Genomic DNA, 113,023 nt, shown 5'->3' with positions numbered 1-113,023 from the left:
TAAAAATTAACGCAGTAAATGGATGTTCTTATTGAACGAAATAGATGATTCAGTTTTAAACAGCAATCTACTTTACTTTTTTACTCCCCAATATCAAGATATTACGTCTTAAAAAAGTTCGTATCTTACTATTTAAAACAGTTTTGACAAAGTGAGAATAATCGAACTCAGGTTAATAAGTAAGGAGTAAGATAAAAAACCAAACAGCACTTCCAATTCCATAAGCCGCCCAATTTCTTTTTTCCTTTATTTTTTTAGCTTCTTTTCTATAAGTAGTATAGTAATCATAATCGTTTTGAAGCTTTTCGTTGTTAATTCTTAAGTTTTTATTTGAAGGAGCAGCGCTTGTGGTTATTGCAGCAGGAATAAAGCCTAAAACAGGAGAAGTTAGCGCAGCAGCAACTCCGGTCCAAACAGCACCAGAATTTTTCCCTTGGTAATTGTTTTGAGCATCTTTAATTGCTTGCATTTTTATTTTTTTAGTGTTTAATGCGCTCTGGTCGTCTTGATCAATCTCAATCTCGTTCTTTTGAAGCTCATCGTGCAAAGCCTCATAATAGAGTTCATAATCAATTGCAGTTAAATCATCATTAGCCGACACAAAGTCTTGGGCATTAGTTAGTTGCATCAGCAAAAAAAATAACAGGAAAACAGGAAATTGAAGTTTCATACGTATGAGTTTTTAATTGAATTATAAATAGTTACTAACAAATAAAAATAAAAAATTTAAGTTACGCAAGTTTAATCCTTTTTAAAATTGAGGCATTTTTTTTTTGATAGCCTAGGAAACGAAGAACTTTACTTGCCTCTAGCTGTTTTTTAATCGCTTAGTTTCAAAAGATGGAAAATTTTAGAGACAGGCTTATCGCTTAGCCCAGATAATTTTTTAATTTTACAACAAAGATTTTTCCTCATGTACATTATTTTTGATACCGAAACCACAGGACTTCCAAAGAATTTTAAGGCTCCAATTTCAGATTTAGACAACTGGCCAAGAGTCATACAGATTGCTTGGCAAGTGCATGACCAATGGGGAAATTTAGTAGAAGCTAAAGATTATTTAATCTACCCAGAAGGTTTTGATATTCCTTATGATTCTGAACGTATTCACGGTATTTCTACCGCTTTAGCTAAAGCCGAAGGTAAAGAACTGAATGTTGTTTTAGACGATTTTAATCGCGCTTTACAAATGAGCAAATTTGTTGTAGGGCAAAATGTAGGTTTTGATGTTAATGTAACAGGAGCAGAGTTTTTGCGTGCCGGTATTGAAAGTCCTATGACGGAAATGCCCGTTTTAGATACCTGTACAGAAACCACCGCTAGTTTGTGTAAAATTACTGGAGGAAGAGGCGGTAAATTTAAGCTCCCTACCTTAACTGAATTACACGAATATTTATTTGGCGAAGCCTTTGCTGAAGCACATAATGCCACTGCCGATGTAGAAGCAACAACACGTTGTTTTCTTGAATTAATCAGAAGAAAAACCTTTAGCGTCCAAGAGCTTCAACAGGTTCCAGGATACCTGGATGAGTTTACGGCTAAAAATCCAACGCCAATTCGTAAGCTTGGTCTTCAGCATATTAATTTAAAAAAGGCTTCAGAAGAAATTCGAAAGAAATTAGCAGCAGAGGAGCCAGAGGAAAAAATTTCAGAAGAAAAAATTGAAGAAAACTTAGCCACGCTAGAAAAAAGCAGTTTTGCGCATTTACATAATCATTCGCAATTCTCCATTCTTCAGTCAACGATGTCGGTAAAACAATTGGTTGAGCAAGCTGCCACCAATAAAATGCCTGCTGTAGCTTTAACCGATCATGCAAATATGATGGGAGCTTTTCATTTTGTTTCGGAAGCAAGTAAGCACAATAAAGCAGCCGAAGTGGAGAAAGCAAAAGCCGAAGAAGAAAAAAGATCGCCTCAAATTTACCCTATAAAACCCATTGTGGGATGTGAGTTTTTTGTATGCGAAGACCATACCAACAAAAACAGAAAAGACAATGGCTACCAAGTTGTTTTTTTGGCGAAAAACAAAAATGGTTACCATAATTTGGCTAAAATGTCTTCTAAAGCTTATACCGATGGATTCTATTATGTTCCTAGAATTGACAAACAAATTATAGAAACTTACAAGGAAGATATTATTGTACTTTCGGGAAATTTGTATGGTGAAGTGCCTAGTAAAATACTTAATTTAGGAGAAAAACAAGCAGAAGAAGCCCTAGTTTGGTGGAAATCTACCTTTGGAGATGATTTTTATATTGAATTAATGCGTCACCAACAAGAAGATGAAGACCGTGCCAATCAAGCACTTATAAAATTAGCTCAAAAACATGAAGTAAAATTAGTAGCTACCAATAATACGTACTACGCCAATCAAGAAGACGCTAACGCACATGATATTTTACTCTGCGTTAAAGACGGCGAAAAACAAGCTACTCCTAAAGGAAGAGGGCGTGGATACCGTTATGGTTTACCTAATGATGAGTACTATTTTAAGTCGGAAGAAGAAATGAAAGAACTCTTTAAAGACTTACCTGAAGCCATTACTAACACAGAAGAAATAGTTAATAAGGTAGAAGCTTTTGACTTACATCGAGATGTACTTTTACCTGCTTTTGATATTCCAGACGAGTTTAAAGATGCAAAAGACAAGGAAGATAAGGGTAAACGAGGAGAAAATGCCTATTTAAGACATATTACTTATTTAGGGGCTAAAAAGCGTTATGGCGAAATTACTGAAGCTATTCAAGAACGCTTAGATTTTGAATTAGAAGTAATTGCTAATACAGGTTATCCTGGGTATTTCTTAATTGTTGAAGATTTTATTAGAGAAGCAAGAAAAATGGGGGTTTCAGTTGGTCCAGGAAGGGGGTCTGCTGCAGGAAGTGCCGTGGCTTACTGCCTTAAAATTACCAATATAGATCCTATTCAATACGACTTACTTTTTGAGCGTTTCTTAAATCCTGAACGTGTAAGTATGCCCGATATTGATATTGATTTTGATGATGAAGGCCGAAGCAAGGTAATGGATTATGTTATTGAAAAATACGGAGCTAATCAGGTTGCGCAAATTATTACCTATGGAACCATGGCCGCTAAATCGGCTATTCGAGATACAGCAAGAGCCTTAGACCTACCGCTTTATGAAGCCGACCGAATTGCCAAGTTAGTGCCAGACATGTCTAAGTTATCCAAGATTTTTGGCAAAAATGAAAAAGAACTAAGAAGTAGTTTTAGGTCGGAAGATGTTGAAAAAGTACTTGAATTAATTAGTATTTCTGAAGACACTACTCCCGAATCTGAAACTGTAAATCAAGCGCGAATTTTAGAAGGATCGGTAAGAAATACAGGAATTCACGCCTGTGGTGTAATCATTACACCAGATGATATTACCAAGTTTGTGCCCGTTGCTTTAGCTAAAGATTCAGAGCTGTATGTAACTCAATTTGATAACTCGGTAGTAGAAGATGCTGGCTTACTTAAAATGGATTTCTTAGGCTTAAAAACGCTTACATTAATTAAGGATACCGTTGAAATTGTTAAAGGAAGGCATGGCGTTGAGCTGGATCCAGAAAGTTTTCCGTTAGATGATGTAGCAACCTACGAATTATTCCAACGCGGCGAAACAGTTGGAATTTTTCAGTATGAATCGCCGGGCATGCAAAAATACATGAAAGAACTCAAGCCTACGGTTTTTGAAGATTTAATTGCCATGAACGCACTTTACCGTCCAGGACCAATGGAGTACATTCCTAGTTTTATTGCTAGAAAACACGGAAAAGAAGAAATTTCCTACGATTTACCCGCCATGGAAGAATACCTTGAGGAAACCTACGGAATTACAGTTTACCAAGAGCAAGTTATGCTGCTTTCGCAAAAGTTGGCCAACTTTACTAAAGGTGAAGCCGATATCCTAAGAAAAGCCATGGGTAAAAAACTCAAAGATGTATTGGCTCAACTAAAGCCAAAATTTATAGGTCAGGCAAAAGATAACGGACACGATGAAGAAAAATTAGAAAAAATATGGAAAGACTGGGAAGCCTTTGCCAGTTATGCCTTTAACAAATCTCACTCTACTTGTTATGCTTGGATTGCCTACCAAACTGCGTATCTAAAAGCGCATTATCCCGCCGAATACATGGCCGCAGTTCTTTCAAATAACATGAGTGACATAAAAAAAGTAAGCTTCTTTATGGAAGAATGTAAGCGTATGGGCTTAAAAGTATTAGGCCCAGACGTAAACGAATCTTACTACAAATTTTCAGTAAATAAAGAAAATGCTGTGCGTTGTGGGATGGGAGCCATAAAAGGTGTTGGAAAACCCGCTGTAGAAACAATTATTATCAATCGAAAAAAAGAAGGCCATTTCAAGTCGATTTTTGATATGGCTAAGCGAATTGACCTTAGAGCAGCAAATAAAAAAGCCTTTGAAAGTTTAGCTTATGCAGGAGCCTTTGATAGTTTTCCTGATACACACAGAGCTCAGTATTTCCAAACTACCGATGGCGATTTAAGCTTTTTAGAAAAAGTGGTAAAATTTGCTGCCCGTTACCAAGAATCTAAAAACTCTGCGCAAGTGAGTTTATTTGGCGAAGCCAGTGATGTCCAAATACCAGAACCAGAGGTGCCTCCTTGCGAAGAATGGCCAACGATGAAAAAGCTTAAAGAAGAAAAAGAGGTGGTTGGAATTTTTATTTCAGGGCATCCTTTAGACGATTTTAAAACAGAAATTAAACATTTTACCAATGCCAAGCTAAGTATATTTAGAGAGGTAGAAAAATACTTAAATAGAGAACTAAGTGTTGCAGGGGTGGTTACCGACGTTATGCATAACGTAGGAAAAAACGGGCAAGGCTACGGAAAGTTTACCTTAGAAGATTACGATGAATCTCATGATTTCTGGCTTTTTGGTGAAGACTACCTTAAGCTAAGGCATTTTTTAGTAGTCGATCAGTTTATTTATGTCAAGTTTAGAAATAAGTCTTTCATCGATAAAAAAACTGGTGAACCTGGCAAACCAAGAACAAATATTATTCATATTAAACCCTTGCAAAATATCTTGGAAGAAATGGTGAAAAAAATGATACTTCAAGTAGATATTCACCAACTTAATGAAGATAAAATCAATTATTTAGATGAGTTGTTTAATGCACATAAAGGTAAGCATCAAGTTAACTTTGTTGTCTATGAAGCCACTCAAAAAATCAAAGTGAATATGCCTAGTAAAAAGCGCAAAGTTAACGTCTGTACTGAGCTGCTAGATGAAATTCAAAAATTAAATATTTCATTTAAACTAAATTAAACTAAGGCCAACAAACTAGTATAATGAAACATTTAAAAACTTTATTTATGGTGGTTAGCTTTGGGTTTTGCCTAGCTTCTTCAGCACAATACAAAAACTTTGAAGGAGTTGTTCATCTTGGTGTACCCACTGGTGAAGTTGAAGATTTTATAAATATTGTTTATGGCTTAGAGCTTACCTATTATTTATCAAATGATATTGGAGGTGTAATTGATTTAGGATTTACAGGTGGGTTTACAGAGTTTAATTATGATACTCAGGGCGGATTTATTGACGGCTATGATGCCAGTTTTTTGAAAATTGCTGCTAGTGGTAAACTAAATTTTCAAAACAATATTTATTTTTCTACCGACCTTGGCTACGCAATAGGCCTAGATCAAGTTGATGGAGGTCTTTATTTTTCGCCAAAAATAGGCTATCATTTTGACTCATTTTTAGTGCAACTATTTTATAGCCATATTAGAAATAATTCAAGAGGAGTAAATGATGCTGATTATTCATCCTTAGGTGTTGGCTTTGGAATTCGGCTGTAAAGCCAGTAATCAAAATGAATAAAAAACTGATTACTGATTTTATTTTTTATATTGCAATCAATAAATCACAAAACCAATGAAAATTAATTTTTTGCCTGCATTTATCTTTTTTTTGTTTAGTCTTGTTTACGCTCAAAAGATACAAGCCCAAAATGAATTAGGCTTTAAAGCGGCTTACTCTACTGAATTAGAAAGCTTTGGAGCTGGTGTTAGAGGGGTTTTACATATCAATGAATCCTTCTCGTTTTCACCAGAGATTACGGGCTTTTTACCCGTAGATAAAAATGTATTGTTACCTGGTAATGAAACTGGAAAACTCGAAACTAGATTAGTTCTTTTTAATGCCGACCTCCATTACAATTTAGACCTATATATTCCAGATTTCAATAGTTATTTACTCGCCGGATTTAATTATACCGATGTAGATAAACGACTTTCTGGCACAGAAGTTTTTGAAGATGCTTCAGCTAAAGATGTATTGCCGCTTAGAGAATCTGGTATTGGAGCTAATCTTGGCTTTGGTGTAGATTACACCATTCGCACCGGTTTAAAAGTTTTTGTTGAACCAAAGTATGTTTTTAACGATCTTAGCCAGTTTATTTTTAGCCTTGGTATTACCGCTTCTCTGTAAGTAAACTGGCTATTGATAGTTTGTGTTTTTATAAAATGGGCTTTGCCATTGAAGGAAAAGAAATAATTGATCAGCTCATCAAGTGTACCACATAAATTGAATTTAGCGCAACCTGCGTCAAATAATAAGTAAGAAAATGTATTCTAATAAGCCTAGTGCGTATTAACCTGAATTCAATTATAACTACTCTCAAGTACCAAAAGCTAGTTTGTCCTTTAAGCAAATCTAAACTTAGCTTGTAATTAAGAATGAAAAAAAATTAATATTCAGTTTACTTTAATCAGTAGTATTTTGTTTAGTTTTAAACTTTTAATAAGATAAAAATGAACAGAAGAAAATTTTTCAGAAATACAGCTATTGCCGGTGCAGGACTAGGTGTTTTAGGAGCTTGCACAAACCCACAACAACAAGCTCAAGAAAAGAAAAAAGCTAAAAATATCATTTTTCTAGTAAGTGACGGAATGAGTAATGGAACCTTAACTATGGCCGATACACTTAAGCATAAAAAAGAAGGAAAAGGGTCAAATTGGCTTAATTTATATAGAGAAAACCTTGTAACTAGAAGCTTAATGGATATGGCTTCAGCCAGTTCTTTAGTTACCGATTCAGCAGCTGCTTCTTCCTCTTGGGGAGGTGGTCACCGCATCCCTAATGGAGCAATTAATGTTGGTCGAGGTGGTGAAGAACATCAACCCCTTTGGCGAAAATTCAAAAATGCTGGAAAAAAGACAGGAATTGTTACAAGCGTTCCCGTTACCCACGCAACGCCAGCAGGCTTTTGTACCACCAGTAAATCTAGAAACGACCAAGCAGGCATTGCCCTAAAGTACTTGAGCCATGGTCCCAATGTTATTTTAGGAGGAGGACAGAAATACTTCGATGCTAATTCAAGAGAAGACCGAAGAAACCTTTACTCAGAGTTTCAATCAAAATCCTACGGTGTAGCTAAAAATAAAAGTCAGTTTAATCAAATTAATCAGGGTAACTTACTAGGTGTTTTTGATCAAGAAGGACTTCCCTATAGCTTAGATTTAATGCACAACAAAGACCTCACTGCCAAGGTGCCAACCTTAGCAGAAATGACGCAAAAGGCCATTGATTTAATGAAAAACCACCAAGAAGGTTTTGTGCTTCAAGTAGAAGGCGGAAAAGTTGATTGGGCAGCGCATGCCAATGATGCCGCAGCTTTATTGTATGACCAACTAGCTTTTGATGAGGCTATTGAAGTAGCTATGAACTTTGCGCAAAGCAATGAAGATACGTTAGTCATTGTTACCACAGATCACGGGAATGCTAACCCCGGTATGCTTTACGGAAAGAACGTAAATGAAAACTTTGATCGTTTACAGCACTTCAAAGCTACCAATGATTGGGTTTTACAAGGAATTTCTGAAAATGACTCAGTAGAAACAATTAGAGAACGGATTGAATTTGCCAACGGTTTTGGAATTCAAAAAGAGGAAGCTAAAGATTTATTGAGCTATTATACGAATTTAGAAAAAGAAGAAGGGCTATACAACTATAGAAACTTACCGTTTAAACGCTTATCTCAAATACAGCAGAATTATCATTCAGTAGGATGGGCAAGCGGAAATCATACCAGCGATTTTGTAGAATTAGCCGCTTTTGGCCCTGGAAAAGAACGCATCAATGCCTTTATAAAAAATACCGATTTACACTATATTTTACTTGAAGCCGCTGAGGTTGAAAATAAAATCTAATGCCAATTTAATGATCAAATCAATTGAAACATAAAAAAATCGCCTTCCAATACTGGGGCGATTTTTTTAGATTAAATGTTGATGGAATAATCAACGGTGGCTAATTCATGTTAATAATTCTTTTATTTAATCAATATTGAAATAAAAAATAGAATTACCAACGTCAGCCACCATCTAAAAACGCACCAAGCAAACTTGATGCAACTACCAAATTTGCCTTGTTCTTCGTTATTGTAAATATTAATTTATGGGTCATAGTCTTATTTAACAGACGTGAAATTTTTAAAATGGTTGCGCTATCTTATAAAAATAAAAAATTGTACTTTTACGTTTTAAGATGACAATTTTAAGTAAAAAAAAATAGAATGAGCAAAGACAACAAAGAAAAAGAAGCCAAGTTAAAAGCGCTTAAACTAACGCTTGATAAAATGGATAAAACCTACGGCAAAGGTACGGTGATGAAAATGAGTGATCAAGCAGTGATTGATGTAGATGCTATTCCATCTGGATCCTTAGGCTTAGATATTGCTTTAGGAGTAGGTGGGTATCCTAGAGGGAGAGTAGTAGAAATATACGGTCCAGAATCTTCAGGGAAAACTACTTTAACTTTACACGCTATTGCAGAAGCTCAAAAAGCAGGTGGAATTGCTGCATTTATTGATGCAGAACACGCCTTTGACAGAGTATATGCAGAAAACCTAGGAATTGACCTAGAAAACTTGATTATCTCTCAGCCCGACCATGGAGAGCAGGCGTTAGAAATTACAGAAAATTTAATTCGATCTGGAGCTATCGACATCGTGGTTATTGACTCGGTGGCTGCACTAACTCCTAAAAGTGAAATTGAAGGAGAAATGGGAGATTCAAAAATGGGGCTTCACGCCAGGTTAATGTCGCAAGCCTTAAGAAAAATGACCTCCACCATTAGTAAAACTAACTGTACGGTTATTTTTATTAATCAGCTAAGAGAAAAAATTGGAGTGATGTTTGGAAATCCAGAAACTACTACAGGGGGTAACGCTCTTAAATTTTACGCCTCTGTACGAATTGACATTAGAAGATCTACCCAAATTAAAGACAGTAATAGCGACGTTAGAGGAAATAAAACACGAGTAAAAGTAGTGAAAAATAAAGTTGCGCCTCCGTTTAAAATGACTGAATTTGATATCATGTATGGTCAAGGAATTTCTAAAGTAGGTGAAATTATTGATATTGGAGTGGAGTACGATATCGTGAAAAAAGCAGGAAGCTGGTTTAGTTATGAAGATACCAAACTAGGTCAAGGTAGAGATGCCGTTAAAACACTGCTTTTAGATAATCCAGACTTAATGGACGAACTAGAGAATAAAATTACCAAAGCAATAAAAGGAAAAGAACAAAGCTAAGGCTATTGAATTAAAATATATGAAACGTTTTTTATTTAATGTATCGCTTGTCGTGATTTTGGCTTCGTGTTCATCGAGAACCAATTTTATTGAATCCTCTAATTTTGCTTCAGTGGTTGAAGTTCAACCCCCCGACGTAGATTCACTGGTTATTGGCCAGGATTATGAGTTTATTGTTACCTACAATTTAGAAACTACATGTGATAACTTTGAGGAATTTCTTATTGAAGAAGACGAACGAGATTTGTACATAGGCACTGTTGTTAAAACTGTTGCAGAAAGCGGTTGTGAAATCATCAACACCCAAGTTACTTCCGATGAAGTTTTTTTGTTTACTGCTGAAGACAATGGCTTTGACCGGTATGAGTTTTTCTTCTTGCAAAATCCACAGGCAGAAGGCGAAAGCGCTTACATTAAATTTGAATTCCCGCTAGTTAGTGAGTAATGATAACAAAACAAATTATACATCGGTGCAAAAAACAAGATTTAAAAGCCCAAAAGGAGCTTTATGATTTTTTTGCACCTGTATTGTTTGGAATTTGTTTGAAGTATTCTAGAAATTACCAAGAAGCAGAAGATAATTTACACGACACATTCATCACTGCTTTTGAGAAAATTGAACAATTTAAGTTTAAAGGTTCGTTTGAAGGATGGATAAAACGAATATGCGTGAATACTTGCTTATCTCGCTATAGGAATCAAAAAGTTTTTGAATTAATTAATGAAGACCAGATTGAAGAAATCAGTCCTTTAGAAAATTCGCAGCAGCAAATACCACTTAATCAACTTTTAAAATGCATACAAGAATTACCTAATCGGTATAGAATGGTATTTAACTTGTATGTCTTAGATAATTATTCGCATCAAGAAGTAGCCGAATTACTTTCAATATCTGTTGGCACTTCAAAGTCTAATTTGTCAAGAGCAAAAGCAATTTTGAAACCCAAAATTGAAGCCTACATCAACCAAAGAAAAGTTTCTAATGGCTAATGATAAAAAAAACATAGAAGATGTTTTTAAAGCCTTAAACGACTTTAAAGTAGAACCACAAGCTCAGGTTTGGGAAGGTATTGAAAAGAAGTTGGTAGAGAAAAACAAACCTATTGCTTGGTTTACTTTTAGGTATGCCGTTGGTTTTATTGCTTTACTTTCTGTTGGTGTTGCTATCTTGTTAAACCTAATTCAGCCTCCTGCTGATTTTGCTATAAAAAACAGCATCAGTTACCAAAAAATAATCAACAAACATTTGCTCAATTCTTCCTTGCTCAATATTCAAAAAGTAGAACAAAAAACCATCAACTCTATTAAAACCTCAGCCCTAAGTTCTACATCAAAGCTTAAAACAAGTTATAAAAAAACTATTGTTTCGCCTAAGATACAGGCAAAAGAAAAGACGAAGCCTGTTAATTCTTCACATGAAAATGATTTATTCACTGCAGCTCAAAGTAATTATGCTTCTGCTTCAAAAGAAAACGGTTTTTTTGATGCTTTACATCAACTAAGCTTTCAACAAGCAGATTTTAAAATTCAACTTCAGCCAATGCGTTTAAACGACCTTCCGCTGGCTTCCGTTCAAAATCAGAACACCTCAAGACAGCTGGCTAATCAAATAAAGAATGAAAAGGAAGAAGTTTCAACATCAAATCAACTAGAAAAAAGAAGTCTTTTATCAAGATTTAGTGTTACGCCAGGAGTTTCGCCTGTATTTAGTGGAGGTAATTCGGCTGCAAGTTATGCCAAAGAAATGAAGGAGACCGCTCAAGGAACAACCAACTTATCCTTTGGTTTGCAAGTGGCTTATGAAGTAACAGATAAACTTAGCCTAAGAACAGGTGTGCATCAAATTGGCTCGGGTTATCAAACCAATAACATAGTAGCTAGCTACCAATCCAACCCCAATCAAATAGCAACTATTGCCATGGGTGCTGGAGCAAATCTTACGTTTATGGACGCAAAAACTTTTTCAGAAGTAACTAACCCTAACGCACGTGTGCCCTACAGCGAAACTTCATTAACCCACGAATTAGGCTTTTTAGAAATTCCAATGGAAGCTTCCTACCAAGTAATAAACAAAAAAATAGGGGTTAGCTTAATTGGCGGCATGAGTACGTTACTCGTCAATGAAAACCGAATTTTAGGTGACTTTCAAGGCGAAACCTATCGAATAGGAAGGGCTAACAACGTAAATTCAACAAGTTTTAGCGCTAATTTTGGAATGGGTTTTAATTATCAATTTACAAAAAAAATCAAGTTTCATATAGAACCTAATTTAAGGTATCAAATCAATACTTTTGATTCGGCTACAACTAATTTTAAACCTTATATGATAGGGGTGTTTTCTGGAATTAAATTTGAATTTTAAACTCCAATTTCTCCTTGAAGTTTGTAGTTTAGACAAGTTTTTTTTTGTTTATCCAATTTCCTAAAGCTGAAGCGCTTGAATAATTGTTGAAATCTTTTCACAAAAAAATGATTTAATCTAGCTTATAAATTAAAATTAAATTTAAATTTGAGGGTTCGAAAAAAATAATTTATGCGAATTGAAAATTACATCAAAGACCTCCTTTACCGCTACGACTGTGTTATTGTTCCAGGATTAGGTGCTTTTGTTGTGAAATTTGAAAATGCTAAAATCAATTCTTCTACCAATACACTTTTTCCACCAAGAAGAAAACTTGTTTTTAACGGACAACTAAAATCAGATGATGTACTTTTAGTTAATTACATTAGTCAAAAAGAATACCTGGACCTAGAAGATGCTAAAAAATATTTAGCTTCTTACGTAGAAGACTTATATCAAGTACTTCAAATTGAACGAAGTTTTCATTTAAAAGGCTTAGGAGAAATTCAATTAACCGAAGAAGACCAACTCACTTTTGCTCCTTCAGAAAAACACAATTTTCATAAGGCTAGTTTTGGACTTTCGCCTTTTCAAATCAGTGCGCTTCAATTGCAAACCGCTGCCACAGAAAAAGCGGATATTCAACTCCAAACACCGGTAGCTAAAACACCTAAAAAACCCTATCTAAAATACGCCGCCTTACTTATTATTGCAGTATTAGCGGGTAGTTTTGGAGCCTATTTAATCGATCAAGAAAAACAACATAAGCATCAAGAAAGCCTAGCCAAAAAAGCCGAAGAAAAAATTCAGCAAGAAATACAATCGGCTAACTTTTTTATTTCAACGCCATTACCTACCATAGAAATTGAGCTTAAAAATAAACAAACAGACGATTTAAGTCAGCTGAATTATCATGTGATAGCGGGTGCTTTCAGAAATAAGAAAAATGCAGAAAAGAAAATAAAACAATTACAGGACTTAGATTACCAAGCGCGTTATTTAGGAAAAAACAACTACAATTTGCATCAGGTTGCTTATCAATCTTTTGCTCAGCGAAGCGAAGCTCTACACCTACTCAAAAAAGTAAGGGCTACACATCAAAAATCGGCGTGGTTGTTTGTTGGTTCACTTACTCATAATTCAGATTTAAACAAGTAGCTAACTTGAAAACAAGAATATTTTTCTTTAGCTCCATCATTTACTAGTTGCAAAAAGAATTAATTCAGTTTATTCTTTAACTTGTAGTCAGAATTTAAAATTAAATTAAATTTTTGCGAATGTGCAGGCGAACATGGATTTTTAATTCCGCATAGCTTACCTTTGCCAAAAAATAACATTTTCATGGATTTGAAAACCCCAGAAGATTCTAAAACTACCTTAACCGACCTTGTTTTACCAGGCGAAACCAATCCGTTAAACAACCTTTTTGGTGGTGAACTTTTAGCTAGAATGGACCGCGCAGCAAGTATTGCCGCAAGAAGACACTCTAGAAGAATTGTAGTCACTGCTTCAGTAAATCACGTGGCCTTTAATAAAGCCGTACCTTTAGGCAGTGTAGTAACTGTAGAGGCAAAAGTTTCCCGTGCTTTTAAAACATCAATGGAAATTTTTATTGATGTTTGGATTGAAGACCGTGAAAGCGGAAGAAGCACCAAAGCCAATGAAGCAATCTATACTTTTGTTGCGGTAGATGACACAGGAAATCCTGTACCAATTCCTCAAATTGAACCGCAATCTAAATTAGAAAAAGAGCGTTTTGATGCAGCTTTAAGAAGAAAACAACTCAGCTTGGTTTTAGCAGGTAAAATGAACCCTAAACAAGCTACCGAATTAAAAGCATTATTTGAATAAAAACACCTATCATGTACACAGCAATTAAACATTTACACTCGTATTGGGCATACTTAGTTGTGCTTATTGTCTTTTTAGCAACAATCAACGCTTTAGTGAAGTACTTTGGCAAAAAACCCTATGAATCTAAAGACTTTAGAATTTCATTATTTGCACTCATCGTAACCCATATTCAACTTCTCATTGGTATTGTTATTTATTTTGTAAGTCCATATTTCCAAGCTTTTTCTAACCAAGGCATGGGCGAAGTAATGAAAGACAGCACCTTGCGCTTGTACTTGATTGAACATCCTTTAACAATGATTGTAGCCACGGTCCTAATTACTATGGGTTACTCTAAACACAAGAAAGTATTATCTTCAAGACCAAAATTTAAAAAAGTTGCTCTCTTTTATACCCTTGCCCTACTTTTAATATTATCTAGAATTCCTTGGCAAGCTTGGTTTTAATTTAATGAGAAGATTTTAACAACTTCGCTTACAAGCTATTTTTCATAGAAGTAGATAAGTCCACTTTATTTTTGAAAAAAATACATCAAAAACTAAGAAAATTCAGTAAAAATGTGGACTTTTGCAGTTATTTTGAAAGCGAAAAGTACATTTTAAATGGAAGATAAAAAGTTTGATTTAAATTCGGTTATCGGATTTTTGTTAATTGGTTTAATCCTTTTCTGGATGGTTTATATGAACCAAGACGAAGCCGAAGAGGGAAACCTAAATGAAGCAACTAAAACTGAACAAGTAGCGCCTGAAGAAGCCGATAGTCTAACTTCAAATGAAGCCGTTGCTTCTCAGCCCACTTCTCAAGATGCCCAAGTAAGTGATTCTATAGCAAGTATTCTTGCCCAACAAAAATTGGGTAGTTTTGCCTTATCCGAAATGCTTGCCAAAGAGCAAGACCAAGACTACACTTATATAGAAAATGAATTTTTAAAGTTAAAAGTTAGTCACTACGGAGGGCAAATAGTAGATGCCAAACTCAAGCAACACGAAAACTATTTGGGCGAGCCAATCTACATTGCTAAAGAAGGAAACTCCGAATTTAATATCGAATTAAAAACACGCGATGGAAGAACGCTACAAACCAAAGACTTATATTTTGTTCCTGAACTAAAACAAGAAGGAGACAACCAAGTCTTGACCATGCGTTTAAAAGCAGACCAAGATAAATATCTAGAATATAGATACCTGATTAAACCCAACGACCACATGTTGGATTTTGGTATGCGCTCGCAAGGATTAAGTTCTATCCTTTCAGGCGATACAGAAGCCTTACTCACTTGGCAAATTAAATCTTTAAGACATGCCAAAAGTATTTCTTATGAAAACCAACACGCTGAAATTATTTTTCAATACGATGGTGGTAAAGACGATTATACCAATCAGCGTGAATTAACCGAAGAAACAGGAGACAAAGTAGATTGGGTAGCATATAGACAACACTTTTTTAGTGCTATTCTACTTACCGATTCACCTTTTAAAAACGGAAAATTTATCTCTGAAAATCTTGTTCAAGACAAACAAGTTGACACCGTTTTTACCAAAAAATACACTTCAGAAATTGCGCTTCAACTTAAAGGTGGAGAATTTGCCGAGCAAATGAACCTCTATTACGGACCTACCGATATCAAAATTTTAAGTACTTATGAACGTGATTTAGACAAAGTTGTTCCTTTAGGCTGGGGAATTTTTGGTTGGATCAATAAATATATGTTGATTCCGTTTTTTGGTTTCCTACTTAGCTTTATACCTAGTTATGGATTAGCTATTATTGTAATGACTATTACCGTGCGTATATTACTTTCGCCTGTAACTTATAAATCCTATTTGTCGCAAGCTAAAATGAAAGTTTTACGTCCTGAAATTGCTCAAATTAATGAAAAGCATAAGGACAATGCCATGAAAAAACAACAGGAAACCATGAAATTGTATAGTAAAACCGGAGTAAGTCCGTTGAGCGGCTGTATTCCTGCTTTGCTTCAGATTCCTATTTTCTATGCTTTATTTAGGTTCTTCCCAAGTGCATTTGATTTACGTCAAAAAGGATTTTTATGGGCCGATGACTTATCAAGTTATGACGTGATTTTTGAATGGGACGCCTACATTCCTTTAATTTCTTGGGCCTATGGAAACCACGTGAGTTTGTTTCCTATTTTAGCCTCCATTGCAATTTTTGGTTACATGCAAATGACTACAGGCCAAAACATGCAACAAATGCAACAACCGGGGATGCCAAATATGAAGGTAATTATGTACATTATGCCCTTTGGTATGCTGATTTTCTTTAATAATTATGCCAGTGGACTTTCCTTATATTACTTTATCTCTAACTTAATTACCATTGGAATTATGTTAGTTATCAAAAATGTAATCATTAAGGAAGATAAAATCCTTCAGAAAATAGAAGAAAACAAGAAAAAGCCGAAGAAGAAAAAAGGAAAGTTTGCCCGTAAAATGCAAGAAATAATGGAGCAAGCAGAGGAACAAAAAAAGCTAAGGGAAAAAGACCCGAAGAAGAAATAATATCAATTTATAGTTAACAAAAAATCCAACACTCATTTGAACGTTGGATTTTTTTTTTGCTCTTATACCAATTTGACTATTAAATGTCGTTTATAGAGTGAAATTACAACATTGGATGGTTAGTTGGTATTAAATATTAATTACTATAGGCTTTAATAGTTCCTCCAGAATTAGTGTCTTTTACTCTATTTTTAATTCCTGAATTATGTTTGATGATTGCTCCGCTAGTGGCTTTTGCTTCAAGTCCTTCTTCCACATTCAAGTTGATGTTTGCCCCAGAATTAGCTTTTGCTTTTGCCTTTTTAGCTAAGAAGGTTTCAGCTTCAAAACCAGAACCACTGGTAGATTTTACCACTAAGTATGCGGCTGAGCCAGTAAGATGAATGGAAGCCCCAGAAGTAGTTTCAGCAGCTAATTTTTCACCTTCAAAACTTAATTCAAGTTTAGAGCCGCTTGTTGAAACTAAATTCAAATTGCCTGAGTGTTTGATATCTTCCGCAATTAAATATACCCCGCTTGAAGTTTTAATTTCAGTTAATTCTTGATTATAATACAATTGAATCAATTTTGAATCGGCTTTCTTGATGAGCTTCTCTGAATCGATTTTTAAACGGTTTCCTTTTTGTTCAATTTCTAGTAGTTCTACTAAATTTTCATTGGCTTCCAAAACTATCTTGTTTTCATCAGATGGAATTAGTAAAACTTTCCATCCAGAATGAAGGCTTAATTGATTAAAATTATCAATTTCAAATTCATTCATTACTACGGGACCTTCTCCTTCCACTTGAACTACCATCATGTCTTGACAAGATACTAGGCTAATAGATAATAAAATAAAAACAAAGAATTTGTTGAGTGTGATCATGCTTTGTTGTTGTTTTAGGTTGTTTATTCTTCGCAATTTAAACATTTTATTGTATTTCCTTTAATTCTGAAATAGTTGTTTCAACTCACGGAGTAGTTAAAAAAAAAGATAAACCACTGAAAAATAAAATAAACCACTGAAAAAGAAGATTGAAAAAGCCGAACGAATTAGGCAACAGATAACAGATTTTCAACAATTTTAAAAGTGATTAAAGTGTTAGGAGCGAAAGGGAAATTTGACGTAGAACTGAATGACCATAAAGTAGCATACTAACTCGAAAAGAATGCCGATGGCCTAACAGCGCAAATAGTTTCTTCTTTATAATAAAACAGAAAGGAATAAAGGGCGTTTTATTGCGGTAATTTTAATTGATAAATGGTATTAACACTTTTGTCAACTTTTAGGTCGTATCTTTGCACACCGAAAAATAATACCTATGCGCACAAAGTCGTTGAAAAAAAACAAAATTAATGTAGTTACCTTAGGTTGTAGCAAAAACTTATACGACTCAGAAGTTTTAATGGGACAACTAAAAGCCAACGGCAAAGAAGTAGCTCATGAACAACAAGGCAATGTGGTGGTCATTAATACCTGTGGTTTTATTGATAACGCCAAAGAAGAATCGGTCAATACCATTCTAGATTTTGCCCAACAAAAAAAAGAAGGAAAAGTAGATAAAGTTTTTGTTACCGGATGTTTGTCTGAACGCTATAAACCCGATTTACAAAAAGAAATCCCCAATATTGATCAGTATTTTGGAACCACCGAATTACCCAGTTTATTAAAAGCACTTGGCGCTGATTACAAACACGAATTAATTGGTGAACGATTAACCACTACACCAAAAAATTACGCCTACCTCAAAATTGCCGAAGGCTGTGACCGTCCTTGTTCTTTTTGTGCAATTCCTTTAATGCGCGGTGGACACAAGTCGAAACCCATCAACGAATTAGTGATTGAAGCTGAAAAATTAGCTGCCAACGGGGTCAAGGAATTAATTTTAATTGCGCAAGATTTAACCTACTACGGGTTAGATTTATACAAAAAAAGAAACTTAGCAGAATTGCTACAAAACTTAGTAAAAGTTGAAGGTATTGAATGGATTAGATTGCATTATGCCTTTCCTACTGGTTTTCCTGAAGATGTATTGGAGGTGATTAGAGAAGAGCCTAAGGTTTGCAATTACATCGATATCCCGCTGCAACACATCAATGATGAATTACTGAAGTCCATGCGCAGAGGAACCAACCATAAAAAAACAACCGATTTACTTAAAAAGTTTAGAACAAGAGTTCCCGGAATGGCAATTAGAACCACATTAATTGTGGGTTACCCCGGCGAAACGGAAGAACAATACCAAGAATTAAAAGAATGGGTAAAAGAAATGCGCTTTGAACGCTTAGGTTGCTTTACCTATTCGCATGAAGAAAATACTCATGCCTACAATTTAGAAGACAACGTGCCTGAAGAAGTGAAAATGCAACGCGCCAACGAAATCATGGAAATTCAATCGCAAATTTCATGGGAATTGAACCAAGAAAAAATTGGCAAGACTTTTAAATGTGTCATCGATCGTAAAGAAGGAAATCATTTTGTAGGCAGAACAGAATTTGATTCACCAGATGTGGATAACGAAGTTTTGATTGACGCTACAAAGTTTTATTTAAAAACAGGCGATTTTGCGCTCGTGAAAGTTATAGACGCCGCCGACTTTGATTTATTTGCTGAACCTGTAAACCCTGACCAATAAGTAGTTATGATTAAAGAATATACCTCGGCTACTAATGCTATTTCAATACGTTTTGCCATCATTTTTGCGCTCAGTATTTTGGGTTGGTTGATGACTGATTTTTTTGTAGAAGACTTAGACCGACTTCACTTTGGAATAATTGCAGTAATTGCTATTTTATTATCCCCAAGGTATTCTTCATACACCAAGCAAAGTCAGAAAATCCATTGCTTAAAATGGTGGGGATTTTCAGTACTGCGCTAATTCCCTAAAAGCCGAAGCCAGAAGCCTCCCCCAACCTCCCGAAGCCGGAAGCCTCCCCCAACCCCTCCAAAGGAGGGGGGTGTTGTTTTGAAATCGAATTCATATTTTTAGTTCCAATCAAATCTCCCCCCTCAGAGGGGGGCAGGGGGGTGTTCCCAGCACTCTCCAAACCCCTATTGCCTGCGGCATTTCCCCCGGGGGGAAACAATTTGTTTTGAAATCGAATTCATATTTTTAGTTCCAATCAAATTTCCCCCCTCGGAGGGGGGTGTAGGGGGGTGTTCCCAGCACTCTCTAAACCCCCCTTGCCTGTGCTGAGTATAATCGAAGTAAGGGGGGCAGGGGGGTGTTTTTTGTTTTGAAATCGAATTAATAGGCTGATTTCCAAACTTCTCTCTTCTTATTTCTTAATTCACTTCGACTATGCTCACTTCGATTATGCTCACTTCGACTAAGCTCAGTGCAAGCAGCGCAAGCAGTGCATCGCTTTGTACTTAATTCACTTCAATTGTAGTCAGTCCAAGTACAAATCGATTAATCCTGTGGGGGTTTGAAAGTAAAAGGTGGCGTTGGCTTTATCGATTTTCTGAATAAATTCATCATTTACAGGTATAAGGATTTCTTTTCCTGAGGGGTGCTTCAGCTGAAATAAAGCTTGTGGAGATTGGTCGTTAACGCCTGTAATTTCACCTAAATCGCCATGCCTGGCATCAATGGCTTTAAAACCGATAATTTCGTGGTAGTAAAATTGATTTTCGTTGAGTGGGGGCAACTGACTTAAGGGGAGGAAGGCTTCAAAATTAATGAGTTCGTCTGCATCAGCTTCTTCCTCTATATCTTCAAATTTAACGCGAAGTAAATTAGATTTGTGCAACTGAGAAGATTCAATAAAAAAAGGAATCAGTTGCCGGCGGAAATCCACCAAAACTGATTCCAAATTTTCGTAAGATTCAGGTTCGTCTGTATCTAATTTAATTAGCAACTCCCCTTTAAAGCTGTATTTACTAACGATTTTTCCTAGGTAAAAGCAATCTTCCTTGGTCATCGTTAGCTCGTTTTAGGCTTCTTTATCTTCCTTTTTTTCGTCTGCCTGTGCAGTCGTTTCTTCAACGGGAGTTTCTTCAGTTGTTGCTTCGGCAACTTCTTCCGTGGTTTCTTCCGTAGATTTTTCGGCTGCTTCTTCAGCTAAAGTTGCATCTACAGCGGCTTTACGCTTGGCATTTGCTTCTTTTTCTGCGGCTAAAGCTTTTTGTTTAGCTTCCGAAGTACTTTGTTCTACTTGTTGTGTTTTAGAGAATACTTTGTCCTCTTTTTCTTTCAACCAAGCTTCAAACTTTTCATTGGCTTGCTCTTCTGTAAGCGCACCTTTGTCAACTCCTGCAAGCAGGTGTTTTTTTAACATGGCTCCTTTGTAGGAAAGGATTCGTTTAGCGGTGTCTGTGGGTTGAGCACCATTACGCATCCATTTTACAGCACCATCTACGTTTAATTCAATAGTGGCTGGATTTGTAGTGGGGTTGTAAATTCCTAATTTCTCTAAGAATTTACCATCTCTTTTAGCACGTCCATCGGCTGCAACAATCCAAAAGAAAGGCTTTCCTTTCTTACCGTGTCGCTGTAATCTAATTTTTACTGGCATAGTAATTAAATTTTGAGGTTCGAAACCTCTGTTATTAATTGATTTTAAATAAGCTGCAAATATAGAATTATAATTTATCACTTTACACAAAACAGATTAATTTTTTTATTTTACATTTGTTTCTGAAAATAAATAGTTTTATGAAACGATTAATGCCCTTTTTGTTATTGAGTTTACTCGTGCTAGCCTGTGAATCTGATGTTGACCGAAACACTTCTTTTGTGCAAGCCGAAATTGATGGTGGCCTTTTTAGGTCGAATACACAAATGCTAATGGTAGAGGAAGATGGATTCACACTACAAGCCAGTAAGGTAGATGTGTTGAATTTCAAACTTGCTAGTATAAATCCAGGAATTTATGAAGTTGGTCCAGGCAGCGACAATCAAGTTACCTTGCAACGCGACGGTCAATTGTATGTCTCAAACGGTCCTGAAACTGGCGGAGTAATTGAAATTGAAAGCGCTGACTCGCTAAGTGTTTCTGGAAATTTCAATTTTGATTTACGCCTGAATGGTGTAGGCGAATTGATTAGTGTAAACAAAGGTGTTTTTTATGACGTGCCTTTAACTACTACTAGTACTTCTGAAGACGAAATAGACGACGACCTGCCGGGCGACTTAAATCTTCCTGAGGAAAGCAATACATCGGCAACTAATTATATAGAAGCTAATGTAAATAGTGAAGCTTATGCCGCCGGTATTGCGGTAGCTGTCTATAATCCAGATTTTAATCAGTTGGCAATTATTGGTACGCAGGAAGATTTAACGGAAAACATTCAGATGAATTTTATTGCTCCAATTAATGAAACTGGAACCTATAATTTTATGGAAGATAACTCCCCTAGTTATGCCATTTATGACCCCAATACCTTTGGTCAAAATACAGGCGAAAATTTTGAAGATGTTTTTTCTGAATCTGGAAGCGTTACTATAGATAGCTTTGATGAAAACGGAGTTAGTGGCACCTTTGAATTTAGCACGGTGGGTGGTGATGTAATTACGGAAGGAGAGTTTGAAATTTCTGAACTACAAATAGGGAATGATTAAGTATCCTGCAGCGATTAACCATATAAGTGAGCTTGGGTTTCATTGGGAAACGCAAGACCCCTTTTTGTTTTGCGCTTTTCATCAAGACCATTACCCGCCAGGGAATCAAAATCTTGGACCCAATGAAGCTTTATTAGCCGGCAGAATAAGCGGCAACGATTTTAATAAAAAAGAAGGCTTTAGGATGTATCACGGTCAGCAAGTTCCGGGTTTTCCTGGCCATCCACATGCTGGATTTGAAACCATTACTTTAGTTGAAAAAGGCTATGTAGATCATTCCGATTCGCTTGGTGCTAAAGGGCGGTTTGGATATGGCGATGTACAATGGATGACCGCCGGAAAGGGCATTTTACATTCAGAAATGTTTCCATTAGTCAACCAAAAAGAAGACAACCCCTTATTGTTATTTCAAATTTGGCTGAATTTACCCCGCGCTTCAAAAGAAGTGAAACCCCACTTTAAGATGTATTGGAACGAGTTGATTCCTAGGGAAGAAATCATGAGTTCTAACGGAAAAAAAACAAGCATCAAAATAATTGCTGGCCAACTTTGCCAAACCAAAGCTTTAGCCCCTACGCCAGATTCATTTGCTTCAAAAGAAGAAAACCAAGTGAATATTTGGCGAATTTCTATGGAAGAAGGAGCGGAATTTCAATTTCCTGAAAGCAGCTTAGCAAGCCACCGTAATTTATATTTTTTTGAAGGCAACAAAATAGAAATTAATGGAAAAGAAATAAGTAATGGCCACCAAATTGAACTAGATGCACAAGAAAAAACTAAATTAGTATGTACCGCTGAAGCGGCTGAATTTCTTTTTTTAGAAGCTAAGCCAATTAACGAGCCTGTTGTTCAACGCGGTCCCTTTGTAGCGAGTTCTCCTGAAGCAATGAACGAAGTAATACGACATTACCAAGAAACTGAATTTGGCGGTTGGCCGTTTGCTACCTACGAGCAAGTACATCCGGTAGCTGCTAGAAGATTTGCCCAACACAGCGGGGGCAAAATAGAACACCCCCCTACTCCTTTAACCTAATTACAGAGTGAGGTTCATCGCACACTTATTTTGCTGTAAATTTAGGAGTTCAATGAAGCTTGCTATTTAGCTTTCGCACACTTCATTAAATACAAATGAGAAATTATTTTTTTATTGGATTTTTATAAAGCTGCATAAAAGAAAGTGTTAATACCACACTTGTTGCAAACCCCATTAATAAGACAATAAACGCAAAAGTAGCCACTCCCACATCATAATGACGCGCAAAGCCTTCTACTAAGGCATCAATAAAATTTGGATTAATTTCGGTGGCATAGATGGCCATAAAAATGGTAAATAAAATACTGGCTAAAAATCCGGTGACTAAACCTGCTGAAAATCCATGTGTATAATTATAGTCTTTTCCTAATTCAATTCTTCGGTAGCGAATTGCTTCGTAAGTAGCAAAACCTGTAATTACTCCATTAAACAGACTAAAGAAGACATTGGTATGCAAATTAAACAAGGATAGCACCAAAAAATAAGCGATTAAGGAGGTGGTTAAGGCGATAGCAAATCGAATAGGTAAAGTAAAGGTTTTCATTTTCGTGTTTTTATTCAAACTTAATCAAACTATACGAAGCCTCGATTAATATAATGTTAATAAACTGAATTTTTACTAATTTTAACTAGCCTTTTTTCAGAAAATCAAAATGCCATTATTGAATTCAACAATGGCATTTTGATCATTATAAAGTAGGGAGTTGCATCTATTTAATCTTTTAAAACACTTCTAGAAATAACAATTTTTTGAATTTCGGAAGTACCCTCATAAATTTGGGTGATTTTTGCATCTCTCATTAATCGTTCTACGTGGTATTCTTTAACGTAGCCATTTCCTCCGTGCACTTGAACGGCCTCTGTGGTTACATTCATTGCTGTTCTAGAAGCATGTAACTTAGCCATAGCACTTTCTAAGTCGTAATTCATACCGTTATCTTTCATCCAAGCGGCTTTCATGATTAAATGTCTAGCAGCTTCAATTTCGGTGTGCATATCGGCCAATTTAAAAGCAATAGCTTGATGATTCATAATTTCGGTGCCAAAAGTTTTTCTAGTTTTGGCGTATTCTTTTGCTAATTCGTAAGCGCCAGAAGCAATTCCTAAGGCCTGAGCTGCAATACCAATACGTCCTCCAGAGAGGGTTTTCATAGCAAATTTAAACCCGAAGCCGTCTTCACCAATTCTATTTTCTTTAGGCACTTTTACATCGTTAAAATTAAGCGTATGTGTATCAGAGCCACGGATTCCCATTTTGTCTTCCTTGGGGCCTACTTCAAAGCCATCCCAAGACTTTTCAACAATAAAAGCGTTAATTCCGCGGTGTTTCTTTTCCTTATCGGTATGCGCAACCACCAAGTAGAAATCGGCTGAATTACCATTGGTGATCCAGTTTTTGGTTCCATTTAAAACGTAGTGATCACCTTTATCAATAGCGGTAGTTCTTTGCGAAGTTGCATCACTACCTGCCTCAGGTTCACTTAGACAAAAAGCGCCAATTGCTTCGCCGGTGGTTAATTTAGTTAAGTATTTTTCTTTTTGTTCTGGCGAACCAAAAGTATCTAAGCCCCAACATACTAAAGAATTATTTACGGAAACCACAACTGAAGCAGAAGCATCTACTTTAGACAACTCCTCCATGGCAAGCACATAAGAAACGGTGTCCATACCGCCGCCGCCGTATTCTGGTGAGGCCATCATTCCCATAAAGCCTAGTTCACCAAGCTTCTTAATTTGTTCTTTAGGAAATTCTTGTTTAGTATCTCTTTCTATAACGCCAGGAAGTAATTCTGTTTTTGCAAAATCTCTAGCCGCTTGGCGGATCATCTCGTGCTCTTCAGTAAGTTTAAAATCCATATCTAAAACGATTTCTTTAATAAGTTTTTAGTGGCACAAATATACTGCAAATCGATTAATTATTAGTTTAGATTAGTTATTTTTACGAACTTTTCAACAAATGTTGGTAATGTAATCTTATGAATACGAATAATTCAAAGGCTTTTTATGTCATTGGCTTGATGTCTGGCACCTCATTAGATGGTTTAGACCTCTGTTATGTGCGTTTTAAAAAAACAACAAAGTGGAACTTTAAATTACTAGAACGCAAGACGGTAAGCTATCCGGCCTACTGGCAAGAAGAACTTCAATTAGCACATAAGCAAAGCAAGGCTTATGTAGCGAAGTTAAACAAAGATTACTCTGATTATCTAAACCAAATGATTCACCTTTTTATTAGTGATTATAAAATTGAACAACTAGATTTAATCGCTTCACATGGGCATACGATTTGGCACCAACCTGAACAAAAATTCACCAAGCAAATAGGCGATCATCCAGCTATAGCCAATAAACTCAAAGTTCCAGTTGTTGTTGATTTTAGGAGTCAGGATGTTGCGCTTGGCGGGCAAGGAGCGCCATTGGTACCGGTTGGCGACGAATATTTGTTTGAAGAATATGACGCCTGCCTAAACTTGGGCGGTTTTGCTAATATTTCAATGAAAAAAAATCATCAACGCATAGCCTATGATATTTGTCCCTTTAATAAAGTGATTAATCATTACGCTGCTCAACTAGGAAAAGACTACGACAATCAAGGTAAAATAGCGGCAGCAAACCAGGCAAATACGGCTTTATTGAATGCATTGAATGCGCTAAATTTCTATCAGCAAGACGGACCAAAATCATTAGGAGTTGAGTTTTTAGACCAACATATCTTTCCCTTAATGGAAAAATATTCACTTCCCTCAGAACTAAAAATTGCCAGCTTTTCAGCCCATGTAATTCAACAAATATGTAAAAATTTAATTCCTCATTCGCGTGTTTTAATTACCGGTGGAGGAGCGTATAACAATTTCATTATAAATGAAATAAAGAAACATTCAACAGCGCAACTCACGCTACCTAGTCGAGATTTAATAGAATTTAAGGAGGCTATCGTCTTTTCTTTTCTGGGGGTATTAAAATATTTGGGAAAAACCAACGTTTTGAAAAGCGTGACGGGGGCGAGTAAAAATCATATTTCGGGTAAGATTATTCTTGCCGATTAAACTTTTTTTAACGGCCAAAGTCCTACTAAAACTTATTCAATACCTATGCAAAATCAAGAAATGAAAGTCTATTTGAGTTCGCTCATACAATCGATAGAAAACCAGCAAAAGCTTGAGTTAATCAAAGCTTATATTGAACAACTTGTCTTGGAGCAAGACGAAGCTAACACTAACCAAGTAGAAGAGCTAATTGATGAAATTAATTACGCTTTTAAAATCAAGTAATTTTATTTACAGCAAAGTTTCAGAAATCAGTCGCTTTTTTTCTTAAATTTAATTCGGTGTTGCTGCAAGTAAAAATAAAAAAGAAGCATCAAACACTTATTTTTTTTTGTATTCGTTTGTTTTTTAGTTAATTTATTTTTATTTTTTAACAAATTATTTGTTTTTATTAAGTATTCATAACTACTTTATTTGTGTTGTGATTCTCTTAATAAATGTATTTCATTGGCTATATTTGTTCACAATTTTTTGATTGAAAATTTATACTATGAAAGATTTATTAAAGAAATTTGAAAACAAAGAACCTGAAATTGTTTTTCACTGGAATGATGCTGAAACAGAAGCAGAAGGCTGGGTAGTCATCAACTCTTTAAGAGGAGGAGCTGCCGGAGGTGGAACGCGAATGCGAAAAGGTTTAGATAAAAACGAAGTGCTTTCTTTGGCCAAAACCATGGAAGTAAAATTTACTGTTTCTGGACCGGCCATTGGTGGGGCAAAATCGGGGATTAATTTTGACCCTAAAGACCCCCGAAAAAAAGCTGTTTTAGAACGCTGGTACAAAGCTGTTTCTCCTTTATTGAAAAGTTATTACGGCACAGGAGGCGACCTCAACGTTGATGAAATTCATGAAGTAATACCAATGACCGAAGATTGTGGTGTTTGGCATCCACAAGAAGGTGTTTTTTCAGGGCATTTTCAACCCACCGACGCCGATAAAATTAACCGTATAGGTCAGTTGAGAAACGGTGTTATCAAAGTTTTAGAAAACACCGATTACACACCAGACCGACTCAGGAAATACACTGTAGCCGATATGATCACAGGTTTTGGTGTAGCAGAATCGATCAAGCATTTTTATGACATCTACAAAACTGGGGTTCAAGGAAAAAAAGCCATTGTACAAGGATGGGGTAATGTAGGTTCTGCAGCGGCATTTTACTTGGCACAAATGGGAGTTAAAATCGTTGGAATTATAGATATTACCGGTGGTTTAATTAAAGAGGAAGGTTTTTCTTTTGAGGAAGTTAAAGAGTTTTATTTAAACAAAAATGGCAATAACCTGCATGCCGAAAACTTGCTTTCATTTGATGAAATAAACCAAAAAATTTGGGAAGTAGGCGCAGCAATTTTCGCACCTTGTGCAGCTTCACGATTAATCACACAACAGCAAGTTGATCAAATGATTGACAACGGCTTAGAAGTAATTGCTTCCGGTGCTAATGTTCCTTTTGCCGATAAAGAAATTTTCTTTGGACCAATTATGGAATATGCCGATGAGCGCGTAAGTGTGATTCCTGATTTTATTGCTAACTGTGGTATGGCAAGAGTTTTTGCCTATTTCATGGAACGAAAAGTACAGATGACCGATGAAGCTATTTTTAACGATACTTCCATCACCATAAAAAATGCTATTCAAAACACTTTTGATAGTAATAATTCTCACAAAAACATAAGCGCTACTGCTTTTGAAATCTCATTAAAACAACTTTTATAAATTAACACATGATTCCACTTCTTATCGTTGTTTTTGTTGTTGGTTACTTAGCCATCGCTTTAGAGCATCCGCTCAAGTTAGATAAAGCCGTACCCGCCTTACTAATGGGAACTTTAATGTGGGCTATTTTAGCTTTGGGCTTTAACCAAGGCTGGTTGTCTATTGTAGATCATTATGGCGAATTGTATAATGTGAACGCTGGAAATGAAGACGAACAACTATATGGCTTCAAAAGAAATCTAATTTACCATTTTAGTGCAGCCGGTGAGATTTTGTTTTTCCTAATTGGCGCCATGACCATTGTAGAAATCATTGATTTACATCGAGGTTTTTCTATTATTAAGGATGCCATTACCATGAAAAACAAAAAGCGATTATTGTGGGCCTTAGGTATTTTAGCTTTCATTTTATCTGCTATTATTGATAACCTAACCGCAACAATTATTCTCATTACCTTGCTTAGAAAAATCATGGTGAAAAGAAACTATAGGTTGTGGTTTGCAGGAATGATTATTATAGCAGCCAATGCCGGTGGCGCTTGGTCGCCTATTGGTGACGTAACAACCACCATGCTTTGGATTGGCGGAAAAGTCACTGCCGTAGGTCTTTCTGAATACCTTATTTTACCCTCTTTGGTTTGTTTTGTAGTTCCTTTTATTATTGCTGGAAGAATGAAAGCCTTTAGTGGAAAAGCCATACGCAAAGAATTAATAGCCGATACTGATGCCCAAAAACTCTTAAGTAGTAAAACCATGCTTTGGACTGGTCTAGGAGCCATTGCCTTTGTTCCAATTTTTAAAGGGATTACAGGCTTACCTCCTTACTTAGGAATGATGTTTAGCTTGGGTGTAGTTTGGTTAGTTTCTGAATACATCAAGCCAGAAAAAAACCTTCCTAGAGCAGAAAAACACCGTTATTCAACCCATAAAGCACTTTCACGAATTGAATTTTCAAGCATACTTTTCTTTTTAGGAATTTTATTAGCCGTTGGGGTTTTAGAAAGTTTAGTGTATGGTTCGATTAATGGGGAAGAAGTAGGAACCTTAAGGTATGCTGCTGAATCACTTTCTAACGCCATTCCTAATATGGACGTGGTTGTGATTTTATTAGGCGCTTTATCCTCTTTGATAGATAACGTACCCATGGTAGCGGCTACTATGGGAATGTTTACCTATCCCATTGACCACCCTATCTGGCACTTTATTGCTTATTCTGCAGGAACTGGAGGTAGTTTGCTAATTATTGGTTCGGCTGCAGGTGTGGCCGCTATGGGAATGGAAAAAATTGATTTTATCTGGTATTTGAAAAAAATTGCCTGGCTAGCTTTGGTTGGTTTTCTTGCAGGAGCTGGTGTATTTATTCTTATTGAACAGTTTTTTTATGCGTAAACCCGAAGATGAATATTAAATAGAATAGCCTTTGTCCTTAGATAAAGGCTTTTTATGACTTGAACTTATTGGTTTTAAAATGAATATTTCAACTCACAGGCCTAGCAGAAAACCAAAATAATTAACACCGTTAGCACAATATTCCTTAAATTAGCCAACTGAATCATGCTTGAAATTAATTCTAATGACTGAAGAATTTACATTTACATCAAGGGTACAATTACCGCAAAAAATAAGCACAAAAGCTATGGCTCCAAGTAATATTGCTTTAGTAAAATACTGGGGAAAAGAAGATATTCAAATTCCTAAAAATACTTCGTTAAGCTTTACGCTGTCTAATTGTAAAACCAAAACTTTATTGGAATTAGAGGCGAAAAAAAAGGCCTCAGAAGAAACTCAAATTCGCATTTTTTTGGATGAAGAGGAAACACCAAGCTTTGTTCCTAAAATCCAAAAATTCTTCCGATTAATTAATGAATACTGTCCTTATTTAAAGCAATACCACGCTACAATTCATACCTCAAACAGCTTTCCACACAGTAGCGGAATTGCTTCATCAGCCAGCGGAATGGCTGCTTTAGCACTTTGCTTAGTGCAAATAGAAAAAAGCCTTCAACCTGATGTATCGGAAGCTGATTTACGAAAAAAAGCTTCATTTTTAGCACGCTTAGGTTCGGGTAGCGCGGCTAGAAGTATTGAAGGAGGTTTGGTTTTATGGGGAAAACACCAAGCAATTAAAGAAAGTAGCGATTTATACGCACTTCCACTTTCTTCTGAAATTCATTCTATTTTCACTGATTATCAAGATACTATTTTGTTAATTGACCGCGGACAAAAACAAGTAAGCAGTAGCCTAGGCCATAGCTTAATGAACGGGCATCCGTTTGCTGAAGCACGATTTGCACAAGCACAAAATAATAGTACTGAGCTGCAGTCTTACCTTTCTAATGGAGATGTAAAATCCTTCATGCGTTTAGTAGAATCGGAAGCACTAACGCTTCACGCTATGATGATGTGCAGTCGGCCGTATTTTATTTTAATGGCGGCTCAAACTTTAGAGGTAATTCACAAAATTTGGGCTTACCGAGACGAGACCAAAATCCCTTTATGTTTTACCTTAGATGCAGGCGCTAACGTGCATTTGCTGTATCCTAAAAAGTACAAAGATGAAGTGCAGCATTTCATCCAGCAAGACCTGAAACAGCATTGTCAAGATGAAGCTTTTATTCATGATGAAGTTGGTGAAGGAGGTCGGTTTTTAGGTTGAGGGGGTGTGCTTTAAAATAAGTCATCAAAAGACCTCCCCCCCTCTGTTAAACTTTTAATAAAACTAAGGAAACTATTTTAGTTCTTAAAGTTTCCAAATTACATTTGCCGCCCAATGAAGGACAAAATATTAAATAAGGCGGCTGAGTTGTTTTTGGAATACGGTTTCAAAAGCATAACCATGGACGAAATTGCTTCAGAATTAGCCGTTTCTAAAAAAACCATTTACACTTATTTCAACAACAAAACCCACTTAGTTGAATGTGTTGGTGAGTTTGTAAAAAATCAAATTCATGAGGAAATTGATAAGGTTATTGCAAAAGAATTAGACCCTATAGATGAACTTTTTGAAATTAAACGCACGGTGATGAAGCGCCTAAAAGATGAAAAAGCCTCACCGCAATACCAAATGGAAAAATACTATCCAGAACTCTACCAACGCCTTCGAAAATCGCAATACGAAAAAATGCTTACTTGTGTTCAAAACAATGTGGACCGAGGCATAAAAGAGGCTTGGTATAGACCAGCTATTCATCGCATTTTTACCACGCGCATTTACATTGCAGGAATGTTCAACTTAAAAGATGAAGCTTTTTTTAAAGCTACCGATTTAACTCAGAAACAACTCTATGAAGAGTTTTTAAATTACCACATGCGCAGTATTGTAACAGAACAAGGATTAAAAAGATTAAAAGAATTAGAAAAAAACCAATGATGACTAAAACATACCTTTGGATTTTATGCTTAGGTTTTAGCTTGAGCAGTCTTGCCCAACAAAACAGTCAGGAAGCTTACCAGTTTTCATTAGAAGAAGCTATTGAATTTGCGGTAGATAGCAGTTATAATGCTATTAATGCAAGAAAAGATGTGCTGGCAGCCATGAAACAAAAGTGGGAAACTACGGCCGATGGCTTGCCGCAGATTTCGGCTAATGTAGATTACCAATACAACCCTGTTATTCAGGTTACGCCACTTCCTGGCGAGATTGCCGGTGAAGAACCAGGCACTTTTGTACCGGTTGTCTTTCAACCTAAGCAAAACATGAACGCTACCGCGCAGTTAAATCAGCTTATTTTTGATGGCTCCTACATTGTAGCTTTACGGGCTGCCAAAACTTTTTTAGAATACTCGGCAAATTTTGAACAGAAAACAAAGTTGGAAGTTAGAAAAGCAGTGATTGATGCTTATGGAAATGTGCTTTTGATGGAAGAATCGATTGAAATTTTACAAAAAAACCTAAGTACTGCCAAGGCTAACCTCAACGAAACTGAGAAAACTTTTGAAAATGGACTAGCGGAAGAAGAAGATGTTGAACAGCTTGAAATTACTGTTTTGCAATTGGAAAACGAATGGCGTAACGCCAAGCGAAACCACCAAATCACCAAGGAAACACTCAACTTTGTGTTGGGTATTCCAATTGATATTCCAGTAAGGCTCACCGACGAATTAGACCACTTGGCCGATACTCAAATGATGGAGGAAGATTTGTTGGAAGAAGAATTGCAACTGGAAGCTAACATCGATTTCAAAATTGCAGATAATCTAGTTCAACAACGCGAATTAGAATGGCAATTAGAGCGTAGCAAAGCCCTGCCTACTTTAAGTGCGTTTGCTAATTATGGATATGTATCCTTTAATGAGAATTTCAATTTTTTCAGTTCAAATGCCGATTGGTTTGATTTTTCGGTAGTGGGCTTGAGTTTAAATATTCCTATTTTTTCCTCACTGAAACGTAGTGCTCGTTCACAACGCGCCCAAATTGCTTTAGAACAAGCTGAAATGGAAAAGCAAGAATCTATCGAAGAGCTTCGCTTGGAAACCAATAGAGCAAAATCAGATTTTCAATTTGCTACTGAATCCTATATTAATAGTCAGCGTAATTTAGATTTAGCAGAGCGAATTGAAGCAAAAAACGAAGCTAAATTTAAAGAGGGCGTGGCCAGTAGTTTTGAGCTTCGCCAAGCGCAACAGCAATTGTACAGCGCTCAAAATGAATACCTGCAAGCTATGCTAGAAGTAATTTCTTCAAAAGCACAGTTAGAAAGCATTTTGAATAAACCATTGAAGGAATAAAAAACATCGAATGTTAAATAGCGAATTTAAATTAATGAATATAGAACAAACCCTTGTCAGTTCGAGTGGTTTCAACGAGCGAGAGCAAAATTGAAATTGTACTTCGATTAAACTCAGCAGAACTATCGAGAACCAAACCTTACAAAATAACACCCATCAGTAAATAAAATTAAAATGAAAGCCATAACTACCACCTTAGCATTTTTTGCTTTACTAATCCTTATTTCCTGTGGAAAAGGGAAAGAGGTTTCTGTTGATGAAGTCATTGAAAACAATGACAAAAAGGAACTTCAAGCCTTAAAAGATAAACTCTATCACCAACAACGCGATCTGAGTCTTGAGTTAGAAAAAGTAGATGCAGCGCTAGCAGCTTTTGAAGATAAGAGTAGATACACCTTAATTGAAGCACAAAATGTACAAAAGAAAGATTTTAGGCATTTCATTAAAGTGCAAGGGAATGTAACTACCGATGAAAACCTCTTGATTTATCCTGAATTTTCTGGAGTGCTTGAAAAGATTTATGTGCGTGAGGGAGATCGAGTAAACAAAGGTCAATTATTAGCCACGATTAATGATGGAGGAGCTCAAAATCAATTGGCTGAAATGAAAGCCCAACGCGATTTAGCCAAAACTAGGTTTGAACGTCAGGAGCGACTATGGAACCAAAATATTGGTTCTGAAATTCAGTTTTTAGAAGCACAAACTACCTATGAGCAACTGAATAATTCAGTAAAACAAATGCAAAGTCAATTGAATAAATCTGAAATCAGGGCTCCTTTTAATGGGGTGGTTGATGAGGTAATTATTGATCAAGGACAGGTTGTTTCGCCTAGTCAAAATGCCATTTTCAGAATTGTTAACCTACAAGAAATGTATGTACAAGCCAATGTTCCAGAAACTTACGTGGGCAGCATTAATCAAGGCTCACGAGCTATTGTTCAACTTCGGGCTTTGGGGGTAGAATTAGATACACAAATAAACCGTGTTTCTAGTCATATTGAAGACAGCAACCGTAATTTTAGGGTGCGTTTAAATTTGCCGGATAGCATTCCTAATTTAAAGCCTAATTTAATTGCAACTTTAAAGATTAATGATTACACCAATGAAGAGGTTGTGGTAATTCCTGAAAATATTTTACAGGAAACAGCCGCAGGCGAATTTTACGTCTATGTGCTAAAAGACATTAAAGACAACACCGCGACAGCCACCTACAACCAAGTAGTACCGGGAAGAAATTACCGCGGAGAAATTGAAATATTAGAAGGTTTATCTGCTGATGATCGAATTGTTACCGAGGGAGCAAGAACCTTAAAAAGAGGCGAAAAAGTGAGCATTTCAACTACAGAAAAATAAGCCATGGCTAAAAAAAACACGTATAAAGAATTTGGATTGTCCTCTTGGGCAATAGATAATAAAATGACGGTGTATGTGATTATTGCCATTGTATTTTTAGGCGGTATCATGTCTTATTACAACATGCCTAGGGAAGCTTTTCCTGAAATTGTTGAAACTAAGATTTACGTTAATTCCATCAATCCAGGGAATTCGGTTGAAGATATTGAAAAATTTATTACCGAGCCTTTAGAAGAAGAATTTAAGGACGTGAAACGGGTAAGAGAAATTACCTCAACCACGCAACAAGATTTTTCAATGGTAATTGTTGAATTTGAGGAAGAGGTTTCAGTTGAAAACGCCAAACAACTTATTAAAGACAAAGTAGATCAAGTGAAATCGGCTACCACCTGGCCTACCTTAGATAATGGTGCGAAGGTAGAACCTAATGTTTTCGACTTAAATATTTCAGAAGAAATCCCTATTCTAAATGTAAATGTTACGGGTGATTATCCAATCACCAAATTAAAAGAATATGCCGAATATCTTCAAGATCGATTTGAACTACTTTCAGAAATTAAGGAAGCGCCTTTAAGAGGAGTGGAAGATATGGAAGTTGAAGTTGCCGTTGATGTTTATAAAATGGCTGCCACAAAAGTGAGTTTTGACGATATTATTAACGCCATTAGAAGTGAAAATAAAACTATTTCTGGAGGAAATGTAGTCAGCAATGGTTTTCAGAAAAACATCAGAATTCTAGGAGAAATTGATGATCCAAATGAATTGCTTGATATTGTTGTAAAAGAAAATGGAGGACAAGTATTTTTAAGAGATATTGCTAAAATTAACTTTCATTTTCAAGATGCTACCACCTACTCTAGAGAATATCAAGAGCCTGTTGTGATGCTAGACATCAAGAAAAGTTCAGGTAAAAACATGATTGAAGCGGTTGAAAAAATTAAGCAAATCATTGAAAAAGAACAAGAAGAGTATTTGCCTGAAAACATCAAAATTTCGCTGAGCAATGACCAGTCGGTGCAAACCGAAAACCAAGTTAATGATCTGGTAAACAACATTATATTTGGTGTATTGCTTGTTGTACTCGTGCTGATGTTTTTCTTAGGTTTTAGAAATGCCCTTTTTGTAGGGGTGGCTATTCCACTTTCTATGCTTTTGGCTTTAATTATACTTTCTGGCTTCGGTTTTACCTTGAACACCATGGTGTTGTTTGGTTTGGTAATGGGCTTAGGTATGTTGGTAGATAACGGAATTGTAGTGGTAGAAAATGTCTATACCCTTATGGCACAAGGCAAATCTAGAATTGAAGCTGCCAAATTAGGTATTGGTGAAATTGCTTGGCCAATTATTGCTTCAACAGCTACTACATTGGCCGCCTTTTTTCCGCTTGGCTTATGGCCGGGAACCATAGGTAAATTCATGATATATTTCCCTATAACCCTTTCTGTGGTACTTGGTTCTTCGCTTTTTGTAGCTTTGATTATCAACGCAATGCTAACTTCTCAATTCATGAAAATTGAAGAGAAAAAACTCACTAACAAACGGGTAATTATAATGAGTTTAATTCTCTTTTTTGTTGGTGCATTGTTTTTGGCTATAGGTTTTATAGGCGATATTGGTGCCTTTAGAGGAATAGGTAACTTAGCTGTTTTAACGGCTATTTTACTTTGGATTTACAAGTTGATTTTAGTACGCGCGGTAGATTATTTTCAATTTAGCTTCTTAAAGAAATTAGAAGATTTATATGAAGTTACTTTAAAAAAGTTCTTGGCAGGAAAAATGGCTTATCTCACCTTTTTTGGTACGGTTGCCCTACTCATTTTTTCTTTTGTTTTAATTGGAATTACTGAACCTAAAGTCTTGTTTTTTCCTGAAAATGAACCCAATCAGATCATTACTTATATTGAATATCCTGAGGGAACCGATATTGAAAAAACCAACGAATTGGTACGTGAAGTTGAAACTAAAATTTATGAAGTAGTTGACCGTTATGAAGATGAGGATGGCTATAATTTTATGGTAGAATCGGCTATTGCCCAAGTAGGTCGTGGTTCTGGAAACCCCAATACCGATGGCGGAATGGTGAATGAAATGCCACACCGTGGAAAAATCACTTTATCTTTAAGAGAATATAAACTTAGACGCGGCGTGAAAAGTTCAGATGTGCTTTCTGAAGTTCGGGAGGCTGTTCGTGGGTTTCCTGGAGTTTCAGTTATTGTAGAAAAAGATGAAGTTGGCCCTCCCGCAGGGTATCCTATTAATGTTGAATTAACGGGAGATAATTACGACTTGATGTTAGAAGAAGCCGACCGAATGAGGCAATTTATTAACGGAACAGGTATTGAAGGAATTGAAGAATTGAAAGTAGATATCAATAAATCGAAGCCTGAATTTAATATTCGTGTAAATCGTGCAAAAGCTGGAAAATTAGGAATTTCTACAGCACAAGTAGGAACCACTATTCGAAGAGCTGTTTTTGGCGAAGAGGCCTCTACTTTTAAGGATAAAGACGATGATTACCCTATTAATGTTCGTTTTAATGAAGAGTTTAGGTATGATGAAAATGCCATTTTTGACCAGCCTGTAACCTTCAGAAATAATCAAGGTCAAATTGTTCAAATTCCTATTTCAACCTTAATTGAAACCAAACCTGGAACTACTTTTTCAGCCATTAAAAGAAAAAATTTAAAACGTGTGGTAACCTTGTATTCAAATGTGCTAGAAGGATACAACGGAAACGAAATTGTTGAACTCATGGAGGAAGAACTTCGTTTTTTTGAATTAGCCGATGGCGTTGCCTATAAATTTACAGGCGAACAAGAAAAACAAGAAGAAAATTTGGCGTTTTTAATTAAAGCCTTGTTGCTTGCTGTAGGAGGAATTTTACTCATTTTAGTGGCTCAATTTAATTCCATTTCCAAACCTGTTATTATAATTACTGCGGTAACCTTAAGTTTAGCTGGCGTATTCTTTGGAATGGTTTTCTTCAATATGGATTTTGTAATTATCATGACCATGATGGGCGTGATTTCTTTAGCAGGAATTGTGGTAAATAATGCCATTGTTTTAGTGGATTATACCCAAATTTTAATTGACCGAAGAAAAGAAAAATTAAAAATTGATACTGAACAAATGCTGAACAAAACACAGTACTTTGAAGAAATTGTAGCCGGTGGGAAGTCGCGTTTGCGTCCTGTACTATTAACGGCAATTACCACCATTGGCGGTTTAATTCCATTGGCTATTGGTTTAAATATTGACTTCTTCGGATTGTTTATTGATTACGACCCCGACTTTTATATTGGAGGAGATAATGTGATTTTCTGGGGACCCCTGGCGTGGACGGTAATTTATGGTTTAACTTTTGCTACATTTTTAACGCTGGTAGTAGTTCCTGTAATGTTTTATTTAGTAACAAGAGCTAAATTGCGATTGGGCAGTTCAAAAACAAATACACAATAAAGATTAAAACATTTATTTAAAATGAATTAAATTTGAATTATGGCAAGAGATGAAGTATTAAAACAAAACTGGGAAGCTTTGGAAGCAAAATTGACTAAGGATTTTGGCGGAGGAGAAGCTTTGAATTTAGATGCTATTATTTATTTAATTGGCGTTCAAGAATACGGTCGCCCTCAAAAAAGATTCAAAAAAGACGACAAAGTAAACTTAATGCATATTGCTATATGTAAGCTGTTAGAACCTTATGGCTATTATGAATTTGATTACTTTGATAACGAGGGCTGGCCACATTATCAAATCAAAGAAAAATTACCTCATTTAAAAGCAGGTGAACAATCAGTTTTGATGAAAGAAGCTATTGTTCACTATTTCATAGAAAACAATTATTTGTCAACCAAAAATGAAGCTCTTTATGAAAATGAATAAAGTCCTTATTTTGCTTGTTCTATCCCTCAGCCTTGTCTTATCTTGTTCAAGTGACGATGACGGTGGAGGAAGTTCATCTAACGACCCCATAATTGGCGAATGGCAATTGAACCGCGTAGTTTTTGAAGGCACTGAAATAACTTTGCAAGCCTGTGAAGAGTTAGAGACTTACATTTTTGAACCGAATGCAGCGTTTATTATAGAGCGATTTAGTCCGGCTCCCGAACTCCCCAATCAAGATTGTGAATTAGAAAATACGAATCAAGGAACTTGGATGAAAGATGACAACGGAAAATACTTTTTTAATTTACAGGGTGATTTTGTTGAATTGCCTGTTTCCATTAACGAAGAAGCTGAAGAATTGACGATAAACGAAGTAGATCCTTTAACAGGAAGCACTCAACAACGCATTTTTGTTCTTCAAAACCCGTCAGAATAAAGTCAAATGCCTGAAAATGAATTTAATTTGAAAGCACTTGAAAAAAAGAAAAAAAAGTTTTAAAAAAAGTTTTGAATAATTAAAATCTAACTTATATTTGCACCCGCAATGAACAACTTGCAAGAGTTTCCCTCCTTAGCTCAGTTGGTTAGCGTCCCGTACATACGGGATTAATCAGAGGAGATAAGACAGGAAAGGGAATAAAAATAAATTCCTCCTTAGCTCAGTTGGTTAGAGCATCTGACTGTTAATCAGAGGGTCCAAGGTTCGAGTCCTTGAGGGGGAGCAAAAACCCAACATGAAAATGTTGGGTTTTTCTTGTTTATAATGCTTTCTATTATGTTTTACGTCTATATCATACATTCTGAAAAATTTGATAAATATTATGTAGGTTCTTCTCAAAATCCTTGGAAAAGAATTGAAAAACATAATACCTCACCATTTAATACATTTACCTCAAAATATAGACCTTGGGAAATAAAAGCGGTTTTTGAAGCTGGAACATCAAGAGGTCAAGCTGAAGAAATTGAAAAGTTTATCAAAAAGCAAAAAAGTAAAACAATACTAATTAAACTCATTGATCAAAATTTTATTCCCAATGGAAAACTAGCTCAGTTGGTTCGAGTCCCGCACGTGCGGGATTAATCAGAGGGACCAAGGTGTGTGCCGAGCTATTCGAGTCTTGTTTGTGCCGAGTATTCAGCAAGGGGGAGCAAAATAGAGTTTACAGCAATGTAAGCTCTTTTTTTGCGCTTTACTGAAATGCTTAATACCTATTTAAAGCTATGAAAAACAACAACTTACACCTTACTGCCTTGTTTGAAGTGAAAAAATTGAACTTTTAAAGCTGAATTTTAGGGGGAGGGGTATAACAGGTTTTTTTACCTAAAAAGGGACAAAAAAAGGTAACCTTTTTGAAAATCAAAATTCAAGGAATAGATTTTTGGTAGATAGTTAAAAGTAGGAAATGAATTTGTGTACCTCACTCATAAAAATTTCTGGAATAAATAATTTTTAATGGGTTGATTTAAATATATTTATAAATTTCCGTTGTATTTTTACACACAAAATATAAAACCATTAAATTTTAAAATTATGAAGTTTAGATACCTGACCTTAAGCTCAATCATTTTATTGGTATCATTTTCGTGTAATAAAGATGATGATTCAATTCCTAATTTAGTTAATAAGGGCAATATTACTGGAGCTGTTAATTTATATACCGAGGGAACAACACAAATTGAAAATTCAAACATGCTAGTGAAAGTTGACGGGATAACGCCAACTACTTCTGCCACAACTAATGCCGATGGAAATTTCACTATACCAGATGTGCCCTTTGGCACACATATAATCACCTATGAAAAGCCTGGATTTGGAAGTTTTAAAAAATTTGAGGTAGAACATGAAAAAAACACAACAGCTATAACAAATACCCCTTCTTTAGGACAAATCTCTTCAACTCAAGTTGTGGATATTCAGGCCAATGTTGTTGATAATCATGTGGTGGTTTCAATAACTACTGAACCCGCAGGAAGTTTAGGAAATACTCGTTATATTCGGTATTTCCTCAGTACAAATTCAGATGTGAATAACGAAAATTACTTGTATTTCTCTCCAGGATTAGTTTCACAAATCAATCCAAAAGAAATAAGCTTATCAAAAAACGATTTATTAGATGCAGGATTTTCATCTGGAGATACCGTTTTTATAAAGGTTTATGGGGATTCATTTTGGAGTAATACATACCATGACCCTAATTTAGAGAAATCTGTTTTTCCAAATTTAAATATGACCACAATTGATACAGTGTCATTTATTGTTCCATAAATTATAGAAAAATGAAGAAAATTATTTTTAATGTATGCCTGTTGTTTGTAAATATCTCCCTTTTTGCCCAAGAAAAGAGTCCACTTCATATTCAGCATCTCACAGATAACTTTTACGTTTACACCACCTATAAGGATTTTAATGGAACAGAATTCCCTTCTAATAGTATGTATTTAGTAACCCAAAATGGCGTAGTTCTTTTTGATACACCTTGGGATAACACTCAATTTCAACCTTTGCTTGATAGTATTTATTCAAAGCACAATAAAAAAGTTGTACTTGCTATAGCAACACATTATCATGATGACAGAACAGCAGGACTTGAGTTTTTAAGACAAAATAGGATAAAAACTTATAGTTCTCAACTTACTTATGATTTATGTGAAAAACACAATGAAAAGCAAGCGGCATTTTCTTTTGTTAATGATACTACTTTCAATGTTGGAAATTACAAATTTGAAACCTATTACGCTGGCGAAGGACATACAAAGGATAATATTGTAATTTGGTTTGATGACTATCAGATTCTATACGGGGGATGTTTAGTAAAAAGTACTCAAGTTGAAAATTTAGGGAATGTTACTGACGCAAATCTTGAAGAGTGGCCCTTATCTATTGAAAAAATAATGAAAAAATATGCTAATCGAAAATTTGTAATCCCCGGACATTTTGGTTGGTCAAATAATAAGGGGCTTGAATATACATTGAAATTATTAATGCAAAACAACTAAATCACAATGAACTTTAAGTATATAGGCTTTACCCTTACTGTAAGTGAGCTATACGTGATTAGTTAAGTATAAAATTTTCTGAATTATTCCATGTTTTTCTAGGATACACCAAGTAATTACACCGCTTTTTATTTGTGGCTAAATTACCATTGAGGGCTAAACCATTCAACGTTGCAATGTTCTGAGAAATAATTGAAACAAAAAAAGACCCCATTGTGTTGGGGTCGTTTTTTTTTAGTTTTTAGTTGATTAATGAGTTTATTTCACCTCATCATCAGCTAATTCAAATCCTTCTGTTTCTAGACCTTCTACTTCTTTTTCTTCTGCTCCGTGGGTTAGGCGTTTCAAAGGTTTTAATAATACGATCACTAAAATTCCAAAGGCAACCGTAAAAAAGACAATTCCAGAGAAGGTTTTAAATTCTAAATCCGTTTGAAATTGGTCTATATCTACACGACCTACATATTGATTTTCTCGGTAGTCAAATTTCAGGAAAGTAAGCAAGGTGTTTTCTTCAGAAACATCATAAATAGCAAGCCTTTCTTTAAGGCTTTCTTTCAATTCTTCATCTTGAAAATTAAATAAAAAGTTGACCTCATCACCTGTTGAAGTTTCAATTAACTTTATTTCTCCATTTTTATCTTTATAGGCTTGAGTTGCTACGGTGAAGTTTCTTTTTTTCTCAAAAATTTTATCGGCATTATCTTCCATCACATAAGGTTTAGCCAGGTCTGTTTCAGTAGCTAACTCAATAGTAATACGTTCTGCTTGAGAAGATTCCCCCACTACTCCAGCAACTTTATTTCCTAGTCCAGTGGCAGCAAAATAAAGCCCCATCATTAACGCCCCATAACGCAATGGAGCAAGTTTTGTAATAAAAGATAAGGCAACTGGCGATGCAGAAAGCTCTCCTATGGTGTGTAGTAAATAGGCAAATACTAACCAGTATAAAGCAGCTTCACCGTTGTTTTCATATTCCATAGTAGCAAAGACCATAAAGACAAATCCAAGTCCCATTATAATAACACCTATCGCCATTTTAAAAATGGAAGAAGCTTCTTTTCCTTTGCGTTTCATCCAAGCCCAAAATCCTGCAACGGGAATACCGAATAGGATAATGTAAGTAGGGTTAAGCGATTGAAAGAAAGCCGCTGGGATTTCCCAACCTGAAGATAAGGTCCGATTGGTTTTTTGTTCTGCGTAAATATTTAGCAGTCCACCTGCTTGTTCAAACGCACCCCAGAAAACAATGACAATTAAAAAGGAAAGCAGTAAAACAACAAAGCGGTCTTTTTCAATTTTGCTTGTTAAGTCTTGATAAACCGTCATCATAAAACCAACTACCACCGATAAAAACAAGAAAAATATGATATAAGCAACCACTTCTGTTTCCATGGCTTGAGTGGGTAACAAAATTGAAGCTGCAAATAAAATAATTAAGACAGCAAGTGTTTTCTTTGTTGAAAACATTTGCCTAAAAATTTCTGGTATAGAAACGGAAGGCTCTGCTTCTTGATCATTTTTGTTTGGTGGATTTCCTACATGAGCCAAAAACTTCTGACCAAATACATAAACCACTTGCCCTAGTACCATTCCAATAGCCGCCAAGCCAAATCCGTAGTGCCAGCCATAAGCTTGTGCTACAATACCGACTAAAATAGCGGCAACAGCAGCCCCCACATTAATCCCAATATAAAATATAGAAAAGCCTTTATCTCTTCTTGTGTCGCCTTCTTTATAAAGGCCTCCAACCATTGTTGAGATGTTGGGCTTTAATAAGCCTACCCCCAAAACAATTAAGAGTAAACCTGAGAAAAATGCCCAATCTTGTTCAATAGATAAAACACCATGGCCAGCTACTAAAAGCCAACCGCCAATCATCACCGATTTCTTTTGTCCCCAAATTTTGTCGGCTATAATTCCACCAGGAATAGAAACCACATACACCAACATGGTGTACCAGCCATAAGTAGCCAATGCTTTTCCTTCTTCCCAACCTAAGCCGGGGTTATCTGAACTTACTTTAGCTAGCATATAGAGCGTTAGAATAGCGCGCATTCCATAGTACGAAAAACGCTCCCATAACTCAGTAAAAAATAATACATAGAGCCCAACGGGATGACCGAATAGTTCTCTTTTGTGAGGTGGTGTTAAGGTTTGGTTCATGATTTTTCTTTGTTTAATTGTAATTGTATTTACATAGAATTTTAATATTCTATTTTGAGATTATAAAAGTTAAATTCAATTTTGATTCCAAAATATTTCAGGTTTTACATAAAAAACAGTGTCGATAAAATAAAGAATGTCTTTATTTGTAAGCACATTTTCTTCGTGTAAATCTTCTAATATAAGCCCTAATTCCGGCTGAAAATAATCGTGATTTTTAGTATTAATGAATCCATTAGCTTTTAAAAAGACTTTTACTTGATTTAGATTCGTAAGGCAATCCGCTTTTATAAAATTTTGTCCTACTACAGCAAATAAATCATTATCAAGCATATAAAAGCCAAGGAAATGATAAGCAGTGTCTGCAAAAAAATAATTATGCAAAAGTAGATTGTAAAAATAATCTTCCCACGAAGCATAATAAATGGCATCATTTAGTTTAAATACACGGCGATCATCCTTAATGTAAACTTTTTGCTCTGCCCCTTCTGATATAAAGTTTTCTTGAGAAATAGTATCAAGAAAAAGATTATTATCCTTTGCAAAATTAATTAGTTGCTCTTTTTCTTTTGCTTTGTTTTGGTGTTTTTTTTCAGCCACAGGGCTTGTTCTTTGGCCTGTTCTAAGGTGACGGGTGATTGCTTGGATAATTGCATCATAGCTACTTCCGCTCTTTCCTGAAAGGATATTTTGTAATTCATATTTTATCGATTTAATATTCACTAAAAATTATTTATTTCCAAATTTACTAAGTATTTCCTTGAATATGGATATTCTATTCAAACAAAATTTAGGGATTTTGTTTTATTGTTTTCAAAATCTTTTAATTCTGTGTGCTTTTCAAAATTCTCACCCCATTCCACCATCTTGCTGCAAATCTTTATGAATCAATAGAAAGTTACCTTTATTTCTCTCTTCAAAACTCAATTCATCTTTTGGTGAAAACAGTTTATTTATTCTTCGTGAAAGCTTCAAAAACTGCAAAAATCGCTCTTCACCAGAAAGTTTTAAAAATGCTTCCTGTTGTTGTCTTTTACTTTCGGCTTTGCTTTGAAATTTGACTTCCACTATAAATTTTCTAAAATAAAATTCGTCATTAAGGTATATAAATGCAAACGTGTATTTCCTCCATAAATACCATGATTTTTATCGGGATAAACACGCCAATCAAATTGCTTATTGGCTTGTACCAAAGCTTCAATCATAATCATGGTGTTTTGCACATGCACATTATCATCACCTCCACCGTGAATTAACAAGTAATTTCCATCTAATTGAGAAGCGTGAGTAATAGGCGAATTATCATCGTAACCTTTGGCATTTTCTTGAGGCGTTTTCATGTACCTTTCTGTATAAATGGTATCGTAAAATCGCCAACTGGTTACAGGAGCAACTGCAATTGCTGTAGAAAACACATCAGGATGTTGCAAAATAGCATTAGAAGCCATAAATCCGCCGTAACTCCAGCCCCAAATACCAATTCTATCTTGGTCAATCCAATCGTATTTCCCTAAGATTTTAGCAGCTTCAGCTTGGTCTTCTAGTTCATATTTCCCTAATTCACCTTGGGTCACTTTTTTAAAATCTCTTCCTTTATAGCCTGTTCCTCTTCCATCTATACAAACCACTACATAGCCTTGGTTGGCTAGCAGCTGATACCAATAATCGTTTGCTCCTAAAAAGGTATTGGCAACCGATTGTGAGCCTGGGCCTGAATACTGGCTCATAAAAACTGGGTATTTTTTATCTTCTGAAAAACCGGTAGGCTTAATCATCCACATGTTAAGCATTTCGCCGTTGACTTCAAGTTGCGAGATTTCCTTTGGACTTAATGCGTACCTCGAAAGTTTTTTTTCTAGCTTTTGATTGTCCTTTATTTTCCTCACCAACTTAGCGTTTTTAGCTAAATATAAGCTATATATGGGTGGGGTTATCGTGTTTTGAAAGGTATTAATAAAATAGGTGAAATCTGCTGAAAAAGAAGCCGAATTTGTGCCAGGTTCAGTAGCTAAATTTTGCTTTCCTTTGCCATTTAGTTGAATGGAATAAACCCCGCGATTTACACTTCCGCTTTCTGTACTTTGGTAAAAAATTCGCTTTGATTCTTTATCGTAACCGTAGTACTTAGTAACCTCCCAATTTCCAGAAGTAAGCTGATTTTTTAGTTGACCGTCTAACGAATAGTGGTAAATATGATTCCATCCGTCCTTTTCGCTCGTCCAAATAAAGCTGTTATCGGCTAAGAAAGTTAGGTAATCGGTAACCTCAACATAAGCTTCATCGGTGTCTTTAAAAATAGTACTTGTGCTATTCTTAGAAACATCAACTAACTGAAGATGCAGTTCGTTTTGATGCCTATTCATGGTTTGTACACTAAGTAAATTAGCATTATTTGTCCATTTAATTCTTGGAATGTATTCGTATTCGCCTAAATCTACATCAATCGATTTGTTTTGTTCTAAGTCGAAGCAATGCAAACTCACCTTAGCATTGTCGTCTCCAGCTTTAGGATACTTAAACACCTCTTGTTGTGGGTATAAAAACTGGCCGTAGCTACCAAATAAATCCATTGAAAACTCAGTGACTTCAGTTTCATCAAAACGCAAATAAGCCAGCTGGTTTCCGGCTGAATTCCACTGAAATGCCCTTACAAAGGCAAATTCTTCTTCATACACCCAATCCGTTACCCCGTTGATGATTTCATTCTTTTTTCCGTCTGAAGTAAGTTGTGTTTTTTTATTGTTTGATAAATTACGTACATAAATATTATTGTTTTTGACATAAGCAACTTTTGTAGCATCAGGCGAAAAAGTAGGTTCTTGAATAGGCTCATCATCAATTAACTGAAGCTCTTTCTTTTCTAGATCATACGCATAAAAAATTCCACGCGTACTTCTTCTGAAAATTGCTTCTATCTCTGTACCAAGAATTACTTTTGATTCGTCATCACTTAATTCAAAATTTTGAAAGAAATTTAATCCACGCATATCTATTGACGAAAACAAAGTGCGCACTTTTTTACCGGTTTTGTAGCTATATACCACAACTTTCATTTCGCCTTTTTGGCGGTCGTATTCCTGAACAATATATTCTTGACCGTTATTTAATGATTGTAAGGATTGCATTCCTTTGGTTTGAAAAGCACCTCCCCAGATTTCTTCTAGACTAATTTTTTTTTCTTGGGCTTGAGCAGCTGTAGTAACCAAAAAAAGGAAGGCGATTAAAGTACTAATTTTAGGCATGATTATGTAAAATTATCAATTGATTATATAATTAAATTCACTTTTCTAAACAATTTTTGAAAATAGTTTAAAAAGATTTTGCTTTTTATTAAATAAACTGAATTAAGGTTTTCCTTGATTCAGAATCAATCATCAATTTTACTAAAAAAAAAGGGATTTTTGCTTGTTTTTCGGTGGAATGTTAACCCTATCACCATCAATTGCATAAAACTCAAAATTTCTAACTTAAGTTTTCACATCCAAGGCGTCTCTTAGTGCATTACCAATTAACATAAACGACATGACCGAAAGCATAATAGCCAAACCTGGAATAATAGCCAGGTAAGGTTTTCCTAAACTAATATAAGCGTAATGATCTTTAATCATGCCGCCCCAACTTGGTGTGGGTGGCTGTGCGCCAATGCCTAGAAAACTTAAACCGCTTTCTACTAAAATTGCAGCAGCAAAATTAGCTGCTGAAATCACAATTACAGGGGCTAAAATGTTAGGTAAAATATGTTTGAAAATTATTCTAGCATCTTTAAAACCTAAAGCTCTAGCTGCAGTAATGTATTGCATTTCTTTGACTGAAATAACTTGACCACGAACTATTCTAGCTACCTCAACCCACATGGTTAAGCCTACGGCAATAAAAACTTGATAAAAGCCTTTGCCTAAAGCTAAAGTAATAGCAATCACTAAAAGTAATGTAGGGATAGACCAGGTCACATTAATGAGCCACATAATAAAAGTGTCTGTCTTTCCTCCAAAATAACCGCCAATTGCTCCCAATGTTATTCCTATGATTAATGAAATAAATACCGCTACAAAGCCTATAGAAAGTGAAATCCTTATACCTAAAATTAAGCGACTTAATAAATCTCTTCCGTAGCGGTCGGTACCTAAAATATACATTTTAGAGTAAATACTAGTATTTTCTATCTCAGCTTTTTTTGATTGCTGAAAAGTCGATAACGGAATTACTTTTTCTAATAAATCGGTTTTTCCTTCTGCATTATAAGGTACATAATGCAACGTATCTTTGGTAAATCGGTATGTGGTTATGGGTATTATTTCATTGGGATGTTCATGTCCTAAAAAAAAAGTTCCCAAGGTATTTGCCTGTTTTTGGTTGGGTAATTCAATGACTTTAGTTTGAAAACCAGGCGATTTCAATTGGATATTCAAGGCCATTTGATTGGCGTTATTTGAGTTGTCTGGAATCCACAAATAAGCTGTTATACCAGCCAATGCAACAAGAAGTATAAAAGCCAAACAAGAAACGCCCCAAAAGTTTTTTTTAAACTTTTGAAGCGCTTTATTTTTTGATGTTAATTGTTTACTCATTAGCTATCTTGCCTGATGGCTAAAATAGTTAATTTGCTTTAACTAATTTACTTCCTACGGTTTGTTTTCTTAAATCTTCTAAGACGTTAATAGCTTCTTCAACATAAACATCTTTTTTCAAGTTTTTGTGCCATCGCTCTCGCTTTTCGCCTAAACTAGAATCTTTTTCAATAGCTTCAAGTTCATATGGCAAAGAGATGTACTCTAACTTGGTTTCATAGTCGTTAATTTTTTTGAACTTTTTGGCTTTTTCCTCAATTTTTTGATTGTGGGCGGCATATAAATCAATATGCAGAGGAAATACGTTTCGCTCTCGTTGAAGTTCAACCCATTTAGCATTTTCTTCAATCAATGAAAGCTGCTCATTAGAAGCAATACGTTCTTTAGATGCTTGAATCACCGATTCAATATTTTTATAGCCTTTCCATTTTTCGAATTTAGCAGGAGTAATTTTATCCCAAGCTAAAGGATTATCATAATCCCGTTCACCTAAATCAATATACATGTAACGATCGGGCATTACAATATCGCTAGATACTCCTTTTAATTGAGTTGAACCTCCATTTACGCGGTAGAATTTTTGGGTGGTTAATTTTAAAGCGCCCATATCTCCAAACTTACTTCCTTTCATCCAGCGGTTGAGGTCAACTAAATTTTGAACTGTACCTTTTCCGTAAGTTTGTTCGCTGCCCATAATAATTGCACGTTCATAGTCTTGCATAGCAGCCGCTAAAATTTCAGAAGCTGAGGCTGAAATTTCGTTAACCATAATAACTAGCGGACCATCCCATACAATTTTAGAATCCTTATCTTTCAATACGTCTTTATCTCCGTCGGAAGACTTTACTTGAACAACAGGCCCGCTCTCTATAAACAAGCCAGCAATATCAACTACAGTAGATAAAGAGCCTCCTCCATTATTTCTTAGATCAATAACCAAACCTTCAGCTCCTTCGTCAATAAGTCGCAAAACTTCTTTTTTCATATCTGAAGCTGCATTTCTTTGGTTGTAGTCTTGCATATCAAAATAAAACTTAGGTAAGTTAATTACTCCGTATTTTACTTGTTCTTTTTCAACTAAGCTAGTTTTTGCATAAGTTTCATCAATTTCAACAATATCCCTAACCAATTCAATTTCTTCAATACTGCCATCTACTTTTTTAACGGTTAAAATTACTTTTGTTCCTTTTTTACCTTTGATTAAATCAACGGCATCATCTAAACGCATACCTATAATACTCACTGATTCTGCCTCATCTTCTTGACGTACACGCTGAATTAAATCGCCTGTTTCTAATTGGCCATCTTTCCAGGCTGGCCCTCCAGAAATCACTTCATCAATTTTAACTTGGTCTCTTTCTTTTCTTAATCTTGCGCCAATTCCCTCTAATTTTCCAGACATAGAAACATCAAATCGATCTTTGTCCTGCGGTGCAAAGTAATTGGTGTGCGGATCAAACTGAGAAGCAACAGAATTAATATACAAACCAAACCAATCTTCACGCTCAATATCATTGGTGTTTTCAAAATAAGTTTCAATAGATTCTCGGGTAGTTGTTCTTGCTTCTCTTTCTAGCTCTTCAAGACTTTGAGGCTTAAAATCTTCTTCAACTTCTATTTCATCCGCTGTGTCTGTTTCCTCATCCTGATTTTTTTCACTCAACTTTTCAAGTTTTTTGTTTTGTGTATCAAGCATATCATAATAAGTTCCTAAAGCAGAGAACTTTAATTGCTTTTTCCAACGATCTTGAAGTTCGGCTTTGGTTTCAGCATAGGGTAATTTTTCATAATCGGTATCAATTTCTTCATCTTCTTCAAAGTTAAAAGAGGTATCTAATAGCTTCGGGTATATCGCTTTAGCATCTTTAATTCGCATTTGAAGTCGATTATAAGCCAAATCAAAAAAATCGAATTCTTGATTTTTAATTTGGTCATCAATTAGAAAACGATATTCTTCAAAATCATCAATATCTTCTTGCAAGAAGTGACGTTTTAAGGGGTCTAGAGCTTGAATGAAGTCTTCAAAAACCTGTTCAGAAAATTCATCATCAACTTCTCTTAAATCAAAATGACCACGCTCTAAAACGTACATCATTAATTCAATTAATACCCGATCTTTATCGGAATCGGCATCAAACTTCTTGGTGGTAAAACTACAGGATGTAACTGCTAGTAGCACAGTTATCATCAAAATCATAATATTATTCCTCATACTAAATTCTTGATTATTAGATTTTTTAAGGCAAGTATCAAAACTACTAAATAAATAAGTTAGTAAACAAATTTTTAAAACTAATAGCTTGTTAAAGTATCTATTTTTAGTTAAGCCTCCACATCCACTTCAATATATTCTAGGCTGTCTAGTTCTTCTTTAATAGGTTGTATAAATTCAAAATAGCTAGGTTTCATTTCTTCTTCCATGGGTTCTGCATCGGGTAAATCTTGTTTGTAGGGATCAACTTGCTTCCCATTTACCCAAAATCGATAACAAACATGAGGGCCAGTTGCTAAACCTGTTGCTCCAACATAACCAATTAATTCTCCTTGTTTAACGTACTCTCCTACTTTTACTGCCCGTTTAGACATGTGCAAGTATTGTGTACTGTATTTGTTGGTGTGTTTTAGCTTTACATAATTACCATTTCCCCTAGTATATCCTGATTTAGTAACTACACCATCGGCAGTTGCCCAAATGGGCGTTCCTGTTGGAGCGGCGTAGTCGGTTCCTAAATGTGCCTTCCAACGTTTTTGAACAGGATGAAATCGCTTCCGGGTGTAACGCGAAGAAATTCTACTGTATTGTATAGGTGCTTTCAAGAAAAAGCTGCGCAGAGTTTTGGCTTTTTCGTCAAAGTAATCGTAACGTCCTGTTGTGCTATCCACCAAAAAATTAAAGGCATAAAATTCTCTGTCTTTATGCTTTAAAATGGCCGCATCAATTTCACCTACGCCTATAGAAACTGTATCATCAATAAAACGTTCATTATAAATAATCTTAAACTGATCTCCCTTTTGTAACTTAAAGAAATCAACGCTCCATTGATAAATATCGGCAAACTTACTTGTAACACGGTAATTGATACCTGCGTCATCAATGGCTTGAGAAAGTGAACTGGTAATTACCCCCGATGCTATTTTTTTCTTTTCAACAATTGGTTTAATGTGTTTTTCAACATAAATAGAATCATCAAAAAAAAGTTTAGTGGCTTCAACTTTAGAGTTCTCGTAAATCATTCCCAAGGTTCTTAAAGAGTCTTTATCCTTTAATATTAAATAAGGTTTGCCCACATTAATTTTCCTTGAATTAAAAACCGTATCTGGAATTTGCTGTGTAATAGTATATACCATCTGCGGATTTACCTTGTGTTGGTCAAGGATACCGCCAAAAAAATCGCCTCTTCTTACCGTGTCAAAATGAACTTCATAATCTTCTAAGTTCAATCCAAACTTTAAGTCTTTAGGCTTTTCAGTTGCTTTTGTAACTAAACTATCTTTCGCTATGCTTTTGTTAGTGTTTTTTTTACTTGCACCTTCTTGGCAGGAAGTTAGCAACACCATAAAGAGAATAATGGAGAGGATTCTTTTTAACATTCTTACAAATGAATTTTTTTAACTTGTTTTATTACTAAACTTTATTTTAGGGCAATTATTGCAAAACTAATCATTTTTACAGGAATACCTAATCTTATATCAATTTAAGCATTTACTGAAAAATTTAGTTTGATTGCTTTTCAATCAATGTGGCTTTCACTTCACGATTCAAAAAGTAGCCGGTAACTACTGTTGAAATAACGTCAGATAATGGGAAAGAAATCCATACCCCAATCACGCCAAAATAGGGCGGTAAAATTAAAATTAGCGGAATAAAGAAAAAGCCTTGCCTGGTAAGTGTTAGTAACAAAGCTGGTGTAGCTTTTCCTATGGCTTGAAAGTAGGCAGAACCTATTAATTGCAAGGCAATGATTGGTATGGCTGCAAACACCCAACGCATAGCTGAAGGGGTGCGTTCAAGAATTTTTTCGTCTTGCGTAAAAACTGAAACGATTTCTTGCGGAAAAATCATGATTATTCCAAAGACAAAAACGGCCACAATGGAAGCATATAAAATAGCTTTATTAATTGTTTCCCTAACCCGTTTGTAATTTTCGGCACCGTAATTGTATCCGGCAATAGGCAAAAACCCTTGGGTTACACCGAGCACTGGAAACAAGGCAAACATGAGCATTCTAGCTATAATTGCGTAAGTAGTTACGGCCGACTCTCCTTCTAATTCAAACAAAATATTATTCAGTAACAAATAGGTAATGCTAACTACAGCTTGCCGGGCTAAGGTAACCATTCCGAGGGAAGAAATTTCTCTTAACACATCAAATTGAAGCTTAAAATGAGAAAAGTTTATTTTTAATTCAGAATGTTTAGAGAGAAAAAAATAGACCACCCAAATTAAACATAATACATATGAACCTGTAGAAGCCCATGCCGCTCCTTGCATCCCAAGGTCAAAACCTTTAATTAAAATTACATCCAAAATCAAATTACCTACCGAAGGAATAATCATGGCAATCATGGCAAAATTAGGTTTTCCTTCCGCTCTAATTACGGCGTTTCCCATCATCGCTAAGCCTAAAATAGGCACGCCATACAAAACAATACGGTAGTAGATTTTAGCCGGTTCGTAAATGGCTCCTTTACCTCCAAAAGCAGGAATAAGTTGATCTATAAAAACAAGACCAAGCGTAATCATACTTAAGGTTAACAACAAGGTAATACTTATTTGGTTACCAAAAGTAGTTAAGGCTTTTTTATTGTTAGAAGCCCCCAATGCTCTAGAAATTATGGAAGCTCCGCCAATACCAATAGCCATACCTAAAGCTGCAATAAAAAAAGAAACGGGTAAAACTACGTTAATAGCAGCAATAGCATCAGGTCCAATCCAATTTCCAACAAAAATAGTGTCCACCAAAATATTGATAGACATGACCAAAATACCAATGGAGGCAGGTACAGACTGCTTGATAATCAATTTGCTTATAGGTAATTTCCCAAGCTCGTCTGAGTTTCCTTTCCTCATGTTATTTCAAAAAATTACTAATTGTAAAGGTTTAGAATAAAATTATTATTCGCATTTAGGTTTTAAAAGAAGTGCACTAAATCAACTTAAAATAACAAATGAATATCCTAAAATCTATTGTTTAGATAATTGGCAATCAACTTACTTAGCAAGAGCACGTATTTTATACGATTGTTTCAGTTGTTTCTTTGTGCGCCCACTCGTCAATCCACCTACTCATTGTTTTAACCCAATCTTCTCGGTCATTCAGGCAAGGAATAAAAGTAAACTCCTCACCGCCATTTTCTTCAAAAATCTCTTCACCTTCCATGGCAATTTCTTCCAGTGTTTCTAAACAATCTGAGACAAAAGCAGGTGTTGCAATAGCCATTTTTTTAATTCCATTCTGCGCTAATTTTTCAATAGTCCTATCGGTGTAAGGTTTCAACCATGGGTCAAAGCCTAACCTAGATTGAAAACTTGTACTGTAAGTACCTTCTTTCAAATTTAGTTTCTCAGCCACTAAACGCGTTGTTTCAAAACACTGATGGCGGTAACAAAATTGATGTGCTTTAGAAGGGGTTTGACAACAACTTCCATCAATCTTACAATGACTTTTGGTAATGTCACTCTTTCTTATATGTCGTTCTGGCACTCCGTGGTATGAAAATAACAGATGTTCGTAATCTGTATTTTCAATTTTTTCAATAATACTTCTAGCAAGTACCGTTACATAATCGGGGTGGTTATAAAAAGGAGGCAGGACGGTCAAATTCATTTGCGGGAAATGCTCATTTCTGAGTTGCTCCGCCAACACAACAATGGTTTCCGTTGTTGCCATAGCAAATTGCGGATACAAAGGCACTAAAAGTACATCATCCACACCTTTGTCGTGTAATTCTTTCATTCCATTATGAATAGAAGGCTCTCCATAACGCATAGCTAAAGCAATGGGTACACTAGTAAATTCATCAATTTTTTCTTGTAAACGTTCAGAAAGTACAATCAGTGGCGAGCCCTCATCCCACCAAATTTTAGCATAAGCCTCAGCAGATTTCTTAGGGCGAGTGTTCAAAACAATACCTTTTACCAAAATAGCCCTTAGAATGTACGGCAAATCAATTACCCGCTCGTCCATCAAAAACTCACCTAAGTAAGTCTTCACGTCCTTAGGGTTTGTACTTTTTGGCGAACCAAGATTAACTAATAAAACACCTTTCATAGTTTTTATTTATTTAGATGCAAAATAACATAGATTTTAATGAATATTCTATAATTAAAATTTAAAGTTTAGATGTCGTAGTACAAAATCTTATCACCTTTAGCAAGTTGAATGCATCATTATCAATTTTGTACCGCTAATAACTTTCTATTTCAACTCCTGCTCTACACTTCCACATTTTAGCATCATGCTCCCATAGTAAGGGTTTTTAATTTCTTCTTCGGTACTTAACCAAAAAGCGCCTTGGTCGTTATCTGCCATCGGGCAAAACTGAACATATAAAGTTTCGTTTAATGGATTTTCTTGTTCCGCTAAAGCGATAAGGACATCCGATAAATACTGAAAATATTGACGTGCATCTTCCATTTTTTTGGAGTTCGACACTTCATTCACCAAGTTTTGAATTGCTTTTTTGGCTTGGACCTCTTCAATAGGCATGGATTTTAATTCCCGCTGAAAATTTTGCGCAATCGAAATGGCTTCACTTTGATCATCATTGGCTAAAGCTTCTTTTAACTGAAGATAAAATTGAAGAATTTCTTTTAAATCCTTATGGTTTAACTGAATTTCATCCCAAGCTATTTCATCAAAGTTATTTTCAGTTTCAGTTGAAGCGTTCATCTCTCCATGTTTATGCTGATGACTTGATGATGTTTCCTCTCCTTTCGGATTCATCATACTCGGCTTATCAGAAAGTTGTGCTTCAGAATCTATGCTGAAAGCACCGCGGGTTACCACTTCATCACCTGCTTCTAAACCTGAAAGAATTTCAACAAAATCTGATGAAGTGCCTCCTGTTTTCACTTCTAACATTTTGAAATACAGACCGTTTTCATTTTCCAATTGCTGATACACCACCGAACGTTTGCCCGTCCAAAGTACAGCCGATTTTGGTAGCATTAAAACTTGGTTTTCAGTTAATTCTGATTCTGTATTCATCAGCTCAGCCGTTATAAACACCCCTGGCTTCAGGTTTCGTTTTGGGTTCTGAATCACCACGCGTGCTTTAGCCGACCTAGAATTCGCATCCAAAACAGGCGACACAAAAGTCACTTTGCCTGTCACATTTTCTTCATTAGGAATAGAAACTCTAAGTTCATCGCCTTCATTAATTCTATTCAAATCGCTTTCATAGATATCTAAAATTGCCCATAGTGTTGATAAATCGGCAATGCGCATCAAATTTTGATCGGCTTTTACATTATCGCCTTGCTTCACATTCAGACTTGAAATCACTCCATTTTTAGGAGATCTTAATTTCAATCTTGCATTTTTTAAGGATTGAATGTCGCTAACAGAAAGCTCATAGTTTTGTATTTTCTTAGTGATGCTTTTCAGAAGAACATCATTTTCCTGTCGAGTGGCTAAGGCCAATTCGTCTTTTAAAACCTGAATTTCTGGCGCATACAATTCGGCAATGACTTGTCCTTTTTGCACTTCTTCACCTTCTTCGTTGATATACAAACGTTCAATTCGCGCCTTGAAATTAGCAGAAATAGAAGACGTATTATCCTGATTAACTTCTAAGCGTCCGGAGAAATTCATACTTGATTTTGATGCTTCTTCTCCAACGGTCGTAGTTTCCACTTGAGCCAATTTGCGAGCTGTTTTACTCATTTTGATGGCATCGGGATCGACATCATCTTCCATCTTGTTAGCAGGAATCAAATCCATGCCACAAATAGGGCAATCGCCAGGTTCATTTTTACGAATTTGCGGATGCATAGAACAGGTCCAAACTGTCTCCTCTGCCTGCTCTTGTGAATGGTCGTGTGCTTCTGTTTTGTCTTCTGAAGAAAATAAAGTAGCACCCAGAAAGACCCCCAAGACTAAAATTAGCCCTGCAATAATGTATGTTTTTAAATTATTTTTCATAATTCTGAATTTGAGGTGAGATAAATTAAAGTTTCATTTGTTTTTTGAAGTTTCGCTAGCGTTTTAGCTTTTTGCTTTTCGTAAAGCAAACGCTCTTCATGTAGTCGCAATACTTCTTCAATTTCCATGGAGGCGTTGGCTAATGCGGTTTCTGACAGTTGTAACATATCTTCCAAACGCAAAAGTTGTTGCTCATATAAATCCAAAAGACTATAGATTTCGTCGCGTTGGTATTGTGCAACTTGAATTTCTGTAGCTATTTGTGTTTCTTCATTTTCCAGTTGAAGGTCAAGGGATTCACCTTGAAGGGAAGCTTGTTTTTTTCTGGACTTATTTTTCTTTCCAAAAATGGGCAAACTCACCGAAAGCATTGGCATAATCGCATCCTGACCCGCATCTGCCGCCATCACATTTCGATCTTGAATGATGGCGTAATCCAAGCCCACACCAAATTGTGGTAAAGCTTGTTTTTTGGCTAACAGACGTTCCGCTTTGTTGGATGCCTGTAAATTCCGAATAACTTCCAGTCGTGGGTGATTTTTGGAAATAGAATCTGTTTCAAGTATGTCTTTTTGCTCCAAAATTTGTTTTGGATTTGAAATGAGAACGGGAGTTTTCAAAGGTCGATTCGTCAATTGGTTGAGTTGAGTGACTAAAGCTTGGTCTTGGTCTTTCAAGACTTGAAGCACATTGCTTTGTTTATCAATTTGAAGCTCAACTCTCAAAACATCTACCAAATTTGCTTTGTTGTTTTCGTAATTGGACTCCACAATGGCTTTTAAATCTTTTAAAATTTGAAGCTGTTCGGCTTCCAATTCGGCGATGTGCCTTAAAGCAGAAAGGTCGTAATATTTTTCTGCCACCTTCAGAAACAACTTCAATTTTTGATCTTGAAATTTTTCAAATTCAGCTTCTGCTCGGTAGGCAGCGATATTGCCTTTGGCTTTGTAGGTGCCAAACCAAGGCAGCATTTGCGTGAGCGAAAATCTGGCGATTTGTGGTCCTACTCGCGTTTCAATTGGACTGATAAAATAGCCGAAACTCAAATTAGGGTCTTGCCAAGCTTTGGCTTGAGTAACGCTTTCTAACTTCGCTTCAAAGGCCTTGAATTGTGCTTTCAATTCCAAATTGTTTTCAGCGGAGATGGTTTTCAGCTCTTCTAAGCTTTGTGCCTTCAGCTGAAAACCAAAACATAACAAAACACCAATCAACAGAAGTGGCGTTGAAAAGCTAACTGGTTGTATATATTGAATTTTAAACATAAATTTTTTGTTTATTAATTTATTTGAGTTCGATTTCTGAAGTGTTTTTCAACACTCTACTGTAAACCAGATAGAACAAAATCGGCAGTAAAAAATAGGTCAAACTTGCCATCAACATCCCGCCAAAGGCTGGAATCGCCATCGGTACCATAATATCCGAGCCTTTTCCTGTGGAAGACAATACCGGTAAAAGGGCGATGACGGTAGTTACGGAAGTCATGACTGCTGGGCGAATTCTTTTGAGGCCACCTTCCATCACCGCTTCACGCAGTTCTTTTTTGGTTTGGGTGGGATTTCTTTTGAAGGATTGCCTTAAATAGGTGGCCATCAAGACCGCATCATCAGTAGCAATTCCGAATAAAGCAATGAAGCCTACCCAAACCGCCACACTCAAGTTGATGGTTTTCAACTGAAAAATATCCCGCAGATTTTCACCAAACCAACTGAAATTCAGAAACCAATCCTGACCGTAAAACCAAATCATGATAAATCCACCACTAAATGCCAAAGCAATCGACGAAAACACCATCAAACTGATGCGCACCGACTTAAATTGAAAATACAAAATCAAGAATATAACTACCATTACCACAGGAATAATCATAGATAATCGCTTTTCCGAACGCACTTGATTTTCAAAACTTCCTGCAAAACGGTAGCTTACACCACTGGGGACGTTTAGATTTCCATTGTCAATTTCAGTAAGAATGGCCTCTCTTGCCGATTCCACAGCGGTGACTTCGGCAACGCCATCGGCACGGTCAAAAAGCACGTAAGAATTGAGAAATGTTTCTTCGCGTTTTATCATTTGCGGACCGCGTTCGTACTCAATATCCACGAGTTCTCCTAAAGGAATTTGTGTTCCTGAAGAGGTGGAAATCAGCATATTTTCAATAGCTTCTGGCGTATTTCGCAATTCTCGTGGATAACGCACTCGCACGTTATAACGCTCACGACCTTCTACAGTCTGAGTCAGGTTTTGACCGCCAATGGCTACCGAGATATAATTTTGCACCTCATCGATACTCAACCCATAACGAGCCAGATTTTTTCGATTCAGATTCAAATGTAAATAAGGTTTTGCCACCACTCGATCGGCGAAAACCGCTTGGGTTTTGATGTTGTCTGTTTGTTTTAAAATGCCTTCTAGTTGTTGCCCAAAACTTTCAATGGTTTCTAAATCTGGCCCGGATACTTTGATGCCCATCGGCGCACGCATGCCGGTTTGCAACATCACTTGGCGTGTTTCAATGGGTTGTAATTTGGGCGCTGAAGTAATGCCTGGAATTTTGGTGACTTTAGCAATTTCATTCCAAATATCATCTGGCGATTGAATATGTTTTCGCCAGTTTCTAAAGTAATTACCATCTTCATCTTCGCTTAAAAACGGCTTGAAATCATTTTCAATTTCATATAATATCTCAGATTGAATTTCATCTGAATAGGCTTCATTCGATGTATTCTGAAAAACAAATTCAGCATTATCAAACCATAGCACATCTTCAGAATTGTTGGTGATTTCGACTTGATTATTTTGAACTTTTAAACCTTTCAATTCAAAAAGCCCCTCAGCGTTGGTTTTGAAAGCCTGGCGTTTGCCGTTTTCATCCAAGATGAATTCTGGTTTATAAGTAATCAAATTTTCAAACATGGAAATAGGCGCCGGGTCGATGGCGGATTCTACTCGTCCTAGTTTGCCCACCACCGTTTTTACTTCAGGGATTTGCTTCACCAAAATATCCATCTGCTGAAGCTTGTCTTTATTGAACTCAATGCCCGAATGCGTCATGCTGGTCGGCATCAAGATGAAGCTACCTTCAGCTAAGCTGGGCATAAATTCTTTTCCAATGCTCGGGAAAGTCTCATCCATGTGTTTCCAAAATCCAGTATCTTCAATCGCAAAACCAAGCGCATTGGAAGCTTGTTGCGGATAATGAAACACCCTTGAAAAGCCGAGCCAAATCATTAATCCGATAAAAATTGCAAAAATGGGAAGTACTAAAAAGGCTTTGACGTGTTTTAAAAAGAACGTCAAAATCTGTTCATAATACCGTTGCAGTAACAAATAAAACGTCAGTAAGACTCCTACCAAAATCCCAACAAAAACAATATTTGAGAACATGGATTGTTGCGGACCTAGTGGTAGCCAAAATTTTGATAGCAACACCAAAATACCTGCGATTAACACATAAAAATGCAGGTTTTTAAGTTTGTACTTTTCAGCAAAATTTTGATAGGAAACGAAATAACTTACCGCATAAATCAGAATAAATAGCCCTAGCCAAAAAGAATTAAAAATTGTCCAAACGCCTATAATTCCTAAAAAAGCATTCAGGTAATAAGCCGTTTTTCTTTTATTGATTTTAATTTTGAATGCCACATACATCAAGGTGGGCAACACCAAAACAGTCACCAAAAAGGCGGCAATTAGTGCAAAGGTTTTGGTATAAGCTAAGGGAATAAAGAGTTTTCCTTCGGCAGCTTCCAAGGCAAACACAGGCACAAAACTGATGACGGTGGTTAACACCGCCGTTAAAATTGCTGAACTCACTTCGGCTGAACCTTGGTAGATATTTTTAACCAATGAATCATCGGGTGAATCTTCTAGCTTTTTCAGCACATTTTCAGAAAGGATAATTGCCAAATCTATCATCGTCCCAATGGCAATAGCAATTCCCGATAAGGCCACAATATTGGCCTGCACATTAAAGAATTTCATCGCGATAAACACCAGCAATACCGAAATAGGCAATACCGCTGAAATCACTAGCGAAGCACGCAAGTTGAACACTATGATAATCACGACCAAAAGTGCGATAATCAATTGCAGGCTGATGGCTTCTTCGAGTGTTCCAATGGTTTCGTTAATCAGTTCGGAGCGGTCGTAAAAGGGTACGATTTTCAGCTGACTTTCGGTGCCATCGGCTAGGGTTTTGCTTGGCAATCCAGGTGAAATTTCTTCAATTTTATCCTTGATGTTAGTGATGGCTTGCATCGGATTAAAACCATCACGAGCCACGACAACGCCACCGACTACATCGGCGCCAGCTTTGTCAAGAATGCCGCGACGCTGGGCCGGACCCGTTTTGATTTTGGCGACATCTTTTAGATAAATCGGAACATTTTGGTACTCATCGACCACGATTAATTCGAAATCTTCGAGATTTTCGATATAGCCTAAACCCCGAACAATGTATTCCACCTGATTAATTTCCAAGGTTTTGGCGCCGACATCCCGATTGCTTTCTTTCACGGCTTTGGCGACTTGCATCAAAGAAATGCCATAGGATTTTAAGGCATCGGGATTCACATCGATTTGGTATTCTTTGACGAATCCACCGATGGAAGCCACTTCTGAAATACCTTTAGCACTACTCAAGCCGTATTTCACATAAAAATCTTGCACACTTCGGATTTCATCCAGATTCCAACCGTCCGTGGGTTCGTTATCTTTATCTCTAGGTTCTAGCGTGTACCAAAAGACTTGACCGAGTGCTGTCGCATCTGGTCCAAGGGTGGGTTTGGCTTCTGCAGGTAAAAGACCCTGTGGAATGGAACTCAGCTTTTCCAAAATACGCGAACGCGACCAATAAAATTCGACATCGTCCTCAAAAATGATATAAATACTAGAAAACCCAAACATAGAATTGCTTCGGACGGATTCTACGCCAGGCAATCCCAGTAAATACGTGGTAAGCGGATAGGTGATTTGGTCGTCGATATCCTGAGGAGAGCGACCAGGCCATTCGGTAAATACAATTTGTTGATTGGCTCCCGTATTAGGAATGGCATCAACAGGAATGGGGTTTTTAGGCAAAAACGAATCTGCCCATTGAAAAGGCGACACCATTAAACCACCGATGACAATGGCTGCCAAAAGGATAAACGATACCAATCGTTGGTTCAGAAAAAATTGAATGATTTTATTAAGCATAAAAATTTGAAATTAAAAAACCTTTTTTTGAGTACTAAATGTAGTTCAGGTACTGTCAGTTCGAGTGGTTTTAAATTGCTTTGATGAAAAAGCAGTTTAAAAATGTATCGAGAACCATTACGCAGTGAGCTCTCGATACAATTTCAATTTGTTTTTAAAAAAACGAATTGAAACCACTCGAGCCTGTCTGACTGAACAGGCAGGCAAACAAAAAAGTTTTAATATCAAATCAAGAAGACTTGGTACAAAGTTTGAAAATCCCTTTGCAGTAAAGGCGGCGGATCTTCGTAAATAGTGGTGTTTACTTCTGTTTCAAAATAAGTTGTTGAGAAAAATGTAAACACAAAAGCTTCAACAAAAATGGGGAGAGGTAATTCGAAGTCTGAAGATTGAATTTTTAGTTGGTCTTGGCCTTTAATTAGTTCAACCTCATCATCGCAACATTCGTCTTTTTTATGTTCATGCTTTTGCTCAGAATGAGTTTTCTCGCCATGCATTTCACATTTTTTAGCGGGCTTCATAATGGCTTTATCGACCAAAATATTGCTGCAATAATGCGAATTCACACTATAACTTTGGGTAGATACCAAAACTAAAAGTGCTAAAAGCAAGCTGGTTATATGTTGAAAACAAAATTTCATTAAAAGCAAAGATAAGGATTTTTTTTATAGTTTGGTTTTTAATTGGTTAAGTGAGATTTATTTTTAATTCCATAGTAAAATTGTGTATTTGAGTTTATACCTCTTAATTTGATGAAGAATTTTTCAAAAACTGTAATCTATTACAATATAGATTCCTTGTAAATGTAATTGACTACAATTAATTTATTTTAAAATTGTAATAAGTTACAGTTTTTTTGTTTTAATATTGTAATCTATTACAACATATTATTATATATTGAATTATGGATGCTATAGTAGAAATTAGTAATCGGTTAATGGATGGTGTTGATTTTGGTTTTAAACGTTCTTTGATTGAGCGTATAGATTGGTCACAAAGACTCATTGAAATACGAGGAAGTCGAGGCGTTGGAAAAACCACGCTTTTGCTTCAGAAAAGCAAAGAATTGAAAGATGCAGGTAAACATGTGATATATGCATCGCTTGACCTTCCCTTTTTCTTCACCAACAGTTTATTTGATTTTATTGATGAATTTACAAAATTTGGTGGTACACATATTTTTTTAGACGAAGTACATCGTTACCCTTCTAAAAACAAAAACTCTGATTGGTCATTGGAAATTAAAAATATTTTTGATGCGTTTCCTAAACTTCAGATTGTATATTCAGGGTCATCTATCCTTCATTTATATGAAGGGAAAGGCGATTTAAGCAGAAGAAAGGCAAGTTATTTAATGAATGGTTTGTCGTTTAGGGAGTATTTAGAATTTCAGCACCAAATTCAATTTCCTGTTTTAACTTTAGAAGAAATACTCACAGGTCATGAGAAAATCGCTCTTGAATTTATTGAGCAATTTAAACCTTTAGCTTATTATAAATCTTACCTCAAAACTGGTTTTTTTCCATTTTTTAAAAAAAATGAAGAGGTTTATTTTCGACAACTAAGAAATATGGTCAACTTAATTATAGATGTAGATTTACCTTACTTAGCTCCTATCTCTATAAAAGCTAAAGAACAATTAAAACGATTGCTCGGTGCCATAAGCACTACCGTTCCGTATGTGCCAAATATGAAGAATTTAGCTGAACTGATAGGCGTAACCGATCATAGAACTTTATTGAAATATTTGTATTTATTGGAACAAGCGCAGTTAATAGCACTACTTCATGCTAATGCAATCGGGAACAAACAATTGGAAAAACCAGATAAAATCTTTTTGAACAACACCAATTATAAGCACGCATTAAGTTTTGGAGAAACCAATATTGGTAATGAAAGAGAAACTTTCTTCTTTAACCAAGTTAGTTTTATGGCAAATGTTTGCTATCCAAAAAAAGGAGATTTTGTAGTTAATAAAAACTATCTTTTTGAAATAGGAGGTAAAAACAAAACCTATCAACAAATTGGAATGTCAGCGCACTCCTATATCGCTTCAGATTTTATTGAAACGGGATTTGGAAATAAAATCCCACTTTGGCTTTTTGGGTTCTTATACTGAATTATTCTCCAACTTGAATTTGTTTGATTTCGTTAATTAAAAAACATAACTAACCTTCAAGGCTAAATAGCTTATTTTGCGCTACTAAATAAACTTGTTCTCCTTCTTCAGGTTGTATATAATGATGTCCTGTAAAAGCGCCAAAAGCAGGTAAAATCAGTTGATTTTTTTGTTGATAAAAGCAAGGTAATTGAAGGTATTGTTTGCCTTTTCCACGTAAACGAAAACCCGGATGCACATGGCCACAAATAACAAATGCTTTATTTTCTGTAGGTTCGTGGTTGAGTAAAAAAGGATTAATTTTTAATTCATTGAATAATTGAATTCCTAATTTTTCAAAAGCTTGGGCGTGTATAATATCGTGATTGCCTTTAATTAAAACTAACTCCGTGCTTTGTCTTTTTACCCAGTTTTCAAACCGCATCCATTCAGAATTGAGCTCCGAATGAAATAAATCGCCTAAAAAATAGACTTTTGAAGGCAAGTATTTCTCAATTACTCGATCTAACTGTACGTAATTTTTTTTACCTAAAATAGCAGGCAGAGGGCTTCCATTTTTTCTGAAGTGTTCAATTTTCCCTAAGTGAACATCAGCTATAAGCAATGCTTTTTGTGCTTCCCAATATACTGCTCCAGAGGCATCTAAATCTAATTGTTCGCCCTTTATGGTGATGCTTATTTTTTCAGCTGAAATCATAAAAGCGGAAGAGTTAATTAAGCAAGACCAAGCGATTTAATGGCGAAATTAATTCGTTTTACGGCTTCGTTTTTCCCGATACAAGCAAGAATATGGAAAACATCTGGGCCTTTCATATCACCCACTAATGAAAGTCGCAAAGGTTGCATCACTTTTCCAAAACCATAACCTGAGTCGGCTATCCATGGCTTCACTTCTTCCTTCAGGTTTTCTTCTGAGAAGTCATCAACTTCAGAAATTACTTCAATTAGTTTTTTCATGACTACTTCTGTATCTTCTTTCCAGACTTTTTTTGAAGCTTTTTGGGCAAAATCTTTAGGTGCTTCAAAATAAAAGCTACTTAACTCCCATAAATCAGATGCAAACGCAGCGCGTTCTTTTACGGTCTGGATGACCTCTTCTACATAAGCTTGTGAAGGATGGATATCCATTGATTCTAATTCGTTTAAAAACTCTTCTAGCAAATATTCAATAGGTGCTTTTTGAAGGTATTGTTGTTGAAACCAAAGTGTTTTTTTGGGATCAAATTTTGCTCCCGCTTTATTTACTTTCTTTAAATCGAATGCCTGAATTAATTCTTTTAGGCTAAATAATTCTTGCTCTGTTCCGGGGTTCCATCCTAAAAAAGCCAACACATTAACCAAGGTTTCTGGCAGGTAATGTTCTTCTCGGTAACCACTAGATAAACTTCCTGTTTTAGGGTCTTTCCACTGAAGTGGAAAAACGGGAAATCCGTCTTTGTCGCCATCGCGTTTGCTTAGTTTTCCTTTTCCATTAGGTTTTAAGATTAAAGGTAAATGCGCAAAACTAGGTGCTTCCCAACCAAAAGCTTCGTATAGAAGAACGTGAAGCGGTAAGGATGGTAACCATTCTTCGCCACGAATAACATGCGAAATTTCCATTAAATGGTCATCTACAATATTGGCTAAATGATAGGTGGGCATGCCATCACTTTTAAAAAGAATTTTATCATCTAGGTTGTCGGTTTGCACTTCAATATAACCACGCACTTCATCTTTGATATTCATGGTTTTATTCACTGGAGTTTTAAAACGAACCACATAATCCTGGGCCTGAATACGTTTTTTCACTTCGTTTTCAGAAAAGTGAAGCGAATTGTTTAATTCGTTTCTATTGGTAGGACCATAGCTAAATTTTTCGCCTTTTTGTTCTGCTTTTTGACGCAAATCATGCAATTCGCTTGGGGTATCAAAGGCGTAATAAGCGTGGCCTTTATCTAATAACACTTGAATGTATTTTTGATAGATTTCTTTGCGTTCACTTTGTTTGTATGGACCAAAGTTTCCGGGTTTAGCTGGGCCTTCGTCATAAGGTATTCCGCACCAGTTTAAACTTTCAATAATGTAATCTTCAGCTTTTTCTACATAGCGAGTTTGGTCGGTATCTTCAATACGAAGTATAAAATCGCCTTGGTGTTTTTTAGCAAATAAATAATTGTATAAGGCCGTTCTTACACCGCCAATATGTAAAGGCCCTGTGGGACTTGGAGCAAATCTAACACGCACTTTATTTTCCATAGAAGTAACTTTTTTCAGGTGTTGGCAAAGATAGAAAAAAGATTAGGGAGAGGTAATAAATATGTGCTAAGTTAAAAGTTGTAGTTTTTTTTAAAAAAAAACTGAGTTTGATTATTCTCAGTTTGTCAAAACCGTTTTATCTGATAAAAGAAACTTTATCCAAATTATTGTAGCTTCTTAATTGGGCTAAGGCCTGGTTTTTTTTTGGTTGCTTTAGGTATAGATTTTTTTCAAAATCAATCATTAAGTGCTGCTCATTAGCAAAATTCACAATGGATTGATGGGTTTCTGTTTTCATTTTTTTTTCTCCGTTGATAAATTTTGCAAGACTTGTGCAGCTTAGCAATGTACATATGAGAAATATATAAGTTATTTTTTGCTTCATTAGTTACTGTTTTTTTCAATAATTGTTTGAGACTCTTCTAAATCATTATTACATGACACTATAAATATAACTGAAAAAGCTAAAAATAAGTTTTTTCTCAGTTTTACGACATAAGGGGTCGCCATCGTTTTAAAGTAAATTTATACCTTAAATGTACGTTCACGTCTCATAAAAAACTTATCTTCGCAATTGTGGTTGTTTGGATATGTTTTTCATGTCTAAATTACGGTGAGTGCTTCTATACCGAAAATGATTTTAATGTCATTTTATTAAAAACTCCTTAAAATCTCTATCGGTATTATTAAATTTTGACTTTTAAAGATTAATAAACCGTAGGAGCATTCTCTTTTTTGGGTTAATATACTGCCTGTTTATTAGTTTGGTTTTATGGTTAATTACACAAACCTAAAAAAAAACGATATACATAAGCTTTAAGTGTTAAAATTTTAAACATTTCGTTTATCAGGTAATTTACCGCTTCAGTTTTTCTATTAAACTATCTTTTTTAGCATGTGTAGATTAATTTTAGCAGAAAGTTTCATCAAATAAATGATTTATCTTATTTTCGCCCACTATATTAAAATGAACTATTAAAATGGCTATACTAAGTAAAATTAGAGAAAGAACAGTTTTCTTGATTATCATTATTGCTTTAGCATTATTTTCTTTTGTTTTGGCAGACGTTATTCAACAAGGAGATTTCGGAGAAGATAAAGTGGCAAACTACGTGGGTAGCGTAAATGGAGACGAAATTGGAAGAGAAGCCTTTGCTAGAATGGTGGAGAATTACAACCAACAAATGCAAGGGAGAATTTCATCTATGCAAGCAGTAAACCAAGTTTGGGATGCAGAAGTTAACCGAAAATTATTACGTCAAGAGTTTGACGCGCTTGGCCTTGAGGCTACACCAGCACTTATTATTGATTATATGTCTGAGCAATTGGCAGGTTCACCAGAATTTTCTGATGATGAAGGTAACTTTAGCGAGCGAAGAATGCGAGCCTATGTTTCGAACTTAAAAGCAACAAGCCCAAGAGAATACGAAGGCTGGAAAGAATTTGAAAGAAACATTGAAGTAGCTGTACTTACCGACATGTACTACAACTTGGTAAAGGCGGGAATGACTACTACTAACTTTGAAGCGCGCCAATTGTACAAACAAGAAAATGATAATTTGACTTTTCAGTTTGTAAAAATACCTTATTCTAGCGGTGGTGAAGTTGAAGTAAGTAAGTCTGATATTAAAAAATACATCGAAGACAATTCAGAAAACTACAAGCAGAAAGCCACAACAGACATTCAATATGTGTTCTTTAAAGAAGAAGCTTCTGCTGAAGATGAAACTAAAATCAAAGAAGATTTAGAAGATTTAATTCAAGAGTTTAAAACAACCGATGATGCTGAAGCTTTTATTAGTCTAAATTCTGATGAAGAATTTAAAGACGCATTTCAGTTTGAATACGATTTAGACCAAGATGTTAAAGAGCAGCTGTTCAACCTCGAAGAAAGTGAGGTTTACGGCCCTTACAAATTTAAAAATACGTGGAGAGCAAGTAAAATGATGGAAGCTAAAACTTTAGTAGATTCAGCTCAAGTTAATCATCTTTTAATCTCTTTTGAAGGCTCTCAAGTTGACCCACAACAAACAAGAAGTAATGAAGAAGCTAAACAATTAGCAGATTCTTTAGTCAATGTAATTAAGGCTGATAAGAATAGATTTGCTGAATTAGTTTCAGAATTTTCTGCTGATCAGCAAACTAAAGATAAGGAAGGCGATTTAGGCAAGTTGAAATACGGAAGCTTATTTGACAATTTCAACGGATTCATTTTTGATTCTAGTGAAGAATTTGCCGTTTTAGAATCTGATTTTGGATGGCATATTGTTCGTGCAACTGAACGTACAGAGCCAAGAAAAGCTGTAAAGCTTGGCCATGTTGCTATTAATATTGAGCCTTCTCAAAAAACACTTGACCTAATAGAACGTGAAGCAAAAACATTTTTTATAGATTCTAGAGAAAGTGATTTTATTGAACTCGCTGAGAAGGCAGATGTTGAAGTAAAACCTGTAAATGAAATTAAAAAGTTAGACGAACGCATTTCTGGTTTAGGAAATCAACGTCCTATAATTAAGTGGGCCTTCAAAAAGAACACTAAACCAGGTGAAACTGATTTGTTTGAAACCAACGAAGGTTTTGTAATTGCTCAATTAGTTGAGCGAAGTGAAGAAGGTTTAAAAAGTGTTGAAAGTGTAGCTGATGAAGTAACACCTATTATTAAACGCCAAAAACAAGCAGCTCAGTTAAGAGGTCAAATTTCTGGAGACGACCTTAATAGTATCGCTGCAAATTATAACGTAGAAGTAGAACGTGCCTCTGCTGTTAATGCAGAAAACCCAAACTTGCCTGGTGTTGGTAAAGAACCTAAAGTAGTTGGAGCAGCGTTTGCTTTACAAGAAGGAAATGTGAGTCGCCCAGTAGAAGGAGAAAAAGGAGTCTTTGTAGTTAAGCTTTTAAGCCGCTCTGAAGCAGCCGAATTGCCTTCTTATAGAGCTATAGCAAGACAGGAAAACGAGAAACGCGTGAATGGCTTACAAGGTCGAAATTCAGTTTTAATTCAAGCGTTAAAAGAAGCTGCAGAAATAGAAGACAATCGATTTGACTTTTATTAGATTGTGAGAATAGTAGCATACCAATTGGGTTATTAATCAAATTAGTAGCAATTAATAAAAAAAGCCGTTTCTTGCGAAACGGCTTTTTGGTTGCTTATGTTTGTTCAAATTTATACCTCGTATTATTTAATTTCTGAAACGCGAAGCGTGTTTACCATCCCTTTAGCTTCAATAGGCATAGCTGCCAAGTTGATTGTAAAGTCTCCTTTAGTTACATAGCCTTTTTCTTTAGCAATGCTTTTGATATCCTCTATAGTTTCGTCGGTACTATTAAACTTATCATAGAAATAGGCCTTAACTCCCCAAAGTAAACTTAATTGAGTTAAAATTCTTTTATTCGAAGTAAAAGCTAAAATGTTTGAACTAGGTCTCCAGGCTGAAATCTGAAAGGCGGTATAACCACTATTGGTTAATGTACAAATAGCATTTGCACCAATTTCATTAGCCATTAATGCAGCGTGATAACAAACCGATTTAGTAATGTAGCGTTTTGTTTTAATATAGGGAGGTTGGTGAGGAACTTTGATTAAAGGGGAGTTTTCTACCGCCCGTATAACTTGGCTCATTTTTTCAATAACTTGAACAGGGTATTTTCCTACCGATGTTTCTCCACTCAACATGACAGCGTCTGCGCCGTCCATAACCGAGTTTCCTACGTCGTTTACTTCAGCTCTAGTTGGTGTTAAACTATCAATCATAGTTTCCATCATTTGTGTAGCAATAATTACCGGTATTCTTGCCTCTTTTGCTTTAAGTACGAGCCTTTTCTGAATTAAAGGAACTTCATGCGCCGGAATCTCTACGCCTAAATCGCCTCGAGCTACCATCAAACCATCGCAATAAGCAATAATTTTATCAATGTTATTAACGCCTTCAGGTTTTTCTATTTTAGCTACAATAGGGATTTTATGGTCACTATGCGCATTGATTAGCTTTTGCAATAATTTTAAATCAGAAGCATACCTAACAAAAGACAAAGCCATCCAATCTACTTCTAATTCACAAGCAAACTTGGCATCTTCAACATCTTTTTCAGTAAGTGCTGGTAATGAAATATTAGTATTTGGGAGGTTTACGCCTTTTCTTGAACGCAAGGGACCTCCTTGAATTACTTCGGCAAGAACTTCATCTTTTTTATTTGTACTTTTTACTTCAAAAATAAGTTTACCATCATCTAGCAAAATACGTTCACCGGGTTTCACATCGCTTGGAAAAGTCTCATAATTCATATAGACTTCTTCTTTGCTGCCTTCAAAAGCATTACCCGTTTTAAACTTAATTTGATCACCCGGACTAACTAAAACATCTTCTTTCATCTTACCCACTCGTAATTTTGGCCCCTGTAAATCGGCTAAAATTCCGGCGTTAAAGCCATATTCATCATTCAAAGAACGTATCATTTTTACACGTTCACGAACGTCTTCATAATCGGCATGAGAAAAATTTATTCTAAAAATATTAGCCCCTGCTTCAAGCATAGACTTAAGTACTTCTTTTTTGCTAGTTGCGGGACCTAAGGTGGCCACAATTTTTGTTTTCTTATTTAATTTCATTAGAATTATATTTCTTAATTTATTCAACAATTAGGTTTTCTGGATGTTTTATTTTTTCTTGATTCACTTGAAATGCAGTTGCTATTTGGTCTAGTGATTTCAATTGAGACAGTATGGTCTTTAAATTTATTAATTCATTTTCCTGTTCTATTTTTAAAAGATAATCAACCGCCTTTAATTCGGGTAATAAATAAGTAAAGGATTGAGTTGGTGCGTCATTAAATAAAGTTCCGGTACTAAGTGTATGAAAGGATTGCAATTTTGCCTTATTAGCTATTACGTATGCTTTTGCCTTATAATCTTGAGAGAAATAGGAATAAATAGCATAATTGGCTTGCCCATTTTTATACTGAAAATCTAAATCTTTATCTAATCGTTTAAAGCTTACTTCCAACTGTTTATTGATAATAAAAAGCAAACGATACAAAGGCAAAGCAGTATTTATGGCTACTAAGGAAAACTTTTCTTCTTCAAAAAAATCAAGACTCAGCTTTGTTGGCATACTTTAAATCATTGTCTAAAATTAACTTATAAATTTAAAAAATACTCTTATTTAATGGAGTAGTTTTACCATTAAATTAAATTGAAATCTACTTCTACTCACTATCACCCTACTTAAACTCCTTATTTACAGAGATATAAAAGCAATTATAGGAAGAATAATTTTGTTAACTAAGAGATCTAAACAAGAAACTATAAGGTTTTAGTGAATTGAAAATCAAGACATAGCAAGCTTAAAAAAGGCTAAAATCTTCTAGTTTGAACTAAAACTGATCTTGAAGTGCGTAATAAGCTCTGCGTGATGCTTTTTCTTCGGCTTTCTTCTTAGAAGTTTCTCTAGCTTTAGAAATAACTTCATCATTGATGAAAAAATGAACCGAAAAGTACGGAAAACCGTCTAGGCCTTCTTCTTCTGTAATTTGGTAATTAAAGACGTGTTTATTTTTTTGACACCATTCAATAACTAGGCTTTTATAACTAATTATTTTTCCCTCAAGTCGTTTAATATCTACGTAAGGGTCTATTACTTTTTTATAAATAAAAGTTTCGCAATTTTTAAAACCTTTGTCTAAATAAATAGCACCTATCAAGGCTTCAAAAAGATTGCCTTCAATATTTTTTCCTAGGGAATCGTAGTGATAGTTAGTGATGAGCAAGGAAGAAAGGGCAAGGTCTTTACCAAGTTGATTAAGGTTTTGTCTGCTCACAATTTTAGAACGCATTTTTGTGAGGTAACCTTCATCCGCATCGGGTACTTGGTCAAAGAGGTAGCATGAAATTACTGCGCCTAAGATAGAATCTCCTAAAAACTCTAAGCGTTCATAATTCACTTGATTGCCAAATTTGTCTTTTATTTGAGCCGATCTGTGAGTAAAGGCTTTTTGGTAAATAGACAAGTTTTTAGGCTTAAAGCCTAGGATTTCTGTGACTTTATCAAATAAAATCCCGTTCTTTTTGGAACGGGATTCAAATAAGTTTTTTAAAAGCCCCATGCTAATTCATTTAGTCTAACTTTTTAAAGGCAACACAAGCATTGTGTCCTCCAAAGCCAAATGTATTACTAATAGCCACTTTAATCTCTCTTTTTTGAGCATTATTTAGCGTGAGATTTAGTTCAGGGTCAATATTTTCATCTGGAGTAGAGTGGTTAATTGTTGGTGGCACCAAGCTATTTTGCATCGCTAAAATTGAAGCAATTGCTTCAATGGCGCCGGCTGCTCCAAGTAAATGACCTGTCATTGACTTGGTAGAATTAATATTGATGTTTTTAGCATGATTACCAAAAACTTGTTTAATCGCTTTCAATTCGGCCACATCTCCTAGTGGAGTTGATGTTCCATGTGTATTGATCGCGTCAACATCTTCTGGTTGAATTCCTGCATTTTTCAAACAATTGTTCATTACTGCAATAACACCAAGTCCTTCAGGATGAGGGGCTGTCATGTGGTAGGCATCGGCTGAAAGGCCACCGCCAATTACCTCAGCATAAATTTTGGCTCCTCTAGCTTTGGCATGTTCGTATTCTTCTAGAATTAATGAACCTGCGCCTTCTCCTAAGACAAAGCCGTCACGTGTTCCATCAAAAGGTCTTGAAGCTGTTGCTGGGCTATCATTTCTTGTAGATAAGGCATGCATGGCATTAAACCCGCCCATACCTGCTTGGGTAACGGCGGCTTCACTTCCCCCAGTAACAATAACATCACTGTGGCCTAGTCTAATGTAATTAAGTGCATCAATTAATGCATTTGCTGAAGAAGCACAAGCTGATACAGTGGTGTAATTTGGCCCCATAAAACCATGTTTAATAGAAATATGACCAGGGGCAATATCAGCAATCATTTTAGGAATAAAGAAAGGATTGAATCTAGGTGTTCCATCTCCTTTAGCAAAGTTAATCACTTCTTCTTGAAAAGTTTCAAGACCGCCAATACCTGCTCCCCAAATAACACCAACCCTAGACTTATCTACCTGATCAAGTACTAAACCCGAATCTATGATAGCTTCATCGGAAGCTATCATAGCGTATTGGGTAAATTTATCTAAGCGTCTTGCTTCTTTTCTGTCAAAATAATTTTTAACATCAAAGTTTTTGAGTTCACAAGCAAATTTAGTTTTGAACTTTTCAGTATCGTAATAGGTAATTGGAGCAGAACCACTTTTACCTGTGGAAAGCCCCTCCCAATACTCGTTGAGATTATTACCTATGGGCGTAAGCGCCCCTAAACCTGTGACAACTACTCGCTTTAGTTCCATGTAAAATAAATTGAATTACTTTTTAGCTTCCTCTATATAAGAAGTTGCTTGACCAACTGTTGATATGTTTTCAGCTTGGTCGTCTGGAATCTGAATATCAAATTCTTTTTCAAATTCCATGATTAGTTCAACGGTATCTAATGAATCCGCTCCTAAGTCATTAGTAAAGCTAGCTTCGTTTACTACTTCGTTCTCGTCAACGCCTAATTTGTCAACGATAATAGCTTTTACTCTTGATGCAATGTCTGACATGATTATTATTTTTAAGTTTATTTCAGTGAGCAAAAATAAAAAACTTTAGTTTAAAACAAGTTTTTATAAAAAAAATGTGAGTAAAAATACATAAATTTACCGAATTCAAACAGATTAGGCAGTACTAAATTTTCAAAATTATGGACAATTCTAAGGCTAACTCGCACAATTTCAAAAAGATAGTAATTTTTGCTTCTGGAAACGGAACTAATGCAGAAAACATCATTAATTATTTTAATAAGGTGCCAAACGTTAAAGTGAGCCACGTTTTTTCCAATAACGCTAAGGCTAAAGTTCTTCAAAAAGCACATTTTAAAAATGTTTCGGCAGGGGTTTTTGATCGACAATCATTTTATGACTCTAATGAGATGCTAAAATTACTCCAAGAAATTCAACCTAATCTAATTGTTTTAGCTGGATTTTTATGGCTTATTCCCACTTCCTTAATCAAAGCTTTTCCTAATCAAATCATCAATATACATCCTGCTTTACTTCCTAAATACGGCGGAAAAGGCATGTATGGCGATCATGTACACCGAGCTGTATTAGAAAATAAGGAAGAAAAAAGCGGTATAAGTATTCATTACGTCAACGAAAAATATGATGAAGGTCAAATTATCAAACAAATTGAAGTAGAATTGGAAGCGGTAGATACCCTAAGAACACTTCGCGATAAAATTCATAGCTTAGAATACACGACTTACCCAAAGGTGATTCATGAGTTATTAAACAAGTAATCCATATTAAAATTTATATTTTTGAGTAAAAAGAAAAAATTTTACGTTGTTTGGGAAGGTTATGAAATGGGGGTTTTTGACAATTGGACTTCCTGCCAGCAAGCTATTAAAAATTATAAAAACGCCAAATACAAATCCTTTAAAACAGAAACCGAAGCTAAAGCGGCTTTTCAATTAGGTTTTTACAACTTTATACAACAGCAAAAAGAAAATCAAGCCAAAAGCTTACAACAAATCAACTTAAAATCTATTGCTGTAGATGCGGCTTGCAGCGGAAATCCTGGACTAATGGAATATCAAGGGGTGGTAACCAAAGACAAACGTTTATTGTTTAAAAAAGGGCCTTTTGCAGACGGCACTAATAATATTGGTGAATTTTTAGCTTTGGTACATGCACTTGCCTTTTTAAAAGAAAAAAAATCTGATTTACCTATTTACTCCGATTCTAAAATAGCCATGGCTTGGGTGAAAAATAAAAAATGTAAATCAAAATTAAAACCAACTGAAAATAATAAAATTTTATTTGAGCTTATTCAGCGTGCAGAGTTATGGCTGAAAAAAAACACCTACAAAAACCCAATTTTGAAATGGGAAACCAAAAATTGGGGAGAAATTCCAGCCGATTTTGGTAGAAAATAAACCTCTATTTAATAGGTTTTAAGAATTTTAAAAGCTTAGGCGATTACAAACAATACTACCAACTTAAGCATCAAACGAAGCTATTTAATAATCAAATTGATATAAAAAAACTGCTCAAGCCTTAAAAAAGAGTTGAGCAGTTCATTTAAATTAAATAAAAAACAATTTAAAAATTATACGAATAACCTACAGAAAAGGCTTGTCCTATTTTTCGTTTAGAAAAAATCTCTGAGGCAGAGTTAAAGGATTTGTAATAGCTTCGTATAGTATCATCTAGTAAGTTAGAAATACCAATATTTATACTAGAGTTTTTATTTTCTCCAAAGGCTTTGGTTAATTGAAAACTCAAGTTATGAAAAGGCTGCGTATATACATCAGGTACATTTCTAATTCCTACTACCTCTAAGGTTTCTCCTTGAACATTATAAAACAAACCACCTTGCCATCCTTTTTCTGAATCGTCATAGTTTAAACTAAAGTTAATTAAAAACGGGGATTGACCTTGCAATTGTCTCTTTTTCTTGATTTTTTGACCATCCCGAGCAGCCAATTGTCTAGATTCAAATTCTCTAGGGTCCATTTCTACTTCAGAATTAATAAGAGAAATATTCATGTTTACACTGAACTTTTCAAGCGCAGGAGTAAAGTCTAATTTTTGTCTTGCTTCAAACTCAAGGCCAAATACTCTTGCAGAACCTACATTTCTTGGTTCAATATTAGTAGGTCTAGTAGGAAAAGCTACCATTTCTATAGGGTCTTTAAAATCTTTGTAAAAACCACTAACCGAAATCATCCCACCATTATCCGAATAACGCTCATAACGGACGTCAAAATTTTGGATAAAGGAAGGCTTTACGTCAATATTACCCACAAAAGTTAAGTTGGTTAAGGGGTCAAATATTTGGGCAATTGATGCTTCTTTAAAGCTTGGTCTTGCTGTCGTGTTGGAATAAGATAGCCTAAAATTGGTGTTGTCTGAATATTCGTAAATGAAGTTAGCTGAAGGATACACATTCGCATCATTAATTACTTCTTCATCATCTAATGAAATGTCACCTTGATTATTTGTGCCTGTATAATTTAAGAGGTACTGCTCAAAACGCAAGCCTACAATCGACTTTAATTTTTCAGTAATTTTAAATTCTTCCATGGCATACGCGGCTCTAATTTGCGCACTCGAGTTAAAGGTATTGGCAGGCTGAAAGTTTCCTTGAATAAAGAAACCTCCATCGTTATCTGCTCTCCAAATATTATCATCAAGCAAAATATTATTAGGCTCACCATTTACCGGTACAGCGTTGGAGCCTTTAAAAGAAATGAGGTATTGATCGATTGAAAAATCTCTCTCTTTATACGTATAAGCCGCGCCAAACTTCAACTTTGCTTGTTTACCAAACAAATCATGTTTATTGGTAATATCTAATTTTCCAACAAGATTTATTTCCTCTAAATTACGCCAAATTCTTTGAGGTGCACCCGCTGTTGAAGGCCGAATAGAAAAACCTGTGTTAGTCACTTCAAATGGAGTTACTCGTACATCCTTGTCGTTTACCTTAGAAAAACTTGGCGAGGCTTTCCATTCAACAATCCAATTAGCTTCTTTACTGGTATGTTTTCCATGCAAAAGCAAATTAGTTAAGGAACGTTCTGAATACTCTAGGTTGTCTCGTTTAATTTCAATATCATCCAAGATTAACGTTTTACCGGTAAAAAAACCTGCTCTTGATTCTGCATTTTGTAAATGAATTATACTGAACTTATACTTTGATTGTTCCGTTTGATAACTTAGGCCACCTAAAGCACTCATCAAGTTATTTCTTATACCTACATCTCCAATTTGAGTTCGGTTAGGAATAATTTGAAAAACATCAGTTTCTGGAGGTTTAAAGTAGAAGTTTTGTTCATAATCTTCAAAATATTCAACGGTATTTCTCAAGGAAAATGCAGCTTGGTACCCTAGTTTTCTGTTTTTAGAAAATTTAAATTGGTTGGCTGCAGTAAAGCTCAAGTTTAAATCGGCATCACTTGTTGAGCGTGTAGGACCTAAGGTAGGATTAAAAGAACTGGTTACATCACTAATGCTTAGGCCATCAGAATTAGTACCATTACCAACTGCAGCTGGGATATCTAGATTTCTAGGTATGGGTAAATCTCTACTTCCGTTGTCAAGACCAAAGAAATCGCTAGTTTGCGTTTCGCCTTTTACATAGTTATCATTAAAGTGCATTGTAGGGTTAAAACTACTCCCCACACTAATGCTGTATTCTTCTTTTGAAGAAAAATCTCTCAAATTAATATCAACAACACCCCCCGTAAAATCAGCTGGTAAATCGGCTGAAGCTGTTTTAGAAACCAGTACATTTTCAATCATGTTGGTTGGGAAGATATCCATTTGCACAGTATTTTTATCAGGATCAAGTCCAGGAATATCAATACCGTTTAACAAAGACTTGGTGTAACGATCACCTAGACCTCTAACGTAAACAAACTTGCCGCCTTGTATAGAAACCCCTGGCACTTGTTTTACAGCAGAAGCTACACTACTAGCACCGGTTTTTTCGATACCTTCAGCAGAAAGGCCATCCATAACAATAGTTGATTTCTTTTGTAAATTAAGTACCGATTGTTCTGTATTTCTTTTTGCTGTGGTAGTAATAATTACTTCATCTAGACTATTTTCACTCATTTCAAGAGTAACATTGAGACTTTCCGTTTGATTTTCTTTAATTTCAACATCAGAGATGTTTATTGTTTTGTAGCCTACAAAAGAAAATGATACAGTATAAACACCGGGCTCAACATTCAATTGATACTTACCATCAAAATCTGTAGTTGTACCCAATGTAGTACCAATTACTTTAATTTCCGTAAACGGAAGCACATCATTAAGTTCACCATCCATTACTGTTCCTCGCAAAATTCCTTCTTGAGCAAAACCTAAACCTGATAATAGAACAAAAAATAGTAAGAAATTATATTTCATTATTAGTAATTTATAGATTATGAAAAAGCCCACCCTTCAAAAAAGGGTGAGCATTTACAATCAATGTTAAATTTTGGCTAATTAAAATTTACCTGAGTTTTGTGCTGTATAAGACCATGAGAATACACTTGTGTTTGCACCAACAGTAGCATCATCTTTAGATGGTAATTCAGTTACAAAATCTTGAGCGTCTTGAGTGAAAGTTGTTGTTCCTCCTTCACTACATTTTTCTGGATCAAAATTTGGATTATCAATAAAGATATCTGCTATTGTTGTATTCGCTGCCAATACAATTTCTAAATTAGAAAAAGTTAATGAACCTTCATTATAATTTGGTTCTGAATCACATCTAACTTGAAAAGTAGAAGTTTCTAAACCATCTACCATTAAAACATTGCTCATTGAACCTCTAGCGCCATCTCTAAACTGAGCTACTTCTCTGTTCCCTGTGTTAGCAGTTTCATCAGCTGAGTTGTCGTTAAATACAGTTACGTTTTGGATGGTATAAGAATCTTGATAATCTCCTTCAGGACCATCAATTTCAAATGCGTGGTCAGAAACATTCGTTTGAACAATTACACCATTAGAGATTGTACCTGAATAAGCTTGGTCTATATCAAAACCATCATCACCTTGCGCCCATACAATTAAGTTTGAAGAATCTACAGTACCACCAAACCATTCGATAGCGTCATCTAAGTTCGCGATAACTTCAATGTTTCTAATGATTGTTCCGTTACCAACACCACCAAGAGTTAATCCGTTAATTTCGTTACCTTCACCTATCTCAGCACCACCGTGACGGATAGAAATGTATTCTAAGTGACCAGAATTGTCAGCAGGATTGTCACCTCCATAAAGTCCGTAACCAGAATTTTCAGGTAATCCTTCAATAAGTGCTTGCTCTGCATTTCCTGTAAAAGAACAAGGAGCAGTTCCTAAAACTAAAACACCACCCCAAAGGTTTCTGTCATCAATAGTTAAGTTAGAACCAGCAGTTTGACCAATTTCAATATCGTCTAAAATCGAAGTAAAGATAATAGGTTCGCTTTCCGTTCCAACAGCATCAAGTTTAGCACCATTGTCAATAATTAAAGCAGAAGCTAAAGTTTGAATACCTTGCTCACCTTTAACAATTGTTCCTGGCTCAATAGTTAAAGTAGCGCCGTTATCTACAACTACTTTACCTTCTAAAATCCAGATTTTATCATTTGTCCAAGTAGCATCTTCTTCAATAAAGCCAGATACGCGAACTTCTGTTTCTGAATCTGGATCTGGATCAGTACCCCCCCCATTGTTGTTGTCATCATCATCACTACAGCTAGTAGTTAACAAACTAAAGCTAAAAACTAAAGCTAGAATTGTTAAAATGTTTGAATTTAATTTTGTCATTGTTTTTTAATTTAAATGAATTATTTTTTTGCAAATGTATGTTTGGAACAAGCATAATATTTTAAGTGAACCTTAAATAAAGTGTCTTTAATGTTATTAAAACGTTACCTATGTTAATTTGGTGTTACGTCTTATGGTTGATGCCTAGATTATACAAATTTAACCATCAAATGTCGTAATTCAGCTCATTCATTTTTCCATACATTTCCTTGTTCACAATTTCGGTAGGCCAGCGAAGCAAACACGATTAAGCTGAACTTAACAGATTGGTTTTTACTTTGGGAAAAAGCCAGAGGAAAACAAGTTGATTAGCTATTTAATAGGAAATTTACTAAAATTGCTATATGAATTAGAGCAATAATTTAGTTGAAATTAATTAACTTAGCCCACCTTATAAAAATTCGAATTTCACTATGATTAATAAGCAAGAATTATTAAACCGATTTATAAAATACGTAAAAATAGACACCCAAAGTGATGCTTCAAGTACTACAACACCCAGTACAAAAAAGCAGTGGAAGCTTGCTAATTTGCTTAAAGAAGAGTTAGAAGAAATGGGAATGCAAGAAGTGAGTATCGATGAAAATGCTTACGTCATGGCTACGCTTCCCCCCACTACTCAAAAAGAAATTCCAGTAATGGGTTTTGTTTCGCATTTTGATACTACTCCAGATTTTACAGGGACCGATGTTAATCCGCAAATCCATGAGAATTACGATGGGGGAGACATCCTTTTAAACAAAGAAAAAAACATTGTGTTGTCGGCTTCTTATTTTGAAGAATTACCAAGCTACAAAGGACAGACCCTAATTACTACAGACGGAAACACACTTTTAGGCGCTGACGACAAAGCAGGCATTACTGAAATTATGGAAGCCATGAAGCACCTTTTGGCACATCCAGAAATTGAGCATGGAAAAATTAGAATTTGTTTTACCCCCGATGAAGAAATTGGGCGTGGTGCACATAAATTTGATGTTAAAAAATTTGGTGCTGAGTGGGCTTATACCATGGATGGAAGCACTATAGGCGAATTGGAATACGAAAATTTTAATGCAGCTGCTGCGGAAATTAAGTTTGTAGGAAAGATTGTGCATCCAGGCTATGCCAAAGGGAAAATGATTAATTCTATGTACATTGCCAACCAATTTATCAGTTCGCTTCCTGCTGATGAAGTGCCGGAAAAAACTGAAGGTAGAGAAGGTTTTTTTCACCTAACTGAAATGAAAGGTGAAGTAGATGAAACCCAATTGAGTTACATTATTCGCGATCACGATAAGGACAAATTTGAAGCACGCAAAGAATTTTTGCAAAACTTAGTACAGCAATTTAATGAAAAGTACGGAGAAGCTAGTGTTCAACTAGAAATTAAAGATCAGTATTACAACATGCGCGAAAAAGTTGAGCCTATGATGCACATTGTAGATTTAGCTGAAGAAGCCATGAAATCCCTAAACATCAAACCAATTATAAAACCCATACGAGGAGGTACCGATGGTTCTCAGCTTAGTTACATGGGCTTACCTTGTCCAAATATTTTTGCTGGCGGACATAATTTTCATGGCAGATTTGAATATGTTCCTTTAGAAAGTATGGTAAAAGCCACTGAGGTAATTGTAAAAATAGCTGAATTGGCAACTAAAAGATAATGTAAAAAGAAAAAACCTCGCTTCCTTTTACTAAAATAAACTGCTTTTAGAAAAACTAACTTTTTGCCAAGTGCATAGGGGTTAATAAATCAAAAACTGATTTTACCGGACAAAATGTACTCAGTGGAACTTCTACAAAATAGCTGTTCCAATATTCCATTGCGCCATTCCAAAGCCCAGGTAATTCAAGCGCTTTTATGCATTTTCCATCCACCGACTTTTCGGTAATAAACCCGCGTTCTGGATTAACAAACTTGGTTAAATCAAACTTATTGCCATCAACATCTTTTACACCACATACCAAATCAACTGGATTGAAATGAGTTGCTTGTTTTATGATTTTTTTCTGCTCTTCACTCTCTGTATTCATTTGCGCTTTTTCAACAATTTGCAAACTCATTTCGTTTTTACCATTTTTAATCCAAAAAGGTCCTCCGCCAGGCGCACCTGTGTTTTCAACCATTCCACAAACGCGTATGGGTCGGTTTAAGCGCTTAATTAAATCACTAGCCGTTGGGTAATGGTTGGTGTCGTTAAATTCCTGTTTAATATAGTTTTGAGAGGCTTTAATGCTTTCTTCAGAAGCCTCATTTCGCAGCTTCTTAATGAGTGTAAAAATCTCATTTTGCTTTTCAATTAAAATACCCGCTAGTGCTTTTTTGTATTTTGAATTATTCTCAAGTCCATCTCTATGCGGAATATTGTCTATATTTTTAATAAAAATAATGGAAGCATCAACCTTGTTCAAATTTTCAATAAGTGCACCATGGCCTCCTGGTCTAAAATAAAGTTGCTCATCAATTAAAACTGGGGCATTGTTCAAATCAACCGCTATGGTGTCTGTGCTTTCTTTTTGATAGGAATAATCTACCTTAAAGCTTACTCCTGTTTGTGCTTGAAGTTGATTTTTAACGGCGTTGAATTTAGCTTCAAACTTACCTTGGTGTTTGGGACTTATGGTAAAATGTATTTGGGCATGGTTTCCTTTTTTAGCATAAGCAGCGGCTTCGTAAAAATGTTCTTCAAAAGGGGTTTTTAAAACACCATTGTAGTTGTGAAAATAAATTAAGCCTTTGGGGAGATTGGCTAAATTAAGTAGATTTTCATTCAACATTACTTGAACTGCATAATAAGCTTTTTCTTCTTTACTTATTTGAGCAAGCGAAACCTTAAATTCACGCTTAATTTCTTGTTCTACTAAAGAATAAAACGCTAGGCTTTCTATGTCTTCAATAGCTTCTTTAATGGAGCTAAATGCAGTTGAATTTAAATGTGTATTAAACGCCTCTAAGTTTTCACTGTGTTTCATTAACTGGTGAAGTTTTTTAAACATTCTAGTGGCAGCACCTGAGGCTGGCGTGAATTTTAAAACTTGTTCATTGGTAGATTCGTATAAATTAATATAGTTTTCAATTTGCTTTTCATTCAACGTTAAAATTCCATCGCCTATTGTTGCGGGACGCATAAGTTGTACTGGAGGAATACCCTTTATAAAGGTATCAACTTGATTTTTTAATTGATTTAGACTTATGTTTTTTTGATTTATTAGTTTTTGGTTTTCGTCACTTAACTTCATTTCATTTGGTCTTTTCATTCATTCTCCAACCTCTCTATCTCCTTTATGGCTAGTTGTATGCGTTTTTCAAGTTTACCTGAAACACAAATATACGGCAATTTAAGTTTTTTTAAGGTTCTTTCAAAAATTCTAAACATTTTCTCTCGTTCGTGGGGCTTGTCTCTAAGTGGGTCTGCTTCCCATGGAATATCTATATCAGTTAACAAATACAAATCGTAGTTGTGTTTTTTTATCGCGTTTTCAAAGACAGGATGGGTGTAACTGGGGTAATATTCTTTAGCATAGGTATAAATCTGAAGTAAATTGGTATCGCAAAACAAGAATTTATTTGCTTGTTTTGTTTTTAGGTTTTCCTGTTGCATTTGTCCTTCAGCTATAGGAATTAAATCTTTTTGGGTGAACTCAAAATTAGGCTGATTAAGTCTTTGCTCAAGGTAAATACGCATGTATTCATTTACGTAATGTGTATTATAATGATTAGCCAATGCTTTGGCTAAAGTAGATTTTCCTGTAGATTCTGGACCAAACAAAACTATTTTAGCAATTTGGCTTGGGGCTTGTTTAATTTCTTTTTCCATGCTTGATAAGCTAATAGAGCAATTAATGTAAATATTAAATATTGAATAGAACTAAGGTAAAGGCCCTTATAAACATATAAAGGTACTGAGATTAAATCGCCAATAATCCAAAAAATCCAATTTTCAATTTTCTTTTTGGCCATGAGCCACATCCCCACAAAAAAAATAGCTGTGGTTAGCACATCAACTGCAGAAATCCAGTTTTCCCATTTGCCAAAAACAAAATAAATAAGTATAGTAAAAACACTAGCACTCATAAAAAATGCGATAGCTTTTTTCCATTCACTTGCATTGATTTTAGTAATTGGAATAAAGTTGGTGTTATCTACTTTTCTTGTCCAGACAATCCAACCGTAAATAGACATGATAAAATAATAGGAATTAATCATTAAGTCTCCTATTAATTGATACTCCCATAAAAGATATACAAAAATTAGTGTGCTAATCATTCCGGAAGGGAAGACTAAAATGTTGTCTCTTTTTGAAAAAACTACACTTAACAAACCAAAAACTACAGCTATTCCCTCTAAAACAATAAATTTTAAAGGAGTTTTTTGGTAAGGTTGAAATAAAATTTCGAGTAAATCCACGCTAAAAAGTAAATGAAAAAACCGTCTCTAAATTTGGAGACGGTTATAGTTTTATAGTTAAATTAGCTCATTAAAGATTTTTATTTGTGTTTTCAAAAGCTAATTTTTCTTTGTATTTCATCCAAGCATCACCTCTAGTTTTTCTCATTAAGTTTTCAAAGTTACGCATAATGGTTAAGTTATAAACTGCCTTTCCAATGTTTAGAGCGGAGCTTGGCAAGGTTCTTAAACTCATAGAAAATCCTGGGGTTAAATAATGCATGTGATGCCAATAACCTTCGGGCATGTATAGTGTATCTCCGTGATTGAGTTCGGCTACCATTCCTTTTGCTTTTTTTAAAGCTGGAAATTTTTTGAAATCTGGATTACAAAAATCAATGCTACTTACCGTAACTAAGGAATTAGGCACTTTGTACAAATACTTCGTTTCTGATGGAGGATATAAAATACATCGTTTTTTTCCTTCAAAATGAACGTGAAAGATATTAGCAAAATCTATATCATAATGCATAAAAACCTTAGAATCTTTAGCACCAAAAAACAGAAAAGGCAAATCTTTCAAAAATTTAATTCCTAAATCGGGGACATCAAAGTGGTTTTGCAGTTCAGGTACTTCCTTAATTAGGTTATACAAAAAGATTCTGTAGGCGGTATTTTCTTCTTTTAATAAATCAACATAATCTTTAAGCTTCATTTGAGCATGAGGCTCATTAAATTTATTTTTATGAGAAATGGGTCTATTATCGTATAAAGGAACTTCAACATTACCAGCAATTTCTTTAAAATAATCAAAACTCCAAAGATCAAAAGCTTTCCATTTACTGGTTAAATTACCAATAACTACGGGCTTTTGAGGCTTCAGGTGATGATTAACAAAATCCTCTTTAGAAATTTGATTTACGCGAGGTATTTTGGTTAAATTCAATTGATGACTCATTTGATTAGATTTTAAGGCTTTCGCCATTAAGTAAAAGCAAAAATACAAAAAGTTTTATTACCAATATGCTTTCCTATTCAACCTCTTGTTTTTTCATTTTTGCCTTTTGCTTGGCTTCTTCATTTCGCTCTATAGTATGCCCTGGCCTAGACCATTTGGGTTTCTCACCTTTTGGATTAAATTGAGAGGCTCCTGCTTCAACCGATTGAGGTTTCTCTTTTTTCACGAAAGGTTCCATGGGTTGTAAGCCTAATTCTTTAAATAATTCCATATCCTCATTTACATCGGGATTTGGTGTTGTAAGCAATTTATCGCCCGCAAAAATTGAATTTGCTCCTGCAAAAAAACACATGGCTTGTCCTTCTTTAGACATCTGCGTTCTTCCCGCCGAAAGCCTTACTTGGGTTTCTGGCATAACAATTCTTGTCGTGGCAATCATTCTAATCATTTCCCAAATGGAAACGGGTTGTTGTTCTTCTAAGGGAGTGCCTTCAACAGGAACTAAGGCATTGATAGGAACTGATTCTGGCTGAGGGTTTAAGGTAGTTAAAGCCACTAACATACCAGCGCGGTCTTCAATTTTTTCGCCCATACCAATAATTCCTCCACTACAAACAGTAACATTAGTTTTTCTTACGTTAGCTAAGGTTTTCAATCGGTCTTCATAACCTCGTGTAGAAATTACTTCTTTATAGTATTCTTCAGAAGAATCTAAATTGTGATTATAAGCGTAAAGTCCAGCTTCTGCAAGACGTTGTGCCTGATTTTCGGTAAGCATCCCTAAGGTGCAACATACCTCCATATCAAGTTTATTGATGGTTCTTACCATTTCTAAAACTTGGTCAAATTCTTCACCATCTTTTACATTTCGCCAAGCCGCACCCATACATACCCTTGAACTTCCCGAAGATTTTGCACGTAAAGCTTGGGCTTTTACTTGATTAATACTCATTAAGTCGTTTCCTTCAATATCGGTGTGGTATCTTGCTGCTTGCGGACAGTACCCGCAGTCTTCTGGACATCCACCAGTCTTTATAGATAACAATGTAGAAACTTGAACTTGGTTAGGGTTGTGGTGTTTCCTGTGTATTGTTGCCGCCTCATACATGAGCTCCATGAGCGGTTTATTGTAAATTGCTAAAATTTCTTCTTTTGTCCAATCGTGTCTTACCATGTTGTATTTCATTAGAAAGTCAAAAATAAGAAAAGCTTGGACTTAAGTTAGGTTTCTTCACAAAAAATATTGAATGATACCCATAATATTTGATGACTTTTTATCTGTATAAACAATTTTCAACCACTTCCTCTAGGCTTCCTTGTCTAGCTTAGTTAATAAAATAGCTGAGCATTCGTTTAAAAATACGTAATATTGTTTTTAATTTAATACAAAATTCAATAAAAAACATTTTTTTTGTAAATAACTAAGCTGCGACCAAGTTGCTTGAAAATTGGTTGTAACGGTCTTAATTTAAAAGTATATTTGCAGGCACATAAGATGTATGAATAAAAAAAAGAAACATAAACGGAAAAAATTTGTACAAAAACTGCGTCTTAGCTATCGGCTAGTAGTTTTGAATGAAGACACATTTGAAGAAAAGTTAAGTTTCAAAATCAACCGCCTCAATACATTTGTAGCCTCCTTTTTAGCTGCTTTTTTACTCATTTTACTCACTACCTTATTAATTGCTTTTACCCCTTTGCGTGAATACATACCTGGTTATTCTTCTACTGCATTAAAACGAAAGGCTGTTGAACTAAGGTATGAGTTAGATTCCTTGAAACTTGTTCAGCAACAAAATGAAAATTATGTAAAGTCAATTAAAACGGCTTTAACAGGAGAAGATGAAGATGAAGTAGAGACGACAGAAAGTTACGCTGGAGTAAACGCAGCAGAATTTAAACGCCGAGAAGTAGAAATTTCTGAACAAGATAGCGTTTTACGTCAGATAGTGCTAAAAGAAGACCGATATAACTTGATGGAAGAAGCTATTAATAAAGCCAATTTCTCATTGTATCCACCCGTAAAAGGAACGGTTACTTCGCATTTTAACCCTGCAATTAATCACTTTGCTATCGATATTTCAACTAACTTAGACGAGCCCGTTAAAGCTACCGATGACGGAACTGTAATCTTTGCAGAATGGACCGCAGAAACAGGTTATGTGATTATTATTGAACACCGATTTGCCTTAATTTCAGTATATAAACACAATCAATCCTTATTAAAAAAGCAAGGAGAAACAGTTGAAGCTGGTGAAGTAATAGCCACCATAGGAAATACAGGAGAACTAACTACAGGCGCGCATTTGCACTTTGAATTATGGAGCGATGGATACCCTATTGATCCTACAGAATTTATCAATTTTGATTAACTAAAAATATGTCATTAAAAAGTTTTGCTGCTAAAATCTTTGCTAAACTAGTGCAAGCTCAAACTAAGGCTTGGGCAAATAAGCCCGTACAAACCCAGCAAAAGGTATTTCAAATGCTGCTTCATAAAGCTAAAAATACAGCTTATGGAAGAGCCCATAACTTTGCGGCAATAAAAACACCTGAAGATTTTAGAAATAAGGTAAAAATTAGCGATTATGAAGCTGTAAGGCCTTATGTTGAAAGAATTTTAAAAGGAGAAAGCGATGTACTTTGGCCAGGAAAACCTCTGTATTTTGCCAAAACTTCGGGTACCACTAGTGGCGCAAAATACATTCCCCTTACCAAAGAATCTATGCCTTACCACATTAGCGCGGCAAGAAATGCTATACTTAATTACATCGCCGAATCTGGAAATGCAAAATTTATAGATGGAAAAATGATTTTCTTACAAGGAAGTCCAGAATTAAGCGAAAAAAACGGAATTCTTTTTGGTCGCCTTTCAGGAATTTCAGCACATTTTGTCCCCAACTACCTCCAAAAAAATAGAATGCCCAGTTGGGAAACAAATTGTATTGAAGATTGGGAAACAAAAATAAACGCTATTGTTGAAGAAACCATGAATAAAAACATGAGCGTAATTAGCGGAATACCTTCTTGGGTACAGACTTATTTTGAAAAACTACACCAAAAGACAGGCAAAACCATCAAAGAAATATTTCCTAATTTTGACTTATTTATTTATGGTGGGGTAAATTATGAACCATACCGAACTAAATTTGAAGAGTTAATTGGTCAACAACTTCCTAGTATAGAACTTTACCCAGCTTCTGAAGGATTTTTTGCTTATCAAGACCAACAAGATGCAGAAGGAATGCTCTTACTTTTAAACGCTGGTATATATTACGAGTTTATTGAAGCCGAGAAATTTTATGAAGAAAACCCTAAGGTTTACGAAATTGGCGAAGTAAAAAAAGACGTTAACTATGTCATGATTATTTCTACAAATGCTGGTTTGTGGAGATACAATGTAGGAGATACAGTGATGTTCACTTCAACCTCACCTTATCGGGTAAAAGTTTCTGGAAGAATAAAACATTTTACCTCTGCTTTTGGAGAACATGTAATTGCTAAAGAAGTTGAAGAAGCTATTCAAAAAGCATCAGCAAAAACAAAAGCATTAATCAGCGAGTTTACCGTTGCCCCACAGGTAAAGCCAAAGGAAGGTTTACCTTACCACGAGTGGTTTATTGAGTTTGAAAAAGAACCTAAAAACATGGAAGATTTTACCAACTTGCTTGAAGAAAGTGTGCGGAGTCAAAATTCTTATTACGACGACTTAATTGTTGGCAAAATTCTTAGAAAGTTAGTGGTTACCAAAGTTAAAAAGGACGGCTTTAACAACTACATGAAATCCATTGGAAAATTAGGCGGACAAAATAAAGTGCCTAGACTTTCTAACGATCGTAAAATTGCTGAACAACTAGAACAATTTACTGTTTAATAAAACAAAAATAATCAAGCCTTATTTAAATGAAAAAAATTGAAGACGTAAAAAGAACCAGAGCCCGTGAAAGCACTAATGCCATTGAACGCATTTACATTACCATGAGGCACTTGTTTATTCGTGGTTTTTATAAACCTATGGGAGTTTCTGGAGAAACATTAAGGCAATCCTTACTAACCTTAAGCCCAGAAATTTATGGCTCAATTGCCGAAGATAAAGTTGAACTCAACGGACTTTTATACATTATAGAACGTCTTCCCATGGGTATTGAAGAATGTACCTACATCAACCTTACTTCTGATGAAGGCTACTCCTCCTCTCACTTTAAACCCATTATTCCGCCAAAGCGAAGAAGAAATTGTTACCGCATTGATGAGGAACAAATGAACATTGAAATTACACGCGGAAGGTCAGAAATTTACGATATCCTAACCCATCTAACTTTCATGTTTATGGAGTCGCATAAAATAATGAAACGTGTTCTTCTCAATGAAGATGGCCATTTAAGCAGGGACTGGGAAAAACTAGAAGAAGCTGTAAAACAAGCACATAAACTTAGCAGCCAGCAAAAAGACATCGCTATTACCCATGTGGCTACTATCTTAGGAAGAACCTTTAAAGAAGTGCATAGCATTTATACAAATTTTGCTACTACCCAACGTCCAGATCGTTTTTTAGAAATCATTTATCACTTAGGTAAACTTGCCATTTTAGAAGAAACTCAAAACAAAAAGCGAATTATTTCTTTTAGCCCCGTACTTAGAGAACGATTAGGTCATCATATACATGGAGAGGTTTGGGCAGAAAATATTAAAATGGCCTTAGCCGAAAAAAAATTATTAGATAAAAAATTACATATTATTAGCGCAAACATGCATTCGGTTATGAACACGCTTTACGCTAAACCAGCACTTAATAAAGAAGCTGATGAAAACAACATGTTACCCACTTATGAAGCTTTAAGCGATAGTAAAAACCTTCAGCTGAGAAAAAAAGTTGAAGATTTTGCCCTTAATAACGGAATGACTTTTATTCAAGACAAAAGCGGAACCAACATTAATGTACAGCTATTCGACTTATCAAAAGTGCCTAACTCCAATTGCCTTTTTAACGTAAAGGATCACCCAAACGAAGTACTTGTAGTAATGGATTATGCCTTCGGTGAACAAGCCTATGAAACCTTAGATGAATTGCTTAAACCACACCAAAAAAACGGTAGAAAAATCTACTTGGATTTTGATTCCATTTCAATTATGGGAAAAGCTGGAATTCTTGAAGGCGGAAAAGGCGATTTAATGATTCCAGATGCTCACTTATTTGAAGGGACAGCCGACAACTACCCTTTTAAAAACGAACTAAAAAAAGAAGATTTTGAAGGTCACGGATTACGCGTTTTTTCTGGCGCTATGGTAAGCGTTTTAGGAACTTCGCTACAAAATAAAGACATTCTTGAATTTTTCCATAAATCTTCATGGAGCACCATAGGACTAGAAATGGAAGGAGCACACTACCAAAAAGCCATTCAAGCATCTTCAAGAATTAGAAGAAACGTAAAAGAAGAAATCAAGGTAAGATATGCCTACTACGCTAGTGATAATCCACTAGAAACAGGAAGTACATTAGCTTCAGGAGGGCTTGGAACTACAGGAGTTAAACCCACTTATTTAATTACACAACAAATACTAAAACAAATCATCAACTAATTAAAACTAAACAAATGAACTATGCATTAGTCACCGGAGGAGCAGGATTTATAGGCGCTAACTATTTAAACCACAGGGTTCCTCTATCTAAAGAATATCACTATATCAATTTAGATGCACTAACTTATGCTGCTAACCTAAATCATATAGAAGTAGATGGACATTCAAATTACACTTTTGTAAAAGGAGATATCCGCGACAAGGAATTTATTTCAGAATTATTTAAAAAATACAAGTTTCAAAAAGTGGTGCATTTTGCTGCCGAATCACACGTAGATAATTCTATTCATAACCCACAAGCTTTTGTAGAAACCAATGTCAACGGAACATTTAATTTGCTTCATGCGGCTTATGAATTATGGATGAATGGCCCCAATCAGTTAAAAGAAACCTATCAAAATGCACGTTTTCTTCACGTTTCTACCGATGAAGTTTACGGCAGTTTAGGCAAGGAAGGATTGTTTACTGAAGAAACTCCTTACGCACCAAACAGTCCGTATAGCGCAAGTAAAGCTGCTTCCGATTTTTTAGTGAGAAGCTATTACCACACTTACCAACTACCAGTGGTCACCACCAATTGTTCTAATAATTATGGACCATGTCAGCATGACGAAAAGTTGATTCCAACCATAATTAGGAAAGCAGTGAAGGGAGAAAACATACCCATTTACGGAGATGGACAAAACATAAGAGATTGGTTGTTTGTTTTAGACCACTGCAAAGGAATAGAACTTGTTTTTCAAAAAGGAAGACTAGGAGAAACTTATAATATTGGCGGAAGGAACGAACGAACAAATAGTTATATTGCAGAAAAAATTTGTTCTATATTAGACCAAATAAAACCTCTACCAGCAAAAGCATCTTATAAATCTCAAATCAGTTTTGTTGAAGACCGCCCAGGACATGACCAAAGATACGCTATAGATGCTTCAAAATTAGAACAAGAGCTAGGCTGGAAAGCCGCAGAAAATTTTGAAACAGGCATAGAAAAAACCATAAGTTACTATTTAGAGAAGTATTAAAAAAACCCATTCCTAAAAGCCCATCCCCTAAAAGCCCCACCTTAACCCTCCCCAAAGGGGAGGGGAAGAGTCCCTCTAAATCTCCCCGATGGGGAGGCTTTTATGAGCAGGGCGTGATTAGCAGGATGGGACACCTCGTTCCTTGGTGTTACAAAAGCTCCTCATTGAACTGTCTTACCGCAAAAATTTTCCTTCACCCTCATTGACCTGTCATTCTGGAAAATCCCCCATCCTCATTGAACTGTCATTCCGGAAAATTTCCTCATCCTCATTGAACTGTCTTACCGCAAAAATTTTCCTTCACCCTCATTAACTTGTCATTCCAGAAAATTTCCCCATCCTCATTGAACTGTCATTCCGGAAAATTTCCTAAGAAATTTATCCGGAATCTTACTGTTATGAAACCAAATTTCAGTTCGAGTTTTTTTCTTGACCGACAAGGGAAAGAAAAAAGTATCCATGCAAAAGATAATACCGTATTTTATTGTAGAGGCGTTTGATTCAAACGCCTCTACAATAAAACATTCAATCGCCTCTCCAAAAACAAAAATTCATCAACAAAAAAAGCTAAACGATTTACAACAATCATTTAGCCTTTATATATTGTGCGAGCGGAGAGACTTACTTCGACGCCGCTCAGCATAAACTTCTCGCCTCTCCAAAAACAAAAATTCATCAACAAAAAAAGCTAAACGATTTACAACAATCATTTAGCCTTTTAAAAAGTGCGAGCGGAGAGACTTACTTCGACGCCGCTCAGCATAAACTTCTCGCCTCTCTAAAAACAATAATTCATCAACAAAAAAAGCTAAACGATTTACAACAATCATTTAGCCTTTATACATTGTGCGAGCGGAGAGACTCGAACTCTCACGCCGTGAAGCACTAGATCCTAAGTCTAGCGTGTCTACCAATTCCACCACGCTCGCTTTTGCGAGTGCAAATATAATTAAAGATTAGATAAAACAAACAAAAGCATTAGAAAAAAAATCAAAAATTCTTATCTTGTCGTTTTTAAATCAAATACAACTCATGAATAACGTAAAAGAATACATCAACCAACACCAACAACGCTTTATAGATGAACTTATTGAACTGCTAAAAATACCTTCTGTTTCTGCCGATTCAACCTACAAAAAAGAGGTTTTACGCACGGCAAACGAGGTTGAAAAAAGATTACTTGAAGCCGGCTGTGAACAAGTAGAAATTTGCGAAACTCCCGGTTATCCCATTGTGTATGGCGAAAAGATTATCGACCCTAATTTACCTACCGTTTTGGTGTATGGACATTATGATGTGCAACCGCCCGACCCTATCAACTTATGGGATTCGCCTGCCTTTGAACCCGTGATCAAAAAAACAAAAATCCACCCAGAAGGTGCCATTTTTGCACGTGGTGCCTGTGATGATAAAGGTCAAATGTATATGCATGTGAAGGCGCTTGAGCTTATGACAAAAACCAATCAGCTTCCTTGTAACATCAAATTCATGATTGAAGGCGAAGAAGAAGTAGGCAGCGAGAGTTTAGGTTGGTTTCTAGAACGCAATCAAAAACGCTTAGAAAATGATGTTATCCTAATTTCCGATACTGGAATGATTAGCAAAGACGTTCCTTCTATTACCACAGGATTGCGCGGACTTAGCTACGTTGAAGTAGAAATTACAGGACCCAATCGCGATTTACACTCTGGGCTTTACGGCGGTGCAGTGGCAAATCCGTTGAATATTTTATCAAAAATGATTGCTTCTTTGCAAGATGAAAACAACAAAATCACTATTCCTGGATTTTACGACAAAGTTGAAGAACTCACCCCAAAAGAGCGTGCTAAAATGGCTGAAGCTCCATTTGATTTAGACGACTATAAAGACCACATCAAAATTCCCGATATTCACGGAGAAAAAGGCTACACCACTAACGAGAGAAACTCCATCAGACCCACACTAGACGTCAATGGAATGTGGGGTGGTTACATTGGTGAAGGCGCAAAAACCGTTCTCCCTAGCAAAGCTTATGCTAAAATTTCCATGCGTTTGGTGCCTAACCAGGATTGGAAAGAAATTACAGAACTTTTTCAAAAACACTTTGAAAGCATTGCTCCTAAAGGCGTTCACGTAAAAGTGAAACCTCATCACGGCGGACAGGCCTATGTTACGCCCATAGACGGCATTGAATACCAAGCTGCCGACAACGCTTTTCAAGAAACTTTTGGCAAATCGGCTATTCCTCAACGAAGCGGCGGAAGCATTCCCATTGTTTCTATGTTTGAACACTACCTCAGCAGCAAAACCATTTTGATGGGCTTTGGCCTAAACACTGATGCCATCCACTCCCCCAACGAACATTTTGGAATATGGAATTACCTTAAAGGCATAGAAACCATTCCGTTTTTCTACAAGCATTTCACGGAGTTATATTTAAAAGAGAAAAACTAAAATAAGCTTTTTTGTTCCTATTTTAATGGCCTTACCTCAACATTCAACATTTTCTACATAACTAAAAATTAGTGTTGAGGTCGGGCTTTTCGTTTCAAATCCGCTATACAAAGGTAAGTTATTTTATCTTGTTCAGGAGCTTCCTACGGGTCGCTCTTCATTAAGCAAAAAATACAATTTATCAATTGAAATCATCGTTTTCTTTTCCAGTAATTTCAAATAATAACTGGTATAACTAAGCCTTTGTAGGTTACGGGTTTTTCACTACAATCCCTAAGGCGGAGAGTAGTCTATAGAAGCTGCTTCTAATTAGTTTATTGAATAAAAATAAATTGCTTATTTTTGAAAAGCTCAAAAGATTTTCTCATGAAACCTAAGGTAACAGATTTTTCGCAATTAGATTTAAACAAAACCTACACTTATGCCGATTACCTGACTTGGCGATTTAATGAACGTTTGGAATTAATTAAAGGTTGGGTTTATAAGATGAGTCCAGCACCTAGAAGAACACATCAAAGAATTGAAACTTCATTATCCTCTCAATTATGGAGATATTTTGAGCACAAAAAATGCGAAGTTTACCAGTCACCTTTTGATGTTCGACTGATTAAAAATAAAGGACAGTCTGACCACGAAATTACTACGGTAGTTCAACCCGACATTTCAGTAATATGCGATCCTGAAAAATTGGATGATCGAGGTTGCATTGGCGCACCCGATTTAATTATTGAAGTCCTTTCTCCTTCAACCATGAAAAAGGATTATTATGAAAAATTCAATTTATACGAAGAAAACAAAGTAAAAGAATACTGGCTGGTAAATCCAGAAGGTAGGTCTTTACAGATTTTTCATTTGGAGAACGATAAATACGAAGAATTTGAAACCCTTGAAGAGAAGGAAGAAACTATTACATCAAAATTATTTCCAGAACTACAAATCCCTATGGTAAGTGTGTTTGAATATTAAAGTTTAGGGTTGCATTTCAAAAAAAACCAGAATGACCTGTTGTCGTTGAAAGACAAGCTGTTTTTTTATTAAAATTCAAATTAATCATCACTAATTAAAAAACCAAGAGACTTTTTTCTTGGTTATGACCATCTATAATATCTATAAAGCACGTAAAGCTTCCTTCAAAATAGGGAACGTCTAAACCAGTTGTATATCCATGCCAAACTAAAGTTTCTCCATCTAACACTAAGCTAGCCCAAGGGTAAGGAAAAACTTCAGCAAAGTTTCTATAATCGGTTGTCTCTCCAACGTCTAAATTCTCAATATTGAAATTAACATTAGCGTTGTTTGTTGAAGCATTTACTATAATGTCTTCAAAATCAAAATCACTTACATTAGTAACTCGAACATTTACACCTAAAGAAGCATCCTCAATTATAAAAACATCATCACTAGAACAAGCTATCAAACTGAAAGAAATTACCAAAAACAAAATTGCTTTTCTACTCAAAGCGTTTAGGTTAATTGGATTCAAACAAAGAGTAATAGTCTTCATTATAAGTGTTTTACGTGACAAGTAATTAATTTTAAAAACTTGATACAAGTAAGTCTCCAAATAGGCTCAAATGACTTAATTATACATCAACTAACGTAAAAATGCATTCTTTTGTATAAATAATCGAAAAAATAGGAAAATTATCAAAGGCTGAAAGATGAATTTATACCGCAAAACACAATCGGACAACAACAGAATATAAGGGTGATTCAACTTTTTTGAAACAAATCATAAACTGCATCTCTTCAAAAAAAAACCGCTTTCAAAAGAAAGCGGTTTTACAACTTGGTGGTGCCTCCAGGAATCGAACCAGGGACACAAGGATTTTCAGTCCTTTGCTCTACCAACTGAGCTAAGGCACCCGTTGTTTGCGGGTGCAAATATAATTTCATTTATTTATTTACCAAAATAAAAGCTATAAAAATTTGATTTTTGTAATTTTACCCCATGAATATAGCTATAGATGTCGGCAACACACGCGTTAAACTAGGGGTGTTTTCAGCTGAGAACAAGTATGTTAATGCCGTTCTTAAAGAAGAGGTAGAAGATGAATTAAATTTCATTTTTTCTAAGTATGATTCAATTTATAAGTCAATTGTTTCAGCTTCGGGCAAAATTGATCAAAAATGGATTAACTTGCTAAAAGAAAAAACTCAATTACATGTTTTTTCACCATCTTCAAAAGTTCCTTTTATTAGTAACTACACTACCCCCAAGACTTTAGGATTAGATCGAAAAGCGCTTGTGGCCGCTGCATCAGTTGACTTTCCTCTCCAAAATGTACTCGTTATTGACTTGGGGACTTGTATAACTTACGACTTTATTGATTCTAAAAATTGTTACCATGGAGGAGCAATTTCGCCAGGAATTAAAATGCGATTTCAATCAATGAATAATTTTACAGAAAATTTGCCGTTAATAAAAAAGGACGCAAAAGCCCACAGATTTAAAAGTATTGGAAATTCTACAGAAAATGCTTTAAGCATAGGTGTTTTTGAGGGTATTATTTATGAAATACAAGGGTTTGTAAGACAATACCGTAGGCAGTTTCATGATTTAACAGTAATATTATGTGGAGGAGACGCAAATTTGTTGGCTGGGCGATTAAAAAATAGCATATTTGCAAATTCAAATTTTCAATTAAAAGGATTGAATCATATTTTAGAACAGAACACAAACTAATGTTTAAAAAGTTTATAACCTGTATTTTACTTGTAATTGGTAGCTTTGCTTTTGCACAGCAGGGGCTTAATTCTCCTTATTCATTTTACGGTCTTGGAAGCAATAATTTTAAAGGTACTGTTGAGAATAGATCGATGGGCGGAATTAGTAATTACTCAGATAGTATTCACCTCAACCTAAGGAATCCTGCTGCTTACGGTAGCCTTAAAGCGGTGGCATTTACAGGAGCAATTAGCGTTGAAAGTGTAAATTACAAAGACAACAATTCTAGTGACCAATTCAATATTACCTCGGTTGATTATTTTGCGCTTGGTCTTCCAACCAAAATTGGAGGCTTTGGTGCAGAGTTAATTCCTGAAACTACGGTAGGTTATAAAATTAGTGCGCTAGGCGATGAGCAACTAAATGAATTTGAAGGGCGTGGAGGGCTTAATTCGTTTAGACTTGCCTACGGTGTTCAGCCTTTTAAAAACTTAAATATTGGGGCATCACTTAACTATCGTTTTGGAAATTCAGAAAATAAAGCGCTCATTATTTTGAACAACGTTCAATATTCAACAAGAGATTTAAACATTAATCAATTTAGCGGGCTTTCATACAATTTTGGAGCGATGTATGACATTCCTCTTAAAAACAAAGTAAGAATAAGAACTTCTTTTAATTACGTGCCTGCTGCTACCATTAATGTAGATAACAACAGAACTATTGCTGCCGTTAGATTTGGAAATAATAACAGCGAAATTGTTGTCAATGAATTGAGTTTTGGCGATGCTAATTTTGATGTTGAACTTCCCGACTTATTAACTTTAGGAATTGGTGTGGGTAAAGAAACTAGTTGGTATGTTGGACTAGATTATGTAAGAGAAGGCCAATCTAATTTTGATGCACTAACTTTTAATAATACAGAAAATGCTTCTTATGTGGCTTCTAATAAATTTAGGTTAGGTGGCTTTTACATCCCTAGGTATGACGAACCCAACCAAAAACGATTCTATAAAAGGTTTGTTTATCGAGCTGGATTGCGCTTTGAGGAAACTGGTTTAAACATTAACGGACAAAACATAGAAGAGTTTGGCATATCTTTTGGAGTAGGTATTCCAGGAGGTTCCTTTTTCACTAACGCTAACTTAGGTCTAGAGTATGGTCAAAGAGGAACAACTTCTAATAATTTAGTTCAAGAAAACTTCTTTAGCTTTTTCTTAAACTTCACCTTTAATGATCGTTGGTTCATTGAGAAAAAATATAATTAATAATAAAATCAAATACATTTATTGCTATGAAAACTAATTTATTTTCATTTCTTTCCTTATTAATAAGCTTTTTTGCTTTTGCCCAAGAAGACTACGATTGTCAAACTGAGCTTTCGCTTTACGCAGAATCTGCAAAGGTGAAAAACTACGAAGAAGCCTTAGAAAACTACAACAATCTTTTAGCACATTGTGAGGATTTTTCTATGGTAACTTACCAATACGGAAAAATTATGTTTAAAGCTTTAATCAAAGCTGAAGCAGACGAAACTAAACAATTAGCTTTAGCTAAACGCTTTATTGCAAACGAAAAAGCTAGGTTAAAATTTTTTAAGTCTAGATCTGATAAAGGCGATATTTTACCTGGTATTGCTCAAATGATGAATGACCATAATATTGGGGAAGAAAAAGAGCAGTTTATGATTTTTGATGAAGCCTGGACAGAAGATCAAGAAAATTTCACTAATCCAAAGTCTATATACACTTACTTCCTTCAAATGGTTAACTTATTAGACCAAGGAGAAGTTAACTTGCAAGAGGTTTTTGAAAAATACGATGAAATTCAAGCCCACTTAGAAGAACTTGAAAATCAACAAGCTATTGTGGCTAAACCACTTATTGAAAAACAAGATAAACAAGAAAAACTTACTTCTACGCAATCAAGAAAACTAAAAAATGCTGAATTACGTCTTAAAAATTATGATGTAATTAGAAACAGTGTAGATAAGGTTATTGGAAGCCGAGCAGATTGTGAAAACTTAATTCCAATTTTTGAAAAAGATTATGAAGAGAACAAAAATAACATCGATTGGATTAATAATGCCGCAGATAGATTATTTAAAAAAGAATGTACAGACACCGATTTCTTTGTACAAGTTGTAGCTCAACAGCATCAACTAGAACCTTCTGCTAAATCTGCACTTTACCTAGGTCAGTTGTCTTTTGATAAAAAAGAAGTGAATCAGGCCATGAAATATTTTAAAGAATCTGCAGAACTAGAAGAAAACCAAGCAGATAAAGCTAAAGTACTGTATAAAATTGCCAACACATATAAAGATATGGGTAGCTTTTCAAATGCTAGAACCTATTATAAAAAAGCATTACAAAATCAGCCCTCTCTTGGTATAGCTTACTTGAAAATAGCAGAAATGTACGCCAAAAGCGCTAATGATTGTGGAACAGATACCTTCAATAAACAAGCCGTATATTGGTTAGCTGCAGAATATGCGTCTAAAGCAGGAAGAGTATCGCCAAAGCTAAAAAGTAATGCCCAGCAAGCAGTAAAAAGCTATAGCGCTAGAGCCCCTAAAAAATCTGATGTATTCCAAAAAAATTACACGGGTGGAGAAAAAATTAGCTTTAACTCCTGTTGGATTAATGAATCTGTTTTGGTTCCTAATTTATAATTTGTAATTTAGGCAATAATTGCCTAGTATAATGAACAAAACCATACATAAAACTATAACTAGCATTGTTGTCCTTTTTTGGGCAACAATGTTTTTTTCTTGTGATGGCAATCTAAATGAAGTAAGAATGCTTGAACAGGAAATTACTGACCCACAATCTGAAGCGAAAAACTTTAATTTATTTTACACCGATAGCGGTCGTGTGAAAGCCAATATTAGAGGACCTATTATGCTTGATTATACACATTTTGATTATCCTTACAGAAAATTTCCAGCGGGTGTAGAGGTTGATGTTTTTGACGATGACTCTACAAAAAACACAATTGTTGCCGACTTTGCCGTGGTATATGAAAAAGATGAACTCATAGACTTAAGAGATAATGTGGTTATTGTTACCTCAGATTCAACGGTGCTCAAATCAAATCAAATTTACTTTGACCAAAACGCTAATTGGATATTTACAGACGTAAGTTATGAAATTCAAATGCCTAATGGAGCCATAAATAAGGGAGAAGGTTTTGATGCTAACGATAATTTTGATAACTTCAACTCCAGAACAAATAGTGGTAAACAATACATCGATGAGTAAAAAACAACCTACACCCCCAAAGTTTTTAAAATTTTTTGAAATTGCTTACATTGGTATAGCTATTCTATTTATAATTGAAGCCTACCTAGCTTTTAAAGAGGAAAATAACAATGCGTATATTTTTGTAGGATTGGCATTAGCTGCTATATTTATGTTTTTCTTTAGGCGAAATTATAGAAAAAAACGAGGCGGTTAATTTATGGAAAACCAAAGCCTTATTATATTACTTTCACTCCTTTTTTCTGCCTTTTTCTCAGGTATGGAAATTGCTTATATTTCTGCAAATAAAGTGTATATTGAAATTGAAAAAAAGCAAAAAAGCTTTATTTCAACCCTCTTAAATAAACTTACTTCTAAACCCTCTAAGTTTATTGCTTCAATGCTCATAGGAAACAATATTGCTTTAGTCATTTACGGCTTGATTATGGGAGAAGTGATTATTACTTTTTTTGAAAGCCTACTTCCTGTTCAAAATACAGTAATTAATTTCTTTATATCGGATGCTAAAATTCTTAGTCAAACGCTAATTTCTACCTTTATTATTCTATTTACTGCAGAGTTCTTTCCAAAGGTGTTCTTTCAAATTTATGCCAACAAATTAATTCGGTTTTTAGCACTACCCGCTTATTTATTCTACCAACTTTTCCATCCATTAGCCCTCTTTGTAATGTGGATTTCTGATGTTTTACTCATTAAATTTTTCAATATTGAAGGCGATAAAATTCAGCTTTCATTCACTAAAGTTGAACTTGGTGATTACATTACTGAACAAATGGAAGATATTAGTGAAGAAGATGAAGTAGATTCTGAAATTCAGTTTTTTCAAAATGCACTAGAATTTTCAGAAGTGAAAGCTAGAGAAGCCATGGTGCCAAGAAATGAAGTTGTAGCTGTTGAAGTAAAAGAAAAAATTGCAAACGTCATCCAATTATTTACTCAAACTGGGTACTCTAAAATACTGGTTTATAAAGAAAATAAGGACAATATTATTGGTTATGTGCATTCGTTTGATATGTTTAAACGACCTAAAAAAATAAAAGAAATTTTAATTCCTGTTGTTTTTGTTCCAGAAACCCTGCTCATTAAAGATGCCCTAAATACGCTAATAAGAAAGAAAAAAAGTATCTCTGTGGTAATAGACGAATACGGAGGAACAAGCGGAATTATGACCGTAGAAGATATTGTTGAAGAGCTTTTTGGCGAAATTGAAGATGAACACGACCCCGTGATGTTAACCGAAAAGAAAATCTCTGAGCAGCATTACTTATTTTCTGCACGATTGGAAGTAGATTACATCAACGAAAAATACAAAATTGATTTGCCTGAAAGTGATCAGTATGAAACCCTAAGCGGATTGATAGTCCACCATAGCGAAGATATCCTAGAAAAAGATGATTATATAAAAATTGGCGACTTACACTTTAAGGTGAAGGAGGCTTCCAATAGACGACTTAACTTGGTTGAACTGAAGATTAAAAAAGACTAACTCTAGTCAAGCAGCCTATTCAAATTACTAGTTATACAATTATTAAATTACAACTGCTAGGGATTAAAAATTTCTAACGCCGAAATGTTAGAAATGCAATTTGAAGACTATAAAAATGTGGAAAGGACCACAGTTGGAAAAGTACTTCAATTGAACCTACTCAAGTAGAATTGAAAACAAAAGGCTACCGTAGAATGTGAATTTAAGTTGATGGTTTTGAATTAGCTAACTTATCAATTATTTTATTTATCGATGCTTCAATGGCTTGGTGGCTAAGTTCTTCTGAAGCCAAGTAAATCAATACCAAATCAAAATGCGTAGTTCCGTTTTTGATTAGGTGTTGATTTTTTCGATAAGCCTCTCTCATTAATCGTTTAATGCGATTTCTGGCCACCGCAGTTTTATGTCGCCTTTTAGGTACACTAATCAGTACTCGGTGTTCAGGCAAATCATTCTCCAAAAACAACACCCGCAAAGGAAAAACTTTCATTGATTCTCCTTGACTAAACAAATAAGCAATTCGTTTCTTATGGGTTAATTTTTCTGATTTAGGAAAAGTAAATTTCAAGCCTTGTTTTATTGCAAATATACAAAAATACTTAGGGCTAAAATTTTGCCGATAACAATTAAAATTTAGCTAATCTGAAAAACCTAATTATTAATTAACAACTCCGCCTAAAAAAAAGTTATACAAACTGCAAAAAAGAAGTTCATTGTATTGAATTTTAAAAAATTTAAAGGCATAAAAAATCAAATGTCTGATTGTGAAATCCTTGCAGAGAAAGGATATTTAGCTCAAAAAATAGGACTAACTTCAAAATCAATCTAGTCTAAATAACTCACCACAGGTTAAAATAATGAAAAATCTGAATTCAATTTTTCAGGCTTTAATAATTAGGCTATTAGCAAAAAATACTTAATTTCGCACATCTTTTGAAATCCAGTAAAAATGGCAAAGAAATTTCCAGAACATAAAGGTTTAAACCTACCCCAAATAGCAGATGAAGTATTAGCTTTTTGGAAAGAAGAACAAATCTTCCAAAAAAGTATTACTACCCGGAATGATGCAGAAGATTTTGTGTTTTTTGAAGGCCCACCATCGGCTAACGGAATGCCTGGTATTCACCACGTAATGGCAAGAAGTATTAAAGATATTTTTTGCAGATACAAAACCCAAAAAGGCTACAAAGTTAATCGTAAAGCAGGTTGGGACACCCACGGCTTGCCGGTTGAATTAGGCGTTGAAAAAGAACTGGGGATTACCAAAGAGGATATTGGTACGAAAATTTCTATTGAAGCATACAACCAAGCTTGTAAAAAAGCGGTGATGAAATATACCGATGTATGGAATAACCTCACCGGAAAAATGGGGTATTGGGTAGATATGGAAAATCCCTACATCACCTACAAATCCAAATACATGGAAAGCGTTTGGTGGTTGTTGTCCCAAATTTACAAAAAGGGCCTCATTTACAAAGGATATACCATTCAGCCTTATTCACCAAAAGCAGGTACAGGTTTGAGTTCGCATGAGTTAAACCAACCTGGAACTTACCAAGACGTTACCGATACTACAGTCACTGCGCAATTTAAAACAGTTAAAGAAAGTCTGCCATCAGGTTTACAAGCTTTTGAAAACTTATTTTTATTGGCGTGGACTACAACTCCCTGGACGCTTCCAAGTAACACAGCGCTTACTGTAGGCTCAAAAATCAAGTATGTAGTGGTAGAAACCTACAACCAATATACGTATAAACCTATCCATGTAATGCTTGCTGAAGCCCTAGTAAAAAAGCAGTTCAGTAAGAAATTTAAAGCGGTTGAAACTAAGGAAGAAATAGAAGCTTATCAAAAAGAAGATAAAAAAATTCCTTACCGAATTGTTCATGAAACTATCGGTAAAGATTTAGTCGGAATAAAATACGAACAACTACTTCCATACGCTCAACCTTATCATCATCCTGAAAATGCTTTCCGCGTTATTGCAGGTGATTTTGTAACTACCGAAGATGGTACAGGAATTGTACACACAGCGCCAACTTTTGGTGCGGATGATGCGCTTGTAGCTAAACAAGCTACTCCCGAAGTTCCTGGAATGTTAGTCAAAGATGAAAATGGAAATTTAGTTCCGTTGGTTGACTTGCAAGGTAAATTTAGACCTGAAGTAGGTAAACATGGAGGTAAATTTGTAAAAAATGAATATTATCCAGAAGGCGAAGCTCCAGAAAAATCGGTGGATGTAGAAATCGCCATCCAATTAAAAGAAGAAAATCGTGCTTTTAAAGTCGAAAAATACGTTCACTCCTATCCTAACTGTTGGCGTACGGACAAGCCTATTCTGTATTACCCGCTAGATTCTTGGTTCATTAAAGTAACCGAGGTGAAAGAGCGTATGCATGAGCTTAATAAAACCATCAACTGGAAACCTAAATCTACTGGCGAAGGTAGGTTTGGCAACTGGTTAGCCAATGCCAATGATTGGAATTTATCCCGCTCAAGATACTGGGGAATACCTTTGCCAATCTGGCGAACAGAAAATGGAAAAGAAGAAATGATCATTGGTTCCGTAGAAGAATTAAAATACGAAATTTCTCGTTCCATAGAAGCTGGACTAATGGAGAAAGACCCTTATGAAACTTTTGAGGTAGGTAATTTAAGCGATGAAAATTATGACCGAATTGATTTACATAAAAATGTAGTTGATCAAATTATTTTAGTGAGTGAAAGTGGGCAACCCATGTATCGTGAAGCCGATTTGATCGATGTTTGGTTTGATTCAGGAAGTATGCCCTACGCACAATGGCATTATCCGTTCAGCCTCCCCCCAGCCCCCTCCAAAGGAGGGGGAGTCGACACTCTCGGCTACCAAACAGCAAGAAAATCTTCTTACAATAGATTAAAAGAAAACGCTGAAAAGCACAAAAAAAAGCCTACCGAAGCTGAAAGTATTCTTTGGGAACAATTACGAGGAAAGCAATTAGGAGGTTTTAAATTCAGGAGACAACATATCATTGATGAATATATAGTAGATTTTGTTTGTTTAGGTCAAAAACTCGTTGTTGAAGTGGATGGTGGCTACCATAAGAATCCAGAAGTGAAGGAGAGTGATGAGTTTAGAACTCAATTTCTGAAAGAAAAATTTGGCTTCAGTGTGATTAGGTTTACCAATGATGAAATTATTGGTGATATTGACAAAGTTCTACAAAAAATTGAGGAAGCGTTGAGAAAATTCCCCCTTGGGGGGTTAGGGGGCCTCTCCGCCGACTTCATTGCCGAAGGTGTTGATCAAACAAGAGGTTGGTTTTACACGCTCCACGCCATTGCTACGTTGATTTTTGATGATGTTGCTTACAAAAATGTGGTATCCAACGGACTTGTCCTAGATAAAAACGGACAAAAAATGTCCAAACGCTTGGGCAATGCAGTAGATCCATTCAAAACCTTAAACGATTATGGTCCAGATGCCACGCGCTGGTACATGATTAGCAATGCCAATCCATGGGATAATTTAAAATTTGATTTAGAAGGAATTGCCGAAGTACAAAGAAAATTCTTCGGAACTTTATACAATACTTATTCCTTTTTTAGTCTTTACGCTAATATTGATGAATTTTCCTACGCTGAAGCTGAAATAGCCAACAAAGAACGTCCAGAAATAGATCGTTGGATTCTTTCTGAATTAAATACTTTAGTGGGTAATGTAGATCATTTTTACAGCGAATATGAACCCACCCGAGCGACAAGAGCAATTTCAGATTTTGTTCAAGAAAACTTAAGCAACTGGTATGTGCGCTTAAGCAGAAGAAGATTCTGGAAAGGTGACTATAAGCAGGATAAAATTTCGGCCTATCAAACATTATTTACTTGTTTAAAAACCGTAGCTCAATTAATAGCACCAGTAGCTCCATTTTTTGCAGAAAAATTATATAAAGATTTAACAAATGCTACTGCTCATGAAGAGCATGAAAGCGTTCATTTAAGTTACTTCCCAACAGTAAATAAAGAATTAATTGATGAAGTTTTAGAGCGTAAGATGCAAAAAGCTCAACAAATTTCTTCCTTAACTCTTTCGCTAAGGAAAAAAGAAAAAATCAAAGTAAGACAACCGCTTCAACGAATTATGATTCCTGTGTTAGACGAAAGCATTAGAGAAGAAATTGCGGCTGTGGCTAACTTGATTAAATCTGAAGTGAATGTAAAAGAAATCGAATTTTTAGATGATACTTCAGGAATTCTAGTGAAAGATATTAAGCCTAATTTTAAAACCTTAGGGCCAAGGTTTGGAAAAAACATGAAACAAGCCGTACAAGCCATTCAACAATTTGGTGAGAACGAAATAGCTCAGATTGAAAAAAATGGTGGCTTAGAAATTGATTTACTAGACGAAAAGCAGTATATTTCCAAATCGGATGTAGAAATTACTTCTCAAGATATTGAAGGTTGGCTGGTAGCTAGCGGAAATGGATTAACCGTTGCTTTAGATGTGAGCTTAAACGATGAGTTAATTCATGAAGGAATAGCAAGAGAACTAGTAAATAGAATACAAAACTTGAGAAAAGATAGCGGATTTGAAGTTACCGATCAAGTTGAAATTACCATGCAGTCTAATCCAAAAATTGAGGCTGCAGTAAACAAAAATTTAACCTACATAAGACAAGAAACTTTAACTTCAAGCCTTACATTTGAAACCGATATTAATCAGGGAGTTGAAATTGAATTTGACAATTTAAAAACAGTTCTCAAAATTAAAAAAACTGAATAATGAACACCACTACAAAAGTTAGGTATAGCGATGAAGAATTAGCTGAATTTAAAGCGCTCATCGAAGATAAAATTGTAAAAGCTGAAAAGCAATTAAACCTTTATCAAGAAGCTTTTAAAAACGGGAGTGCTAATGATACAGAAGACACAGCACCTACGTTTAAGTCTTTTGACGATGGCAGCAACACTTTAAGTAAAGAAGCTAATTCTGCTTTAGCTATACGTCAAGGAAAGTTTATTAGAGACTTAAAAAACGCCTTGATTAGAATAGAGAATAAAACTTACGGGGTGTGCAGAGTTACAGGAAAATTAATCAATAAAGAACGATTAAAACTAGTTCCTCATGCAACACTAAGTATTGAAGCTAAAAACCAACAAGGTTAGCAACTAGTACCTAGTTAAGAAATAACCTTTTAATCAAATACCGATTTAAGCGAGTAAGATTTGCTTTCTTGTCTAAATCGGTAACTTCGTATATTCATTTCTACTTCTATTAACTTCATTTAATGATAGATTTTTTTTCAAACAAGCATCCATCCTGACTAAAGCTTAATTTTTTGCTACGAAATAAAGGATAAAAAGTCAAATTTTTTTTTTGAGTAAACTCAAGACACGAAGCGTATTAACCTGAGTTCGATTATTCTCACTTTGTCAAAACTGTTTTAAATAGTAAGATACAAACTTTTTTAAGACGAAATATCTGGATATTGCGGAGTAAAAAAGTAACGTAGATTGCTGTTTAAAACTGATTACTCTATTTCGTTCAATAAGAACATCCATTTACTGCGTTAATTTTTATCACGATAGCTAAGGCTATCCTTCAAAAAATTGCCTTGTAACTGAATATCCTTATTGATTTTGACTTTGTGATTATGATCGAACTCAGGTTATTAGACATTAAATTTATATTAAAACTATTCTAAGCAACAAAAATTGACTATCTTTAACTAACTAATATATTTGGATATGTCAAAATTTGGCCAGTTAATTGATATTAATATTCCTGTTTTGTTAAATTTCTACACAGAATGGGACGACGAGTCCAAGCGAATGCATCCTATCTTAAAAGATGTAGCCGCTGCGATTGGAGATAAAGCTAAAGTGATTAAAATTGATTTAGACAAAAATCAGGATTTGGCAGAGGCTTTACGTATCAAAACTATTCCCACGCATATCATCTACGTCAATGGCGAAATGGTGTGGCGTAAAAGTGGGGTTTTAAATGCTAATGATTTGATTCTACATCTAGAACAAAGTCAATAATTTTAACTAATTTTCTTAAAAACATAGCCTTCTTTGCTAAAATGTTCAAGCATTTTTGGCAAACTATACATGAGGTTTTTTTGGGCTTTTTTACTGTCGTGCATAACTACAATATCTCCAGAAACAAGGTTTTCTACTATGTTTTTAAGACACTGTTCGGGAGTCACTTTCTGATTGTAATCTTTACTTAATACACTCCACATAATAATATCAAAACCTTTAGCCAACAAAACCTCCTCTTGTTTTCTCTTCAATCTTCCGTAAGGAGGTCTAAATAATTTAGTAAAGGATTTATGATGATAAAAAGTTTCTTGCGCATATTGAATGTTGGTCAAGTATAATTCAGTTTTTGTTTTCCAAGCATTGAGGTGGTTTTGTGTATGGTTTCCTACCGAGTGCCCCTCTTCAATAATGCGACTAAATAATTCAGGATGCTTTTCTATATTATTTCCAATGCAAAAGAACGTAGCTTTGGCCTGATATTCTTTTAAGCAATCAAGGACCCAAGGGGTGACTTCAGGAATAGGACCGTCATCAAAAGTTAAGTAGATACTTTGCTCAGTATCTGAAAAGTTCCACCTCCTTTTAGGCATAAGCTTTTTCCACCAAGCAGGCGATTTAATTGGAATTATGTTAGGCATACTTACTTTAACTCTAATTCCTGATTATTTAACTCAAAGTCAGCTTCAGAAGGTATTTTTGCATCCTCAAGAGAATCATCAATATCTTCCTCCATGATTTCTTCCAGCAAACTTTCGTCTAAATCATCATCAGATTCTGCAAAGTGGTCAAATAAAGAAACATACGAATTAAATACTTCGGCTTCTTTTTTGGCATATTCTTCATCATCATAAATAATCAAAATATCCACAAATCCTCTATAACGTTCAATTTCAGTTACTAAATCCTCGCCATATTGATTTTGTCTTTGGCGGTCTAAACTAGCAAAAAAAGTTAATTTTTCTTGGTATTTAGCAACTACTTCTTGCCAAAGTTCACGCGCTTTTTCTTTTTCTTCAACTTCGTAATAACCAGAAATAAATGGTTCTACTAAGGTATAATAGCCAAAGGAGTTGACTGGCATTTTTTCAACCGCCAAATCTATAATCACTTTAGCTCTTTTTTTGTCCTCTTCTTGAAGCAAGGCTTCTAAAAGCCTTCCCATATTACTTCGGTAAGTGATTGAGTTTTTACGTGTTTCTGGATCGTGATATACATCTGGATTACCACTACTTCCCCACCACCAGTTCGTCATAATCTCAAAATTCTTATCTGCATCAACCCTTCCCATATCAAAAGGAATTCTTGGGTTAATTGGTGTTTTTATAGGCACTAACTGATAAACTACACCATCCATTTGCAGATAATCTTTCAGCCATAGGTAATCCTCATCACCAAAACTTCCACCCGTAAAATAAATTGGACGTTCCCAATTATTATTGGCTAATAAATCTAACATCATCAATCTATTTTTACCTACAATTGAGCTGCCTATAGTTAGGAAAAGTTCATCTTCAATTAAATCAGCATCCTCTTCTTTTACAATTCCTGATTTTAAAACTTGTTCTTGATCAACAGGAATTCGAAGTGTTTTAGCGGGAAAGGTATTAATCACCTGTCCGCTTTGCAACTCTGCTTTCGTTGTTTGGTTATCGCTTTTAATGTATTTCATCCATTGCTTGATATCCATGGTGTCCTTAATTCGTGGATCCTCTTGATACCAAACAAAGTCATTGGTACCATAAGCATATTGAGGATGTTCCAAAGTTGTTTTAACCGGATCGCTTTCATAAGCTTTTCTGCGCATTTGATCAATATACCAATCGGTTGCAAAAAGACTGGTATTAATAATTCTCACATCGGTTCGGTAGCCTTCAATTTCTTGAGCATACCAGAGGGCAAAAGTATCATTATCGCCAATGGTAAAAACAATAGCGTCTTCATCAACCGAATCGAGGTATTTTTTTGCCATAGCCAAAGCCGATGTTCTTCCAGAGCGATCGTGATCATCCCAATTTTCTGTCGCCATCAAAATAGGAACAGCAAACAAACACAAGGCCCCTACAGCCGGGGCAACAATTTTTGGTGTAACGTACTTTTTTAAAGTATCAAAAAGTGCATAAACGCCAAAACCGATCCACATGGCGAACACATAAAATGAACCCACCAGGGCGTAATCGCGTTCACGCGGCTCAAAAGGACGTTCATTTAAGTAAATTTTCAGCGCAATTCCTGTGAATAAGAAAAATACAGTTAGCACCCAAAAAGTAGATTTATCTTTTTGAATATGAAATAACAAACCAAGTAGTCCTAGAATAAAAGGTAAAAAGTAATAGGTATTTCTTCCTGGGTTATTTTTAGCATCTGAAGTTAACTCACTTTGGTTACCCAAACGCATTTCATCAATAAAGTCAATCCCAGAAATCCAATTACCATGTAAGTCGTTTTTCTTTCCTTGAATATCATCTTGTTTTCCTATATAATTCCAGAAGAAATAGCGCCAATACATATAACCAATTTGAAAATCCAAGAGGTAATTAAGGTTAGAAGCATAACCTGGTTTTTTAACTTCAACATAGGGAGAAAGTTCTTTCAAGTAACCAATATATTCTTGGTAATCTACTGCTCCTTGTCTTAGTCGTTGCTCTAAATCATTCAACATACCAAGTATTTCAGGATTATCAGCATATTCGGGTAATGGCTTTACCTCTAATGGGCCGGTGTACATCAAATAATTGTGTGCATGTTCATTAGACCACATTCGTGGTAGAATGGTATTATGGGCTGCATCAGAGTTTTGTTTTGCATTTTTATAATCGTTAACAATGATGTACTTATTATTTGCTTCGTCTTTTTCGTATTTTGGCTTATCGTCTTTAAAGGGATTAACAGCGTCTAAACCAGCAAACATATCGGTAAACTGAGGGCCGTAAAAAAGTTTAGTTTCCGGATACTGTTCACGATTATAATAAGCCAGTAATTCGCGTGCATTATTGGGGTCGTTTTCATTGATTACGGTACCTGCATTGGCTCGAATAGGAAGCATAATCCAACTTGAAAATCCTATCAAAATAAATAATATACTTAAAACTAAAGTATTCAGTTGAAAGTACTTTTTTTGTCTAGTATAATAAAGTAAGTAAGCAAAAAGGCCGATAAGTAATAGTCCTGCGGTAATAGTTCCTGAATTAAATGGAAGTCGCAAAGTGTTCACAAAAAACAATTCCATTTCAGCAAAAAAGGTCATGGTGTAAGGAAGCAGTAATTTGAAAATAAACATCAACACTCCAACCACAATAAAATTAGCTATAATGAAGTTTTTGATAGTTACTTTTTTGGTGTTTTTGAAATAATATAAAAACCCAATAGCGGGTATGGTAAGAAGTCCCATAAAATGAACCCCAAATGAAAGACCTACTAAAAAAGCAATAAGCACCACCCAACGATGACCTCTAGGTTTATGCATGTCTCTTTCCCACAATAGAGCTAGGTAAAACATAGCGGCCATAATGCAGGCGGCCATGGCGTAAACCTCTGCTTCCACTGCAGAAAACCAAAAGCTATCGGTAAAGGTAAACGTAAGCGCACCAATTAAACTACTAGATAAAACGGCTATTTTAGTGCTCGTTTCTGCTTCATCTAAATTGGGAATAAATTTTCTGAAGAGTAGAGTTATTGACCAAAACAGGAATAAAATTGCGAAAGCACTAGAAAAAACCGACATTAGATTGACCATAAGTGCTACTTGAGAAGCTTCAAAAGCAAAAGTAGAAAAAGCAGCACCAAAGATTTGGTATAAAGGCGCACCAGGCGGGTGGCCTACTTGAAGTTTGGCAGCGGTTGAAATATATTCACCCGCATCCCAGAAACTAGCAGTTGGTTCAACGGTTGACCAATAAGTGACTAAAGCCACCAAAAAAGCAAAGCATCCTAATAGTTTATTCCAAGTCCTAAAAGTAAGTTGAGGCATTTGATTTAGTTTTATTATATAAAAAGCGAAAATAGGGATAAATATTGTATTGAGGGGTTCCTATTTTTTTGAAATAAAGCATAAAAGTTGGTTTTTTTATTGATTTATAGCTAACCGATTAATACTTAAAATATTTTTTATAAAAACGAATTATTTTTTTGCTAATCTATTTTTATATTTTATATTTGCACCCGCAAACAGCAATTGGCCTATGGTGTAACTGGCAACACGTCTGGTTTTGGTCCAGAAGAGTCTAGGTTCGAGCCCTAGTAGGCCAACATAATTTAAAATCGAATTCTTAATTAGAGTTCGATTTTTTTTATTTACTCAAATTTAAGTTTTTCTAAAACGGGTTCCGTTTCTGTTTTAATTGATTTCAATGAATTAAATTACAGAACAGGGGATTCTCGAATAATAACAAAATATGATTTTATTATTAGGAAGTTAACCGCCAAAAAAAAAAAAATATTAATAAACTGTGAACCTGCCTCACCAAGGCGAAAGAAGGAAGGCAGGTAATCGCGGTTTATATTAATTTTGTAACTTTGCTGAAGGTAAAAAAGTAATGATTTACAACAGATTATCAGGGTAAAGAAATTGACCGTAGTAAACCATGTACTAAATAACAGAAAAAAGGACAATCAACTTGAAAAATCTGAAAGAGATAAAACTCTACAATACTAAAACATAATTTACACGTGTAAAATCAAACTATTACTAGAAATACAAGACAATAAAGCATCTTTCTTTTTGGAAGTGCTAAAAAACTTTTCTTTTGTAAAAAAAGCAACTCAAATCTCTAATGCAAAAGCTGATTTGATAGAAGATATTAAGGATGCTGTTGAAGAGTTAAAATTGGTGCGAGAAGGTAAGTTAGAAGCTCGTAATGCTGAAGATTTAATCAATGAATTATAGTGTTAAAAGTATTCCTAAGTTTGAAAAAAACTTAAAGAAATTAGCTAAAAAATATCCATCGCTTAAAACGGAATATATACAGCTAATTAACAGCCTAAAAGAAAATCCTTAACAAGGAACTGATCTTGATAAAAACTGCTACAAAATACGACTGGCTATTGCTTCTAAAGGCAAAGGTAAAAGTGGCGACGCAAGGGTGATTACCAATATCGTTATAGCTGATACTACCGTGTATTTGCTCACCATTTACGACAAATCTGATAAAGACAGCCTAACAAACAAAGAACTCAAAGAATTGTTGGAATTTGTACCTGAATAACAAATCATATCTTCTCCGTTATTGATGCTTTTATTGCTAATAGGAAGGTGCAGCGTAGTATGGAATAAAAGTATGTTTTTAATGCCTACTCCTCTTCCCCCCAAAGATACTCCAAATCAGGGAAATCTTCTTTTTTGTAGTAGGGTGGGATTAATTTTCGTAATGAATCAAAGAAAGTTCATTTACTTTTTTGAATTCAACATCGGATGTAATTATGGGTAAATCTAAATATAAAGCTGTAGATATGATAATACTATCAGGAAGCTTTAGATTATATACTTTTCTGATTTTTATAGGGGAGTGTAATTTAAACTCTGTCCGATTTTTTCGTTCTGGAGGGGCTAGCCCCTCCAGAACGAAGTTCCAAATCCAATGGGATTCTGTTGCCAAATTTAATATATAATTGTTGAATCGTCAAACTCCAATTGTGCAGTGGTGCTTTCCACTTTTTTTGTATATTCATTGTAGCTAAGTAAACTATCTTTAGAAGAGCCATATCAGTTGGGAATGCATCTTTTGTTTTTGTTACTTTTCTTACTTGGCGATGATAACCCTCTACGGTGTTTGTCGTGTAAATAAGCTTACGTATTGGCTTAGTATATTGAAAATAGGTACTGAGTTCTTCCCAGTTGTTTTTCCAGCTTTCTATCACTAAAGGGTATTTCTGTACCCACTTCTCTTCGAGTGCTTTTAAAGCTTCTTCTGCTAAATCCTTGGTATCTGCTCTATAGACCTCTTTCAGGTCTTTCATAAAGTCTTTTTTGTCTTTAGAGGCTATGTACTTTAGGGAATTTCTAATCTGATGTATAACACGTTTCTGTATTTCAGTCTTTGGAAATACACTTAAAATAGCTTCACTAAAGCCTTTTAGGTTGTCTGTACAAGCAATTAAAATATCCTGTAATCCACGATTATTTAAATCTGTTAAAACACTTAACCAGAAGTTAGCTCCTTCACTCTCGGATAAATAAATACCTAAAACTTCTTTGTAGCCATTTTTGTTTACTCCAAGCACGTTATAAAGAGCTTTGCTCTTTATGAGTCCATCCACTTTTACTTTGTAGTGCATTGCATCTAACCAAACAATGCAGTACATCGATTCTAAAGGACGATTTTGCCATCGTTTAATCTCAGGTATTATTCTATCGGTAATCTGACTTAAAACACTATGCGATACCTCTGTATCATACATCTCTTTAATGTGAGAAGAGATGTCTCTGTAACTCATACCTAAACCATATAAACCAATAATTTTATCGGCTAATTGATCAGCTAAAACAGTTTGACGTTTCTTCACTATTTCAGGTTCAAAGTTACTGTTACGATCTTGGGGTACTTCTAATTCAAAATTACCCAAACTACTCTTTACTGTTTTAGTTTTTAGTCCGTTGCGCTTGTTGCCAGAGCTTCGCTCTGATTCATTCAAATGGTTCTCCATCTCGGCTTGTAAAGCCTTGTCTAAAACATTTTTTAATAAGGGAGCCAAAGCTCCGTCTTCTCCAAATAAATTTTTGCCTGACAAAAATTGGTCTAATATTTTTTGTTCTAATTCGGATTGTTCTACTTTTTTCATCTCTATCTAAATTTTAAAGGTTTAATTTAATAAATTTTAGACAGAGTTCAAATTACACCCT

General features: G+C 35.3%; 92 protein-coding genes, 4 tRNA genes and 1 pseudogene. 55 read left to right on the top strand and 42 right to left on the bottom strand.

The features are described from left to right. Nucleotides 1-172 precede the first annotated feature (172 nt). A complete protein-coding gene (locus tag G7034_RS10295; protein ID WP_166400876.1) occupies nucleotides 173-670 on the bottom strand; it encodes a hypothetical protein in 498 nt (165 codons plus the stop codon). Between the two features lie 243 nt (nucleotides 671-913). Between G7034_RS10295 and dnaE the strand changes: the two genes are divergently transcribed. The 12 genes from dnaE (at nucleotide 914) to yidC (ending at nucleotide 16,283) form a co-directional block, all read left to right on the top strand. After that, the gene (dnaE, locus tag G7034_RS10290; protein WP_166400875.1) at nucleotides 914-5,299 is read left to right on the top strand and encodes a DNA polymerase III subunit alpha; all 4,386 of its coding nucleotides are present in this window, start codon (nucleotides 914-916) and stop codon (nucleotides 5,297-5,299) included. Between the two features lie 23 nt (nucleotides 5,300-5,322). Beyond that, nucleotides 5,323-5,832: a hypothetical protein gene (locus G7034_RS10285; RefSeq protein WP_166400874.1), complete on the top strand. Its 510-nt coding sequence runs from the start codon at nucleotides 5,323-5,325 to the stop codon at nucleotides 5,830-5,832. A gap of 76 nt (nucleotides 5,833-5,908) precedes the next feature. Then, a complete protein-coding gene (locus G7034_RS10280) occupies nucleotides 5,909-6,463 on the top strand; it encodes a hypothetical protein (RefSeq protein ID WP_166400873.1) in 555 nt (184 codons plus the stop codon). 323 nt (nucleotides 6,464-6,786) lie between these two features. Further along, nucleotides 6,787-8,184: an alkaline phosphatase gene (locus G7034_RS10275; RefSeq protein ID WP_166400872.1), complete on the top strand. Its 1,398-nt coding sequence runs from the start codon at nucleotides 6,787-6,789 to the stop codon at nucleotides 8,182-8,184. 365 nt (nucleotides 8,185-8,549) lie between these two features. Beyond that, nucleotides 8,550-9,569 (top strand): recombinase RecA, encoded by a 1,020-nt coding sequence (gene recA / locus G7034_RS10270; RefSeq protein WP_166400871.1) that lies wholly within the window; start codon nucleotides 8,550-8,552, stop codon nucleotides 9,567-9,569. A gap of 19 nt (nucleotides 9,570-9,588) precedes the next feature. Beyond that, nucleotides 9,589-10,014, top strand: coding sequence for a hypothetical protein (locus tag G7034_RS10265; protein ID WP_166400870.1), 426 nt, complete (start codon nucleotides 9,589-9,591; stop codon nucleotides 10,012-10,014). Continuing rightward, a complete protein-coding gene (locus tag G7034_RS10260) occupies nucleotides 10,014-10,559 on the top strand; it encodes an RNA polymerase sigma factor (protein WP_166400869.1) in 546 nt (181 codons plus the stop codon). Before G7034_RS10265 ends, G7034_RS10260 begins: the two co-directional genes overlap by 1 nt. Then, the gene (locus tag G7034_RS10255) at nucleotides 10,552-11,931 is read left to right on the top strand and encodes an outer membrane beta-barrel protein (protein WP_166400868.1); all 1,380 of its coding nucleotides are present in this window, start codon (nucleotides 10,552-10,554) and stop codon (nucleotides 11,929-11,931) included. Before G7034_RS10260 ends, G7034_RS10255 begins: the two co-directional genes overlap by 8 nt. A 171-nt stretch (nucleotides 11,932-12,102) precedes the next feature. Then, a complete protein-coding gene (locus G7034_RS10250) occupies nucleotides 12,103-13,068 on the top strand; it encodes an HU domain-containing protein (protein WP_166400867.1) in 966 nt (321 codons plus the stop codon). 183 nt (nucleotides 13,069-13,251) lie between these two features. After that, on the top strand, nucleotides 13,252-13,761 hold the full coding sequence (locus G7034_RS10245; protein ID WP_166400866.1) for an acyl-CoA thioesterase: 510 nt from the start codon (nucleotides 13,252-13,254) through the stop codon (nucleotides 13,759-13,761). 11 nt (nucleotides 13,762-13,772) lie between these two features. Further along, a complete protein-coding gene (locus G7034_RS10240) occupies nucleotides 13,773-14,210 on the top strand; it encodes a hypothetical protein (RefSeq protein WP_166400865.1) in 438 nt (145 codons plus the stop codon). Between the two features lie 156 nt (nucleotides 14,211-14,366). Further along, complete coding sequence (yidC, locus tag G7034_RS10235; RefSeq protein ID WP_166400864.1) at nucleotides 14,367-16,283, top strand: membrane protein insertase YidC; 1,917 nt, start codon at nucleotides 14,367-14,369, stop codon at nucleotides 16,281-16,283. 136 nt (nucleotides 16,284-16,419) lie between these two features. Here yidC and G7034_RS10230 read toward each other — a convergent pair whose 3' ends face one another. After that, on the bottom strand, nucleotides 16,420-17,193 hold the full coding sequence (locus G7034_RS10230; protein ID WP_166400863.1) for a GIN domain-containing protein: 774 nt from the start codon (nucleotides 17,191-17,193) through the stop codon (nucleotides 16,420-16,422). Nucleotides 17,194-17,584: 391 nt separating this feature from the next. On the opposite strand from G7034_RS10230, the gene rimO reads away from it, so the two are divergent. Both rimO and G7034_RS10220 read left to right on the top strand, forming a co-directional pair. Beyond that, nucleotides 17,585-18,898, top strand: coding sequence for a 30S ribosomal protein S12 methylthiotransferase RimO (gene rimO / locus G7034_RS10225; protein WP_166400862.1), 1,314 nt, complete (start codon nucleotides 17,585-17,587; stop codon nucleotides 18,896-18,898). A gap of 6 nt (nucleotides 18,899-18,904) precedes the next feature. Beyond that, on the top strand, nucleotides 18,905-19,141 hold the full coding sequence (locus G7034_RS10220; protein ID WP_166400861.1) for a hypothetical protein: 237 nt from the start codon (nucleotides 18,905-18,907) through the stop codon (nucleotides 19,139-19,141). A 514-nt stretch (nucleotides 19,142-19,655) separates the two neighbouring features. Here G7034_RS10220 and rimM read toward each other — a convergent pair. After that, the gene (gene rimM / locus G7034_RS10215; RefSeq protein ID WP_166400860.1) at nucleotides 19,656-20,186 is read right to left on the bottom strand and encodes a ribosome maturation factor RimM; all 531 of its coding nucleotides are present in this window, start codon (nucleotides 20,184-20,186) and stop codon (nucleotides 19,656-19,658) included. Between the two features lie 12 nt (nucleotides 20,187-20,198). Next, entirely contained in the window at nucleotides 20,199-20,780 is a 582-nt protein-coding gene (locus tag G7034_RS10210) for a 30S ribosomal protein S16 (RefSeq protein ID WP_166400859.1), read from the bottom strand. A 140-nt stretch (nucleotides 20,781-20,920) separates the two neighbouring features. On the opposite strand from G7034_RS10210, the gene G7034_RS10205 reads away from it, so the two are divergent. Together G7034_RS10205 and G7034_RS10200 are read left to right on the top strand one after the other, a co-directional pair. Then, complete coding sequence (locus G7034_RS10205) at nucleotides 20,921-21,826, top strand: DUF6252 family protein (protein WP_166400858.1); 906 nt, start codon at nucleotides 20,921-20,923, stop codon at nucleotides 21,824-21,826. Beyond that, nucleotides 21,819-22,859 carry a pirin family protein gene (locus G7034_RS10200; RefSeq protein WP_166400857.1) on the top strand — a complete coding sequence of 347 codons (1,041 nt, stop codon included), beginning with the start codon at nucleotides 21,819-21,821 and terminating at the stop codon, nucleotides 22,857-22,859. The genes G7034_RS10205 and G7034_RS10200 overlap by 8 nt, the downstream gene beginning before the upstream one ends. Nucleotides 22,860-22,962: 103 nt before the next feature. Here the strand turns inward: G7034_RS10200 and G7034_RS10195 are convergent, their stop codons facing one another. Then, nucleotides 22,963-23,403 carry a DUF4199 domain-containing protein gene (locus G7034_RS10195; RefSeq protein ID WP_166400856.1) on the bottom strand — a complete coding sequence of 147 codons (441 nt, stop codon included), beginning with the start codon at nucleotides 23,401-23,403 and terminating at the stop codon, nucleotides 22,963-22,965. A 170-nt stretch (nucleotides 23,404-23,573) separates the two neighbouring features. Further along, a complete protein-coding gene (locus G7034_RS10190) occupies nucleotides 23,574-24,716 on the bottom strand; it encodes an acyl-CoA dehydrogenase (protein WP_166400855.1) in 1,143 nt (380 codons plus the stop codon). Between the two features lie 119 nt (nucleotides 24,717-24,835). Here G7034_RS10190 and G7034_RS10185 point away from each other — a divergent pair, with 119 nt between their 5' ends. The 15 genes from G7034_RS10185 to bla all read left to right on the top strand — a co-directional run bounded on the left by G7034_RS10185 (nucleotide 24,836) and on the right by bla (nucleotide 40,588). After that, nucleotides 24,836-25,906 (top strand): anhydro-N-acetylmuramic acid kinase, encoded by a 1,071-nt coding sequence (locus tag G7034_RS10185; RefSeq protein ID WP_166400854.1) that lies wholly within the window; start codon nucleotides 24,836-24,838, stop codon nucleotides 25,904-25,906. A gap of 45 nt (nucleotides 25,907-25,951) precedes the next feature. Next, nucleotides 25,952-26,131 carry a hypothetical protein gene (locus G7034_RS10180; RefSeq protein ID WP_166400853.1) on the top strand — a complete coding sequence of 60 codons (180 nt, stop codon included), beginning with the start codon at nucleotides 25,952-25,954 and terminating at the stop codon, nucleotides 26,129-26,131. Nucleotides 26,132-26,396: 265 nt separating this feature from the next. Continuing rightward, a complete protein-coding gene (locus G7034_RS10175; RefSeq protein WP_166400852.1) occupies nucleotides 26,397-27,623 on the top strand; it encodes a Glu/Leu/Phe/Val dehydrogenase dimerization domain-containing protein in 1,227 nt (408 codons plus the stop codon). Between the two features lie 8 nt (nucleotides 27,624-27,631). Continuing rightward, on the top strand, nucleotides 27,632-29,011 hold the full coding sequence (nhaD, locus tag G7034_RS10170; protein ID WP_166400851.1) for a sodium:proton antiporter NhaD: 1,380 nt from the start codon (nucleotides 27,632-27,634) through the stop codon (nucleotides 29,009-29,011). 184 nt (nucleotides 29,012-29,195) lie between these two features. Then, nucleotides 29,196-30,278, top strand: coding sequence for a diphosphomevalonate/mevalonate 3,5-bisphosphate decarboxylase family protein (locus tag G7034_RS10165; protein ID WP_166400850.1), 1,083 nt, complete (start codon nucleotides 29,196-29,198; stop codon nucleotides 30,276-30,278). Between the two features lie 114 nt (nucleotides 30,279-30,392). Continuing rightward, nucleotides 30,393-30,992: a TetR/AcrR family transcriptional regulator gene (locus tag G7034_RS10160; protein WP_166400849.1), complete on the top strand. Its 600-nt coding sequence runs from the start codon at nucleotides 30,393-30,395 to the stop codon at nucleotides 30,990-30,992. Next, entirely contained in the window at nucleotides 30,992-32,350 is a 1,359-nt protein-coding gene (locus G7034_RS10155) for a TolC family protein (RefSeq protein WP_166400848.1), read from the top strand. Before G7034_RS10160 ends, G7034_RS10155 begins: the two co-directional genes overlap by 1 nt. Before the next feature lie 174 nt (nucleotides 32,351-32,524). After that, nucleotides 32,525-33,703, top strand: a complete 1,179-nt coding sequence (locus G7034_RS10150) for an efflux RND transporter periplasmic adaptor subunit (protein ID WP_166400847.1) — start codon at nucleotides 32,525-32,527, stop codon at nucleotides 33,701-33,703. A gap of 3 nt (nucleotides 33,704-33,706) precedes the next feature. Continuing rightward, the gene (locus G7034_RS10145; RefSeq protein WP_166400846.1) at nucleotides 33,707-37,162 is read left to right on the top strand and encodes an efflux RND transporter permease subunit; all 3,456 of its coding nucleotides are present in this window, start codon (nucleotides 33,707-33,709) and stop codon (nucleotides 37,160-37,162) included. Nucleotides 37,163-37,201: 39 nt separating this feature from the next. Beyond that, entirely contained in the window at nucleotides 37,202-37,588 is a 387-nt protein-coding gene (locus G7034_RS10140) for a hypothetical protein (RefSeq protein WP_166400845.1), read from the top strand. Beyond that, complete coding sequence (locus G7034_RS10135) at nucleotides 37,575-38,027, top strand: hypothetical protein (RefSeq protein ID WP_166400844.1); 453 nt, start codon at nucleotides 37,575-37,577, stop codon at nucleotides 38,025-38,027. The genes G7034_RS10140 and G7034_RS10135 overlap by 14 nt, the downstream gene beginning before the upstream one ends. Before the next feature lie 212 nt (nucleotides 38,028-38,239). Further along, nucleotides 38,240-38,313, top strand: a tRNA-Asn gene (locus tag G7034_RS10130). 53 nt (nucleotides 38,314-38,366) lie between these two features. Beyond that, nucleotides 38,367-38,672 carry a GIY-YIG nuclease family protein gene (locus G7034_RS10125; RefSeq protein ID WP_166400843.1) on the top strand — a complete coding sequence of 102 codons (306 nt, stop codon included), beginning with the start codon at nucleotides 38,367-38,369 and terminating at the stop codon, nucleotides 38,670-38,672. Nucleotides 38,673-39,122: 450 nt separating this feature from the next. Next, complete coding sequence (locus tag G7034_RS10120; protein ID WP_166400842.1) at nucleotides 39,123-39,857, top strand: carboxypeptidase-like regulatory domain-containing protein; 735 nt, start codon at nucleotides 39,123-39,125, stop codon at nucleotides 39,855-39,857. Between the two features lie 11 nt (nucleotides 39,858-39,868). After that, entirely contained in the window at nucleotides 39,869-40,588 is a 720-nt protein-coding gene (gene bla, locus G7034_RS10115) for a BlaB/IND/MUS family subclass B1 metallo-beta-lactamase (protein WP_166400841.1), read from the top strand. Between the two features lie 258 nt (nucleotides 40,589-40,846). Here the strand turns inward: bla and G7034_RS10110 are convergent, their stop codons facing one another. The 13 genes from G7034_RS10110 to G7034_RS10050 form a co-directional block, all read right to left on the bottom strand. Then, the gene (locus tag G7034_RS10110) at nucleotides 40,847-42,754 is read right to left on the bottom strand and encodes a peptide MFS transporter (RefSeq protein WP_166400840.1); all 1,908 of its coding nucleotides are present in this window, start codon (nucleotides 42,752-42,754) and stop codon (nucleotides 40,847-40,849) included. A gap of 75 nt (nucleotides 42,755-42,829) precedes the next feature. Then, entirely contained in the window at nucleotides 42,830-43,477 is a 648-nt protein-coding gene (locus G7034_RS10105; protein ID WP_317163773.1) for a putative polyvalent protein kinase domain-containing protein, read from the bottom strand. Between the two features lie 126 nt (nucleotides 43,478-43,603). Next, nucleotides 43,604-43,822: a hypothetical protein gene (locus G7034_RS10100; protein WP_166400839.1), complete on the bottom strand. Its 219-nt coding sequence runs from the start codon at nucleotides 43,820-43,822 to the stop codon at nucleotides 43,604-43,606. Next, on the bottom strand, nucleotides 43,822-45,996 hold the full coding sequence (locus G7034_RS10095; RefSeq protein WP_166400838.1) for a S9 family peptidase: 2,175 nt from the start codon (nucleotides 45,994-45,996) through the stop codon (nucleotides 43,822-43,824). The genes G7034_RS10100 and G7034_RS10095 overlap by 1 nt, the downstream gene beginning before the upstream one ends. Nucleotides 45,997-46,221: 225 nt before the next feature. Next, a complete protein-coding gene (locus tag G7034_RS10090) occupies nucleotides 46,222-47,322 on the bottom strand; it encodes an ABC transporter permease (protein ID WP_166400837.1) in 1,101 nt (366 codons plus the stop codon). A gap of 28 nt (nucleotides 47,323-47,350) precedes the next feature. Further along, nucleotides 47,351-49,534 (bottom strand): carboxy terminal-processing peptidase, encoded by a 2,184-nt coding sequence (locus G7034_RS10085; protein ID WP_166400836.1) that lies wholly within the window; start codon nucleotides 49,532-49,534, stop codon nucleotides 47,351-47,353. 110 nt (nucleotides 49,535-49,644) lie between these two features. Continuing rightward, nucleotides 49,645-50,913, bottom strand: a complete 1,269-nt coding sequence (locus G7034_RS10080) for a M23 family metallopeptidase (RefSeq protein ID WP_166400835.1) — start codon at nucleotides 50,911-50,913, stop codon at nucleotides 49,645-49,647. A 124-nt stretch (nucleotides 50,914-51,037) separates the two neighbouring features. Beyond that, nucleotides 51,038-52,393, bottom strand: a complete 1,356-nt coding sequence (locus tag G7034_RS10075) for an MATE family efflux transporter (protein WP_166400834.1) — start codon at nucleotides 52,391-52,393, stop codon at nucleotides 51,038-51,040. 163 nt (nucleotides 52,394-52,556) lie between these two features. Next, entirely contained in the window at nucleotides 52,557-53,594 is a 1,038-nt protein-coding gene (hemH, locus tag G7034_RS10070) for a ferrochelatase (protein WP_166400833.1), read from the bottom strand. A gap of 147 nt (nucleotides 53,595-53,741) precedes the next feature. Next, nucleotides 53,742-55,469, bottom strand: coding sequence for an efflux RND transporter periplasmic adaptor subunit (locus tag G7034_RS10065; protein ID WP_166400832.1), 1,728 nt, complete (start codon nucleotides 55,467-55,469; stop codon nucleotides 53,742-53,744). Continuing rightward, the gene (locus tag G7034_RS10060) at nucleotides 55,466-56,731 is read right to left on the bottom strand and encodes a TolC family protein (protein ID WP_166400831.1); all 1,266 of its coding nucleotides are present in this window, start codon (nucleotides 56,729-56,731) and stop codon (nucleotides 55,466-55,468) included. Before G7034_RS10060 ends, G7034_RS10065 begins: the two co-directional genes overlap by 4 nt. Nucleotides 56,732-56,750: 19 nt before the next feature. After that, a complete protein-coding gene (locus tag G7034_RS10055) occupies nucleotides 56,751-60,665 on the bottom strand; it encodes an efflux RND transporter permease subunit (RefSeq protein WP_166400830.1) in 3,915 nt (1,304 codons plus the stop codon). 224 nt (nucleotides 60,666-60,889) lie between these two features. After that, nucleotides 60,890-61,306, bottom strand: coding sequence for an HYC_CC_PP family protein (locus G7034_RS10050; protein ID WP_223177619.1), 417 nt, complete (start codon nucleotides 61,304-61,306; stop codon nucleotides 60,890-60,892). Nucleotides 61,307-61,569: 263 nt separating this feature from the next. On the opposite strand from G7034_RS10050, the gene G7034_RS10045 reads away from it, so the two are divergent. Further along, a complete protein-coding gene (locus tag G7034_RS10045) occupies nucleotides 61,570-62,784 on the top strand; it encodes an ATP-binding protein (protein ID WP_166400828.1) in 1,215 nt (404 codons plus the stop codon). Between the two features lie 49 nt (nucleotides 62,785-62,833). Here G7034_RS10045 and pdeM read toward each other — a convergent pair whose 3' ends face one another. The 3 genes from pdeM to G7034_RS10030 all read right to left on the bottom strand — a co-directional run bounded on the left by pdeM (nucleotide 62,834) and on the right by G7034_RS10030 (nucleotide 65,317). Next, nucleotides 62,834-63,481 (bottom strand): ligase-associated DNA damage response endonuclease PdeM, encoded by a 648-nt coding sequence (gene pdeM, locus G7034_RS10040; protein ID WP_166400827.1) that lies wholly within the window; start codon nucleotides 63,479-63,481, stop codon nucleotides 62,834-62,836. Nucleotides 63,482-63,498: 17 nt separating this feature from the next. Beyond that, nucleotides 63,499-65,019: a glutamate--tRNA ligase gene (gltX, locus tag G7034_RS10035; protein WP_166400826.1), complete on the bottom strand. Its 1,521-nt coding sequence runs from the start codon at nucleotides 65,017-65,019 to the stop codon at nucleotides 63,499-63,501. 136 nt (nucleotides 65,020-65,155) lie between these two features. After that, a complete protein-coding gene (locus tag G7034_RS10030; RefSeq protein ID WP_166400825.1) occupies nucleotides 65,156-65,317 on the bottom strand; it encodes a hypothetical protein in 162 nt (53 codons plus the stop codon). 682 nt (nucleotides 65,318-65,999) lie between these two features. Between G7034_RS10030 and G7034_RS10025 the strand changes: the two genes are divergently transcribed. Next, complete coding sequence (locus G7034_RS10025; protein ID WP_166400824.1) at nucleotides 66,000-68,072, top strand: peptidylprolyl isomerase; 2,073 nt, start codon at nucleotides 66,000-66,002, stop codon at nucleotides 68,070-68,072. Nucleotides 68,073-68,194: 122 nt separating this feature from the next. Here G7034_RS10025 and pyk read toward each other — a convergent pair whose 3' ends face one another. From pyk to G7034_RS10000, 5 genes are all read right to left on the bottom strand, one after another. After that, the gene (gene pyk / locus G7034_RS10020; RefSeq protein WP_166400823.1) at nucleotides 68,195-69,625 is read right to left on the bottom strand and encodes a pyruvate kinase; all 1,431 of its coding nucleotides are present in this window, start codon (nucleotides 69,623-69,625) and stop codon (nucleotides 68,195-68,197) included. A 19-nt stretch (nucleotides 69,626-69,644) separates the two neighbouring features. Continuing rightward, on the bottom strand, nucleotides 69,645-70,127 hold the full coding sequence (locus tag G7034_RS10015; protein ID WP_166400822.1) for an IPExxxVDY family protein: 483 nt from the start codon (nucleotides 70,125-70,127) through the stop codon (nucleotides 69,645-69,647). Between the two features lie 262 nt (nucleotides 70,128-70,389). Next, nucleotides 70,390-71,118, bottom strand: a complete 729-nt coding sequence (gene rnc / locus G7034_RS10010; protein ID WP_166400821.1) for a ribonuclease III — start codon at nucleotides 71,116-71,118, stop codon at nucleotides 70,390-70,392. Nucleotides 71,119-71,128: 10 nt separating this feature from the next. Beyond that, nucleotides 71,129-72,379 carry a beta-ketoacyl-ACP synthase II gene (gene fabF / locus G7034_RS10005; protein WP_166400820.1) on the bottom strand — a complete coding sequence of 417 codons (1,251 nt, stop codon included), beginning with the start codon at nucleotides 72,377-72,379 and terminating at the stop codon, nucleotides 71,129-71,131. A gap of 15 nt (nucleotides 72,380-72,394) precedes the next feature. Next, nucleotides 72,395-72,631, bottom strand: coding sequence for an acyl carrier protein (locus G7034_RS10000; protein ID WP_166400819.1), 237 nt, complete (start codon nucleotides 72,629-72,631; stop codon nucleotides 72,395-72,397). Nucleotides 72,632-72,771: 140 nt separating this feature from the next. Here G7034_RS10000 and purN point away from each other — a divergent pair, with 140 nt between their 5' ends. Together purN and G7034_RS09990 are read left to right on the top strand one after the other, a co-directional pair. After that, complete coding sequence (purN, locus tag G7034_RS09995; protein WP_166400818.1) at nucleotides 72,772-73,368, top strand: phosphoribosylglycinamide formyltransferase; 597 nt, start codon at nucleotides 72,772-72,774, stop codon at nucleotides 73,366-73,368. A gap of 21 nt (nucleotides 73,369-73,389) precedes the next feature. Further along, nucleotides 73,390-74,007: a ribonuclease H1 domain-containing protein gene (locus G7034_RS09990; protein ID WP_166400817.1), complete on the top strand. Its 618-nt coding sequence runs from the start codon at nucleotides 73,390-73,392 to the stop codon at nucleotides 74,005-74,007. A 166-nt stretch (nucleotides 74,008-74,173) separates the two neighbouring features. Here the strand turns inward: G7034_RS09990 and G7034_RS09985 are convergent, their stop codons facing one another. Together G7034_RS09985 and G7034_RS09980 are read right to left on the bottom strand one after the other, a co-directional pair. Beyond that, nucleotides 74,174-76,990: a TonB-dependent receptor gene (locus G7034_RS09985; RefSeq protein WP_166400816.1), complete on the bottom strand. Its 2,817-nt coding sequence runs from the start codon at nucleotides 76,988-76,990 to the stop codon at nucleotides 74,174-74,176. Nucleotides 76,991-77,071: 81 nt separating this feature from the next. Next, a complete protein-coding gene (locus tag G7034_RS09980) occupies nucleotides 77,072-78,382 on the bottom strand; it encodes a hypothetical protein (RefSeq protein WP_166400815.1) in 1,311 nt (436 codons plus the stop codon). Between the two features lie 413 nt (nucleotides 78,383-78,795). On the opposite strand from G7034_RS09980, the gene pepT reads away from it, so the two are divergent. Continuing rightward, nucleotides 78,796-80,031, top strand: a complete 1,236-nt coding sequence (gene pepT / locus G7034_RS09975; RefSeq protein ID WP_166400814.1) for a peptidase T — start codon at nucleotides 78,796-78,798, stop codon at nucleotides 80,029-80,031. 55 nt (nucleotides 80,032-80,086) lie between these two features. Here pepT and G7034_RS09970 read toward each other — a convergent pair whose 3' ends face one another. The 5 genes from G7034_RS09970 to bioB all read right to left on the bottom strand — a co-directional run bounded on the left by G7034_RS09970 (nucleotide 80,087) and on the right by bioB (nucleotide 84,886). Next, nucleotides 80,087-81,607: a DUF4301 family protein gene (locus G7034_RS09970; protein WP_223177618.1), complete on the bottom strand. Its 1,521-nt coding sequence runs from the start codon at nucleotides 81,605-81,607 to the stop codon at nucleotides 80,087-80,089. A 14-nt stretch (nucleotides 81,608-81,621) separates the two neighbouring features. Next, nucleotides 81,622-82,185, bottom strand: coding sequence for an AAA family ATPase (locus G7034_RS09965; RefSeq protein ID WP_166400812.1), 564 nt, complete (start codon nucleotides 82,183-82,185; stop codon nucleotides 81,622-81,624). Further along, nucleotides 82,140-82,775, bottom strand: coding sequence for a nicotinamide riboside transporter PnuC (gene pnuC / locus G7034_RS09960; protein WP_166400811.1), 636 nt, complete (start codon nucleotides 82,773-82,775; stop codon nucleotides 82,140-82,142). Before pnuC ends, G7034_RS09965 begins: the two co-directional genes overlap by 46 nt. 70 nt (nucleotides 82,776-82,845) lie before the next feature. After that, nucleotides 82,846-83,712 (bottom strand): cupin-like domain-containing protein, encoded by an 867-nt coding sequence (locus tag G7034_RS09955; protein ID WP_166400810.1) that lies wholly within the window; start codon nucleotides 83,710-83,712, stop codon nucleotides 82,846-82,848. A gap of 73 nt (nucleotides 83,713-83,785) precedes the next feature. Beyond that, nucleotides 83,786-84,886, bottom strand: a complete 1,101-nt coding sequence (gene bioB / locus G7034_RS09950) for a biotin synthase BioB (RefSeq protein ID WP_166400879.1) — start codon at nucleotides 84,884-84,886, stop codon at nucleotides 83,786-83,788. Between the two features lie 325 nt (nucleotides 84,887-85,211). Here bioB and G7034_RS09945 point away from each other — a divergent pair, with 325 nt between their 5' ends. The 5 genes from G7034_RS09945 to G7034_RS09925 all read left to right on the top strand — a co-directional run bounded on the left by G7034_RS09945 (nucleotide 85,212) and on the right by G7034_RS09925 (nucleotide 90,959). Continuing rightward, entirely contained in the window at nucleotides 85,212-86,084 is an 873-nt protein-coding gene (locus G7034_RS09945; protein WP_166400809.1) for a M23 family metallopeptidase, read from the top strand. An 8-nt stretch (nucleotides 86,085-86,092) separates the two neighbouring features. Then, a complete protein-coding gene (locus G7034_RS09940; protein ID WP_166400808.1) occupies nucleotides 86,093-87,586 on the top strand; it encodes a GH3 auxin-responsive promoter family protein in 1,494 nt (497 codons plus the stop codon). A gap of 29 nt (nucleotides 87,587-87,615) precedes the next feature. Next, nucleotides 87,616-89,292, top strand: coding sequence for a DUF6909 family protein (locus G7034_RS09935; protein WP_166400807.1), 1,677 nt, complete (start codon nucleotides 87,616-87,618; stop codon nucleotides 89,290-89,292). Nucleotides 89,293-89,306: 14 nt separating this feature from the next. Next, nucleotides 89,307-90,314 (top strand): dTDP-glucose 4,6-dehydratase, encoded by a 1,008-nt coding sequence (rfbB, locus tag G7034_RS09930; RefSeq protein WP_166400806.1) that lies wholly within the window; start codon nucleotides 89,307-89,309, stop codon nucleotides 90,312-90,314. Nucleotides 90,315-90,773: 459 nt separating this feature from the next. Continuing rightward, nucleotides 90,774-90,959, top strand: coding sequence for a hypothetical protein (locus G7034_RS09925; RefSeq protein ID WP_166400805.1), 186 nt, complete (start codon nucleotides 90,774-90,776; stop codon nucleotides 90,957-90,959). 202 nt (nucleotides 90,960-91,161) lie between these two features. Here the strand turns inward: G7034_RS09925 and G7034_RS09920 are convergent. Further along, nucleotides 91,162-91,243: transfer RNA gene (locus tag G7034_RS09920), tRNA-Leu, on the bottom strand. Nucleotides 91,244-91,346: 103 nt separating this feature from the next. On the opposite strand from G7034_RS09920, the gene G7034_RS09915 reads away from it, so the two are divergent. Together G7034_RS09915 and G7034_RS09910 are read left to right on the top strand one after the other, a co-directional pair. Further along, a complete protein-coding gene (locus tag G7034_RS09915; protein ID WP_166400804.1) occupies nucleotides 91,347-92,747 on the top strand; it encodes a dipeptidase in 1,401 nt (466 codons plus the stop codon). A 366-nt stretch (nucleotides 92,748-93,113) separates the two neighbouring features. Continuing rightward, nucleotides 93,114-93,713 (top strand): Uma2 family endonuclease, encoded by a 600-nt coding sequence (locus G7034_RS09910; RefSeq protein WP_166400803.1) that lies wholly within the window; start codon nucleotides 93,114-93,116, stop codon nucleotides 93,711-93,713. Between the two features lie 94 nt (nucleotides 93,714-93,807). On the opposite strand, the gene G7034_RS09905 is transcribed toward G7034_RS09910, so the two are convergent. After that, the gene (locus tag G7034_RS09905; protein ID WP_166400802.1) at nucleotides 93,808-94,251 is read right to left on the bottom strand and encodes a hypothetical protein; all 444 of its coding nucleotides are present in this window, start codon (nucleotides 94,249-94,251) and stop codon (nucleotides 93,808-93,810) included. A gap of 286 nt (nucleotides 94,252-94,537) precedes the next feature. Beyond that, nucleotides 94,538-94,613 (bottom strand) — tRNA-Phe (locus tag G7034_RS09900). Nucleotides 94,614-94,698: 85 nt separating this feature from the next. Here G7034_RS09900 and G7034_RS09895 point away from each other — a divergent pair. From G7034_RS09895 to G7034_RS09870, 6 genes are read left to right on the top strand one after another with little or no spacing between them, the layout of a single operon-like run. Beyond that, nucleotides 94,699-95,433: a type III pantothenate kinase gene (locus G7034_RS09895; protein WP_166400801.1), complete on the top strand. Its 735-nt coding sequence runs from the start codon at nucleotides 94,699-94,701 to the stop codon at nucleotides 95,431-95,433. Beyond that, a complete protein-coding gene (locus tag G7034_RS09890; protein ID WP_166400800.1) occupies nucleotides 95,433-96,683 on the top strand; it encodes a lipid outer membrane transport protein FadL-like protein in 1,251 nt (416 codons plus the stop codon). The genes G7034_RS09895 and G7034_RS09890 overlap by 1 nt, the downstream gene beginning before the upstream one ends. Nucleotides 96,684-96,709: 26 nt before the next feature. Continuing rightward, on the top strand, nucleotides 96,710-98,086 hold the full coding sequence (locus tag G7034_RS09885; RefSeq protein WP_166400799.1) for a hypothetical protein: 1,377 nt from the start codon (nucleotides 96,710-96,712) through the stop codon (nucleotides 98,084-98,086). A 31-nt stretch (nucleotides 98,087-98,117) separates the two neighbouring features. Continuing rightward, nucleotides 98,118-98,675, top strand: a complete 558-nt coding sequence (gene lptC, locus G7034_RS09880; RefSeq protein WP_166400798.1) for an LPS export ABC transporter periplasmic protein LptC — start codon at nucleotides 98,118-98,120, stop codon at nucleotides 98,673-98,675. Then, nucleotides 98,668-98,871, top strand: coding sequence for an LPXTG cell wall anchor domain-containing protein (locus G7034_RS09875; RefSeq protein ID WP_166400797.1), 204 nt, complete (start codon nucleotides 98,668-98,670; stop codon nucleotides 98,869-98,871). The genes lptC and G7034_RS09875 overlap by 8 nt, the downstream gene beginning before the upstream one ends. Before the next feature lie 3 nt (nucleotides 98,872-98,874). Beyond that, nucleotides 98,875-100,161, top strand: a complete 1,287-nt coding sequence (locus G7034_RS09870) for a hemolysin family protein (RefSeq protein ID WP_166400796.1) — start codon at nucleotides 98,875-98,877, stop codon at nucleotides 100,159-100,161. Nucleotides 100,162-100,363: 202 nt separating this feature from the next. Here the strand turns inward: G7034_RS09870 and rnpA are convergent, their stop codons facing one another. Then, entirely contained in the window at nucleotides 100,364-100,729 is a 366-nt protein-coding gene (gene rnpA, locus G7034_RS09865) for a ribonuclease P protein component (RefSeq protein ID WP_166400795.1), read from the bottom strand. A 381-nt stretch (nucleotides 100,730-101,110) separates the two neighbouring features. On the opposite strand from rnpA, the gene ileS reads away from it, so the two are divergent. From ileS to G7034_RS09850, 3 genes are all read left to right on the top strand, one after another. Further along, nucleotides 101,111-104,923 (top strand): isoleucine--tRNA ligase, encoded by a 3,813-nt coding sequence (gene ileS / locus G7034_RS09860; RefSeq protein ID WP_166400794.1) that lies wholly within the window; start codon nucleotides 101,111-101,113, stop codon nucleotides 104,921-104,923. Beyond that, nucleotides 104,923-105,306 carry a TraR/DksA family transcriptional regulator gene (locus G7034_RS09855; protein WP_166400793.1) on the top strand — a complete coding sequence of 128 codons (384 nt, stop codon included), beginning with the start codon at nucleotides 104,923-104,925 and terminating at the stop codon, nucleotides 105,304-105,306. The genes ileS and G7034_RS09855 overlap by 1 nt, the downstream gene beginning before the upstream one ends. 582 nt (nucleotides 105,307-105,888) lie before the next feature. After that, the gene (locus G7034_RS09850) at nucleotides 105,889-106,185 is read left to right on the top strand and encodes a thioredoxin family protein (protein ID WP_166400792.1); all 297 of its coding nucleotides are present in this window, start codon (nucleotides 105,889-105,891) and stop codon (nucleotides 106,183-106,185) included. A gap of 2 nt (nucleotides 106,186-106,187) precedes the next feature. On the opposite strand, the gene G7034_RS09845 is transcribed toward G7034_RS09850, so the two are convergent. Further along, entirely contained in the window at nucleotides 106,188-106,826 is a 639-nt protein-coding gene (locus G7034_RS09845) for a polysaccharide deacetylase family protein (RefSeq protein WP_187349892.1), read from the bottom strand. 2 nt (nucleotides 106,827-106,828) lie between these two features. Continuing rightward, nucleotides 106,829-110,155 carry a glycosyltransferase family 117 protein gene (locus G7034_RS09840; RefSeq protein WP_166400791.1) on the bottom strand — a complete coding sequence of 1,109 codons (3,327 nt, stop codon included), beginning with the start codon at nucleotides 110,153-110,155 and terminating at the stop codon, nucleotides 106,829-106,831. A gap of 205 nt (nucleotides 110,156-110,360) precedes the next feature. Here G7034_RS09840 and G7034_RS09835 point away from each other — a divergent pair. The 3 genes and pseudogenes from G7034_RS09835 to G7034_RS11925 all read left to right on the top strand — a co-directional run. After that, nucleotides 110,361-110,433, top strand: a tRNA-Gln gene (locus G7034_RS09835). A gap of 472 nt (nucleotides 110,434-110,905) precedes the next feature. Further along, nucleotides 110,906-111,070 (top strand): hypothetical protein, encoded by a 165-nt coding sequence (locus G7034_RS09830; protein ID WP_187349891.1) that lies wholly within the window; start codon nucleotides 110,906-110,908, stop codon nucleotides 111,068-111,070. A gap of 136 nt (nucleotides 111,071-111,206) precedes the next feature. Continuing rightward, nucleotides 111,207-111,389 (top strand): annotated as a pseudogene (locus G7034_RS11925) (type II toxin-antitoxin system RelE/ParE family toxin); the annotation flags it as partial. A 150-nt stretch (nucleotides 111,390-111,539) separates the two neighbouring features. Here the strand turns inward: G7034_RS11925 and G7034_RS12110 are convergent. Together G7034_RS12110 and G7034_RS09820 are read right to left on the bottom strand one after the other, a co-directional pair. Continuing rightward, complete coding sequence (locus G7034_RS12110; protein ID WP_394351940.1) at nucleotides 111,540-111,779, bottom strand: PIN domain-containing protein; 240 nt, start codon at nucleotides 111,777-111,779, stop codon at nucleotides 111,540-111,542. Next, nucleotides 111,697-112,962, bottom strand: coding sequence for an IS256 family transposase (locus tag G7034_RS09820; protein ID WP_166400790.1), 1,266 nt, complete (start codon nucleotides 112,960-112,962; stop codon nucleotides 111,697-111,699). The genes G7034_RS12110 and G7034_RS09820 overlap by 83 nt, the downstream gene beginning before the upstream one ends. Nucleotides 112,963-113,023 lie beyond the last annotated feature (61 nt).

This window comes from Psychroflexus maritimus, assembly GCF_011089875.1.
Lineage (GTDB): Bacteria > Bacteroidota > Bacteroidia > Flavobacteriales > Flavobacteriaceae > Psychroflexus > Psychroflexus maritimus.
This window is presented reverse-complemented; position numbering and strand designations above follow the sequence as displayed.

Excerpts from the sequence above, each read along its gene's own strand:
- G7034_RS10295 (WP_166400876.1), bottom strand. The coding sequence starts at position 670 with ATGAAACTTCAATTTCCTGTTTTCCTGTTATTTTTTTTGCTGATGCAA.
- dnaE (WP_166400875.1), top strand. The coding sequence starts at position 914 with ATGTACATTATTTTTGATACCGAAACCACAGGACTTCCAAAGAATTTT.
- G7034_RS10285 (WP_166400874.1), top strand. The coding sequence starts at position 5,323 with ATGAAACATTTAAAAACTTTATTTATGGTGGTTAGCTTTGGGTTTTGC.
- G7034_RS10280 (WP_166400873.1), top strand. The coding sequence starts at position 5,909 with ATGAAAATTAATTTTTTGCCTGCATTTATCTTTTTTTTGTTTAGTCTT.
- G7034_RS10275 (WP_166400872.1), top strand. The coding sequence starts at position 6,787 with ATGAACAGAAGAAAATTTTTCAGAAATACAGCTATTGCCGGTGCAGGA.
- recA (WP_166400871.1), top strand. The coding sequence starts at position 8,550 with ATGAGCAAAGACAACAAAGAAAAAGAAGCCAAGTTAAAAGCGCTTAAA.
- G7034_RS10265 (WP_166400870.1), top strand. The coding sequence starts at position 9,589 with ATGAAACGTTTTTTATTTAATGTATCGCTTGTCGTGATTTTGGCTTCG.
- G7034_RS10260 (WP_166400869.1), top strand. The coding sequence starts at position 10,014 with ATGATAACAAAACAAATTATACATCGGTGCAAAAAACAAGATTTAAAA.
- G7034_RS10255 (WP_166400868.1), top strand. The coding sequence starts at position 10,552 with ATGGCTAATGATAAAAAAAACATAGAAGATGTTTTTAAAGCCTTAAAC.
- G7034_RS10250 (WP_166400867.1), top strand. The coding sequence starts at position 12,103 with ATGCGAATTGAAAATTACATCAAAGACCTCCTTTACCGCTACGACTGT.
- G7034_RS10245 (WP_166400866.1), top strand. The coding sequence starts at position 13,252 with ATGGATTTGAAAACCCCAGAAGATTCTAAAACTACCTTAACCGACCTT.
- G7034_RS10240 (WP_166400865.1), top strand. The coding sequence starts at position 13,773 with ATGTACACAGCAATTAAACATTTACACTCGTATTGGGCATACTTAGTT.
- yidC (WP_166400864.1), top strand. The coding sequence starts at position 14,367 with ATGGAAGATAAAAAGTTTGATTTAAATTCGGTTATCGGATTTTTGTTA.
- G7034_RS10230 (WP_166400863.1), bottom strand. The coding sequence starts at position 17,193 with ATGTTTAAATTGCGAAGAATAAACAACCTAAAACAACAACAAAGCATG.
- rimO (WP_166400862.1), top strand. The coding sequence starts at position 17,585 with ATGCGCACAAAGTCGTTGAAAAAAAACAAAATTAATGTAGTTACCTTA.
- G7034_RS10220 (WP_166400861.1), top strand. The coding sequence starts at position 18,905 with ATGATTAAAGAATATACCTCGGCTACTAATGCTATTTCAATACGTTTT.
- rimM (WP_166400860.1), bottom strand. The coding sequence starts at position 20,186 with ATGACCAAGGAAGATTGCTTTTACCTAGGAAAAATCGTTAGTAAATAC.
- G7034_RS10210 (WP_166400859.1), bottom strand. The coding sequence starts at position 20,780 with ATGCCAGTAAAAATTAGATTACAGCGACACGGTAAGAAAGGAAAGCCT.
- G7034_RS10205 (WP_166400858.1), top strand. The coding sequence starts at position 20,921 with ATGAAACGATTAATGCCCTTTTTGTTATTGAGTTTACTCGTGCTAGCC.
- G7034_RS10200 (WP_166400857.1), top strand. The coding sequence starts at position 21,819 with ATGATTAAGTATCCTGCAGCGATTAACCATATAAGTGAGCTTGGGTTT.
- G7034_RS10195 (WP_166400856.1), bottom strand. The coding sequence starts at position 23,403 with ATGAAAACCTTTACTTTACCTATTCGATTTGCTATCGCCTTAACCACC.
- G7034_RS10190 (WP_166400855.1), bottom strand. The coding sequence starts at position 24,716 with ATGGATTTTAAACTTACTGAAGAGCACGAGATGATCCGCCAAGCGGCT.
- G7034_RS10185 (WP_166400854.1), top strand. The coding sequence starts at position 24,836 with ATGAATACGAATAATTCAAAGGCTTTTTATGTCATTGGCTTGATGTCT.
- G7034_RS10180 (WP_166400853.1), top strand. The coding sequence starts at position 25,952 with ATGCAAAATCAAGAAATGAAAGTCTATTTGAGTTCGCTCATACAATCG.
- G7034_RS10175 (WP_166400852.1), top strand. The coding sequence starts at position 26,397 with ATGAAAGATTTATTAAAGAAATTTGAAAACAAAGAACCTGAAATTGTT.
- nhaD (WP_166400851.1), top strand. The coding sequence starts at position 27,632 with ATGATTCCACTTCTTATCGTTGTTTTTGTTGTTGGTTACTTAGCCATC.
- G7034_RS10165 (WP_166400850.1), top strand. The coding sequence starts at position 29,196 with ATGACTGAAGAATTTACATTTACATCAAGGGTACAATTACCGCAAAAA.
- G7034_RS10160 (WP_166400849.1), top strand. The coding sequence starts at position 30,393 with ATGAAGGACAAAATATTAAATAAGGCGGCTGAGTTGTTTTTGGAATAC.
- G7034_RS10155 (WP_166400848.1), top strand. The coding sequence starts at position 30,992 with ATGACTAAAACATACCTTTGGATTTTATGCTTAGGTTTTAGCTTGAGC.
- G7034_RS10150 (WP_166400847.1), top strand. The coding sequence starts at position 32,525 with ATGAAAGCCATAACTACCACCTTAGCATTTTTTGCTTTACTAATCCTT.
- G7034_RS10145 (WP_166400846.1), top strand. The coding sequence starts at position 33,707 with ATGGCTAAAAAAAACACGTATAAAGAATTTGGATTGTCCTCTTGGGCA.
- G7034_RS10140 (WP_166400845.1), top strand. The coding sequence starts at position 37,202 with ATGGCAAGAGATGAAGTATTAAAACAAAACTGGGAAGCTTTGGAAGCA.
- G7034_RS10135 (WP_166400844.1), top strand. The coding sequence starts at position 37,575 with ATGAAAATGAATAAAGTCCTTATTTTGCTTGTTCTATCCCTCAGCCTT.
- G7034_RS10125 (WP_166400843.1), top strand. The coding sequence starts at position 38,367 with ATGTTTTACGTCTATATCATACATTCTGAAAAATTTGATAAATATTAT.
- G7034_RS10120 (WP_166400842.1), top strand. The coding sequence starts at position 39,123 with ATGAAGTTTAGATACCTGACCTTAAGCTCAATCATTTTATTGGTATCA.
- bla (WP_166400841.1), top strand. The coding sequence starts at position 39,869 with ATGAAGAAAATTATTTTTAATGTATGCCTGTTGTTTGTAAATATCTCC.
- G7034_RS10110 (WP_166400840.1), bottom strand. The coding sequence starts at position 42,754 with ATGAACCAAACCTTAACACCACCTCACAAAAGAGAACTATTCGGTCAT.
- G7034_RS10095 (WP_166400838.1), bottom strand. The coding sequence starts at position 45,996 with ATGCCTAAAATTAGTACTTTAATCGCCTTCCTTTTTTTGGTTACTACA.
- G7034_RS10090 (WP_166400837.1), bottom strand. The coding sequence starts at position 47,322 with ATGAGTAAACAATTAACATCAAAAAATAAAGCGCTTCAAAAGTTTAAA.
- G7034_RS10085 (WP_166400836.1), bottom strand. The coding sequence starts at position 49,534 with ATGAGGAATAATATTATGATTTTGATGATAACTGTGCTACTAGCAGTT.
- G7034_RS10080 (WP_166400835.1), bottom strand. The coding sequence starts at position 50,913 with ATGTTAAAAAGAATCCTCTCCATTATTCTCTTTATGGTGTTGCTAACT.
- G7034_RS10075 (WP_166400834.1), bottom strand. The coding sequence starts at position 52,393 with ATGAGGAAAGGAAACTCAGACGAGCTTGGGAAATTACCTATAAGCAAA.
- hemH (WP_166400833.1), bottom strand. The coding sequence starts at position 53,594 with ATGAAAGGTGTTTTATTAGTTAATCTTGGTTCGCCAAAAAGTACAAAC.
- G7034_RS10065 (WP_166400832.1), bottom strand. The coding sequence starts at position 55,469 with ATGAAAAATAATTTAAAAACATACATTATTGCAGGGCTAATTTTAGTC.
- G7034_RS10060 (WP_166400831.1), bottom strand. The coding sequence starts at position 56,731 with ATGTTTAAAATTCAATATATACAACCAGTTAGCTTTTCAACGCCACTT.
- G7034_RS10055 (WP_166400830.1), bottom strand. The coding sequence starts at position 60,665 with ATGCTTAATAAAATCATTCAATTTTTTCTGAACCAACGATTGGTATCG.
- G7034_RS10050 (WP_223177619.1), bottom strand. The coding sequence starts at position 61,306 with ATGAAATTTTGTTTTCAACATATAACCAGCTTGCTTTTAGCACTTTTA.
- G7034_RS10045 (WP_166400828.1), top strand. The coding sequence starts at position 61,570 with ATGGATGCTATAGTAGAAATTAGTAATCGGTTAATGGATGGTGTTGAT.
- pdeM (WP_166400827.1), bottom strand. The coding sequence starts at position 63,481 with ATGATTTCAGCTGAAAAAATAAGCATCACCATAAAGGGCGAACAATTA.
- gltX (WP_166400826.1), bottom strand. The coding sequence starts at position 65,019 with ATGGAAAATAAAGTGCGTGTTAGATTTGCTCCAAGTCCCACAGGGCCT.
- G7034_RS10030 (WP_166400825.1), bottom strand. The coding sequence starts at position 65,317 with ATGAAAACAGAAACCCATCAATCCATTGTGAATTTTGCTAATGAGCAG.
- G7034_RS10025 (WP_166400824.1), top strand. The coding sequence starts at position 66,000 with ATGGCTATACTAAGTAAAATTAGAGAAAGAACAGTTTTCTTGATTATC.
- pyk (WP_166400823.1), bottom strand. The coding sequence starts at position 69,625 with ATGAAATTAAATAAGAAAACAAAAATTGTGGCCACCTTAGGTCCCGCA.
- G7034_RS10015 (WP_166400822.1), bottom strand. The coding sequence starts at position 70,127 with ATGCCAACAAAGCTGAGTCTTGATTTTTTTGAAGAAGAAAAGTTTTCC.
- rnc (WP_166400821.1), bottom strand. The coding sequence starts at position 71,118 with ATGGGGCTTTTAAAAAACTTATTTGAATCCCGTTCCAAAAAGAACGGG.
- fabF (WP_166400820.1), bottom strand. The coding sequence starts at position 72,379 with ATGGAACTAAAGCGAGTAGTTGTCACAGGTTTAGGGGCGCTTACGCCC.
- G7034_RS10000 (WP_166400819.1), bottom strand. The coding sequence starts at position 72,631 with ATGTCAGACATTGCATCAAGAGTAAAAGCTATTATCGTTGACAAATTA.
- purN (WP_166400818.1), top strand. The coding sequence starts at position 72,772 with ATGGACAATTCTAAGGCTAACTCGCACAATTTCAAAAAGATAGTAATT.
- G7034_RS09985 (WP_166400816.1), bottom strand. The coding sequence starts at position 76,990 with ATGAAATATAATTTCTTACTATTTTTTGTTCTATTATCAGGTTTAGGT.
- G7034_RS09980 (WP_166400815.1), bottom strand. The coding sequence starts at position 78,382 with ATGACAAAATTAAATTCAAACATTTTAACAATTCTAGCTTTAGTTTTT.
- pepT (WP_166400814.1), top strand. The coding sequence starts at position 78,796 with ATGATTAATAAGCAAGAATTATTAAACCGATTTATAAAATACGTAAAA.
- G7034_RS09970 (WP_223177618.1), bottom strand. The coding sequence starts at position 81,607 with ATGAAGTTAAGTGACGAAAACCAAAAACTAATAAATCAAAAAAACATA.
- G7034_RS09965 (WP_166400812.1), bottom strand. The coding sequence starts at position 82,185 with ATGGAAAAAGAAATTAAACAAGCCCCAAGCCAAATTGCTAAAATAGTT.
- G7034_RS09955 (WP_166400810.1), bottom strand. The coding sequence starts at position 83,712 with ATGAGTCATCAATTGAATTTAACCAAAATACCTCGCGTAAATCAAATT.
- bioB (WP_166400879.1), bottom strand. The coding sequence starts at position 84,886 with ATGGTAAGACACGATTGGACAAAAGAAGAAATTTTAGCAATTTACAAT.
- G7034_RS09945 (WP_166400809.1), top strand. The coding sequence starts at position 85,212 with ATGAATAAAAAAAAGAAACATAAACGGAAAAAATTTGTACAAAAACTG.
- G7034_RS09940 (WP_166400808.1), top strand. The coding sequence starts at position 86,093 with ATGTCATTAAAAAGTTTTGCTGCTAAAATCTTTGCTAAACTAGTGCAA.
- G7034_RS09935 (WP_166400807.1), top strand. The coding sequence starts at position 87,616 with ATGAAAAAAATTGAAGACGTAAAAAGAACCAGAGCCCGTGAAAGCACT.
- rfbB (WP_166400806.1), top strand. The coding sequence starts at position 89,307 with ATGAACTATGCATTAGTCACCGGAGGAGCAGGATTTATAGGCGCTAAC.
- G7034_RS09925 (WP_166400805.1), top strand. The coding sequence starts at position 90,774 with ATGCAAAAGATAATACCGTATTTTATTGTAGAGGCGTTTGATTCAAAC.
- G7034_RS09915 (WP_166400804.1), top strand. The coding sequence starts at position 91,347 with ATGAATAACGTAAAAGAATACATCAACCAACACCAACAACGCTTTATA.
- G7034_RS09910 (WP_166400803.1), top strand. The coding sequence starts at position 93,114 with ATGAAACCTAAGGTAACAGATTTTTCGCAATTAGATTTAAACAAAACC.
- G7034_RS09905 (WP_166400802.1), bottom strand. The coding sequence starts at position 94,251 with ATGAAGACTATTACTCTTTGTTTGAATCCAATTAACCTAAACGCTTTG.
- G7034_RS09895 (WP_166400801.1), top strand. The coding sequence starts at position 94,699 with ATGAATATAGCTATAGATGTCGGCAACACACGCGTTAAACTAGGGGTG.
- G7034_RS09890 (WP_166400800.1), top strand. The coding sequence starts at position 95,433 with ATGTTTAAAAAGTTTATAACCTGTATTTTACTTGTAATTGGTAGCTTT.
- G7034_RS09885 (WP_166400799.1), top strand. The coding sequence starts at position 96,710 with ATGAAAACTAATTTATTTTCATTTCTTTCCTTATTAATAAGCTTTTTT.
- lptC (WP_166400798.1), top strand. The coding sequence starts at position 98,118 with ATGAACAAAACCATACATAAAACTATAACTAGCATTGTTGTCCTTTTT.
- G7034_RS09875 (WP_166400797.1), top strand. The coding sequence starts at position 98,668 with ATGAGTAAAAAACAACCTACACCCCCAAAGTTTTTAAAATTTTTTGAA.
- G7034_RS09870 (WP_166400796.1), top strand. The coding sequence starts at position 98,875 with ATGGAAAACCAAAGCCTTATTATATTACTTTCACTCCTTTTTTCTGCC.
- ileS (WP_166400794.1), top strand. The coding sequence starts at position 101,111 with ATGGCAAAGAAATTTCCAGAACATAAAGGTTTAAACCTACCCCAAATA.
- G7034_RS09855 (WP_166400793.1), top strand. The coding sequence starts at position 104,923 with ATGAACACCACTACAAAAGTTAGGTATAGCGATGAAGAATTAGCTGAA.
- G7034_RS09850 (WP_166400792.1), top strand. The coding sequence starts at position 105,889 with ATGTCAAAATTTGGCCAGTTAATTGATATTAATATTCCTGTTTTGTTA.
- G7034_RS09845 (WP_187349892.1), bottom strand. The coding sequence starts at position 106,826 with ATGCCTAACATAATTCCAATTAAATCGCCTGCTTGGTGGAAAAAGCTT.
- G7034_RS09840 (WP_166400791.1), bottom strand. The coding sequence starts at position 110,155 with ATGCCTCAACTTACTTTTAGGACTTGGAATAAACTATTAGGATGCTTT.
- G7034_RS09820 (WP_166400790.1), bottom strand. The coding sequence starts at position 112,962 with ATGAAAAAAGTAGAACAATCCGAATTAGAACAAAAAATATTAGACCAA.